This is a genomic window from Roseovarius sp. B08, from assembly GCF_051417955.1.
GTDB lineage: Bacteria > Pseudomonadota > Alphaproteobacteria > Rhodobacterales > Rhodobacteraceae > Roseovarius.
The window spans coordinates 56,658-170,666 of sequence record NZ_JBPRLW010000001.1 but is presented as its reverse complement, the minus strand read 5'-3'; the positions used below and the strand labels follow the sequence as shown (position 1 = coordinate 170,666).

The following is a 114,009-nucleotide window of genomic DNA, read 5'->3' as shown; positions in this document are numbered from 1 at the left end:
CGCACAAGCCTTTCTGCCTTGGATTGTTCGACGAAATACCGCTTTCTGCCCGATTAACGGCAGAATTTAAACAAATAGGGTTCGTAGGGTGAGCCAACTTCTGTAGCGACGAGGCAGATATGAGAACGCTATTGGGGACTTGGTCGGCACCGGGAGACTGGTTTGCCTCACAAGGCCGCGAACAAAGGATCAAGGACTACATGGTCCTGTCCAACCAGTTGATCTGGCAACGGCAGGCAAGCTTCTTCGCGGCTGCCGTTCTGGCGGCATTCTACTTCGACCCGGTCTCGATCTTCGCGTGTTACGGCGTTGTCGTGCTGACGGAGATGCTCGATCAGATCCTCGGAGTGCATGCCAAGGCCTGGGACGGAGAAGATCCCGTATTCGGCCGTAAACTGCTGAAACGCATCGCCATCAACACCGCCATCAGCGCCTTGGCGATCAGTGTCTTCATCGCCAACATAGCCTTTCAGCAGACCACGGGCGGCCAGTTCACATCGCTGTTCTTCCTATTTTCGGCCTCGCTATTTGCGGCGATGTACAACAGCCAGATGATCGGCATCCTGATCCTGCGCCTGTCGATCTACAGCGTCACGTTCATGTTCATCGCGTTTCTGGACGTCGTGCGTTACTTGCCGCCGATCACCTCCCCGATCTGGCTGCAGTTCTTCACGATCATGTTCGTGCTATACTTCATCGTGGACATCTCCGCCAAGTTCTACCGCGGCTACCAGGACCGGCTGGAACAGATGAGGCTGATGGAGGAAGAGCACGAGCGGACCAAGGCGGCCCTGGAGGTCAAGTCACAGTTCCTGTCCACGGTCAGCCATGAATTGCGCACGCCGCTTACCTCGATCATCGGGTCGCTCGAGCTGGTCAAGAACGGTGTGCTTGGAGAGATGCCTCAGAACTTCAAGCCGGTCATCGACATCGCAGCCAAGAACAGTCGCCGGCTCGCCAACCTGATCGACGATCTGCTAGACCTGCAAAAGATCGAAGCAGGCGAGATCGACTTCCAGATGCAGCCGCTCTGCGGGAACGACCTTGCCAAAGAGGCCGTGGACTCCATCTCGGGTTATGCCGACATGCTCGGGATCGGCGTCGAACTACACACCTGCGAGGATGAGTGTGTGATCTCGGGAGATCAGAAACGTCTGATTCAGGTCATGAACAATCTTTTGTCCAACGCCCTGAAATTCTCCAAGGAGAACGGTGTCGTGAAGGTGCGCGTCGAAAACGTGGGAAGCCGTGTTCGCATCTCGGTCGAGGACAAGGGCATGGGTATCCCCGAAAACGCCGAGGAACGCGTTTTCGGCAAGTTCAGCCAGGTCGATTCCTCCGACGTGCGGAAGGTCGGCGGCACCGGCCTCGGCCTCAACATCACCAAGCAGATCGTTGAACACCACGACGCAAGGATCGGATATGTCAGCGCGCTGGGTATCGGGTCTACATTCTACGTCGATTTCGACCGGATCGAAAACTCGGATGAAGACCGGGCAACGGCCCAGGACACATCGGAATTTGCTTACAGCGACCTGCGTGCGATAGCCGAGGTGGCTTCCAAGAGCCGGAAAGCGAGCTAATTCGCTTTCGGTTCAGGGCCTTCTCGCTCCGATTGCCTGGGCCTGCGCAGCATTGAACCCTTTGCATCATTGGCGCGACCGATGGAAACAGGGCGTGTTATTCTGCGCCCTGACACCTGCGCAGGAGGAAGGAATCATGGCGCCACGTCACTGCCTTGCCGCGTGCCTTGTTGCACTGGCCCCCACGCTTGCCTTCGCCTGCGAACCGCCGGCGATTTTCTACACCGCCTACGAGCCGCGACCAGGGGATGCCGAGGCGGGCGACATCGCCGCGTTTGTCGCCCGGACGAAGCCGGTCATCCGCAAGACCTCTTTGGCGCGCGGAGCGCCGGGGGAGTCGTCGATGTGTGGCGGGATGGGCTATATCAATGTCGAAATCGCGTTGCCGCCCGGCGCGCCCTACACCCTGGGGCAGGTCGGAACCGAGATCACCCTGGCCGAGGGGAGGTTTCATGATCACGTCTTTCCCAAAGGGCCCGTGATGCCCAGCGAGGCGGGGGCGGATACGCTGGAACTCGGCAACGCCTGGTACGAAGGCCCGCCGCCGCAGCACCAGCCGATCGACGCCGCATTCGACCTGCGCCTGGTGGCACCGGACGGCACGCGCGGGCCGGCCGCACGGGTGGTGGTGAGATCGGCGCCGAAACGCTCCGGCAATGCGGAAGGCGTCTCTCGCTAGGGGCGCGTCCATCGTGAGCCCGAACCGCAAAACGCCCGCCTTACGGGCGGGCGCCGCGCGCTTCTTCGGCCAGGATCAGCCGTAGGCCGACTCCTTGCCGAAATGCTTGGTCAGCATGTAATAGATCACGGCGCGGTACTTGTTGCGCTCGGACTTGCCATAGGTCTCGATGACCTGATTGATCGCGTCCATCAGTTGCGGACCGTCGGCAAGACCCAGTTTCTTGACCAGGAAATTGTCCTTGACCGTTTCAAGCTCGTGTTCCTGACCTGCCGCGATGGTCGAGGCATCGGCGTTGTAGATCGCCGGCCCGCAGCCCACGGTCACCTTGGTCAGAAGATCCATGTCGGGGGTCATCCCGCACTTTGTCTTGAGCTCATCCGCATATTTCGCGATCAATTCATCACGACGTCCCATGAAAAGTCTCCCACGTGTCCCGGCGTGTCGCCGGGTCTTGTTTTCAATACCGGCCCAAGGCCAGAGGCAGGATACCCACAGACGGGAAGCTGACAAAGGGAATTTTCGCCGGGTTTCACCTGCCCGCACGACAAAGGGCGCCCCACGAGGGGACGCCCGAATGCCTGCTTACAAATGCAGTACCGTTTACATCGCGTTGTCGAGCGGCACGTCGTCTTCCAGCCCCTCGACACCGGTTTCGTCGAATTCCGGCTGTGCCTTCAGCTCTTCTTCGGTCCAGGAGCTGAGCATGAGGCCTTCACCTTCGGCGGCCATCGAGAACTCTTCCAGCGGGATGGCGACGGTGTATTCGCCCAACCCAAGGAAGCCACCGATGCCGATCACGGCTGCAAGGTCTTCGCCTTGGCGCACGATATAGTCGATCTCGCCGACGTCTTCACCGGCTTGGGTGGTGACGTTCTGGCCCAGGATGTCTCCGACCAGCATACCGCTGAAGGACGAGCTCATGCCGCCTTCGGTGCTGGTGACTGCGTTACCGTCATCGGCACCCATTTCGGTGTCGGCGGCCATGTTTTCGTCCGACGTCTCGGTGTCGGTTTCGGTGTCGGCAGCCATGTTCTCGTCCGACATTTCAGTGTCGGTTTCGGTGTCGGCGGCCATGTTCTCGTCCGACATTTCAGTGTCGGTCTCGGTGTCGGCGGCCATGTTCTCGTCCGACGTCTCGGCGTCGGTTTCGGTGTCGGCGGTCAGCGTACCGGGGTCGACATCGGTCTCCGCTTCGGCTTCGGCCGCGACGTTTTCGTCCGTCATGTCATCTGCGGTGCTTTCGGCAGACTCTGCGACGTCGTCGGTCGCGTCTTCGGCCGTGTCGGTGGCATCCTCAGCCGTTTGCTCGACAGAGTCAGCGGCGCTTTCGGCCGTGTCCTCGGTCGCCTGGGCAGTGGATTCGCCAGTGGATTCCAGCTCATCGGCCGCTTGCTCCAGTTCGTCGGCAGCCTGGTTGAGCTCTTCGGAAGCGGTGCTGTCCGACTGAGCGAACGTGGCACCGGCCATCAGGGCGATGGCGGCAACAGAAGTGGTCAGTGTCTTATACATTGGATCTTCCTCCTTTGCGTTATGTCGCCTCAACATCAGCCGCCCGAGGTTAGTTCCCTGCTGAATCGAAAATGCCGGAGGGCGATTTGCGGGGCGGCATTTTATTGCCGACACCGGCGGTGTGCGATGGCCCTTTGTTTCAGGGCGAAACCGTCCCAGATGCCGTGATTATCGCTTTTTGGCCAGTGACCTGTCCTGTTTCGCCCAGCGTTTGATATTGGAGCGCCTTTGGTGCACCCGGCTCTCAAAGCAGACGGCCTCCTACACGGTGCGGCAGGCTCCTTCAGGAACACATCCGCCCCGCGCCCGCGTTGAGTCACGTAAGATTGGAGCAACCATGACATATACTCGTTTCGCCCTGATGATCCTGACCTCCACCGTAGTGATGTTCGTACTGATGTATCTGAACACATATGCTTTCGAGCATGTCTTCTTCAGTGAAACGCGCCTGTACATGGCGATTCTCATGGGGGCGACCATGGCCTTCGTGATGATGGGTTTCATGGCCTCCATGTATCCCAGCCGCGCCCTCAACATCGGCATCCTGGCAGGCAGCATCGCGGTGTTCGGACTGTCGCTCTGGCTGGTGCGCAGCCAGACCACGGTGAGTGGCGAAAGCTACATGCGGGCGATGATCCCCCACCACTCCATCGCCATCATGACTTCGGAGCGGGCCGGAATAGAAGACGCCCGCGTTGCCAAGCTCGCGCAGGCCATCTCTGGCGCCCAGAAACAGGAGATTGCCGAAATGCGCGCCCTGATCGACGATCTTGAAGCGGGCGAGGTCGTGCGAGAGGTCTACGAAGATCCGGCGCCAGAGCGCGGCACGCTCTCGGACGCGCTGAATACGACACTGCTGGCCGAACTCGATCTCGCCCCGCTCTCCGACGAGGCTGTTCCCGCCGGGCAAACCTGCTCCTTTCGCCGCACCCGCACCGAAGAACCAATCCTGGTGGCCAATGAGGACGGGAGCGAGGCAACGGTGCTGTTGAACGGCGTGATCCTGTCCCTGGATGGCGGCCAAGGGGGCGCGGGCTTCGCCACCGAGGAGCTCGAGATTGCAATCGATTCGGTGGACGCATGGCGCTTTGACGATCGGCTGACCTTCACCCTCGACCCGGGGCCGAGGGTCGCATACGGCGGTTTCTGGTCCTGCTGAATGTGATCGGGGTCCCGGTTCGAACCTTTGGCAACATTGGCGGCTCGGCGACCGGGCTGGGTCCAAACGTGGGTCCGGGGGCTCAATTCCTGGTGACGGCGTCGCTTTCGCTCAGCGAAAGTTGCGCGAGGCCTGTCAGCGCGGCATCGTCGTACTCGACAAGCCGTATGGCCGGAATCCAGTCTTCGCCCAATACGCTTGGACCGCGCAGCGCGCGCAGTTCCTCGACGGTGAAAGAAGCGCGCAGCGCCGAGCGCGCGACGCTCCCGGCAAAGTAGATGCCGCCCGTGGGAAGAAAGCAGGAGGTGAGATGCCGGACCAGACGCGCAAGGCAGGCCCCGTAAAGACGCCCGAACCGGGAGGTGGCCTCTGCCTCCTCGGACATCAGGCGGGTGGCTGCACTCGGATCGGTGACGTCGATCCCCGAGGTGGCGCGAAAGAGCGCGAGGAAACCGCTGCCGGAAAAAATGTCCTCGAATACCCTCGCCTGCACGCCGAAGGGCGCGACGAGGGCCGCGATGTCCGAAGGCAATGAGGCATGCCCGGTTTCACTGCTCAAGGTGACGGAGGCGCCGGTGGAGAGCCTTAGCGCCGGACAGACGTTGAATCCGGTTCCGATGCCGACCACGAGGGATTGCGGCCCGTCGTCCCGGCCGTGGTAGATGGTGGCGGAATGCGCCGCGATCTGGGGCAGGGACAGGCCCAGCGCCTCGAGATCGTTGACAAGGCCGACACGGCGAAAGCCCAAAGCGTCGCGCAGCGTCCGCGGCAGGATCGTCCAGTCGCGGTTGGTCAGCCGGATCGCGTCGCCGGACTTGGGCCCGGCTGCGGCAAGGGCGGCATCGTGAGGGATATCTTGCCGGTCCCCGCAATAGGCTTTCAGCAGGGCCTCGAGGGACGAGAAATCAGCGTTACGATAAGTACGGACAGTGTCGGCGCGCACCGAGCCATTGGCGGCGAGGCCGATACGGGCATTCGTGCCGCCGATATCCGCAACCAGGCGCTCAGGTTCCAATCGAACTTTCAACTCCCGTTGTGTCCGCGACGCTTTCGCGGCGTTTGTGCGTTGAGCGCGCGGACATGGTCATCGTGCCCGGGCAGCGCGCCAGTGCCTGCAGGAACTGCGACGTCCAAAGGGATATGTCGGAATTCTCCACCGCGCGAAGGCAGGACTGGTGACGCCGCTGCCGTTCCTCGAGGGGCATGTTCAGGGCGGCATCGATCGCGGATGCCATTTCGCCGACATCGTAGGGATTGACCAGCAGCGCCTCGGTCATGTCCTCGGCGGCGCCGGCGAAGCGCGACAGGATCAGTACGCCCGGATCCTCCGGCTTTTGCGCCGCGACGAATTCCTTGGCGACAAGGTTCATGCCGTCGGCAAGGGAGGTCACGAGACACGCGCTGGCCTGGCGGTGCAGCATCGCGAGGCGGCCCCGATCAATGGAGCGGTGGATGTAGCGGATCGGGGTCCAGTCAAGCTGGGCATAGCGCCCGTTGATGCGGCCCGACAGCTCTTCGAGTTCCTCGGTGATCTGGCGGTAGGCCTCGACCACCTCGCGCGACGGCGGGGCGACCTGAAGCAGGCACGGGCGGCGGCCCTTGGCATGATGTTCAAGATACTCGCCGAAGGCGCGAAAGCGGTTGGGCAACCCCTTGCTGTAGTCAAGGCGGTCGACGCCGATGACGAATTCCTCGGGCTGTTCCGAGCCGAAGGGCGCCGTCCCGTCGTCCGCGGCCATCTGGCGAAATTCATCGACGGCGATGCCAATGGGAAAGGACCGCACGCGCACCAGGCGTTCTTCGAACTTGATGGAACCGTCCGCGAAAGGCTCTGCGCGCGGGTCGGCGCGGAACATCTCGAGGCAGCGGGCGGTATCGGCACGGGTTTGCAGCCCGACAAGATCGTAGGCGGCCAGCCACGCGGCGATCATCCCGGGATCAGGCAGGACCGACATGTCGCCCAGCGCGGGAAAAGGGATGTGCAGGAAGTAGCCGATCTTGCAGGACACGCCGCGCGCGCGCAGAGCGTGTGCGATCGGAAGAAGGTGATAATCGTGCACCCAGATATCGTCATCGGGGCGCGCGACCTCTGCGATCATATCCGCCAGCCGTTCGTTCAGGGCGAGATACTGGTCGTAGAATTCCGGGCGCAGATCGACGAGGTCGCTTCGGCGATGACACAAGGGCCAGAGCACGGAGTTGGAGAAACCGAGGTAATAGTTGCTATAGTCCTCGGGACTCAGGCGGAAAGCGAGGCGCGTGTAGGGATCGCTGCCAATCTCGAAAAGGCCCTCTTCGGGGCCGGGTTCGGGATGTGCGCCGATCCAGATGCCGCCGTTCTCCGCCAGCCCGTCATGCAGCGCCACAGCGAGGCCGCCGGCCGTTGCACCGCCGGTGGGTATCCTGTTGGAAACGACAATCAATCTTCCGGGCATCACGCACGCGCTTTTCTGGCTGTTCGTTGGTTCGAAGCGACGTGGAAATAACTTTACTCCCGCGAGATCGTTCCTCGGAAACCAGCGCAGTCTCGTTCAAAGTTGGCTTTCCCAGGATTGAGAGAGTCGCATGGCGCCGTTGACGATCCCGACCATGGAATAGGTCTGGGGAAAATTGCCCCATCCCAGACCTGTGTCAAAGGCGGTATCCTCGGACATGAGGCCCAGCCCGTTCCGGGCGCGAAGCAATTCTTCGAAATACTCGCGTGCCTCTTCCTTGCGCCCGATCCGGGCCAGCGCGTCCACCCGCCAGAAGGCGCAGACGTTGAAACCAACCTCGGGAACGCCGAAATCGTCGGCCTCCTCATAACGCAGCATGAACGGACCGCGCCCGAGCGAGCGCGAAAGTGCCTCGACGGTGAGCTTGAAGCGCTCGTCAGAGGGCGGCAGGAAATTCACCTCGCCCATGAGAAGGACACTGGCATCCAGGGTTTCGCCACCGAAGCTTTCGACGAAGGTCTGGCGTTTGTCGGACCAGGCCTCGGCAAGGATTCTTTCGCGGATCCGGTGCGCCCGATCGCTCCAGAAACGTGCCCGGTCTGCGATACCCAGATGCGCGGCGATGCGGGCCAGCCGGTCACAGGCGGCCCAGCACATCAGGGAAGAGGACGTGTGGATGCGGGAGCGTGTGCGCAGTTCCCATATCCCGGCATCGGGTTCGGCGTGCAGCCGCCAGGCCTGCTCACCCAGCGGTTCCAGCATTTCAAAGGCATGCCGGCCCACGTCCATCCGCAAGCGCTGATCGAAAAAGGCAGGAGCGGCGCCAAGGATGACATTGCCGTAGGTGTCGTGCTGGAAATGCTCGTGCGCCTGGTTGCCGATGCGCACCGGGCCCATGCCCCGGAAGCCGGACAGATGATCGGACTGCCACTCTGTCAGCTCTGTCTCCAATCCGATGCCGAGAACGGGCTGGATGTGGCCGCCCTTGGCGTCCGACACCACGTTCATCAGCCATTTGAAGTAGTTCTCGAGCGTGCGCGTCGCGGCGAGTGAATTGAGCGCACGGACCGTGAAGAAGGCGTCGCGCACCCAGCAGAACCGGTAATCCCAGTTTCGGCCGCTATGCGGCGCCTCGGGCAGCGAAGTGGTCATTGCGGCGACGATTCCGCCGGTCTGTTCGTAATTGCAGAGCTTCAGCGTGATGGCCGAGCGGATGACGGCATCCTGCCATTCGAACGGCACGGCGAGGCGTTGTGACCATGTCTTCCAATAGGCGCGCGTTTTCTGGAAAAACTGATCTCCGGTCGCGCCGGCGGATTCGTTGAGCGTTTCGTCCGGTCCGAGGATAAAGGTGTAGGGGCGGTCCAGATGGATCAGCTGTTCGCTTTGCACGTGATCGAGCGGGGCGTCGGAGGTCAGGCGGATGACCTCCTGCTCGCCCACGTAGCGGATGTGATTTGATCCTGACGAGACAAAAGGTTTTCTCGCGCCGTATTCGAAACGGGGCCGGATCTTGATACGGACGCGCGGCCAGCCGTCGAGCGGGCGGATCTGGCGGACGAACATGCGGGGGCGGTAACGTCTGCCGAAGGCTTCGAAACGGGGGCAGAAGTCGAGTATCTCGACCGCGCCGCCGCTGCCCCGCAGCACGGTGCGCAGGATCGCGGTGTTGGGCAGATAGGCCTGCTCGGCCTCGGCCAGTTCTTCCATCTCGATCTTGAAGGCGCCGTCATCGGGGTTGTCAGGACCATGCCCCAGAAGGGCGTGAAAGACGGGGTCGCCATCGAACCGGGGCAGGCAGAACCAGTTCAGGCTGCCATGCGGGTCTATTAGCCCGGCGACGGAGCAGTTTCCGACAAGTCCGAGATCCATCAGCCGGCCTCCGTTTCTTGCTCGAGGCTGTGTTCGAGCCAGTCGACGAAATCGGTGCGCGTGGCGAAAACGTGCTCTGCCGCCGTTTCCGCCAACGTGCGGGTCGCGATCCGCAAGCCGATACCGCCCAGAGACCGGGCCGCGCGAAACGTGTCTTCGTCTGTTGTGTCATCCCCGACCGAGACCGGGATCCGGCCCTGAAAGGCACCATGCTCCATCAGACGCAGCAGGGCAGTGCCCTTGTCGACGTCGCGCAAGGTCAGTTCGCTGACCATGTTGCCATGCAGGGGCTTCAGGGCACTGCTGGTCTCGGCCAGATCGCTTACGAAGGCGGTCACTGCCTGCTGCATATCCGGCTTTTCGCGATAGTGCACGGCCACGGCCGCTGCCTTCTTTTCCACGAGCAAACCGTATTTTTCGGCATAGCCTCGTACCGCATCGTGACACCGGGTCAGCTCCGCCTGTGCGCCCGGCCGAAGCAGGGGGCTGTCGTGGCCCTCGATCTCCGCACCATGGCTGCCGCTCAGGACGACCGGCATGTCCTTGAAGAAGCCGCGGATGTTGCTGAGGTCACGACCGGTCAGGACGGCCACGGCGCCGCCGGTGAGGTCACTCAATCGGTTCACCAGCCTGCGTTCACGGTCCGGAAGGCGGACGTCATCGGGGTGCTGCTCCAACGGGGCAAGGGTGCCGTCGAAATCGAGGAAAGCCGCGCTCAGGCGCCAGTCTATGTCGGGCGGGTGTGCGCCGTCGCTGGCGTCGTGGAGTTCGGAAAGCTGTGTCATGACCGAAAGTTAGTGCGCCGTGTCGGGCTTCAAGGACCAGTTGCCGGCCACCTCGGAGAATCTGCGTTCAGCCGCGCAAGGCGCGGGAACGGGGGATGGCGGTCGAGCCGCGTTCCACGACCGCGACGCGCGAATTACGGAACGGTATGGCGCGATCACGCGTTCACACAAAAACGTGAGGTTCAATATGCGTCGTTTGATTGCCGCCGTTTTGAGTATGTTCGCCACGGTGGTTCATGCGCAGGACGACACTGCCGATACCCCCGGCCCGAGCTTTGAATCCTTCGGTTATGTCCGATCTGGTTTCGGAATAAATGCAGACGGCGACCGGCAGGTCTGCTTTCAACTTCCGGGCGCACGGGCGAAATACAGGCTTGGCAACGAATGCGAGACCTATGCCGAGCTTGGCGGGACATTGACGTTCGGCGCAGAGGGCGGCGGACCGGAGGTGGCGCTGACCTTTCGCGGAAGTCTGCTTGCCACGCCGCTCAATGCATATGACGATGTCCAGTTCTTCGGCGAGGAAGCTTGGATCGGGGTGTCGAAGTTCACTGATACGGGGGCCATGTCGGGAGCGGAAATCTGGGCCGGGCACAGGTTCTACAAGCGTCAGGATGTGCATATCAACGATTTCTACTATTGGGACGCCACCGGCAGCGGGCTTGGCGTGACGGGTGTCGATCTCGATTTTGCCAAGGGGTCGGTCGCGCTGTTCTTCGCAAGTGCCGGCGATATCGAAACAGCGCTGGACGGCACACCGTATATCCGTCTCGACACGCGCCTCGAAGAGATCGCGCTGGCAGAGAACACCGACCTGACCGTCGGGCTGGACTTTCGCTTTGCCGATGAAAGCGGGCTGGCCAACGACGGCGGCGGCATGATGACCTTTCAGGTCGATCACGAGACAAAGCGCGGTCAGAAAGTCGTGGTGGCCTTGCAGACCGGTTGGGGGGCAGGGCGCAGCCTGTCTTTCGCGTCCGATCCGCAGGCGGCCAACAGCGACATGTCGGCCCGGTTGGTCGGATCCTACCTTTGGAACGCAACCGACAGGTATTCCGTGATGGCCACGGGTGTGGCGGAATGGCAGTCGGACGATCGAAACTGGTATTCGATCGGTGCGCGCCAGATCTGGCGCCTGAACCCGAACAACATCTACTTCGCCTTGGAAACGGGTCTTGATCACGTCGTGCCCCAAAGCGGCGACAGCCGCACGCTGGGAAAGATCACCAGCGCGCTGGAATGGCGTGAGGGTCCGAAGTTCTTCGACCGCCCGAGCTACCGCGCCTATGTGACCTATGCCGGATGGGACGACGGGGCGGAACAGGCGGGCATCGCGCCCGGCGTTTCGGGCCGCGATGGGCTGAGCATCGGGCTTCAGGTCGAACATTTCTGGTAGGCCGGGCGTTGGTGACCTGAACGAGGTAAAGGCCCGTCGCGCCGTTGCGAGGCCCCGCAGTGCTTTCAGGGGTCGACCGAGAACGGTTTCGCAGGAGGACCCTGTATGAATTTCGATATGAGCGATGTTTCTATCATGGTGTCGCTTGAACAATGGATCTCGGGCCTGCCCGAGGGCGTCAGTGTTGCGATAGTGCTGACCCTCGTCGCCTGCGCGGCGCTTTTGGTGCACGCGCTTTTGTACCGGGTTCTTCTGGCGCGGATCGAAAAGCGGTTCGACATGACGCGTTCGCTGCTGCGCCGGGCGCGCCGGCCGCTTCGCCCGGCCTTTGTCCTTGCGGCGCTGATCTTTGCGGTGCCGCGCACGGATCTCAGCAATCGGGCGGAAAACACGCTGGAACATGCCGCGCTAGTTCTGCTGATCATCCTCGTCGGCTGGATGCTGATCGTGCTGACCAACCATTTCGCCGATCGCTCGAGCCGGCGCTTCAACTTCAACGTCGATGACAATCTGACCGCGCGCAAGCATGTCACCCAGTTGCGGCTGCTGAAGCGCACCACGAACATCATCATCGCACTCGTCACGGCGGGGGCGGCGCTGCTGACCTTTGACGAGGTTCAGGAATACGGGGTCAGTCTGTTTGCCTCGGCGGGCGCGGCCGGCCTGATTCTGGGCCTGGCGGCGCGCCCGGTCCTGACCAATCTGATCGCCGGTATCCAGATCGCGATTACCCAGCCGATCCGGCTGGAGGACGTCGTGATCGTCGAAGAGGAATGGGGCTGGGTCGAGGAAATCTTCGCCACGTTCGTCGTCGTTCGGATCTGGGACAGACGGCGCATGGTGGTGCCGCTGTCCTACTTCATCGAAAAGCCGTTCCAGAACTGGACGCGGGAGAGTGCGCAGGTGATCGGCGTGGTGACCTGGGACCTCGATTACACGGTTCCGGTCAAGGAAATGCGCGACAAGCTGAGCGATTTTCTGGAAGAGAGCAAGCTGTGGGACCGCGATGTCGCCAACTTGCAGGTCGTCGAGACGGGTGGGGAGACAGTCAGGATCCGCGCCCTGATGACGGCGCGGACCTCCCCGATGGTGTGGGACCTGCGCTGCGAGGTGCGCGAGAAGATGCTTGAATGGCTGCGCGCGGCCTATCCCCAGTCGCTGCCGCGGATGCGCGGCGAATTGCACGTCGGCGGCGGGCCGCAATCAGAGCAGACGCCGGAGGTGTCCGCCGAGCGTTCATTCTGAGCGCTGCGTATTTCATCACATCACAGCCCGAGAGGAATCCAGCAATGGTCGACAAGGTCGCAATCGTAACCGGCGGAACCGCCGGAGTGGGCCGCGCGGTGGTCGCGCGACTGCTCGAGGATGGCTATCGTGTGGGCGTGATCGCGCGGGGTCAGGGGCGGCTTGACGCGCTGCGCAATGAGGCGCCCGAGGGACGCGCCGCCACCGTGGCATGCGATGTGGCCGACGCCGATGCCATGATGGCCGCCGCAACGCGGCTTGCCACGGATCTCGGTCCGCCTGTGGCGTGGGTCAATTGCGCGATGCTGACGAGCTTTTCACCCTTTGCCGAAATGAAGGCCGAAGAATTCGACCGCATCATTGCGGCGACGTTCGGCGGACAGGTCAACGGAACACGCGCGGCGCTGTCGGTGATGGACAGCCATAGTGGCCAGCCGGTCATCGTGAACGTGGGATCGGGTTTGTCCTATCGCGCGGTGCCGCTCCAATCGGCCTACTGCGCCTCAAAGCACGCGATCAACGGGTTCACCTCGTCGTTGCGATCCGAGTTGATCCGCGCCGAGCATCCTGTGCGGTTGTCGCTGGTTCAACTGCCCGCGCTCAACACGCCGCAGTTCGACTGGGCCAGACACCGCTTGCCAAAGCAACCGCAACCGGCGCCACCGATCTATGACCCCGACGTGGCGGCCAAGGCGGTCATGCGGGCGATCGAGTCGCGGCCGCGCGAATTGTTCGTCGGCCAATCCGTGCTGAAACTGGTGCTGGGGGACATGGTCTTGCCGGACTGGCTGGACCGCAAGATGGCCGACAGCGGGACGCAACAGCAGAAATCCGAGCGGGAGGCCACGGGCGACACGTTGGACGGCAATCTTTATGACCCCGACCCGGACTATCCGGCAAATGCGCGCGGCAGCTATGGTGAGAAGGCGAAAGACACGGGCGTGATCCTGGATGCGGACCGGGTGCGCCTGGCCGTCTTCGCAGGACTGCCCGCAGTGACATTCCTGATCGGCCTGTTGTTAGGATAACCGCCACAAGCCCGCGGCGCGGGCCGGCAGGCGGTCGGCGGAGACGGCATTTTCCGTTGCCAACAGACATCCGCCGGTGATGCCGGAAACAGGCCGCTCCCCGGTGCCGAAGTTCATCGCCACCACGAAAGACGCGGCATCACAGCTTGTACGCAGGTAAAGCAGATCGTCCTTCGCCTCGATTGCCTCTATCCGTCCGTCGGCAAAGCGGTGAGCGCGGCGCAGGCGCAGCAGGATCTTGTAGAAGTTCAGCACCGAGCCGTTGTCCTGAGACTGCGCCTGAACGGAGGCGCCCTCGGACCAGCGCATCGGCAACCACGGGGTGCCGGAGGTAAAGCCGAAAGCGTTGCCCTCTTCGGTCCAGGGGATCGGGACGCGTGGCCCTTCGCGACCCGGGCCGTCGGGCCAGAACATCAGATCGAAAGGATCGGTGGTTTCCTCGCGGCTCAGATCGGGCTGGGGCAGGCCAAGCTCCTCGCCCTGGAAGATCAGCCACGGACCCGGCAGGCATCCGGCAGCCATCGCGAGAAACCTGGCGTCGCGCGCGCTGCCGTCGCCGAAGATGGAAACATGACGCGCTTGGTCATGCGAAGACAGCCACATCGTCAGACGCCCGGCCGGTTCCCCGCTTCGGGCCGCTCGGTCGAGCACGTCGGCGATCACCCGGGGCGTGAACCCGCGCTCCCGGAAATCGATCGTATAGGTCGTGTCGAGACGGCCCTTTTCGGTGAACTGCCGGGCAAGTTCGACCGCCTTGTTGCCGACATTGATCTCCCCCAGAAGATAGGCGTCCTCCCCGGCCCAATCGCGCACCTTGTCGCAATAGGCGGCCCCATCGCCGGGCAGCAGGTCGTATTTATGGTCCTGCCGCGCATAGGGGCTGAAAGAGGGTCCGGCCACGCGTTCGCGGAGGTCGGGCGTGGCGACGGGATTGTCGGGAAAGGTCTCATCGTGAAGATAGGCCGAAATCGCATCCATGCGGAAGCCATCGACTCCAAGGTCACGCCAGAACCTCATTTGAGCCTTCAGCGCTGCCTGAACGTCCTCGTGACGCAGGTTGAGGTTGGGCTGGCAAGCGAGAAACTGGTGCCAGTAATATTGCTCGCGCCTATGGTCCCATGTCCAGGCCGGAGGGCCGAAATAGCTCATCCAGTTGTTAGGCGCCGTGCCGTCCGGCTTGGCATCGCGCCACACGTACCAGTCGTCGAACCCGTCCTGCCGAGTGGCACTCTTCTCGAACCAGACGTTGCGATAGCTGGTGTGGTTCAGCACCTGATCCGTCAGGACGCGCAGCCCCAACTCGTGGGCGCGATCGATGATACGGCGTACGGTATCCAGATCCCCCATTGCCGGGTCCACGGCACAGTGGTCGATGATGTCATAGCCGCCGTCTTCCATGGTCGAGGCGTAGAACGGCGCTATCCAGATGGCGTCGACACCGAGGTCGGCCACATGGTCGAGCCCGTTCAGAACGCCCTGCAGATCACCCGTGCCCGATCCGGTGGTGTCGCGGAACGAGCGCGGGTAGATCTCATAGATGACGGGGCAGCGGGGCCAGGGCTCAGGCGGCAACGATCGCCCCGCCATTGGGGTGAAGCGTCTGGCCGCTGAAATAACTGCCGTCGGATGAGGCAAGGAAAAGGAAGGCGGTCGCCACCTCCCAAGGCTGGCCGGCACGCCCCATGGGCACATGGCTGCCGAAATCCTCGACCTCTTCGGGCGGCATGGTTCCGGGAATGAACGGCGTCCAGATGGGGCCCGGCGCGACGGTGTTGACGCGGATGCCTTTTTCGACCAGGGCCTCGGCCATGGAGCGCGAGAAGGCCAGCGATGCACCACGCGTCGTGGAATAGGCCACGAGCGATGCGTTGCCCTTGAACGCGTTGACGGAGGAGGTGTTGACGATGGCGGCACCCTCGCCCAGATGAGGCAGCGCGGCCTGCGTGACGAAGAAATAAGCCATCACGTTGCTGTCCATGGTACGGCGCAGGGTTTCCTCGTCGAGGTCTTCGGCGCCACTGTCCAGCCACTGCTGAGCTGCGTTGTTGATCACGATGTCGAGCTTGCCTAACGTATCGACGGTGCGGGACACGACGTTCTCTGCGTGATCCTTATCGGCCAGATCGCCCCGGATCAGCAATGCCTCGCTGCCTTCTTCCTCGACCAGGCGCTTGGTCTCTTCCGCGTCCTTGTCCTCATAGAAATAGGCGATGGCCACCTTCGCGCCCTCTCGCGCGAAAAGAATCGAGATCGCCCGGCCGATACCGCTGTCGCCGCCCGTGATCAGTGCGACCTTGTCCTTCAGCTTGCCGACGCCGGGGTAGCGGGGCGCGTAATCCGGTGGCGGGTCCATTTTGTGCTCGTCGGCAGGCATCTTGTCCTGCGCTTGGGCGGGAATGTGCATGTTCGTGCTCATGATGTGCTCCTGCATCCGGGGGTGATGATACTTGCCCGTAGAACAAACCGGTGGCGCATGTGGTTCCTGCTTCAGCATCGGAACCGGGCCGATTCCGAGCCGTTGATTGCAGAATTGAAGACATACGCCGGTGAATTGCGTGGCGCCGGCCTTTATCGAGACGCCGATGACCGATGGCATGATGGAGAAACGCGCCGAGGCGGAAGGTGGCTCGGTCAAGGATGCGGTCGACGGGTTCCTGAAGGAAGAACGGCCCTTCCTGACGCTGGAGCGTCGGGGTCAGCCCGAAGAAGTGGCGCCGGTCATTGCCTGTCTGGCCAGTCAGCGCGCCTCGTTCGTCACGGGCGCGTATTACCGGGTTGATGGCGGGTCTGTGGGATCGGTCGATATCTGACACCGGTACCTGGTGCGCAGGGCGCGATCTTTGCGCCCCGCGCGTGACGTGTTTACCAGAACCACCAGATCATGCCGCCCATGCAGACGATCAGGAGGATCGAAAGCAGGGTCCGGTCCAGGTATATCGGGCTTTCGAGCTGGAAAAGTTCCTCGCGCGCTTCCTTCGCATTCCAGACGAGATCCTCGACACCTTCCTTTTCCGACTGGCGCGTGGCGGCGGATATGCCGAAATGCAGGCCGATCGCGATGAACATCATGATCGAGGACATGACCGTGTAGTGTATTTCCGGCAGGCCGAGATTGGACCAGATGTCATAGACCTCCTTGGTGATGAAGATCGGCACACCCACGACCAGCCCGAAGAGGATCGTCCAGAAGGCGCCGTTCCCGTTCAGCCAAGGCACGAACAGGCCCAGGATGTAGACCACCACGATCGGCGGGATGATATAGGACAGCGACGACTGGAAGTAGGAGAAGAGCGACTCGAACCCGGCGATCATCGGGGCATAGATCGCGCCGATGACCATGCAGATACCGGTCACCACCTTGCCGATCTTCACGTAGGTCTGTTCGTCCAGGTCAGGCTTGAGCGGCTTGACGAAGTCGAGCGTGACCAGCGTGCCGGCGGAGTTGAGCGCGGAGTCGAGCGACGACATGATCGCCGCGATAAGGGCGGCCATGATCAGCCCGCGCAGCCCGATCGGCATCAGTTCGAACGCAAGCGTCGGAAAGGCCAGGTCAGGTGTCGACAGATCGGGATAGAGTTTCAGCGCGATCAGCCCGGGCAGGATCATCAGAAACAGGTTCGGGATTTTCAGGAAGCCCGCGAACAGGGCGCCGATCTGCCCTTCTCGCAGCGATTTCGCACCAAGTGTACGTTGCACGACGAACTGGTTGATCGTCCAGTAATAGAACCCCAGCAGGATCACGCCCCACAAGCCCGTCCACGGCAGGAAGTCGTTCGAGGCCGGCAGGATCAGGTGTTTCTTGCTGTCGTCGAGATCGGTGAACAGTTCCTGCCAGCCGCCGACTTCGTCGAGGCCGATCCAGAACAGGGCCGCGGCCCCCACGATCAGAAGGATCGCCTGTACCGTATCGGTGACAACCACCGCCGACAGGCCGCCGAGAATGGTGTAGATGCCGGCGACCAGCGCCAGCACGGCGACGGCTGTCCAGAGGTTGAGGTAATCGGTCACGTTGGCGATCACCAGCCCGCCCGCGTACAGCGCGCCAGCCGTGTCGATGAACATGATTGCGAGGATCGTGAAAAGCGAAAACGCCCGCCGGGAGCGGACGTCATACCGTTGTTCGAGAAACTCAGGGACGGTGGATACCTTGGCCTTGAGATAGCTTGGCAAGATGAACACCGCGAAGATGACGAGGACGAAGGCCGCGGTCCACTCGTAGTTGAAGATCACGACGCCGTTGTCATAGGCGCCGCCCATCAGTCCGACGAAGCTGGAGCCCGACATGTTCGAGGCGAACAGCGAGAACCCGATCAGATACCAGGGAATGGTTCGCCCGGCGAGAAAATAGCCTTCGGAGCCGGACCCCTTGCTCTTGCGCGAGACATAGATGCCGTGCGCCACCACGCCGACGAAGTAGACAACGACTATTGCGTAATCGATCCAGCTTAGCGAGAAATTTGCTTCTTCCATCGTTGATACCTCAAGTCTTCGTGATCATGGGTGATCAACCAAAGACAGTCGGCATGGTTCCAAAATATAAGTATTCTCAATCTCTTAATCTGTCTTGGTATCGTCCCGAAATAACCCGGTAACCAGCCGGGGGGCGATGTCTGTGTGTGCGCCGGATCGTCGGGGGCAGTCCCGTCCGTGGCGCAGTTATGTCACCTCAGGCGGGTCCGCCCAGAAATGCGGGACGCCGCCGCAATAGGTGATGACGTTGTTGGTGGCGTCGATGGCCTCCCACTTCAGCGCGTTGGAAAAGCCGATGCGCGTCGGATCACCGTCCTCGCTCGCGGCGGGCAGGACGCCGGAGTAAAGGCCCTTCAGGACGCGCTTGGATAGATCCTCGGGCAATGTGTCCTCTCGGCCCAGAACGTCGCGGGTTTCGGGCGAGAGCGCATCCGTCAGGTTGGCGAAAAGCTCGCGTGGCAACGCCTCGACACCGGCATGCGCGGCAAGGCGCGTGGAAATGTCGATATGGGATGTTTGCGCCGCGACTTGGGACGAAGCGGTTGCGCCGAACAGGATCAGGCTGCTGCCGCTGATCACGAGTTCGCGGCGGGACAAGTGATGGTTCGATCTATCGGTCATTGCTCATCCTCCGTCGTGGCATATGCGGCGAGGTAGGCCGAAAGGTCGGCGATCTCGTTGTCGGTCAGGCGTTCGGCGTAGGCCTGCATCCGTCGCAGCCCCCCCGTATCGCGTTCGCCGCTGGCAAAAGCCCGCAAGGTGCCGGCCAGATAGGTTTCCGGCTGACCGTGTATCCAGGGGGCATCATGCGCCCCTGTCTCAATGCCGTCTTCGTCGGCGCCGGGAAGAACATGACAGGACGCGCAGGGTGCGATCCCGCGCTCCCAGGCACCCTCGGTCATGAGGCGGATCGCATCGGCAAAGCGCTCCTCCCGGGGCTGCGGCGTGAGTTCAGGTGGGGGTGCATCGGCATACATGCGTGACATTGCCGGCGCGCCCTCTGACCCGAGCGCGATCGCCGTCCGACGCATCTGCGGATGGGTGCGCGCGCCGGACCGAAAAGCGGCGAGTTGTTCGATGAGGTAGTTGACCGGTTGCCCGTTGAGGACGGGATAGCGCGGCGCCTCCGTGTTGGACAGGCTGTGACAGGAGGTGCAATTCAGCAAGATGTCGGACGATTGCGACGCTGCCGTACCCGGCGCCAGGAGTGCCACGCCTGCGGCGAGGAATGCGCTTGCTCGGTACGTTGCTGTCATGCCGCTGTCTCCGCTGATTGTCCGGTCAACGTGCAGTCTGCGCAACCGTTCCAAGAATATCGGAACCCGGGTGACGCGGCGCGTGTTGTCATTCTGGCACGGGACGTTTCCAGGAGGACCGCGGTGGCGATCATTGAAGTGGAGTACGAGCCCGACATCGTCGTGGTGGGCGCGGGCGTCGCCGGAGGCATGGTGGCGGACAAGGCCTCTGCCGCAGGCCTGAAGGTATTGATCCTTGAATCCGGCCCACGCCTGAGGCGAGAGGAGCTGGTGCAGAACTGGCGGCACTCGGCGCGCACGGATTTCATGGCGCCGTATCCACAACCCGCCCATGCACCGGTGCCGGATCCCAGCAACTGGGGCAACTATCTGATCCAGACCGGCCCGGACCCGTATAATCAGCAATTCGTCCGCGGTGTCGGCGGCACGACATGGCACTGGGCCGCGGCGACCTGGCGTTTTCTTCCGAACGACTTCAAGCTGAGGGGGCTTTACGGCGTCGGTCGCGACTGGCCCATCGGTTACCGCGACCTGGAGCCCTATTACCTGGAAGCAGAAACTCTCATGGGCGTCGCGGGACAGCCGGACGAGGGCCTTGCCCCGCGCAGCGCGCCCTTTCCGATGGAAGCAATGCCGGTCAGCTATATGGACCGGGTGATCGCCGAACGGTTGAATCCGCACGGGTATCTCATGCAGACCGAGCCGGTGGCCCGCAATCGCGAACTCTATGACGGGCGCCCGCCCTGCTGTGGCAACAACAATTGTATGCCGATCTGCCCCATCGGGGCGCAGTACTCGGGCAACCTGGCTGTCGAGAAGGCAGAGCGCCAAGGCGCAAGGGTGATTACCGAGGCGGTCGCGCATTTCATCGAACAGGACGCCAATGGCGACATCGTCGCGGTCCGGTATCTGAAACCGGACCGGTCGGAACATCGCGTGCGTGCGCGCAGTTTCGTTCTGGCGGCAAACGGGATTGAGATCCCACGGCTGATGCTGATGTCTGCCGGCGAAGATGCGCCGGAGGGTATCGGCAACAGTTCCGGGCAGGTGGGGCGCAACCTGATGGATCACCCGGGCACGCAGGTGGTCTTTGACATGCCGATGCCGGTCTGGCCCGGGCGGGGACCGCAGGAAAATACCTCGATCCTGAAATTCCGGGATGGCGATCATCGCCGCCGAATGTCCGCCAAGAAACTGCACCTTTGGAACGGGTCATCGGTCGACAGTGTGGCGGAGGAGGCCATCGACGAAGGTCTTACCGGCGAGGCTCTTGCGACCACGGTGCGTGACAGGGCCGCCCGCCGCTGTGCCATCGCCAATTTCCACGAACAGCTGCCGGATCCTGAAAACCGGCTGACGCTGAGCCCGGACAAAACCGACCCGCTGGGCCTTCCGCGCCCGAGTATCCACTACAGCATCGGAGACTACGTGCGGGACAGCGCCCAGCACACGGCCGGCATGTTCCGCGACATCGTCGACAAGCTGGAAGCGTCGCTGGTCAGCATCGAAGATGGCAGCGAAGGCTTCCGGCCCAACAATCACATCATGGGCAGCACGATCATGGGGGACGATCCGACGGATTCGGTAGTGGACGGTGACTGCCGTAGCCACGATCACCCAAACCTCTACATCGCCAGTTCGTCGGTTTTTGCCTCGGGGGCCTGCGTGAATTCCACACTGACCATCGCCGCGCTGTCCTTGCGGATCGGTGATCGCGTTGTGGCGGACCTGACCTGATCAGATCACGTAAATTACGACACCGACCAGAAGCATCAGCACCGCCGCCGCCGCAACGACCAAAGCGCCGTCAAGCGTCAGGATCGCGATCGTCAGAAGAGAAACGCTTGCCGCGACGAAAGAGGCCGAGAACGGGATGACCTCGAGAAACGGCATCGTCATTCCGCCCAGCATGCACAAAAAGAACAACAGCCGGGCTCCGATCCCGGTGGTCAGAAACGACAATCGCTTGTGAGTGTGTCGCTCCAGGAACATCAGCGGACGGCGCACCTTTTCCAGCCCGTCGTAAAGCTTGTCGCCTTCGACATTCCGGCGCAAGATCTTGCCGGGCAACCACAGGCCGCGACGTCCGATGACGGCCTGTGCCGAGATCAGCGCGATCATTATGCCGCACAGCGCCGAAAGGCCCGGTATGCCGCTGAGCGGTGTCGTCGCCACAACGGCGGGCAGGAAGATCAACGCGGCCGTCCCGGCGCGGCCGAGCGCCTCGACAACGTCGCCGACGCTGACCTGATCATTGGCTTTCGCGACGTCCTCGACGGAGTCGAGAATATCGGACAACGATCTGGGGACGCCATCGGAATTGCCCTCATCGGCATTGCTCATTGGGAACTCCCGCCTATGGATGGTCCTGCATACGCTTCGGATGCAGCCAGTGAGTCAACACGTGGTAGCATATACAGTTCCGGCAGAACGCTGGCCGCCGTGGCTCGTCCGTCAGGGAACCATGTCGGCGCACCGGCGTTGAAACGCCATGCTCAGGAAGAAAGCCGGTCAGCCTTGAGCGCGTTCACGACCTCCACCGCGCTGCGTGCCCGCCCTAATGTCGTAGCCATGGCAATGGCCCAGCAGGCGATCGTGCTTCTCGCGGTTGTCGGGGCGCCGTTGATTGCCGGCGTGGCCTTCGCGGAGTGGAATTTCGTCCTGTCCCTGACGCCGCAGGCAATATTCCTGACGCTGATCGCATTGCGGTACCGCGCGCGGGCGTTCCCACAGGACCTGCGCCGGGTCGAAGCCTTTGTGGTCTTCGCATTAATATTCGTTGTCGCCAGCCTGTTGGTCGCCCCGCCTTTCATGGCGCTTGGGATGCCGCCACTGGATGCGGTGTTCGAGGCTGTGTCGGGTATCACCTCGACCGGGCTGAGCCTTGCGGTTGGCGCCGAGGACTGGCCCATCCCGGGGCATCTCTTGCGCGGCTGGATCCAGTGGTGCGGGGGTTCGCCATCGCCCTTGCAGGCTTGGCAATCTTTGCCGGCAGTTCGGGCGCGTCCCTGTCCATGAGCAGCACCAACATCACCGACCGCGATAACCTGTCGTCGATCAAGGCACAGGCCCGGCAGGTCTTGCTGGCCTATGTGGCGCTGACAAGCGTTGCGATGGTCCTGTGCCTTTTGCTGTTGCCGAACTGGTGGGAAGCCATCAGCGTTGCCTTGGCGGCTGCGTCGACCGGCGGGTTCTCCCCCGTGCCGACAGCCTGGCCAGCTATTCCTATTTGGCGCAGGGCGTGGTCATCGGCATCTGCATCGCGGGGGCGGTATCATTGCTGTTCTATATCCGTATCTGGCGCGACGGCCTGCGCCTTGCGCTGGGCAAATCCCATGTTCTGGCAACATTGGGGCTGATGGCGGGCGGTGTCACGATCTTCGCGATTGTCGACCTGGCGGTGAACGCGCCAAGCCTGGTCGAACTTTATTCCGGGGCGCTCAATTTCCTGAGCGGGTTCAGCACGGCGGGGTTTTCGACCAACGAGGTGTCGAGCCATATCGCACTGCTGCCGATGCTGCTGCTCGCGATGGTGATCGGCGGCGACCTGGGGTCGACGGCGGGCGGTATCAAGGTCGCCCGGCTTGTCGTGCTGTTGCAGATGGTCAGGCTGAGCCTGCTGCGCGTGCGGGTCCCGGCAAGTGCGGTCACCTATCTGCGCGATGGTGGCGACAAGGTCGCGGTGGACCGGGTGATCGCGGTCACCGCGCTTCTGGTCACCTACCTGGCGGCGGTTCTGATCTGCTGGGTGATATTCCTGGTCTCGGAAATCCCGCCACTCTCCGGTCTGTTCGACGTCGTGTCAGCCCTGTCGACCGTGGGACTGAGCCAGGGCGTCGTCGCGCCGGACCTCGCGCCGCACCTGAAAGTGACGCTGATCGTGGCGATGCTGCTTGGTCGGCTGGAATTCATCGCATTGATCATATTGTGCCTTCCCGGCACCTGGATGAGAAGGACCTGACCCATGAGGATTATCGTTATCGGAGCATCGAGGCTTGGCGAGGCGGTGGTGTCGCAACTGCTGGATAACGGGCACAACATCGTCCTTGTGGACCGGTCGCGCGAGCGGCTGGACGACGTGTCGGATCGACTGGATTGCGGATTCATCGAAGGCGACGGCACCTTGCCCCGGACGTTGCGCGACGCCTATGGCGACGGGGCCGATGCCTTGATGCTGATGACCAACCAGGACGACGTGAATATCCTGGCCGCCGTGGTTGGCCAATCGATCGGTTTCCAGCGCGTGGTTCTTCAGATCGTGCAGTCGCAACTGCTGGAAGTCTGCGAGGAACTGGGCTTTGAAGACGTGGTGACGCCCCATACCACCGTTGCGTCCTCGATCGCCCACTCGTTGGAGAACGAAGAGCGTGTCTGGTCGCAGCTCGGGATCATCGAGGGGGTGCACTTCACCACCTACCCCGTGCCGGAAGAACTTGTCGGCAAGACCCTGGATGAACTGGACATGCCTCGGTCCGCGCGGGCGGTCGCGATCGCGCGGACCGAGGAAGATGCGATCCTGGACGCGGACGAAAAGCTGAAGGAGGGGGACAAGGTGCTTGTCGCCGCCGGCAGCAATGTCGGGGAAGGTCTGCGAAAAATGTTCGGAGCGCAGGAGGATTGAGCCAGGCCGCTACATCTCGTTGCGGATCTGGCCATAGGCAAGCACGGCAAAGAGCCCGGTGCCGCCAAGGATGTTGCCGACCAGTACAGGGGCGATATGCAGCGATAGCGCGGTCAGCAGGCCCATTTCCCCGGCGAGGACCAACACGAAGATTTCGTTCGAGCCTGCAATGACATGGGTGAATTCCCCGGCGGCGATGAGCCAGGTGAACATGATGATCACGAAGACCTCGGTTCCCCTGGCGGACGGCAGCATCCAGACCAGCGCGGCGATGAAGAATCCCGCCGGTATGCCGCGCAACAGCGCCTCGAGCGGCGACAGTTCCGCAAGGTGACGCGAGATGGCGAAAACGGCGTCAAGGATATCGGGCGTCAGCACGTTCGCATGGACGGCGATCGCGGCGGTCAGGAAGGTCCCGGCCAGGTTCGCCACGAGCACGATGCCCCAAAGGCGCGCCGTGCAGATCAGGCGATGTCGCGATATCTGCGCCAGAAGCGGCAGGATGACGGTGATCGTGTTTTCCGTGAACAGTTGCAGGCGTGACAGGATCACCAGCACAAAGCCGAACGTATATCCAAGGCTTCCGATGGCGGAAAGATACGGGTGGTCCTCGCCCAGATTCACGCGCAGGATCGCGACCGCGAGGACCGATGTGGAAATGCCGATCCCCGCGGCAATACCGGACCACCAGAGCGAAGTTGCCGGGCGCTCGAGCTCTTCCTGACCTTCGCGCAAGATGATGGAATAGACCGTCAGCGCCGAAAGCCGCCCGTTTTCCGCCACCCTGTCGCGTTCCGGGCCCGTCAGGATTTCTTCCGGCGGTGACGTGGCGTTTTCGCGTTGCTCACGCTTCTCGGCGCGTCCGCGGGACCGCGCATGCGCCTCGGTTTCACCGGGGCGGGGGTGTTTCTTGTCCGTAGGGGGCATCTGGATTCCTTTGCCGGTACAGCCAAGTGGAGCGTCAAAAGTTCCATTTGCAGGCACAGTCCTTGCGCCGGGATCGTGCGATCGGGACAGAAGCGGACGCGCCTGCGGCACCGATTGTGCGATTACTGGAACCTGATGTGGATGTTTGAGGTTGATCTAGGACGGAGCGTTTCACATCACGAGGATTTTTCATGACTCACCCCTTTTCTCGCCGGGCCGTGCTCCTGGGTCTTGCCGCGACAAGCGGCGTTGCTCTGACCAAGCCTCAGCATGCCTTTGCGGCCCTGGACGATCAGCCGTTCGCCTTTCTGACCGAAACCGAGGCGCGGATGCTGGCGGCACTTTGTGACACGCTCATTCCCGAGGACGAATACCCCAGCGCAAGCCAGGCCGGCGTGGTCGATTTCATAGATTTGCAGATGGCCGGACCCTACGGGCACGGCGAGGGGCTGTACATGAAGGGTCCTTTTTTCGAGGGCAAACCGTCACAGGGCTACCAGCTGCCATTGCTTCCGTCGGAGTTGATGCGCGAGGGGCTGTCGCGCCTTGAACAGGCGGAAAGCGGTTTTGCCCTGATGGAAGATGCACGGCGCAACGACGTAGTAACGGCCATGTCGGAGGGCGAGCTCGATATGGGCGACCTGCCCTCGGACGCATTTTTCGACGAGGTCTGGAAGCTGACGAACCAGGGGTTCTTCGCCGACCCCATCTATGGCGGCAACGAAAACTATGCCGGCTGGAGAATGGTCGGGTTCCCCGGTGCGCACGCCTATTACCAATCTTTCGTGGACAAGCACAACGTGGCGTATCCCAAGGCGCCGATGGGTATCAATCACCAGCCCGGCGGCGATGGCGGCTTGCCCGTCGCCCCGGTACGCAAGGAGCCCTGAGGCATGGCGGACAAGACACTACCCAAGACAGACGTGGTCATCATCGGAGGCGGCTGGACCGGTCTGACGACCGCATACGAACTGGCGCATGAGGGGCGCAAATGCGTGATCCTGGAACGTGGCGATCATCGCCACGACGCCACGAGCTTCGGTGCGCCGGAAGAACATGACGAGTTGAAATACGGGCTGCGCTACACGCACATGATGAACGTGCGGGAAAACACCCTGACGTTCCGCAACAGTCGTGGCGACCGCGCCTTGCCCATGCGCAGGCTGGGGTCTTTCCTGCCCGGCGAGGGGCTTGGCGGCGCCGGCATACACTGGAACGGGCAGCTTTGGCGCCCCCTGCCGTCAGACTTGGAAATGCGCAGCCATTACGACAACAGGTATGGCAGCGACTTCATCCCCGACGATCTGAGCGTTCAGGATTGGGGCGTGACCTATGACGAGCTTGAGCCGCATCTGGATTTCTTCGAGCGGATTTGCGGGGCAGCCGGAACCGCCGGCAACCTTGACGGAGAGCAGCGGGAAGGCGGCAACATTTTCGAAGGGCCGCGCAGCAACGAGTATCCCAACCCGGCGATGAAGCAGCCAGTCAGCAGCACCCTGTTCGGTCGCGCTGCCCAGGAAATGGATCTGCACCCGTTTCCCTTTCCGTCCGCAAACGTGACAAAGGCGTACGAAAACCCTTACGGCGCGCAACTGCACCCTTGCACCTATTGCGGTTTCTGCGAGCGCTTCGGCTGCGGATATTTCGCCAAGGCCGATCCGATCATCTGTGTCTACGACCGCATCAAGGAGCACGAGAACTTTGAAATCCGGTTCAAGTCCACCGTGCTGCGGGTCGAGAAATCCGAGGACGGCAAGACTGCCACCGGCGTGACCTACGTGGATGCCGACGGGCGTGAAATCTTTCAGCCCGCCGATATCGTCTGCATGAATGCCTATGCATTGTGGAACGTGCACCTGATGCTGGTGAGCGGTCTGGGAACGCCTTACGATCCGGAAACGCGCACCGGCACGGTCGGCCGGAATTATTCCTATCAGACCATCTCGGCAGTGGACGCGTTTCTTGAGAAGGACATCGTCACCAACCCCTTCATGGGAGCCGGCGCCCTGGGCATGGTGGTGGACGATTACAACGGCGACAATTTCGACCATTCCGACCTCGGGTTCGTCGGTGGCGGCTATATCGCCTGCAAACAATATCACGGTCGACCGATCAGCTATCAGCCCGTGCCCGACGGTACGCCCAGTTGGGGGGCTGAATGGAAACGGGCTGTGCGCGAGAACTACCTGCATCACGCCGATTTCGTCATCCATGGATCCAGCATGTCGACGCCGGAGAACTTTCTCGACCTCGACCCCACCTGGACCGATCAGCATGGTCGACCGTTGTTGCGGATGACGTTCAATTTCCCGGAGAACGACCGGAAAATGGCGAAATACGTGACCGAGCGCGCCGTCGAGATTGCCGAGAACATGGATCACGTGACCAGCGTCAGCGCCACGAACCTCGCCGCCGAAGGCGAAGACTATTCCGTCGTGCCCTACCAGACGACCCACAATGTCGGCGGCGCGGTCATCGGCACCGATCCCAGCACCAGCGTGGTGAACCGGTATGGCCAGATGTGGGATCACCACAATGTGTTTGTCTTCGGGGCATGCCTTTTCCCGCAGAACCTCGGATACAACCCGACCGGCCCGCTGATGGGGTTGGCGTACTGGACGCTGGAGCATCTCAAGAACGACTACCTCGAGAATCCTCGCCCGCTGATGGATGCGTAAAGGAGCTGCAACATGACCATGACACGCACGAAATACTTTGCTCTTGCAGCCTCCCTCCTGGCGGCGACTGCCGGCTTGGCCCCGCTCGTGTTGAACGCGCAGAGTACCGAGACAGAAGAGCCGGGCGTGCTGGAATCGCGGCTTGATGACGAAAGAACGCTGTTCGCGGCGACGGTCGAGGATGCGCCGGACGACGATCTTCTGGAACTCGGGCGGCTGGTCGCGATGGGCGGCGCGGAGAACGGCGGATCCGGCATGGCCTGCATCACCTGTCACGGAGGGCAGGGTGCCGGCGACGGCGCGGGATCGTTCCCGCGACTGACCGGGCAGGCCGCATGGTACACGTACAAGCAGCTCAATGACTATGCCTCTGGGGCCCGTCCGAACGATATAATGACGGGCATCGCGCAACGTCTGACCGAACACGAGCGCGAGGCCGTCGCAGCCTATTACGCGGTGGTGCGCGCACCGATCCCCCAGCCGTTGGGCGCTGCCGATCAGGGAGAATTGCAATGGGGTGGTCAGCTGGCCGCGGTGGGGTCGGCCGAAAAGGGCATTCCGGCCTGCGTGAACTGTCACGGCCCGCAGGGCACCGGCAATCCTCCGTCGGTGCCGTACCTGGCAGGGCAGTATGCCAATTACATGACCTACCAGCTGCAATTGTGGAAAGAGGGCGTGCGCGACAATGACGCGATGAACGTCATGAGCAGCATCGCCAAGAAGATGACGCGCGAGGACATGGAAGCTGTCAGCGAATATTACAACCGGGTCCATAATCCGGTGACCACCGGAAACTAGGGCAGATGTCGCCCGCAAGGATCATCCGCATCGCCCTGACCTCCGTCTTGACTGCTGCAGTCCTTGGAGTGGTTACGCTCTGGGCGCTGGCCGCGCCGGCCTTTGACCCTGTCGGAGCAGCGCTGGCCTGGAGCAAACAGCGAGGCGAGGCTCTGGCTGGCTGGTATGCGAGTGACCCGGTGGCCGCCACCCCGCAGTGGCAGTCTATGCATATGCGGGTAGCGGGCGGAGATCCCGCGCGCGGTCGGCAGTTGATCAACGAATACGGTTGCGGAGCCTGTCACGTCGTCCCCGGCGTGCCGGGTGCCCGCGGCACGGTAGGCCCCTCGCTGACGTCCCTGGCCGACCGCGCCTATATTGCGGGCGTCTTGACGAACGCGCCGGGCGATCTGACCCGGTGGCTGATCAATCCCCCCTACTTTTCGCAAGACACGGCGATGCCCGACCTTGGCGTTACTGAAGCGGATGCGAAAGACATGGTAGCCTATCTCTACACGCTCGGAGGGTTCGAATGAGCGAGCAGAGCACGTTGGGTCAATTCGACAGCCAGACCTCGCTGATCCCCGCCGGAACCGGAGCGGAAGGCACGCTGGTGCTGACCATCACGATGTCGGTGGCGGCGACGTTAATCTTCCTGGCCGTGATGGCGGCGGTCTGGCTGGCCTGGCGGCGGGAAAGGCCCGGCCATATCTGGTGGCTATGGGCCGGCGGGTTCATCTTGCCGGTGATCGCATTGGTGGCGCTGATGGTCGGGTCGACATTCACGCTTGCCTCCATCGCGCGGGTCGATCGAGACGCGCTGGTGATCGAGGTGACGGGCCACCAGTACTGGTGGGACGTGGTTTATGATCCCGACGGCCGCGCGCTGCGCGACGCCAACGAGATCATCCTGCCAGTCGATACGCCGGTGACGTTCCGCCTGAAGTCCGAGGATGTGATACACTCGTTCTGGGTGCCGTCGATCAGCGGCAAGATCGACATGATCCCGGGACGGGTGAACGAACTGACCGTCGAGGCCAGCCGGACAGGCCGGTTTCGCGGCCAATGTGCCGAATTCTGCGGCTTGTCTCATCCGCTGATGGCCTTCGAAGTGGTGGTTCTGGAAAAGGACGACTTCGACAGTTTCACGGCCGGCCTTTCGGACGAGGCGCGCGATGCCGACACGCTGCAACTGAAACAGGGGCGCGACGTATTCCTTAGCGAAGGCTGCAGCGCCTGCCATGCCATTCGCGGCGTGGCCGAGGGCGCGCGTGTCGGGCCGGACCTGACCCGCGTGGGCGCGCGCGGGCGCTGGGGGCCGGGATGTGGCGGATGAATGTCGGCAACCTGGCGGGCTGGATCGCCGATGTGCAGGACATGAAGCCGGGCGCGAACATGCCCTCCTACAATCATCTCAGCGGCCCTGATCTGCGGGCGGTTGCGCATTATCTGTCGAGCCTGAAATGACTGAAACTCCCAACAAACCTGTTCAGGGTCCGGTTCTCGACAGCCTGCCCACCTACGAAAAGGCCTGGGCCACACCGCCCGGCTGGCGCAAGCTGTCGTCGGTGTCGCACCGGGTGGTTGGGCAACGATTCATTGTCACGGGGCTGATCTTTTTCCTCATCGCGGGGATGCTTGCGATCCTGGTGCGCACCCAGCTTATCGTGCCGGAAAACACGTTCCTGGATGCCGAGACCTACAACCAGGTCTTCACCATGCATGGCACGTTGATGATGTTTTTGTTCGCGATCCCCATCCTCGAGGGGTTCGGGGTTTACCTGCTGCCGCTGATGCTGGGCGCAAGGGACCTGATCTTTCCGCGACTGGGGGCGTTCGGCTATTGGTGCTACCTCTTCGGCGGTCTGATCGTGCTGGCGTCGTTCCTGTTCGACGCCGCGCCGGACGGCGGTTGGTTCATGTATACCCCCTGTCGACCAAGGAATACACGCCCGGACTGTCGGCGGATTTCTGGCTGATCGGCATCACCTTTGCCGAGATCGCGAGCGTCACGGCAGCGGTCGAGATCATCGCCGCGATCCTGTGCACGCGCGCGCCGGGAATGTCGCTGGCAAAGATGCCGATCTTCGGTTGGTACATGCTGGTGACGGCCTTCATGATCGCGGTGGGCTTTCCTCCGCTGATCATCGGCTCGATACTGCTGGAGATCGAGCGCGTGCTGGGCCTGCCGTTCTTCGACCCTGCCATGGGGGGCGACCCGCTGCTGTGGCAGCATCTGTTCTGGCTGTTCGGGCATCCGGAGGTCTATATCATCTTCCTGCCCGCCGCCGGCATGGTGGCGACGATGCTGCCGACCTTTGTCGGCAAACCCCTTTTCGGCTATGGCTTTGCGGTGGCGGCGGTGGTCACCATGGGGTTCATCAGCTTTGGCCTCTGGGCGCACCACATGTTTTCCACCGGGCTGCCGACCGTCACGCTGTCGCTGTTTTCGGCTGCATCGACGGTGGTGACGATCCCGACGGGCGTGCAGATCTTCTGTTTCATCCTGACCATGGCACAGGCGCGACCGCGGCTGACGGTACCGATGCTGTTCATCCTCGGGTTTCTCTTCATCTTCGTGCTGGGCGGATTGACGGGGGTCATGCTGGCCTCGGTGCCGTTCAACTGGCAGGCGCATGACAGCTATTTCGTGGTGGCGCATCTGCATTACGTGCTGATCGGCGGCATGGTCTTTCCCCTGATCGGGGCGTTCTATTACTGGACGCCGCATTTCACCGGCAGGATGATGTCCGAGCGTTTGGGAAAATGGGCGTTCTGGCTGATGTTCATCGGCTTTCACGTGACCTTCTTCCTGATGCATATCACCGGCCTTCGCGGCATGCCGCGCCGCATCGCGACCTACCCCGAGGGGATCGGCTGGGACCGGCTGAACATGCTGTCGAGTATCGGGTCCTATATCCTTGCGGCCGGGGTGCTGATCTTTGTCTGGGATTTCATCGCGCACCGCTGGCGCGGGCCGTTGGCCCCGCGCGATCCTTGGAAGGCCGGAACGCTGGAATGGCTCTATGCCCCGATCGCACCGGGCCACAACTTTCACGCCATCCCCAGGGTTCATTCGCGTGAACCGCTGTGGGATCAGCCGGAGTTGTTGGAAAACGAGGCGCACGAGATCGAAGGAATGCTGCGCGATGCCCCCCACGGACGCCGCGAAACCGTGGGGTGTCATCCTGTCTCCGGCGAGCCCCTGCAGATCGTCCGCCTGCCGCATCCGACCTGGGTGCCGATGATCACCGCTTTTTTCGTGGCCGTATCGGCGGTGGCCCTTCTGGCAAGTTTCTACTATGTCGCCGCTGCCGCCCTGGGCACGACGCTGATCGGGTTTGCCGTATGGGCATGGGAGAAATCCGAAACCGGCCAGACTGTCGACACCGGGCCCGAGGGAATACTTCCGGTCGATATCGCCTCGCGGCTGGGGCATACCTACATCGCGGTGATCGGAACGCTTCTGATCATGGTGGCGCTGTTCGCATCGATCCTCTTCGGGGTCCTCTACTTGTGGAACGTGCAGCCGGACTTCACCCGCCGCGCGGGCGATCCCGATTTGTTGTGGACGGTACTGGCGGTCGTCGCCGGCGCGGCGCTGACCGCAATGGCGTATCTGGCGCGGCGCAATGGCTATGTGCTCTATGACATCGTTATCGCCGTGCTGGCGGGCGGGGCATGCTGGGCGCTTTACCAGGCGCTGCGCCCCGTGACGCCGGATCAGACCGCGCTGGCGGCGACGCTGTGGGTGATGGCGGGCTTCGTCGCGGTGCAGCTTTTCGTGTTGGGCTACTGGAGCGTCTTCAACGTTCTGCGCAAGGTCTTCGGCCTGGCGGGCAAGGGCCAGCGCATTCCGGAGGTCAACCGCGCGCCTTACGCGCTGGTAACGTTCCTGATGCTGGTGGCTGCCGCCGTCATGCTGGGAGCGCCGCAGCTGGGAGTGTTCGCATGATCGAAAAAACCGACGCCGAGGAATTGGAACCGCTGCTTTGGGGCATCGCCCGCCCGGCCCTGACCTGGGCGCTGCATTTCATCTTTGTCTATGCGGCACTCTCCGCGACCTGCGCCGAGCGTGCGGTTGTATCCTACACGACAGCTGCGATCGCGATCGGGCTCGCCACGGTCGTGGCCCTCGTCGTCGCCGGCTGGAGACTGTTTCGCAGCAAAAGAACCGAGTTTCACATCGCAGCCCGCTGGACCACGGTGATCTCGCTGGTTGCCATCGTGTTCAGCGCATCGCCGGTCCTGCTGGCGCCGGCCTGCGGTTAGGGAAAGGAAAAGCACATGGAAGACGCCTATATCCCCTTTTGCGGCACGCCGCCGGTGCCTTCCGACCTATGGACGCGTTGGCTGTTCGATCCGCTGTTGATGGCCGGGCTGGCGGCACTGGCCCTGGCGCTGGCGTGGAAAGCCAGCGACCGCCGCGCCGCCGTGGCAGGATGGGTGCTGGTGGCGCTGCTATTCGTGTCGCCCCTGTGCGCGGCGTCGATGGCGCTTTTCTCGGCGCGGGTCGCGCAGCACGTTCTGCTGACGCTGATCGCGGCACCGCTGCTGGCGCGGGCCGCGCCTGCGCCGATACGTGCGGTTCTGCCAGCGGCGGGCGTCTTCGGCGTGTTGTTCTGGGTCTGGCATGCGCCTGCACCATACGCGGCCACGCTGGACTCTGACCTGGTTTACTGGGCGATGCACCTGTCGTTGCTGGGCGCGGCCTGGGTGCTGTGGTCCGCGGTGCGACACAGCATCCAAGCGCGCCCGCACCTCGTCGCTCTAGCGCTGGCGCTGACGGCCGCACAAATGACCCTTCTATCGGCGCTTCTGGTGTTCTCGCGCTCGGTCTGGCATGGCTGGCATGTGCTGACGACCGTGCCTTATGGCCTTACGGCTGCGGCGGACCAGCAATTGGCGGGCGCCATCATGTGGACAGGCGGCGGCGTCGTGATGCTGGGCGCGGTGGCGCTGATGGCCCGTGCCGTGCTGCGAAGCGATACGGTCGAGAAAAAAGCTCCGGTTTTCGAATGAGGCGCGGCAGCGGGTTCAGCTAGTCGTCTGCCGTTGCTGTTTCGGCCGGGTTCCGGCTGGCGTAGAAGGCGGCGACCGCCGCAATTTCCTCTTCCGTCAGGGCATTGGCGATCCGGGACATGACGTCAAGCGGACCACCGCTTCGGTCACCAGTCTTCCACGCCTCCAGTTGCGCCTCGATATAGGCTGCGGGCTGACCCGCAAGAGGCGGAGCGATCGCCTTGTCGTCCAGCTCGCCGACTGCGTGGTGGCACATGACGCAGGCCGTGACCTCGGGGCCTCCGCCTTCCTTCGGCATCTGGCGACCGGCATAGGCCAGCACCTTTCCGGCACTGACAAGCTGCCAGTCGAGATCGCGAGGCGCTTCGATCTGCGGTGTGTCGCGGCTGGCATAATAGGCCAGCACATCCGCCGCCTCGCCCGCCTCGAGGTAACTGGCGATAGGCGTCATCACTTCGTGCGGGCGGCTGCCGTCAAGAAAGCTGGTTATCTGCCGCGCGAGATAGTCATAGGGCAACCCGGCCAGGCGCGGCACGCTCCCGTCGCCGTGTCCCTGAAGCCCGTGGCAGGCCATGCATTTCATCTGCACACCACCACGCGCCGCGCCGCCCTTGGCGATCGCGCGGCCCCGCGCGATGCGGTCTTCGTCAAACGGCGCCTGTGCCCGGGCGGAGTCTGGCGGAGTGGCGTCGAAAAGGTCCGTGGATTGGGGCAAAGCGGGTCCGGCCAGGCACACGACCACCGCGCAAAGCGGGCCAATGCCGGAGGGAAATGGAGTGCAAGCCCGCATGGTCCTACCCTCCGTCCAGGTCTGCGAAATCTGCGCGCATCTGCGCCACGTCCTCGGCTGTCAGTTGACTGTCGTACTCGTTGCCAAGGTTGCTGCGCAGATAGTTGACCACTGCGGCCACCTGTTCATCGTCCAGCCATTCCGCAAACGACGGCATGGCGCCGTTGCCTTCGATGACAAGGTTGACGGGATAGCGCGCACTGGCAAGGCGGGGATTGCCCGCAAGGGCAGGGTAGGCGGCCGCGCCCATCACGCCGCCGCCCTCGGGGCCGTGGCAGCCCGAACAGGCACGGCGATAGAGCGTGGCGCCATCCGTTCCGACGAAACTCTCGGTCGTGGCGCCTAACGTTCCCGCACCCGGCTTCTCGATCTGCGGTGTCTTGGGTTCGGACCCCTGCTGCGCGAGCACGCTGGTTGCAACGACAGATATGCAGAGCGAAAGGGCGGTCAGGGTCGCGTGTCTCATTCCATGGCTCCTTCCGGGCGTCAGGGCGCGCTGGTCGCGCGGTCATGCACCTGCCGCACGGCATCGAGCGCGGACAGAAGCGAGCCTTCCTGCCAGCCTGGCAAGTACGAGATGTGCTCGCCCGCGCAGACAAAGCGGTTGTCCATCGTCGCGGCGATCTCGTAGTCGCTGCCCCGGTCGTCCCACTTGCTGTAGCATCCAAGCATCCAAGGCACGCGGTGCCAGCTCAGGACCACGCCGTTGGAGAATTCATCGCGGTACTGCGGATGGATCTGCTCACCCTGCGAGATCACCGATTCCAGCCGTTCCTCGGGGGACATGGAATTGTAGGCATAGGCGTGCGGCCCGTAGACATACGCGCCAAGGATGACACCCGGCCCATCCGAATGCATCTCGTTGGATGGATAGGAGATCTCGGCAATCGGCAGGTCGGTGAGGGTGATGCCGCCGTAGATCTGCTCGTCCCGCTCCCAGAAGCGGCGCTTGAACTCGAGGCCCGCCTTCACGGCCTCATAGTAATGCAGCTGCCGCATCACGCGGCGCATCTCCGGCGAGACGTCGACATCCAGCTGGCTGAGGACCGTGAAGGGGATGGTGCATACGCAGTAGTCCGCGCTGACCTGACCGCCATCGCCATCGCCGCTTGCGGCCTCGTAATCGACCGTCACGCCATCTTCGCCCTGCACGACGCGCGTCACGCGTGCATTGTAGGTGATAAGGTCGCCGACCTCCCGGTGGAAAGCATGTGCGATCTCTTCCATCCCGCCCACCGGCTGAAACATCGGGGCATGGTGGCGATAGGTGGTGTGGTTGCGCATGTATTGCCAGAAGCGCGACGTCAGAAGATCGTCGAGCGCGATCGGCTCCGACGGCTCCGGCGCGGCGTTCCATAGGCCGCCGCCTGGGGCGCCGGCATCCGGATATCCGCGGTACTCGGCGGTCTCCAGTCGCTCCACATAGCGATAATCCTTGTCGAGAATGCCGAAGGACTTCAGCGACTCCAGCAAAATCTCGGTGTCCTCGACGGTGGCTGCCTGGTCGAGCGCGCCTGCGTCGGTGGCCTTGGCCAGCAATTCCGTGATCTGGCCGACGTAATCGGCCCAGGCATGCCCGTATCGCACCGGTTTTCCATCGAAATGGTCGGCCGAATGCAGATAGGCGTTGTGATTTTCCTGAACGAAGACCTCTAGCGGAACATTCAGGCGATGGCAGTAGTCGAGCAGGGCGAGGTGATGATGCGGAATGCGCCAAGGGCCGATGTTGATGTATTGCCCGTCCGAGAATTCGACATTCTGCGTATAGCCGCCAAGCTCCTCGATCGTGTCGCCGCCCTTGAGCGTCCAGCAGCGTCCCCCGGCGCGTTTTTGATATTCCAGGATCTGGACCGAGTAGCCGGCCTTGCGCAGTTCCAACGCCGCACACATGCCGGCCAATCCGGCCCCAAGGACCACCACCGATGCGCCTTCGGGGGCGCCCGACAGGTCAGGCGGACCTTTGTAGGGGCTTTGGCGGGCATGTCCCAAACTTGCCATCGCATTCATCATCGTGCCAGAGCCGGCGGCCAGTCCGATCATCTTCAACAGGGCTCTTCGGGATGGACGCGGTGGCTGTTCGGACATGAGCTATCTCCGCCTTGAGCTATTTCGTTCCTCTAGTTAAAAGCCGTGACCGTGCGGGAAAGTTCCCGATTTCGAGCACTTAAATTGTCTCAAACGCCTTGCGCGGGGTCAGGTCGTGGCACGGTCTTGCGCCATTGCCGCCTCGCCAAGGTTCAAATCCATCCGGTCAAGCACCTCGTTGACGCGCACTGCATCCTCGACAGGCACCAGTCCCATGGCGTCCTTGCCCTCCAGCACATCCAGGAACGGCTCGATCCCTTCGCCGGCATCGAGAGGTGCCAACTTCATCTCGGTCGTCGGACGCGCCTCTGATCGGCGTCCTGCGGTCAGCACGCCGTCATTCAGGTTCAGCCACCCCGCATCGCCGACGATGTCGAGTTCCAGGCGCATGGTCTTGTCCGTCCAGCCGGCCTCGACAAGGCCGGTCGCGCCATTGCGAAAGGTCAACACCCCTGCGCCGTGATCATCCACGGGCCAACCCAGCACGTTACCCGTCACGGCATGGGCCGTATCGATGGGACCAAGCAGCCATTGCAGCGCATCGATGGCATGGACTGCCTCGTCGGCAAATCCGTCGTAGCGGGCCAGCGCCGGGTCGGTCATCCAGCAATCGAGATCCAACCAGTCGGCATATCCTCCGTCATGGGAAAAGCGCATGCGCGCCTCCGAGATCCTGCCCAGCGCGCCATCTTTCACGAGGTCGCGCGCGCATCGCAGGGCCCGGTTGGTGCGAAAGAAATAGCCCGTGTGCAAACGCCGGCCCTCCGCGTTTGCCAGGTCGGCGCATCGCTTTGCCGCACTGGCGCTTCCTGCCAGAGGCTTTTCGCTGAACACGTCCAACCCGGCGCGTAGCGCGGCCGAAATGTCGGCCTCGTGATGCGCGGTCTCGCTGCACACCAGGGCACCAACACAGTCTGACTGCCCCAACTCGTTAAGAGACACGGGTCGTGCGTCCAGTTCGGTGGCAAGCCGGTTCTGGCGGGCCGGGTCCCGGTCATGCACTTGCGTCACCCGCCAGCCGCGCCGGTCCAAATGATCGAGGTGGTCAGGCAGGTGCACATGTGCGCCCCCCAACAGGACGAGCCTTTTGACGCTCATGGAAATCTCCCACAATCTAATCCGCGCCAGAAAGGGCGGGAACCTGACGACCGCGCCCGGTGACTAGAGCAGGGCCCCGACCATCGCGACGGCGAGAACAGCGAGTATGACGCAAAGGAAGATCAGGGATGTTCGGCTGCGTCGCGGGTTTGCCGGCTCTCGTGTCGGCACGTTCGGACTGCGCTGACCACCGGCGTCGCCGGGTCCGGCCCGGACATCGGCAGGGTCGGCGTCGGGATGCGTGGCGGCCTCGGCAAGTTCCTGGTCAAGGGCTGAAGGACGAGGTTTGACCAGCGGTCGATCGTCGCGCGCGGCCTCGGGATGTCCGTCGCGCATGGCACGGTTCGCTTCGACCACGTCCGCCTCGTCGCGCGGATCAGGCGCGCGCCGGTTTGTATCTTCGGAAGATGCCTCGGGCTTGGTTGGGGTCTGACGGTTCATTTGCGGCCTCCTTTGCCGGCAGCCTTCACGAACTTTTCCAGACTTGAGAATTGCTCGTTCGTGGAAAGCATGTGCCTGCTCAACGCGCGGTAGTGACGCTTGTTCCGGTCTTCAGGGCAGGCACGCGGAACCGCAGCCGTTTGTCACGAAGCCTTCGCGCCCCGAAAGATATCGACAACGCGTTTCAGGCTGAAAGGGCGCCAGCGATGCGCAGGACGCTCCGGATCCAGCAAGTCGTTCTCTCCGAGGATGTTGTCTTCGGCGCAATTGAGTTCAGGCGGATCGAAGGGAACCAGGCTGCGGCCTTCGCCAAGAAGCGCTTCGATCGCCTTTATGAGCGATCCTTCGGCTTTGGCCAGCTGCGCGTCGAATACGTCGATGGTGACGCCAAGATGCTCTGACAGAAGATCGCTGCGAAGTGCCGAGATCTGCTTGCGCAGCCTCTCATCGCTTGCATCCCCGGTGCCGGCTTCGATCGACAGGTCGCATTCCGTGTCCAGCCCCATGGAGCGATTGCTGAGGTTCGAGGAACCGACACGAAGCAGTCGGTCGTCGCATATCACGATCTTGGCATGGACATAGATCGGCGTGCCCTCGTCCGCCACGGGCGTGTAAAGCCGGAACCGTTCATATGTGTCGGCTTGCGCTATCATCTCGAGAAGGCGTGCGCGCGACGATCCCATGACCTCTTCTTCCAGCCAGCCGTCCGCGGATTCCGGGTTCACGATCACGATCTCGGGCCCGTCCGCCTCCTCCAGCCGTGACGCTATGGCGTCGGCGACCCGGCGCGACGCGAAGTACTGACTTTCGATGTAAAGACTTCGCTCCGCGGCGGAAACGATCTCGAGATACAAGTCCTCGATCTCGTGGACAGCCTCCCGGCTGTCATAGGCCGGCGCGGTCCGTGAGATACCGACATCCACGTCAGTCATGGACGGCTCCAGACCCTCGGGCCAGAATGGGTCTCTTCTGGGCGGCGCTTCGAGACTTTCACCTGTGGCGACCCGCCATCTGTCGCGCGCCAATTCGCCCAGAGCCGCCGCAACGTCGCCGTCGACCGCCGTGGTCGCGTCGTGCCAAGGGCCGTAAGGACGCCCTGTCGTCGGCCTGCGGCGCAATTTGCTGTCATCGACATGATCCCGCGTGTCCCAGCGCTCCGCTGTCGTGTCGATGCCGCCGCAAAAGGCCAGGACATCGTCAATCACGACAATCTTCTGATGGTGGGCCGCGCCGCTTGGATGGGCGTGATCGAGCCTCAGCCTGATCTGTGAACTCGAAACCCAATCGATGATCCTGAGAGGCGTGGATCCTCGACCGAGCGTCAGCAGAGCGCCCGTATCCCATTCGAGCATGTAGATCTTCAGGTCTGGACGCTTTTTCGTCACCCAGTTCAGGAACTCACCCAGCTTATGCGGGACATCGGCTTTGCTCTCGCGCGGGTCGAGTGAGATCCGTGTATCGAATTCCCAGCCGATCATCATGACGGAATGCTCCGCTTGCTGTACCGCAGAGTGAAAGGCCGAGAAATAGTCGGCCGCGTCGATTATCACGGAGAGCTTATCCGCGCTCTCGATCCGCCAGCATGTCTTGCCTGGACGAAGAATTTTCTTTGAAGAAAGTTGACTCAAATTAGTCCTCGCAATCCTCCCTACAGTGAGTGTTCGGCATCAGGAACTCAACCAGCGATTTGGAAACCGGTTCCGGACCCGGATTGCCGATGCCCTCATCGAAGCGGCTGGGTTCTCAGTCCATTCCTGCAGTCCGGGCCGAACTGCCATCGCCTTTCTCGTTGTTTCCGACATCGAGCACGCGTTCGCGGACCAGCCAGTCCGGGTGGTTATCACGCAGAAACGCCAGCAGTTGCTCTCGCAGGCGACTTTGCACCGTCCACCCGGTCGAGGGATCGGGCATCATTGCGAAAAAGCTGATCTTGAGCCCTTCGGCAGTATGGTCTGTCGTATAGGTGAACGCGTTGTCGGGTTCCGAGATGTCGGGATCCTCGTGCAGCAGGGAGCTGAATTTTCGGCGCAACGCGTCGACATCGCAAAGCGGGTCGAGCCACAGGTCGATCACCCGCATCATGCGCGCCTCCGTGACCGACCAGTTCTCGAACGGTCGTGCGACAAAATAGGTGACGGGCACCACGATCCGCCGCAGATCCCAGGTTCGAAGCCGCATGAACGTGTAGAAAATTGCCTCGACATAGGCCCAGTCGCCCTCGAACAGGATCGCGTCGCCGATGCGCACCGGCTTGGCAAAGGCGATCTGCAGCGAAGCGAGGATATTGCCGAGCACCGCCTGGCCGGCGATACCGAAGATCACGGTCAGCACACCCGCCGAGGCCAACAGGGTCATGCCGACGCTGTCAAACAGGTTCAGCTGCGCCAGTATCACGATGGCGGCCAAGCCGACCATGACCAGCACGATCAACCGTCGCAGCGCATAGATCGATGTGTAGAATTCACGTTCGTCGCGTCCGCGTTTGTCGTCGATCTCGCCGACAAAGCGCAGGGTGATGCGGTGCAGCATGGCATCGAGCATACGCAGAAGGGTCATCCCGACGCCCCATACCATCAGGATCGTCAATGTAGGGCGCAGGAACGCCTGTATCTGTCCCGAGAAAGACAGAACCCAGCTCAGGATCATCTGGCCTGACGCGGCCATGACGAGGATCGCCAGGGGCAGACCGCTGCGCTCGAGCCCGACTCTCAGCCAGCCTCGATCCGCCCGCTTGGACAGTGCTGTCACCGCGGCGTACGTCGCCCAGCCCAGCAGAAGTACCCCGCCTGCTGCCAGCGGCACCGCGATCCATTCCCAAAGCCACAAGCCCCAGATTTCGCGCTTCAGCACGGTCGGGATGAGGTCTTCGTATTTTCGTGGGCCGAAAGCGGAATAGAGCGGACCCGTGTTGTCGACGGTCTGTGGGGTGAACAGCCACACCGCTGGCGCGTCGGTCGGCTTGTAACGCGCCAGGCGGATGTCATAGGCGGTTTCGTCGGCCTCCAGCGTCTCGATGGCCAGATCACGGCGAGGTTGCCCCGCTCGGTCTGCGGAGCCGCCGCTTTGTTCGATCCGCGCATCGGGGCGAGCGGGCAGGCTGGTCCAATCGATCCAGACCTGCCGCGCAAGGACCGAAGCCAGTTTCCGGGCAAGTATCGGCCCGCGTTCCGACTGCACCGATGGCTCCAGCCGCGACAGGTTGAGATAATGCGCGGCGCGGGTGAAGTCCCCGGCATCGGCGGAGGCGATGAAACCGCGCATGGACTGGCGCGGGGTCGATCGGTCAAGACCGCTTCCGACGGTCTCGGACAGCCCGGAATTGAGGGTTTCGGACGCGTACCAGTAATCGCTTCCATCCTGTGCCGCCGCCTCGAACATGGTCGACAAAAGGACGAATGGCAGCAGCGCCAGGTAGCGCATCACGGTCGCGACCCACCGCCGTGGTGTTTTCGCCAGCTTCGCTGCGTACGGCGCAGGGAGTGGGACCGAGGGCGTCACGTTGCGGTCGCGGCCGATCTGCCGTCCGGGTCGCATGCGCCCACGGTCGGATTCAGCACGTTCTCGTTGGAACCGATTTTATCGACCGACGGCTGCAGGGGGTTTTTCATGGCGAATTCCTGACCTGAGTTGGTTTCCAAGGTTACTCGCATGACACTATCGAGTGCTCGGAGCCGCTATCGGCTGCGCCGAAGCCACGTTGGTGTAACGGAGTCCTCAAGGCCGGGTTCCACATTCAGGCCAACGCCAACGCCGCCGACCGCGAGCAAAAGCAGCCGATCACGCGCGACCCTTGCGGTTCAAATCAGGGGACGGATCAAATCGCCCTTCGACGTTTGGTCATTTTTTCAACCAGTTCTGGACGTCGTCCGGCCCTCCCGGACGCTCAGAGATTTTCAGCTGCGGTCCTGCAATCCTCAGCGCATTCACGGCACATCTGTGCGCAGCGCTTGCAGTGGGCATCATCATGATGAGAACACATCTCTTCACAGGCATCGCAGGCGCTCGCGCAAAGCTCGAGCATAGAGCGCAGAACGGATTGGTTGCTGCCGGTCCGACGGGTGGCAACGCGGTAGGTCGCGGCGCAGATGTCAGCGCAATCCATGCAGTGGCGCACGCAATCGACCCTCTTTTCGACATCGTCTTCCGCCAGACAGGCGTCTGCGCATGAGTTGCAGATCGCCGCGCAATACATTGCATGGCGAACGGCCTTGGCCAGGGGTTCGTTCAGACGACCGGCCACGTCGGGATGTTCGGAAATCATTTTCTCGATACTCATGGAGCGTTCCTTTCGGGGTACCTTGGGCTATCCAAACAGTTGGACTGAACCCAACCGACAAGCTCCGTATATGTTCCACCATGACAGCAAGCGCAGAGGTACCTGCGACTGTTCAATGTGGAGCAGACGGAATGCGGCAGCGTCTCCCAAGACCACCCGAAGCTCCCCAGTCACCATTCGCAAAATCGGTGTGAAAGGCTTCATCTCGTGCAGATGTCGCGACGGCTATTTCGCCTGAAGCAAGTGCAGATCGAGGTCGATCGTTGCAGTCATTCCCGAGGCTTCGAACGTCCGGGCAACCACGCCCCCGAGCGACGATTTCACGACACTGTCGCACATTTGCGTGCCAAAACCCTTATGTCCCCCTTCCTGCGGGTCGAGGCGGCATCGTTCCTGCCAGTCAATCAGGAATCTTTCTCCCTCGCGGCGCGCCACGATCAGAAGGCCGCCATCACTCTGACCGAGCGCCCCGTATTTCGCAGCATTGGTGCAAAGCTCATAGAGGACAAGCGCGAGCGGCATGAGCGCATCCGGAGCAACACTGATATCTTCCACGTCGAGTTCGACGGCTTGATTTCCGGCAAACGGTGCGACGACCGAATCGATGAGATCGCGCAGCGATGTGCTGCCTGTGGAGTCTCCGGCAGGATCAGCGACTGCCAGCCTGTGAGCCTCGGAAAGCGCCGTCAGACGTTTCTGCATCAAGCTTGCAAGTTCGCTGGCTGTCTCGACCTGTCGGGCATTGACTGAAATGAGGCTTCCGACAACCGCAAAGCAATTGCCGATCCGGTGGCGCATTTCCGCAAGGAGAAGGTTCTGCCGTTCGGCCGCCTCGACCTGGTGCGTGATGTCGCGCGCGATTTTCGAGGCACCGATGATCTCACCGCTCGAATTTCTTACCGGCGAGATCGTCAGGGAGATCGGCACAAGCGACCCACCTTTACGCCGACGGACCGTTTCGAAGTGCCTGATGCGTTCACCGCGGCGAAGCCGCGAGATGATGTCCACCTCCTCGTGCTGCCGTTCCTCGGGTATGAGCATCAGGATCGGCTGCCCGACGGCCTCCAGGGCAGAGTAGCCGAACAGGCGCTCGGCGCCCGGATTCCAGGTCTGTATGATACCATCGAGATTCTTGGTGATGATCGCGTCGTCGGAACTGTCGATAATCGCAGCAAGATACTCGTTCAGGTTTATCGAGATGTCGATCTGTGAAGACGCATCGTCGCCAAAAGCTAGCCGGCTCATGTGGAACGCCCTCTGATATTCCTAGTCATGGTATGCCATATCGCGTGGCGGCGCCATTGGAATTGGTAGACCGCGGTGTCTGGACGAACAACCGTACAGCATCAAAGCCGTTGCCCCGCGCGAAATTCTGCCGGCAACGACAGGTGCTCGGATGTTGCCGACGAGACACATAGCGGTATAGCCCGGCTCAATTGCAGGACGAGCGTGGTCCTGAACGATCTTGTTGAAGCCTTCCAGAAGCCGGAATAACGGAAACACGTGACTGCTCACGGGCACAGCACCCTTTCGAGCAGGTCGAGTACGGTTTCCAGCGACCTCTGCCTGATCTGATCCCGACCGATGGCTCCGAATGATCTTTCCAGATGTGTCGGGCGCTCTCCCTCCCGGGCCACAGCGAAATGCACGAGGCCTTCCTCATCGCCCTCTCCGCCCGGTCCCGCGAACCCGGTCACGGACATCGCGACATTCGCGCCCGAAAGCCGCAGCGCACCTTGAGCCATGGCAATGGCAGCCTCCTTCGAAACGGCGCCTTTCTGACGCAGCAAGTCCTGCTCCACGCCCAAAAGCTCGTGTTTGGCGGCATCTGAATAGGTCACGTAACCGCGGTCGAACGCGTGCGAGCAGCCCTCGATGTCGGTGACCAGGGCGGCGACCAGCCCACCGGTGCAACTTTCGGCGGTGGCCAGGGTAAGGTCACGTTCGCAACAACGGGCAAGTACCCGTTTGGCGCGCTCCGCCAGCGGATCAGATGAAGACTTCGTATCGTCCGAAATGCCAACCATGCCACGTTACCCTCATTTATCGACTTGTTCCGTGAAAACTATCTGGCCGTCGCTGCCGATGTCTCAACAAGAAATTAAACAGCACCGGCAAGGGGTAATGCCGCAGCCTCTGCGAGGCTCGTGCAAGGCTCGACGGAATGGATAGCGCTAAAGCGATGCCTGGATGGAACGGAACCGAAAGCCGTCCGTTGGCCGAGTGTACAACGAAAGGTAGGGAAGATGTTCCATCATTCGAGTAAGCTTCAATACGAAGTACGTGTCGATACCCCTGATCCCCAGTTTGCGAAGTTCTTGCAGCAGGCCATCGGCGGTGTTGAAGGCGAGATCCGCGTCGCAATGCAATATTTCTTCCAAGCCATGGGGGCGCGCGGCGATGACAAGTACCGCGATATGCTGATGATGACCGCCACGGAAGAACTGTCGCACATCGAATTTCTTGGCCATGCGGTCGCGCTCAACCTCGAGGGCGCACCCCTTACGGTTCAGGAAGAGGCAGCCAAGGACCCGGTGGTCAACGCGATCATGGGCGGCGCCAACCCACGGCACATCCTTTCTTCGGGGCTTTCCGCGATGCCGGTCAATGCCAACGGTGTGCCCTTCGACATGAGCCATGTCTACGCGACCGGCAACCTCGCGGCGGACATGATGGCCAACGTCACGGCGGAAAGCGGTGGACGTGTTCTCGCGTCGCGGCTCTACAACATGACCGACGACACCGGGATGAAAGACATGCTGTCCTTCCTCATTGCGCGCGACACGATGCACCAGCAGCAGTGGATGGCCGTCATTGAAGAACTTGGCGGACTGGAGTCGCAGATGCCGATCCCCAACTCCACCCCGACGGAGCATGAAGCGACCGAGCATTCCTATTACTTCCTGAACACTTCCCTCGACGAACCCACGCCCGAAGGCCGCTGGACTTCGGGTCCCTCGCTGGACGGGCGCAGCGAATTCACCAAGCGCGACAAACCCGAGCCGCTCGGCCAGAAGCCCAGCCTTGGCAAGGCCCGTCCGCATTCGGGCACCCAAACCGAGCAACAGTAAGGAAACGGAGGAGAACCATGCCTACAACAGTCGGAACTGAGAACAACGTCGAAGACCTCGTGCGCAATCTGCTGACGCTCGAGCACGACGCCATCGCAGCCTACCAGTCTGCCGTCGAGAGGCTCGACAAGCCGGAATTTCGCCAGCAAATGGAGTCTTTCCTGGCGGAGCACGAGGCCCACGTGGCCGACCTGGACCGCTTCGCAAGCAGCATCGGCGTCACCCCGCCTCAGGAAGGTGACATGAAGCAGTGGTTGACGACGGGCAAGGTCGCTCTGGCTGATCTTGCCGGTGACGAGAGCTTGCTCAAGGCGATGAAGACCAACGAGGACGACACGGTCATGGCCTACGATCAGGCCCTGGAAAACGCTCAGGCCAGCGCCGAGTTGAGGCCCATCCTGGAAAAAGGCCTGTCGGACGAACGGCGGCACCGCGCCTGGATGGAAACCGCCAGTTGACGGCGACCAGACCGCAAAGAGTGAGGCCGGCGCGTGGATCGCGCCGGCCTTTCTCGTCAGGACGTCTCTCGAGCTGGACTTGGTCTGGATGATAAAGGCTGATCCGAATTTACCCTAATAGTTCGCAGGCGGGTCACTCGCAGGGAAGGATTCGTCCGCCGCCTCATCAACCATATTCCATTGCCTTGGAGGGTCCGTCATTTCGCGCGGCCCTGCGACACGGACGCGGTTTTCCGAGCCTTGTCGGGACAAGACGGATGGTGAGTGAGACCTGCGGTTTCGCGTAGCCACGAACACCAAGGCCAATGCCGTGGTTCCAAGTGCCAATAATGCGCTATTGCGCATGGCGTTTCCTTTCATTTCCGTATCTCGAATTTAACCGTCGCTGCGGGGTTTCGGTTCCCCAAAGCAAGGGCTCGCTTGGGTCGACACCACTGCGTGATGTGACCCCCAATGAAGTCGGTCGGCTCTTTCCCGCTACCGGGATTCCCGGGTGGAACAACCTGTGCTCGGATCGGGTTAATGCTTCGAGGACAGTGGCCTGGCCTCGACGACCTTCCGCGAAAGCAGTGTGCGGACGCGACATCTTAAGGATACTCAATGAAACGCCGGCTGGCTCCTGTCTGGGGAGCATCGATTCTTGTGGTCGCAATACCCGTGGTTGGGGCCACGGTGTGCGTGGCGATTATCGCCATTCAGCTGACATTGATCGCCCTTCGACCCTTGATCGCGCGGCTGCCGGCACGAATTGGCTCGGCCCGGAAATACACTGAGAAACCCAACTTCTCGGTGCATGTCGCAACCCACTCCGAGCCGCCCGATATGGTCATCCGGACATTGCGGGCCCTGCTGGATCAGGATTGGCATCCCGATTTCCGCGAGATCATCGTGATGGACAACAACACGCTTGATCCGACCCTGTGGAAACCGGTGGAGCGCTTCTGCAAAAGCCATCCAGACCGCATCACGTTTCTGCACCGGACAGGCGTCAGCGGCGCCAAGGCCGGTGCTCTCAACATCGCGCTTAAGCATTCCGGCCCCGATACGACCCATGTTGTGACGGTGGACGCAGACTATGTCGTGCACCGGGATTTCCTGAGCCGCGCCGCGGAAGCCCTGCATCGGACCGGAGCGGACTATGTCCAGTTCCCGCAATCCTACGTCGCCACCACGACCGCGGCACCGGGAATAGATGCCGAACTCGAAGAGTATTTCCGAGCCAACGCAGCTGTCGCCGACGAGGCCGAGGCGGTGCTGCTGACCGGCACGCTCTGTGTGATCTCCAAACCGGCGCTCGTTGCCGCAGGCGGCTGGTCCGGCGCCACCACGACCGAGGACGCGGAACTCGGTGTACGTCTTTGCGATGCGGGATTTACCGGTCGGTTCATCAATCAGGTGGTGGGCCAGGGCCTGCTGCCGCTGTCTTTGAAGGATCTTGAAAAACAGAGGTATCGCTGGAGCAGCGGCAACTTCCAGACCTTGTTACGTCACTTCCGGACGATCATGACCCCCGCAGGCTCGCTCTTGCTGCCAAAGCGTCTGGTGATCCTGTCGCAACTGACAGCCTGGTTCAACCCGGCATTGGTGCCCGGCATCATGCTGCTGGTCTGGCTGATGGCAGGATGGGATCAGACCATCGCGCCCACGCTGGCGGCCGCGGTCATCGTGCTCGGGCTCTGCGACATTGTCCTGCGGGTCATCGGACGCGGCGTGCGCGATCATCTGGCGCCCGGCGTGATCCTGCACGCGCTCGCCTGTCGTATCGCTCTGGCACCGCAATCGGCAAAGGCAACCTTCGATGCGTTCTGCGGCGGGTCGCTGACCTTCATCGTGACCGACAAGTCCGGCGCATGCCGCACGAACTCCAGAGATCTGCATTCCTGTCATCTGCTGCTGTTCGCAGCCGCGCTCATCGCTCTGATCACGGCACCGCAAAGCAATCCGCTCATCCTCACGGCACTATTTTGCCTGATGCTGCCGCTGCCTGCCGCGGTGATGACCGACCAAAGCCTGCGAAAGTATCGAAAGGCGCTGATTGCGCCGAAGAAAGTGATCACGCCATGACGTCCGATCCGCGCGCACCCCTGGTCGATATCGTCATCCCGACCTTCAACCGGGCGCACCTGATCCAAGGCGCCATCCGCGCCGCGCTGGATCAAAGCTGGTGGAACATTCGTGTCACCCTGATCGACGATGCAAGCACCGACGCCACCCAAGAGGCCGTCCGCCCGTTCCTGTCCGACGCACGTTTCAACTATATCCGGCTGGCCAACAACCTGGGCACCGCCAACGCCAAGAATGCGGGCCTTCTGCTGACCGGTGGCGATGCGGTTACGTTTCACGATTCCGACGACTTGCCCCACCGTGACAAGGTGCTGCATCAGGTGCGTGTCCTGACGGCCCAGGACATCGGCGCCGACGATTGCCTGAACTGGGACCTGGCGGGCAAGACAGCGGGTCAGTGGCTCCAGGTCAGTGCGGCACTGACACATCACGAGATGATCCTGCCCGACGGGCGCCGCGTCGAAATCCGCCGCGACATCTCCCTGCTGGATGACGTGTTTCCCAATCTCCAGATGGGCTCGCGCGTTCCCGGTGACTGGACGCATATCAACTCGGGTCTGTTCTGTGCCGGCGTGTTCGGTCGGCTTGGCGGGTTCGAGGATTGTATCGAGGAGGACCGGGAATTCCGGAATCGGCTGATCCTGAACGGAGAGATCATCTGGATCGTGCCGGAACTGCTGCTGACCAAGATCGAGACGCCCGACAGCCTGACGCAGTCGGCAATCTCGGACTACGATAGTTCCAGACGCAAGGCCGATCGGCAGATGGTCTGGGAAAAGGTCGATCTTTGGCGGCGCAGCGGCAGGGTCGATCCCGTGCCGGTAGATATCCCGGCGCTTGGCGTAAGCTGGGTCAGCCGACCCGACCTTCTTCGGCGGCGCGACATCCCGGCAACGCATGACACCTGTGTGCAACTGGAAAGAATCCTGGCGCCAGTCTCGGCGGAACAGGTGGCCGCGCAATGAAGACGATAAGACACTGGACCGCATGCGCCCCCCTCGCGATTGTCGATCCCTGCAGCGCCAGGGGCTATGATCTGCCGGATCTGAACTCTGGCGGGCTTGGCGGTACGGAAGCGACAGTGCTGCGGGTGGCGAAGGCCCTCGGCTCACGCTTCGCGATCACGCATTATCAGAACGGCCGCGACGATCGGCGCCTGTCCGAAGCGGGAGAGCTGCGGCCCATCCAGGACCTCGATGCCGCGAAAGAGCCTGCCACCCTGATCGTCATCAACCGCTGGAAGGTGGCGATCAAACTGCGCAGGCAACACCCCGACACGCCTGTATTCCTCTGGCTGCACGTCTATCCCGGTCGTCACAATCGCAAGATGGGTGCCGCACTGAAAGCCGCCGACATCACCGTCATCTGCGTATCCAACACCCACGCGCGTGAACTCGCGGCCTTTCTGGGCGCGGACAATGCTCCACGCATCCGCGTGATCTGCAATCCGATCGACGACGCCCTGCGCCCCGACGACACGCCCCGCAATCGCGACCGATTGCTGTTCGCCAGCTCGCCTCACAAGGGGCTGGGAGAAGTGTTCGAACAATTCGCCACCCTGCGCGACGCCTTACCGACTCTGACGCTCGCCGTCGCGGATCCCGGTTATCTGCGGTGGGACACCGGCCCGGTCCCAAGAGGCGTGGTTTTCATGGGGTCGCTGTCACACCGGTCCCTGATCCGGCAGATGCGCCGTGCGCTGTGCCTGTTTTACCCCCAGACAACCTTTGCAGAGACATTCGGCCTCGTCCTGGCCGAGGCCAACGCAATCGGCACGCCCGTCGTGGTGCATGGCGAACTGGGCGCCAATGCGGAAATCGTCGCGGATGCGGATCAGCGGGTGGACGGGCATGACCCGGCTCAGATCCTCGCGCGCATCCGCGCATGGCGCGACGCCCCGCCGCAGGTCACCGCCAACCCGGCCTTTCGATTAAGCAAGGTCGCCAGGGACTGGACCCGACTACTCGATTCCGTCCCGACGCGCCCGCAGATGAGCAAAGTTTAGACCATGACAACGTTCGCATCTTTAAACCAGCCGTCCCCATCCCATGCCCGCGAACCGGTGCCGCCCGATGTAGCACAGGCCCTTCAGGCCGCCGCCGCGGATGAAGAGCGCGGAAAACGACCGATCAGCCGCTCCATCGATCTGCTGCGGCAGGCTGGCCTTCTGAGGGATGACGGCGCGACCGATCCGGCCCGCACCGCTCGCGCGCTCATGCAGGTCGGCGCCGCAAATCTGTCCGTCGGACGGCTTTGGGAGGGGCATGTCAACGCGCTGTACCTCATTCGCCTCCATGGTTCCGAGGCGCAAAAGAGGGACGCGGCCCATCGTACAGCCGACGGAGCCTTGCTGGGCGTCTGGGGGGCCGATGGCAATGTGCCCGTGACGCTGGATGCAACGGCCAAGCGCCTTGATGGCAACAAGCGTTATGCCTCGGGTCTGGGTACCGTGACCCGCGCGCTTGTCACGGTTAACTCTGGTCCCGAAGTACGACTGGCCCTGGTCGATGTGACGGACGCCGCCCGCGCCGACCCCTCGACCTGGAACATGCAGGGGATGCGGTCGACAGCCTCGGGCGGGTACGATTTCACGGGGGTGCCAGCCGATGAGGTCGAATGGATCGGCGGCCCCGGCGATTACCTGAAGGAGCCGCATTTCGTCGGTGGGGTCTGGCGGATCGCCGCGCTGCAGGCTGGCGCCACCGTGGGCTTGCTGGACAGAGCCGCGTCCAAACTTCGCGCTGCGGAACGCATGGATGCAGAGGCTCAGAAGGCTCGTCTGATGGACGTGCTGATGCGCGCCTGGGCCGGCATGGCAATGACCGAGCGGGCCGCCGCCGCAAGCGCCGACCACTTCATCGCGCAGGACGACATCGTTGCCACATCGATTGCCGCCCGGCTCTATACCGAAGAGGTGGGGCTCGACGCCATTCGGGCGGTCGAACAAAGCATCGGCCTGCAACATTTCGAGGTCGGGTCCGAGACCGGTCGCATGGCCCGCGATCTGTCGGTCTATCTGCGGCAGGTCGCCCGGGATGCGTTCCTGCAGCGTGCCGCGCAAACGGCCCTTGGAAATGACGGGCGTATCTGGGGGGTGTTCGGATGAATATCGCGCACTTGCCTTTGTTGCCGGACGCCTTCCAGGGCCACGAAAAACTCGTTGTCCTGGCCCCGCATCCCGACGATGAATCCCTGGGCTGCGGCGCATTGCTGGCGCGCGCCTTCAGGGGCGCAGGCGCTCATGTCGTCTGCCTGACCGATGGAAGTGCAAGCCATCCCGGGTCGAGCGTCTGGACACCCAAGCGGCTGGCGGCACTGCGACGGGCCGAACTGACCCAGGCCATCGAACACCTCGGCGGCAGCGCGCATGATCTGACATGGCTGGGCATGGCCGACAGTCGCCTTTGTCAGGCAGACGAGACGACCGTTGCCGCCCGGCTGGAACTGGTCATCGAAACCCTTGGCGCGCGCCATGTCTTCGTTCCCGCAGCCGAAGACCAGCACGCGGATCATCAGGTCACAGCGCGTATCGCGACCGGACTGCGCGACCGACGCCCCGATTGGACGTTCTACAGCTATCCTGTCTGGTGTCGTTGGCACGATCCGCAGTTCGAGCAGACCGTCGCCCATCGCGCTCCGATATATCTGCCTCCAGGTGATCTGACCGGTAAAAAGCACGCAGCGATCCACGCACATCGGACCCAACTGGGGCAGGTTGTCACCGACGATCCATCGGGCTTTACCCTTCCGCCGGGGTTCGTCGAGAAATTCCTGACCGAAGACGAGATCTTCTGGAGGATGCCGTGATGGCTGTGGGCCGCACTCATCTCGACGCGCTCTATGCCGACACCCCGGACCCATGGGATTTCGAGCATAGCGATTACGAGCAGGCCAAGTTCGCCGCAACACGGGCCGCCCTGTCCCGGCCTCACTATGTTTCAGCCTTCGAACTGGGCTGCGGCAACGGTCAACTGGCCCGGACTCTTGTAGACATCTGCGACCGTTACACCGGCATGGATGCGGTGAGCGTTGCAATCGAGGCCGCACGCAATACGGTGCCGGAAGCCCGCTTCATCCGCGGCTTCTTTCCCTGTCCGCTTCCCGCGGACGAGTTCGACCTGCTGATCCTGTCAGAGATCCTCTATTTTCTCGATTCCGGCAGTCTGCAGACGCTGGCCGGCGCAATCGCAACCTCCTGGCCTGAGGCAGAGGTGCTCTGCGTGTCCTGGCTGGGTGACACGGGGAACGATCTGCAGGGCGAGGAAGCGCTGGCCATTTTCACGCGGGCGCTGGCCACACATGATTTCGACCGCGTGGTGCATACCGACGGTTATCGCATCGACCGCGGGTTGCCGGGGGTACAATCATGAGGCCCGCCCCCGCAAAAGACACTGCCATCGTCATCCCCGCCCGGAACGAGGAGAAACGCATAGCGCACTGTTTGAACGCGCTGGCCGAACAATGCTCGGCCAGGGTCGTCGTGATCGTGGTCGTGAACAACTCGACAGACAGCACGGTTGCCAGGGCCCGTGACGCGGCCCTCAGGCTTGGCCTGGATCTGACGGTGTTGCAGCGCAGGCTCGAGCCGCACGAGGGCGTCGGAACCGCACGGCGTATCGGGTGTGACCATGCCCTTCAGCACATTCCGGCGCTTAGATACCTGCTGACGACCGATGCGGATTGCATCGTTGCCCCCCAATGGCTCGCCAGAAACCTGGCACATCTCGAGACGTCCGACGCGGTGTGCGGCAAGGTCGAGCCGATCGCGGTCGAGGCAGATATCCTCGATGGCGTGAACCCCCAGTTTGTATCGCTGGAAAGCACTTACAGAAAGCTGGTGCAGGAGATCTACGCCGGTCACGCCCAGGGGTGCGCGGACGTCGCCGGGACGCATGGCGAGGCCGCGGGCGCAAGCCTGGCGTTCTCGAAGAGCGGATACCTTGCGGCTGGCGGTTTTGCCCCGATCCCCTGCGGCGAAGACCGTCGGATCGTGCGGGCGCTTCGCTCCGCCCGGCGCCGGGTGCGTCACGCCGACGATGTGACCGTGCAGGCCTCCTGCCGCCTTTCGGGTCGGGCATCCGGAGGCATGTCGGACACGCTAAGGTCGCGCATCGGGGCGTCGGATTACCTGGTCGACGACTGCCTGCCGCCGGCGGATTGGCTTGTCAGCCATGTCGAACGCAGATCGCTCGATGTCTGGCCGCCGCAAGTGCCCGCCCGCCTGCGTTTCAGTGTGCGGGACCTGCCGCGCCATATCGAACGACTGGACAGATTTCGGAATTCGGAGCGGTCGAAGACCGCTGCGATGGCTCCGGCGACAGCATTGCCCGATTCCCACTCTGGCGGGCTGCAACCGGACAAGGCGTCAGTGAACATCCTCGCTGACGTCGATCTGCAGGCGAACTGGTCCATGAGGCCGCTTTCCTGCATCAACTCAAACCAACGTGTCGGCCGTGCCGACCGTGAAAGGAGCCCAGGATGACAACGTTGAAAGACCTTTATATCGAAGAACTTCAGGATCTCTGGTCCGCGAATGACCAGATGTCGGGCGTCGTTTCGTCCATGGCGGACAAGGCGTCCGACAGCAAGCTGGCGGACCGACTGAATACAGCGAAGGATGGCATCGGCAAACACATCGACCTTCTGAAATCCCTTCTCGAAGACGCCGGTGCGGAAGTGCAAAAGGAGCACTGCAAAGGGATGGAAGGCCTCGTGTCGGAGGCCCGCAAGCACGCGCTCGACAGCGACATGAGCGGCGCCGCACTGGATGTCGCGATCATCGCGCAGTACCAGCGGCTGTGCCACTACGGGATCGCCGGCTTCGGAACGACCAAGGCCTTCGCCGAAGCGCTCGAACTGGACGATGCCGCGACGAAGCTCGATGGCGCGCTGGACAAGATCTATGGGTCTGACGATTTCATGACCGATCTCGCAGAACGGTCCAGAAACCTCGAAGCCAAAGCCTGAGCGACATGCCATGCCAGTGAGGCGGTAATTACCGCCTCACTGCTCAGCGACAGCCCCGGCCGTGTGCCCGCCGTAACAGGCAACGGCGATCGTACTCGGACCGTCCCTGACGCGTCCCGATGGGGCGTTGTTCGAAAGGAGACCACCTTGACCGAGAAAAACACACACGACACGACCGCAAAGTTGCGGGACGATATAGATCGTGGCGAAGGGGCGGATAAAGTCGGATTTCCCGATCCGGCCGCCGCGCCTCTTGGCACCGATGCAGAAGCGGGCGGGTTCAGCCCTACACCCGAGGAAGTTCGCACTGCACGTCAACATGAAATCGAAAAACGCCCTGCCGGACCTGCAAGTCCAACCGGCCCTCGTCCTGTAAGCATGAACCAACCTGCCCGAGGCAAAAAGCGGAAATGGCTGATACCTTTCCTGCTGATTGCCTTCGGAGCACTGGTGGTCTTCGCGATATTGAGCTGAATGCGTCCGAAGTGTCGCGATACGTCAGGAAAAACGGTCAAGCCATCCGGGCTTGGCGCGCCATCCACCGTGCGGCGCGTTCTGCCTGCGTCTCAGCTATCCTCAGGTTCGGCCATCCGCCGATGCATCTGCGCGATGACGGTATCTGGCAGCAGCCCGGAAAAGGTCGCCTCCACCTTGTTCATGAAGCCGGTGACGACGCCGCTCTGCCCCTTGATCATGGCGTCATATCCTTTTCGGGCCACCATGGCGGGATCATCCTTGCCATCATCCTGGCCCACCGGCGTATCCTCCATGTGGGCCCGGTCGAAGAACTCGGTCTCGGTCGGACCCGGCATCAGGCAGGTGACGGAAACATCCGTGTCCTTCAACTCGTTACGCAGCGCGTAGCTGAGACTGTCGATATAGGCCTTGGTGGCGTTGTAGACCGCCTGATAGCTGCCGGGCATTAGGCCGGCGATGGACCCGGTCACCAGAATGCGGCCCCGCCCCTGCCGCTTGAGCAGGCGGCCCGCCTTGTGCAGCAGCAGCGTGGTGCCGGTGACGTTCAGGTCGATGACGCGACTGATTTCGGCAAAGTCCTGATCTAGGAACGCCTCGCCCAGCCCGACACCCGCGTTTGCCATCAGGTAGTCGACATGCCGACTGCCCAGATGGGCGACGAGTTCGTTCACGCCGTCCTCGGTGGCCAGGTCGGCGTGCAGGAGGTCGACATCGACCTTGTCACGCAGTTCGGCACCGACCTCTTCCAGCTTCGCTTCGTTGGCGCAGAGGATGAGGTCGTGCCCCTCCTCCGCGCAGATGCGCGCCAATTCCCGCCCGATGCCGGTGGAGGCGCCGGTGATGACCGCAAGCTTGGTCTCGTCTGCCATGATCGCTTCCTCACGCTCCAGGCGTCAGGACCACCTTGGTCCAGTCGTCCTGGTTGGAATGAAAATTCTCGTACCCTGTCGGCGCCTCTTCGAGCGACAGGCGATGCGAGATCAGGAAGGTGGTGTCGATCTCGCCCTCCTGGATGCGCTTCAGCAACTCTTCGCTGTATTTCTGCACATGGGTCTGCCCGGTGCGCCATTGCAGGCCCTTCTCCATGAAGGCCCCGGTGGGGAACTTGTCGAGAAAGCCGCCATAGACGCCGGGCATGGAAACGCGCCCACCCTTGCGGACGGCCATGATCGCCTCGCGCAGCACGTGGCCGCGATCGGCACCGATGCCGACCTTCTGCTTGACCGTATCCATCACGTTGTCGGGGTAAAATCCGTGGCTCTCCATGCCCACGGCGTCGATTACCGCGTCCGGGCCGATACCACCCGTCATCTCGCGCAGCGCTTCCAGAACGTGGGTCCGGCGATAGTCTATCACCTTCGCGCCCAGTTTGCGCGCCAGGCCCAGTCGATTGGGGTAGTGATCGATGGCGATAACCTGATGCGCGCCCATCAGCAGCGCGCTCTGGATCGCGAACAGACCCACAGGCCCGCAGCCCCAGACGGCGACGGTATCGCCTTCCTCGATGTCGCAGTTCTCCGCCGCCATCCAGCCGGTGGGCAGGATGTCCGACAGAAACAGAACCTCCTCGTCCGAGGGGCCGTCGGGAATGACGATGGGACCGATATCGGAATAGGGCACGCGCACGTATTCCGCCTGCCCGCCGGGGTATCCGCCCGTGAGGTGCGAATAGCCGAAAAGGCCGGACAATGCCTCGCCATAAAGCGGCTCGGTAAGATCCTGCTTCTCGGCCGGGTTGGAGTTGTCGCAGGCCGAATACTGCTGCTTCATGCAGTGAAAGCACTTGCCGCAGGAGATGGTGAAGGGCACGACCACGCGCTGATCCTTCTTCAGCGTGCTGTCGGGGCCGGTTTCGACAACCCGGCCCATGAATTCGTGGCCCAGGATATCACCCTGCATCACGCCGGGGATGACCCCGTCATACAGGTGCAGGTCCGAGCCGCAGATGGCCGTGGCCGTCACCTCGATCACCGCGTCGCGGGGATTGACGATCTGCGGGTCGGGCACGGTGTCGACCCGCACGTCATGGGTTCCGTGATAAGTCAGCGCTCGCATCTTGCTCTCCTCAATCCGTCTTGCGATTTTGCGAGGTCGTGATCTCGCCGGTTTCCATCAACATCTTCAGGCGCTTGAGTTCATGTCGCCCCTGAACGCGCGGTTCTCTCTGGAACAGCTTGGCGATCATCTGCCCAAAGCGTCCTGCTGGCGGGACATAGGCGATGACGGCCTCTACCTCGGTGCCGCGCCCGCCGGGCGCCTCGCGGAACATCACCTTGCCCTCGGTGTCGATGTCCGACTCCTCCACCGAGCGCCAGGCGATCTCCTCGTTCTCGCGGTCCGAGACGATGCGGCTGCGCACCGTCACGCTTTGGTTTCCGGGGGCGGCGATGGTCCAGGTGGTCATGTCGCCCTCGGTCTCCACCTTCTCGACATGAGACATGAAACCGGCAAGGTTGGAAAAGTCGCGCCAAAAGGCATAGACCTCGTCTATCGGCCGGTTGATCGTGACGCTGCGGCCGGACACCGCGTAGTCGCCATAGCGGCTCTGCCGGCTGGTTCGCCCGGGCGCGCTGTCGGGGACCCCCGGCAACCGGGGCGGCGTCCGGGTTTGTTGCCAGTATGCCACCGCCCCCACCGTTAAAAGACCGGCCCCGAGCATCAGGGCCGCGTCGCGCCCCTTGGTGCCGACATTCACTCTGTAATCATGTTCCATGAATTGCCTCCATTCCCAACCTCAACAGGTGGTGCGGCGCAATGTTCCCGGATTGATGAAGGGTTTCGGCGACTTCCCGCGCCTTGCCGGGCAGGGTCGGCCCGTGGGGGGAACAAACGGACCGATCCGTGGTTCCCGCACCATGACACCACGTTCCGACATGAAGTCGGGTCGAGAGGAGGATTACCATGGCACGACATTACGATGATCTGGGACGCGAGGAATTTGCGCGTCACGAACGCCTGCAGGATCGGCAACGCCGCAGTAACGGCGAACAGCGCGGTTACCACCCCGAGGATCACCCGCACCGTCACAGCGATGACAGGCCGGGCTACGGCCCACGGGGCCAGCGTGACGAATGGCGGGATCCGCCCGGACGTTACGCGGGCGGGATGTCCGACAGTTACGGCCACGGCGCGATGCCGTTCGACGAACCGCGTGCCGGCTACGGCCCCTATGCCCGCCCGGACCGCGCAGAACGCCAGCGCGACCGGCATTTGCCCGAACATCAACAGGGCGAGGATCGCGGTTTCCTGGACCGGGCGGGGGATGAGATAGCCTCCTGGTTCGGAGATGAGGCAGCCCACGCCCGGCGCGAGGAGGACCACCGCGGACGCGGCCCCAAGGGCTATGTCCGGTCCGACGCGCGGATCGACGAGGACGTGCACGAACGCCTGACCGACGACCCGTATGTCGACGCGAGCGAAATCACGGTTTCGGTCAGCGACCGCGAGGTCACGCTGGACGGGACGGTCGATTCGCGCAGGGCAAAGCGCCGCGCCGAGGATTGCGCCCACGACGTTTCGGGCGTGACCCACGTGCAGAACAATCTGCGGGTAAAGGTGCCTTAACCAAAGTCTGAAAGGTGCTTTGGCAACTCACCGTCGGGCCTGTGTCTCTTCACCAGATGGCGCAGGCCCTCGGGATTGACCTGCGCACGAGAGGCTGACCGCCAGGGCATCCCGGCGGTCGAAATACCTTAACGTTCAGTAGCGATAGTGCTCCGGCTTGTACGGCCCCTCGGGCTGCACGCCGATATAGTCCGCCTGGTCTTGCGCCAGTTCCGTCAGCTTCACGCCGATCCGGTCCAGATGCAGACGGGCCACTTTCTCGTCCAGATGCTTGGGCAGGATATAGACCTTGTTCTCGTACTCGCCGCCGTTCTTCCACAGCTCGATCTGGGCCAGAACCTGGTTGGTAAAGCTGGCCGACATCACGAAGGACGGGTGTCCGGTCGCGTTGCCGAGGTTCAGCAGACGCCCTTCGCTGAGCAGGATGATGCGGTTGCCCGAGGGCATCTCGATCATGTCCACCTGTTCCTTGATGTTGGTCCACTTGTGGTTCTTCAGGCTGGCCACCTGGATCTCGTTGTCGAAATGGCCGATATTGCCGACGATCGCCATGTCCTTCATCTCGCGCATGTGCTCGATGCGGATGACATCCTTGTTGCCGGTGGTGGTGACGAAGATGTCGGCGGTCTTCACCACATCCTCCAGCGTCGTCACCTGGAACCCGTCCATCGCGGCCTGCAGCGCGCAAATGGGGTCGACCTCGGTCACGATCACACGGGCACCGGCGCCTTTCAGCGAGGCGGCAGAGCCCTTGCCCACGTCGCCATAACCCATCACGACGGCGACCTTGCCCGCCATCATCGTGTCGGTGGCACGGCGGATGCCGTCGACGAGGCTTTCCTTGCAGCCGTACTTGTTGTCGAATTTCGACTTGGTCACGCTGTCATTCACGTTGATCGCGGGGAAGGGCAGCTGCCCGTCGCGCACCAGCTGATACAGGCGATTGACCCCGGTGGTGGTCTCCTCGCTGACGCCTTTGATCTGGTCGCGGATCTTGGTGAACCAGCCGGGGCTGGCCTCCATCCGCTTCTTGATCTGGGCCTTGATGACCTCTTCCTCTTCCGAGGTCGGCGTCGGGATCACATCCTCGCCCGCCTCGGCCCGTGCACCCAGCAGGACATACAGCGTCGCGTCGCCTCCGTCGTCGAGGATCATGTTCGGCCCGTCCTCGAACAGGAACGACTTGTCCAGGTAATCCCAGTGCTCTTCCAGCGTCTGACCCTTGACCGCAAAGACCGGCGTGCCGCCCTCGGCAATCGCCGCCGCGGCGTGGTCCTGCGTCGAAAAGATGTTGCAAGAGGCCCAGCGCACATCGGCGCCAAGCGCGTTCAGCGTCTCGATCAGAACGGCGGTCTGGATGGTCATGTGCAGACTGCCGACGATGCGCGCGCCTTTCAGAGGCTTCTCCGCCCCGTATTCCTCGCGCAGGGCCATCAGGCCCGGCATCTCGGTTTCCGCGATATCCAGTTCCTTGCGCCCGAAAGCGGCGAGGCTGATATCCTTCACCACATAGTCTTTTGCCATCTGTTCAATCCTTGCAATCGCGTGTTGCAGGGCAGATAGCACCGGCGCGTTCCACGGGCAATGCACACTTGCCCCCGCTGCGACGCCCGGTCCGGACGTTTCAATTCAAGCGCGGTCTAACTGGCCGATCCCAGCACATGCGCGTCCGGTCCTTGCTGGTGCCAGTCGGTGCCGGTGGCCATGATGCAGGTCTTGCCGTCGGGCATGGTCATCATCACGGTGAAGGTCCCGGTTTCACGCGACGACCAAACCTCGACCAGCGCTTGCTTGTCGTCCGCCGTCTGCAAGCCGGCGGCGGTGGGCTGTTCGTCGTAATGGGCGGCCAGCCGCTCCACGACCGTCTCGCGGTCTGCACACTGCGCGGCGATGGCGGGCGTGCTCGTGGTGAATGCGCCCAGTGCTGCCCCGACCGCTGTCAGTTGCCTGATCATCTCAAGCTCCTTTCACAGGTTTATCGAAGGCACGCCGCAGCAGACCCGGCCAGCCCCGTTTATGGTCGCGGTCACGTCGATGCGGGGCGGTGCTCGATTGTCTATTTGCCTCGTGAGCCCGGCATCGTTGGCAGCAGTGATGCGATATGGCCAGTGTGCGGATGAAATGTGGCGAGATTGTGGCAAGCGGCTCGGATCAGCGAAGCTTTGCAATTCGTCCGGCCCGCGCATACACCAAGGACGATCGTCCTTACCACGGAGCCCGCCGTGCCGCCTCCCCGTGCCTGGCAAAAGATGCTGTCCGGTCGCCGTCTCGACCTGCTGGACCCGACGCCCGTCGATATCGAGATCGAGGATATCGCCCACGGTCTCGCTTTCGTCGCGCGCTGGAACGGGCAGACAAACGGCGATTTCGCCTATTCCGTGGCAGAGCATTCGCTGCTGGTGGAAAGGCTCTATTCCCGCCTTGTTCCGCGCCCCGAGCCGAAATGGCAACTGGCCGCCCTGCTGCACGACGCGCCGGAATACGTGATCGGCGACATGATCTCGCCGGTCAAGAATGCCGTCGGGCCGGGGTATGACGTGCTCGACAAGCGGCTGGCGGCGGCGGTGCACCTGCGCTTTGGCCTGCCGGCCACGATCCCGGCGCAGGTCAAGAAGACGATCAAGAAGGCCGACAGGATCAGCGCCTGGATGGAGGCGACGACCATCGCCGGCTTTTCCGAAGCCGAGGCGACTCGCTTTTTCGGGACGCCCCCGTCCGAAATCGTCGAGGGTCTCCGCATCGTTCTGCGCCCGCCGATGGAGGCCCGCGCCGATTACACCGCCCGCCACGCCGAGCTGATGCGCCTGACCGAATGATCCACGTCCGGCAGGCCAATCCGCTCGACGCGCGCCAGATGGCGGATCTGTTGAACCAGATCATCGCCAAAGGTGGCACCACCGCGCGGACCACTCCGATCACTGCGGATGAAATGCGGTCTGAAATGCGTCTCTATCCCGGCCAAACCGCTTGGATACTGGCCGAGGACGACAACGCTCATGTGCTTGGGTTCCAGCATATCGGCCCGCATCCCGAGCTGCCGCCCGAGGCCGCGGACATCGCCACTTTCGTGCGGCTGGGTCAGACCGGCCTTGGGATCGGCTCGCACCTGTTCGAGGCTACAAAGACCTTCGCGAGGCGGCTGGGTTATGAATGGATAAACGCCACGATCCGCGCCGACAACGAAAGCGGCCTGACCTATTACCAAAGCAAGGGGTTCGAGGATTACCGACGCCTGCCCGACACGGTGCTGGCCGACGGCACCACCGTCGACCGCCTGTGCAAGCGCTACGATCTGTAGCGTTTCGGCTTTGGATAAATCGAACTGCATCACCTTTTGCGTTGAAATCGTCAGATTTCAAGCAGCGAAAGGTGATCCATCAGAAGTCGAAATGCCTTATCGCGGTGAGCGTTTCGCCAGGATCCGCTGCAACGTCCGGCGATGCATGTTCAGCCGCCGCGCCGTCTCGCTGACATTGCGGTCGCACAGCTCATAGACCCGCTGGATATGCTCCCACCGCACGCGGTCGGCGCTCATCGGATTGTCGGGGGGCGGCGGCATCTCGTCATCCTTGGCCAGCAAGGCGTTGGTGATGTCCGTCGCATCGGCGGGTTTCGACAGGTAGTCCGTCGCCCCGATCTTCACCGCCGCCACAGCGGTGGCAATCGCGCCATAGCCCGTCAGCACCACGACCCGGCTGTCGGGCCGCCTTTCCCGAATGGTTTCCACCACGTCGAGGCCATTGCCGTCCTCCAGCCGCAGATCGCACACCGCATAGGCCGGGGGACGCGCCGTGGCGATGGCCTGCCCCGCGGCTACGGAGCCCGCCATTTCCACTTCGAAGCCCCGCTTTTCCATCGCCTTTGCCAGGCGCCGCAGAAAGGGCTCGTCGTCATCGACAAGCAGCAATGTCCTGTCGGCTCCGATCTCCGTGTGCTCGGCTGTCATGCAAGTCTCCTCCCGCTTGCGCCTTTAGATCTAGCGCTTGCCCATGATGCGTCAAACTATCGCAGGGTCAACTGGCATCTAAGTAGCACTGGACACGGTCGGCCATTTGCTCTGCCGTGTCATCCCGCCGGAAAAACTCGACAAATCCATGTTCGGGCAGGGTAAGATAGGTGAATGTCGAGTGGTCCACGAGATAGTAATCGGGATCATCGCTGTCCTGTTTTGACGAGAACGCGCGATAGGCGTTGGTCGCGGTCTTCACTTGCTCCTCGCTGCCTGTGAGGCCCAGCAGATCGGGGTGGAAGGCATCGGTGAACTCGCGCATCACCTCGGCCGTGTCGCGCTCGGGATCGACGGTGATGAAGACGGGCTTCACGTCCTTGCCGCGTTCCTCCAGGATATCGACGGCGGCCACGTTGCGCGCGTTGTCGATCGGGCAGACATCGGGGCAGAAGGTATAGCCGAAGTAGATCAGCGACGGTTTGTCGATCACGTCTTCTTCGGTCACCGTCTCGCCGGTTTCGCTGACCAGGGTGAACGGCCCGCCGATGGCACCGGCCCCGCCGGCCACGGCGCCGCCCCGGCACTGGGCGAACTGTTCGCCGTCCGCGCCACCTCGCTGGGTGACGAAATAAGTCACGCCCAGCAACGCGATCACGGCCACTCCCGCAAGAATTGCATATACTCGTGTCATGGCGCCCGCCCTCTCGCTAGGAATATCCGCTTGCCTGTGGCACATCTAAAGCCACCCTTCGGCGAAGGAAAGAGAGACAAGATCACGCATGGCACACACCCACGCGACCTCGCAGGAATTCGGCTCCGGCCGGCAGTCGGTCCCGCTGCGCACGCTGATCATGCTGCGCTGGTGGGCGGTGACCGGGCAATTGGCAGCACTCCTGGTCGCGCAATACGTGCTGGGGCTCAGCCTCGCCTTCGGGCTGTGCTATTTCGTCGTCGGCCTGTCGATCATCTCCAACGTCACGGCTTATTTCGTCTTTCCGGAAAACAAGCGGCTCAGCCAGCGCGAGACGCTGCTGGTGGTGCTGTTCGACATGCTGCAGCTCAGCGTGCTGCTGTACCTGACCGGGGGTCTGCACAACCCGTTCTCGATCCTGATCGTGGGGCCGGTCACGGTCTCGGCCTCGGCGCTGACCGCCGGCTCGACGATCTTTCTCGGTGGCACGGCCATCCTGATCACGTCCCTGCTGACGCGTTTCTACATGCCGCTGACTGCGCAGAACGGGCAGCTGCTGTTCATCCCCGACCTTTTTCTTTTCGGCAACTGGACCGCGATCCTGATCGCGGTGGTGTTCCTGGGGGTCTATTCCCGCTGGATCGTCTCGGAAATGTACGCCATGTCCGAGGCGTTGCAGGCCACGCAGATGGCACTGGCCCGCGAACAGAAGCTGACCGACCTAGGCGGGGTGGTGGCCGCAGCGGCGCACGAGCTGGGCACGCCTCTTGCCACGATCAAGCTGACCAGCGCGGAACTGGCCGAGGAGTTGGACGACCATCCCGACCTGCGCGACGACGCCCTCTTGATCCGCGAACAGGCCGACCGCTGCCGCGATATCCTTCGGTCCATGGGGCGGGCGGGCAAGGATGACTTGCACCTGCGCCGCGCGCCGCTCTCGGCCCTGCTGGAAGAGGCCGCCGAACCGCATCTTCACCGGGGCAAGGACATCCGGTTCGAGATCGTCGCCGACATCGCCCATGCCGGGCCGCAACCCACCGTCCTGCGCCGTCCCGAAATCATCCACGGGCTGCGCAACCTGATCCAGAATGCGGTTGATTTCAGCCGAAACAGTGTCTGGATCGACAGCGAATGGAGCGATACGAACATCACTGTCCGGATCATGGACGACGGGCGCGGCTACCCACAGCAGTTTCTGGGCCGCATCGGCGAGCCCTTCATCCGACGGCGCGCCGCACGCTCCGACGCACAGCGCCCGGGCTATGAGGGCATGGGCTTGGGCCTGTTCATCGCCAAGACGCTTCTGGAACGCTCGGGCGCGGACCTGACCTTTGCCAACGGCAGCGACTCGTTCCGCAAGCGCGAGGGCTATTCCGACCGCACCGGCGCCTTTGTCGAGGTGTCCTGGCCGCGGTCACGGCTGGAAAGCGACGACCGGCAGGGTCGCCAGTCCCTTGGCGACAACCAGTTGATCGAGACCTGAGGCAAGACTTGTTAACGGCGCATTAACCTTGGCGCGTCATTCTGGTGCCTGTCACGGGAGCAGGGACATTTTGCATGGCTGGTTTCACGCCTCTTTCGCTTGCACTGGCCCTCGCCGCCTCGGCGGTGATCTCGCTGCTGGTTCTGTGGATGCTGGGCCGGTGGTGGCGCGCCGCCGCACAGGACCCGCCCGCGCCGGACAATCAGGCTGCGCTCTCCGCCAGTTTTCTTTTTCACGACGACGAGCTCACGCACCTGGATACCCGGCCCGATGCCCTGTCGGGTCTTGCCTCGGGCGAAATCGGCCAATGGTCCGACCTGCGCCACTGGCTGGGCAACCGCTTCGGGCCGCTGCCCCGCTCCCTGACCGAATTAAAAGACGGCGAAAGCCGCGATCTACCCGCAACAGGCAACAGCGACAGTGCCTCGCTGACCCTCTCGCGCCACCACGGTGCCGAACGGGTCGAGGTAACCGAGCCTGTCGCCCCCGGCCCGCTCGACCGGCACCGCGCGCGCCGGCTGGACAACGCCGTCGCGCGCTACCAGGCGGTGTTCGAATACGCTCCCTGTGCCGTGCGCATGCTGGATACGGCCGGCCAGACGATCTGGGAGAACGCCGCTTTCGCCGATCATCCCCACTCCCTTGCGCAACGTCTGGTCGAGGCTTCCACCGGGGCGGGCGGCGCGACCCGCGTGCGTGTACCCTCGCAAGACACCCCGCCGGACCGTATCTTCGAGGTCGAGCACGTCCAGACGAGCGACGTCCGCGCCGTCTTTGCCACCGACGTCACCCGCGTCGCACATGCCGAAACCGTCCGGCGCGAATTCATCCAGACCCTGACCAAGATATTCGCCCACCTGACGACCGGCCTTGCCATCTTTGACCGGAACCGCCAGCTGGCGCTGTTCAATCCCGCGCTGCTGGACCTGACCGGGCTTCCCGCGCCGCTCTTGTCGGCGCAACTGCCACTGATGCAGTTCTTCGACAGCCTGCGCGACAATCGCGTTCTGCCGGAGCCGAAGGACTACGCCACCTGGCGCAAGCAGATCGAGGACATGATCACTACCGCCGCCGGGGGTCTGTATCTCGAGGACTGGCATTTGCCCAACGGCATGACCTATCGCGTCACCGGGCGTCCGCACCCGGACGGGGCAATCGCCTTTCTGTTCGAGGATATCACCGACAACGTCTCGCTTACACGGCACTATAACAGCCAGATCTGCCTGCGGGATGCCGTGCTGGACGCCAGCGACCAGGCCATGGTTGTCTTCGGTCCGGACAACGTCTTGACCCTGTGCAACCTGGCCTGCCGCCAGATGCTCGGGGTCGATCCCGACGCCTCGTTCGCGGACATGACGTTGCGCGATTTCCTGGCCGCCAGTCGCAAGGTGCTGCCGGGTCTGGACTGGTCACGGATCGAACAGGCGGTGCTGGCACGCGACGCGGTCAAGGTCACGCTGACCGGGCAGAATGGTGCGTTGCTGTCCTGCCATGTCCGGCACCTGCCGGGCAATTCTGCGATCATAACGCTGAGTGCCCTTGGCAAGGTGTCCCGCACGGCTGCAAAAGTGTCCGTCTGAACTGCGCTGTGGGTTGCAGGCCATTCCCGGCGGTGTAGTGTCGGCCCATGCCCGCCCGCACCCTCCATCTCGCCCTTCCCGGCCCGGACGCCACCGCCACCCTCGCCCGGCGGATCGGGGCCGGTCTGCGCCCGGGCGACGTGCTGCTGCTCGATGGGCCCGTGGGTGCCGGAAAGACCCATTTCGCCCGCAGCCTGATCCAATCCCTGCTACCCGTGCCCGAGGATGTCCCATCCCCGACCTTCACCCTTGTGCAGACCTACGAAGGGGCCGGCTTCGACATCTGGCACACCGATCTCTATCGCCTGTCCTCACCGGAAGAGGTGATCGAGCTTGGCCTGCTCGAGGCTTTCGATCACAGTGTCACGCTTGTCGAATGGCCCGACCGGCTGGGCACCCTTGTTCCGACCAATGCGCTGACACTTGCCTTCGCGCCGCATGACGACCCCGATCAGCGTGTTCTTGACATCACCTGGCGCGATCCGCGATGGGATGACCGCGCAGGGGAGTTTTCCGCATGAGTCATCTTGAACCGGACAGCCGCGAGGGTGAAATCCGCGACTTCATCGAACGCGCGGGATGGGCCGACGCGGTGGTGTCGCACCTCGCGGGCGATGCCTCGAACCGCCGCTACCTGCGCCTGATCCGGCCCTCCTCGGCCCAGCGCGCCGTGCTGATGGACGCGCCGCCCCATAAGGGCGAGGATGTGCGCCCGTTCATCCATATCGCCGAGTATCTGACCGGCATCGGGCTCAGCGCCCCGCGCGTGCTCGCGCGCGACGAAACGGGCGGCCTGCTGTTGCTGGAAGACCTTGGCGACGCGCTCTTCGCCAGCATCGTTCCGCGCAATCCGGACCTGGAAAATAGGCTCTATTCCACCGCGATCGACGTTCTGATCCACCTGCACGCCCAGACTCCGCCCGCCGGGCTGGCCCGCTATGACCCGCCCACCGCGACTGCTCTCTCCGCGCTGGTTTTCGACTGGTACATTCCCGGTGCAACGGACACATCCAATCCGGCCAGCCAGCCCGCGTTCGAAACCTGCCTGCATGATCTTCTGGCCGAACACGCCGCGGATTGCGATGTGCTGATCCAGCGCGATTACCACGCGCAAAACCTGCTGTGGCTGCCCGACCGCGAAGGCATCGCCCGGGTCGGCCTGCTGGATTTTCAGGACGCCATGCTGGGCCATCGCGCCTATGACCTTGTCTCGCTGCTTCAGGACGCCCGCCGTGATGTACCGCCGGAGTTGGAGGCACGGATGCGCGACCGCTACGCGCTTCAAACCAGCCAGCACCCCGAGGCCTTTGCCGCCGCCTATGCCGTGCTCGGCGCCCAGCGCAACCTGCGCATCCTGGGCGTGTTCGCCCGGCTGTGCATCCGGGACGGCAAGGCGCATTACATCGATCTGATCCCCCGCGTCTGGGACCTGTTGCAGCGCGACCTCGCCCACCCGGTCCTTGCGCCTTTGCAGGCGATCCTTGCCGAAACGCTGCCCGCCCCCGACGCGGCCCTTCTGGAAAAGCTGAAATCGAAATGCGCGACGCCCCCGACGCAGTGATGCTCTTTGCCGCCGGATTTGGCACGCGGATGGGGGCGCTGACCGCGTCGCGACCCAAACCATTGATCGAGGTGGCGGGCAAGCCGCTTCTCGATCACGCGCTCGACCTCGTGGCGGCGTATGGGCCTGCGCGCGCGGTGGTCAACACCCACTACCTGTCCGACCAGGTCGCAACCCACCTCGCCGGGCGCGATATCGCGGTCTCCGTCGAACAGCCCGATATCCTCGAAACCGGCGGCGGGCTGCGCAAGGCGCTGCCGCTGCTGGGCGAGGGCCCGGTCTTTACCATGAACACCGATGCCGTCTGGTCCGGCCCCAACCCGCTGGCACAGCTTGCCGCGGCGTGGGACCCCGAGAGAATGGATGCCCTTCTGCTCTGCATCCCGCCGCAGAACGCCATCGGCCATGCCGGCACCGGCGATTTCATCATCGACGCGTCCGGCCGCGCCACGCGTGGCCCCGGGGCCATCTATTCCGGCCTTCAGATCCTGAAGACAGACGGGATTTCCGCCATCCCCGAGCCTGCGTTCTCGCTCAACATCCTGTGGAACCGGATGCGCGACACGGGCCGTCTTCATGCGCAGACATATCCCGGCCAATGGTGCGACGTCGGTACGCCCGAGGGCATCCCCCTCGCCGAAGAAATGCTGCGAAACGCCCATGTTTGATCCGCTCGACACCCCGCGCATTTTCGGCATGCCGCTGGGCGCCGACTTCCCGCGGGAGCTGGTGCGCGGCCTGCTCGACGCCTATGCCGAGAAACCGCCAGAGGCGCTGGCCCGCGTGCATCTTGTCGTCAACACCCGGCGCATGGCCCGCCGCATCCGGGCGCTGTTCGATCAAGGCCCGGCGCGCCTGCTGCCCCGGATCAGCCTTGTCACCGACTTCGGCGAGGTCCTCGGCCTCACCCATATCCCCGAGCCGGTCCCGCCCCTGCGACGGCGACTGGAACTCATCACCCTCGTCTCCGCCCTGCTGGACCGGGAGCCTGATCTCGCGCCGCGCGCCGCGCTTTATGACCTGTCCGACAGCCTGGCCCAGTTGATGGACGAAATGCATGGCGAAGGCGTCGTGCCCGACGACATCACCCGCATCGACACCGGCGACCAGTCCGGTCACTGGGCGCGGATCAAGACGTTTCTGGGCATACTCGGCCCCTATTTCGAGGCCAGCAGCGACGCACCCGATGTCGAGACGCGCCAGCGCCTGGTGATCGAGACCTACGCCCGCCTCTGGCAGGATCAGCCGCCCGATCACCCGATCATCCTGGCAGGCTCCACCGGATCTCGCGGCGCAACGCGCCTGCTGATGAAGACGGTCGCGCAATTGCCGCAGGGCGCCGTCGTGCTGCCCGGCTTTGACGCCGATCAGCCCGATCACGTCTGGGACAAGCTGACCGATCCGCGCACCAGCGAGGAGCACCCGCAATACCGCTTTGCACAGCTTTTGTCCGATCTCGGCGCAGCGCCGGCCATCATCCGCGCCTGGCCGGGAACAGAGCCTGTATCGCCCGAACGCAACCGTCTCGTGTCGCTGGCCCTGCGCCCCGCGCCCGTGACGGATGAATGGCTGTCGCACGGGCCCGCTCTGGCCCCCGACATTACGTCTGCGACCGCGGGCATCACCCTGCTCGAGGCGCCCTCGGCGCGGCTCGAGGCGCTGTGCATCGCCATGCGACTGCGCGAGGCGGTCGAGAACGGCCAGACCGCCGCGCTGATCACGCCCGACCGAACCCTGACCCGGCGGGTCGCCTCTGCGCTGGACCGTTGGGGCATCCGGCCCGACGACAGCGCGGGCGTGCCACTGCACCATTCCGCGCCCGGCCGGTTTTTGCGCCACGTGGCCGAGATCCTGAACGCGCCGTTGGATGTGGCGCAACTGCTCACCCTGCTGAAACATCCCTTGACGAACATGGCCGGCGAACGCGGTCCGCACTTGCGCCTGACGCGCGAGCTGGAGCTATTCCTGCGCCGCCAAGGCCCGCCAGAGCCGGATCTCGCAACACTCCAAACCTGGGCCGCAACGATAGAAGACCCCTATATCGGCCCTTGGCTTGACTGGCTGCGGTCCTGCTTTTTCGACAACGCAAACCCCGAGGCGCGCCCGCTGACCGAGATCGTCACCGCGCATATCGCGCTGTCCGAGGCTATATCGCGCGGCCCCGACGCCGATGCCCCGCTTCGGCTCTGGGACGAAGGCGCGGGGCGCGAAGCGCATAAATGCGTCTCTGACATTGCCGAAAATGCCGAACACGGTCAGGCGATGCGGGCACTCGACTACATCAACCTCTTTCACGCCATCCTGTCCCGCGAGACCGTCCGCGCACAGACCGACCCCGACCCTCGCGTTCTGATCTGGGGCACGCTCGAGGCGCGCGTGCAGGGCGCCGATCTGCTGATCCTGTCGGGCCTGAACGAAGGGACCTGGCCCGAGGCCCCGCCGCGCGACCCTTGGCTCAACCGCGATATGCGGCACCAGGCCGGCCTCTTGCTGCCCGAGCGCAGGATCGGCCTCTCCGCGCATGATTTCCAGCAGGCCGTGACGGCCACGCCCACCGTCTGGATCACCCGCGCCATACGCTCGGACGATGCGCAAACGGTGCCGTCTCGCTGGCTGAACCGGCTGACGAACCTGCTTCAGGGGTTGAAAGAAGAGGGCGGCGCAGCGGCGCTTGCCGAAATGAAGCAACGCGGCCGCGACGCGCTCGCGCTGGCCGAGACTTTCGAGGCGGTCGCGCCGACGCCCTCCGCCCGGCGTCCGGCGCCGATTCCCCCGGTCGAAACGCGACCCAGGGAACTGTCCGTCACCCGCATCGAAAAACTGATCCGCGATCCCTACGCGATCTATGCCGACAAGATCCTGCGCCTGCGCCCGCTCGATCCGCTGATGAAACTGCCCGATGCGCGCCTGCGTGGCGAGGTGCTGCACGACCTGCTGGAACATGTGATCAAGGACACGCTGGATGATCCCGACAACCTGACACCGGCGTACCTGACGCAGAAAACAGTCTCTGTTCTCGACCAAACCGTGCCTTGGGGCGAGGCGCGGGCGCTCTGGTTCGCGCGGATCGCCCGTATCGCGGAATGGTTCATCGAAACCGAGGCGGGCCGCCGTGCGCTGGCCCGGCCCACCGCGTTCGAACAAATGGCGAAGGCGCGGGTCGAGCCGCACGCCTTCACCCTGACGGCCAAGGCCGACCGGATCGACATCGACGCCGCTGGAGGCCTGCATATCTACGATTACAAGACCGGCGCGCCGCCGTCGCCCAAGGCGCAGAAGGCATTCGAAAAGCAGCTTCTGCTCGAGGCCGCGCTGGCCGAACGCGCCGGGTTCGGCAATCTTGCCCCCGGCCCCGTCGCCCGCGCCGTCTTCATCGGGCTCACCGGCGACCCCTGCGAGGTGCCGGCCCCGCTGGACGAGGTGCCGACCGGCCAGACATGGGCGGAGCTGAAGGATCTCGTCGCCCGCTACATGGACCCCGGACAGGGCTACCTGTCACGCCGCGCGATGAAGACCAAGGACATGCCGGGCGACTACGATCAGCTGGCCCGTTTCGGCGAGTGGGACATCACTGACGACGCCGATCCGGAGAAGGTGGGCAGATGGTAGACGACGCCACCCAGCGTCAGATCGACGCCGCCCGGCCCGACCGCTCCACATGGTTGTCGGCCAATGCGGGATCGGGCAAGACCAAGGTGCTGACCGACCGGGTCGCACGGCTGCTTCTGGCCGGAACAGACCCGCAGAACATCCTGTGCCTGACCTATACCAAGGCCGCCGCATCCGAGATGCAGAACCGCTTGTTCGACCGTCTCGGCGAATGGGCGATGCAGTCCGACGCGGAACTGGAACAGCAATTGACCAACCTTGGCATCGACGCGCCGGTCACGCATGAGCGCCTGCGCGAGGCGCGGCGGCTTTTTGCGTTGGCCATCGAAACGCCGGGCGGGCTGAAGATCCAGACCATCCACTCCTTCTGCTCCGCCCTGCTGCGACGCTTCCCGCTCGAGGCCGGGGTCAGCCCTCAGTTCACCGAGATGGAAGACCGCGCCGCCGCGCTGCTGCGGTCCGAGGTTGTCGAGAAAATCGCCAGCGGCCCCGACGCTCAGGTGCTTTACGATCTGGCCGAGCAATATACCGGCGAAGACCTGGATAGCCTGACGCAGGAAATTGTCGGCAAGCGGGACCTGCTGTCCGGACCGATCCGCGATGCCGATCTGTCGAGCCTTTTTGGCCTGAAACCGGACGACACCGAGCAGGGGCTCGTGGCTTCGGTCTTTCTGGGCGGCGAGGCGGATCTGATTGCCGATCTCCTGCCGCTCCTGACGGCCGGCAGCAAGACCGATGCCATCGCTGCGGTCAAGCTGACCATGGCCGATATCCCATCGCTTCAGGCCTTGCCGGTCGTGGAAGGAGTGTTTCTGACCGGCAGCGGTGCCAAATCGCCGTTTTCGGCCAAGATAGGCTCTTTCCCGACCAAAGCCGTCCGCGAAGACAACCCGGACCTGATCGAGAAACTCAATGCGTTCATGACCCGCGTCGAGGCCGGCCGCGATACCCGGCTTGCGCTCGATGCCCGCGCCGCGGCGTGGACACTGCACCGCTTTGCCGCCATCTTCCTGCCCGCTTACGCCGCCGCCAAGGAAGCGCGCGGCATGCTGGATTTCGACGATCTCATCCTGCGCAGTCGAGACCTTTTAAACGATCCCAAGGTCGCAGACTGGGTGCTTTTCAAGCTCGACGGCGGCATCGACCATATCCTCGTCGACGAAGCGCAGGATACCAGTCCGGTGCAGTGGAAACTGATCGAACGCCTGTCGCAGGAATTCACCAGCGGCACCGGTGCACGCGCCGACCGCCAGCGCACAATCTTCGTCGTTGGCGACAAAAAACAGTCGATTTACTCGTTTCAGGGCGCCGATCCCGAAGGATTCGACCGCATGAAGGCAGATTTTCGCAATAAGCTGAAAATCACCGAAGCGCCCCTTCAGGACATGGAGATGGAGTTTTCCTTCCGCTCCGCACAGACCATCCTCTCGCTGGTCGACGAGACCTTTCAGGGGCTTGAGTCGAGCGGATTCACCCAGCGCGAAAAGCACAAGGCGTTTCACGCCGCCATGCCGGGCCGTGTCGATCTCTGGCCTCCCGTCGAGAAGGAAGAGGCCGAGGAGCCGCCCCCGTGGTACGACCCAGTCGACATCAAGGCCCCCGGCGACCCGGCGACTTGTCTTGCCGCGCAAATCGCGCGCAACATCAAAACCGTTCTCGGAACGCCCCTGCCATCCAAGGACGGCGGCGAAGCGCAGGCCATCACCGAAGGCGACATTCTCATCCTCGTCCAGCGCCGGTCCGACCTCTTTCACGAGATCATCCGCGCCTGCAAATCCGAAGGCCTGTCCGTCGCCGGGGCCGACCGCCTGCGCGTCGGCGCGGAACTGGCCGTGCGCGATATCGCGGCGCTTCTCTCGTTCCTCGCCACACCCGAAGACAACCTCTCGCTCGCAGCCGCCCTGCGCTCGCCGCTGTTCGGCTGGAGCGAGGGGCAGATCTTCGACCTCGCGCATTATCGCACTCAACGCTATCTCTGGCAGGCCCTGCGCGACCGTGCGGCCGAGTTTCCCGAAACCCTCGCCATCCTGAACGATCTGCGCGGCGCCGCCGATTTCCTGCGCCCTTACGACATGATCGAGCGCATTCTCACCCGTCACGACGGGCGCGCCCGCCTTCTGTCGCGGCTCGGACCCGAGGCCGAGGACGGTATCGACGCGCTTTTGTCGCAGGCCATGGCCTATGAGCGCAACGCGGTCGACAGCCTGACGGGTTTTCTCGTCTGGATGGAAACCGACGACCTCGAAATCAAGCGCCAATTGGACAATGCGGGCAACCGGATCCGCGTTATGACCGCGCATGCCGCCAAGGGGCTGGAATCGCCCATCGTAATCCTGCCCGACTGCGCCAAGCGCGATCTGCGCGTCGATTCCAGGCTCGTGGGGGCCGGCGATACCGCCGTCTGGCGGACGCGCAAGGATGATCTTCCCGCCGCGCTGCAGGCCATCGACGCCGCCGGGCGCGATGCGCAATGGGCCGAGCGCGACCGCCTGCTTTACGTCGCCATGACCCGGGCCGAGCAATGGCTGATCGTCGCCGCCGCAGGCGACCTCGATAAGGAGGGGCGCGACTGGTACAGCAAGGTGCGCGGCGGGATGCTGCGCTCGGACGCGGCCGAGCACGTCTTCGAGGGTGGTCAGGGATTGAGGCTGCAAAGCGGGAATTGGGCCGGGTTAGAGCCTGTTTCCGCAGATGTCACCGTCGCCGCGGCACCACTGCTCCCGCCGTGGTTCGCCGATCCCGCGCCGTCCGCGCCGCCCGCGCCAGAGACCCGCGCGCCGTCCGACCTTGGCGGCGACAAGGCCCTGCCGGGGGAGGCGGGGCTCAATGAGGACTCCGCCAAGCGCCGGGGAAGACAGATGCACCGCCTGCTGGAGATTCTGCCCCAGCATGACATGGCCGCATGGCCCGCCACTGCGGCCTCGCTGCTGGCCCACGGGCCAGACGCGGCGCAGGGGCCGGACCTCGCCCTGCTACTGGCAGAAGCGCAGACCGTTTTGTCTCAGGACCATCTGCGCCCGCTCTTCTCGTCCGACGCCTTGGCCGAGGTGTCCATTTCGGCCAACATAGACACGCTGAACGGCCAACGCATTCACGGCGCGATCGACCGCCTGATCGTGACGCCCGAGAAAATCCTGGCTGTCGACTTCAAGACCAACGCCGTGGTACCCGACACGCCTCAGAACGTCCCGTCAGGGCTGTTGCGTCAGATGGGAGCCTATGCCCATGCCCTTCAACAGATTTATCCCGGCCGCACCATCGAGACCGCGCTGCTCTGGACCCGCACCGCCACTCTCATGCCGCTGCCACACGATCTTGTGACGCAAGCCTTGGCCGACACCCATATAGCTTGACGCTCCCCATGCCGCTACATAGGTTCGCTGTCGAACCCGAGCTCAAGGAGAGACCAAGATGGCCACCGTTGCCGTAACCGACGATACGTTCGATAGCGAAGTGAAGAACTCCGACATTCCCGTCGTGGTGGATTTCTGGGCCGAATGGTGCGGCCCCTGCAAGCAGATCGGCCCGGCGCTGGAGGAGTTGTCCGCAGAGATGGACGGCAAGGTCAAGATCGCCAAGGTGAACGTGGACGAGAACCCCAACTCGCCGTCGCAACTGGGCGTGCGCGGCATTCCGGCGCTGTTCATCTTCAAGAACGGCGAGGTCGTGTCGACCAAGACCGGCGCCGCGCCCAAGGCCGCGCTGCAAGGCTGGATCGAAGAGTCGATCTGAAGAACAGTTGAATAAAGTTAAGAAAGGGCCGCCTAATGAGCGGCCCTTTTACGTTGTGGAAAAATGCGCGGAATCAAGGCGCAGCAACGCTGCGCCGCCGCGCATCGCCGGGCCGCCCCCACGGCACGGCGATTTGGCTAAACTTGGCACTCCGCTCAAATGTTTTGCGGACTTGGCTGACATAAAGTGCCCCGAACACCCGTCTGTTCGCCGCACCGCGGCCCGCCAATGCGCGGCTCCATTTGCCCACCTGGGTTGCCACGCCCCCTCACGCCTTCCATATAGGTCCAAAGATCAAAGGAGCCCGACCATGAGCGATTTCCCCGGCTGGCACGGCACAACCATCATCGGCGTCCGCAAAGGCGGACAGGTCGTCGTCGCGGGCGACGGGCAGGTCAGTCTTGGCGATACCGTCATCAAGGGCACCGCCCGCAAGGTCCGCCGGATCAGCCCCGGCGGCTATGACGTGGTCGCCGGTTTCGCCGGGTCCACCGCCGACGCCTTCACCCTGCTGGAACGGCTGGAGTCAAAGCTGGAAGCGACCCCGGCCAACTGCAACGCGCCAGTGTCGAACTCGCCAAGGATTGGCGCACCGACAAGTACCTGCAAAAGCTCGAGGCGATGCTGATCGTCACCGACGGCTCGCAGCTTTACGTCATCACCGGCGCGGGCGACGTGCTGGAACCCGAACACGATGTCGCCGCCATCGGCTCGGGCGGGAACTATGCGCTGGCCGCCGCGCGCGGCATGATCGACAGCGACAGGTCCGCCGAACAGATCGCGCGGGATGCCATGGCCATCGCCTCGGACATCTGCGTCTACACCAACGGCAACCTGACCGTGGAAACCATCAGCGCCTAGCGAGCGCTTGGCGAGCATTGCTCGTCAGTCAGGGCAGGTCGGAATGCGGTCTTTCTTTCGTCCAAACGGTCCATTAGTGCTGGCGCGAAGACGACCAGAGGACTTCCCATGACCTTGACCCAGGACGACCTGCGCGCCGCCACCGCCGCCGGCATCATTGACGAGGCCCAGGCCGCGCGCCTCAGCGCCCTCTCGCACGAACGCGCTGGCCGCATCGCCCGCCGCGCGAACGAGGACGAACCGTTCGAGCTCTTTTCGGGCTTTGCCGAGATCTTCATTTCGCTGGGCCTGATCCTGCTGACCTCCGGCGCCGTAACCTTCGCCTTCGCCGCGGGCGGGGTGGTGTTCGTCATGGCGGCGCTCATGGCCGTCGGCTGGTTCGCGGCCCATTACTTCACACTGAAACGCAGGATGAGCCTGCCCTCCATCGTGCTGGTCTGCACCTACGCCACCGGCGCGGGCGGGCTGATCGGCTATGTGCTCGACATGATCGGCCTCACCTCCGGCGCATTGGCGGCCATCCTCCTCGGCCTCGGCGGCATGGCCTCGATCCTTCTGCATTACCGCCGGTTCCGCGTGCCCTTCTCGATGCTGCTCGTCGGCCTTTACGGCTTCATGACCATCTACGCGATCACCACCGAAACCAGCCCCGTCGACACGCTGATCACCGGCAGTGTCCGGAGCCTCTTCGACCTGCGCCAGGGCGGGTCCCTGGCCATCGGCACGCTGATCTTCGGAATTCTCGCCTTCATCGCCGGCCTCTGGTTCGACATGCAGGACCCGCACCGCATCGGCCGCCGCGGCCGCTCGGCTTTCTGGCTGCACCTGCTGGCCGCGCCCGCGCTGGTGAACACGGTTATGATGACCGTCTACAATTTCGACGGCGCGCTCGGCACGATCCTCACCATCATCGGCTTCCTTCTGGTCACCTGCCTTGCCCTCGTGATCGACCGCCGTTCCTTTCTGACCGCCGGCATGGGCTATCTCGCCGCCGTGATCTACTGGCTCTTCAGCATGGATGGCGGCGGCACGCAGTTGCCGCTCCTGATGCTCGTCATCGGCGCCTTCATCACCGGCCTCGGCACCTTCTGGACCCACCTGCGCGTCGCCCTCATGCGGGCCCTGCCCAACTTCCCCGGCAAGACCCGCCTGCCCCCCTATGACGACGTCACCGCAACCTCCGAATAACCGCACCTTGCGTTTCGCCCCCCCATGCTTACGTTCCCCCGTAACGCAACCACAGGACGCCCCATGACCGACCTCACCCCGCGCGAAATCGTCTCGGAACTCGACCGCTACATCATCGGCCAGAAGGACGCCAAGCGCGCCACCGCCGTCGCCCTGCGCAACCGCTGGCGCCGCAAGCAGCTCTCCGACGACCTGCGCGAGGAGGTCTACCCCAAGAACATCCTGATGATCGGCCCCACCGGCGTCGGCAAAACCGAAATCTCCCGCCGCCTGGCCAAACTCGCCCGCGCCCCCTTCATCAAGGTCGAGGCGACCAAGTTCACCGAGGTCGGCTATGTCGGCCGCGATGTCGAACAGATCATCCGCGACCTCGTCGACAGCTCCATCGCCCAGACCCGCGACTTCATGCGCGAAGACGTCAAATCCCGCGCCCACCAACAGGCCGAGGATCGCGTCATCGCCGCCATCGCCGGCGAGGATGCCCGTGAATCCACCCGCGAAATGTTCCGCAAGAAGCTCAAGGATGGCCTGCTCGACGACACCGAGATCGAGCTTGACGTCGCCGACACGTCCAACCCCTTGGCATGATGGACATCCCCGGCCAGCCCGGCGGCGGCCAGATGGGCATGATGAATATCGGCGACATCTTCGGCAAGGCCTTCGGGCAACGCACCACCCGCAAGAAGATGACCGTCCGCGAAAGCTACGACATCCTGATTTCCGAGGAAGCCGACAAGCTGCTGGACGACGAAACCGTCAACCGCACCGCCCTGGAAGCGGTCGAGCAGAACGGCATCGTCTTCCTTGACGAGATCGACAAGGTTTGCGCCCGCCAAGAGGCCCGCGGCGGCGACGTCTCGCGCGAGGGGGTGCAGCGCGACCTGCTGCCCCTGATCGAGGGCACGACCGTCTCGACCAAGCATGGCCCGGTCAAGACCGACCACATCCTCTTCATCGCCAGCGGCGCCTTCCACATCGCCAAGCCGTCCGACCTCCTGCCCGAACTTCAGGGCCGCCTGCCCATCCGGGTCGAGTTGCGCGCGCTGACGGAAGAAGATTTCGTGCGCATCCTGACCGAGACGGACAACGCCCTGACTCGCCAGTACTCCGCCCTCATGGGGACCGAGGAGGTCAACGTCGAATTCACCGAGGACGGCATCAAGGCCCTCGCCCGCATCGCGGCGGAGGTCAACCAGACCATCGAGAATATCGGCGCGCGCAGGCTCTATACCGTGATGGAACGCGTGTTCGAGGAACTCAGCTTCACCGCGCCGGATCGTGCGGGCGAGAAGGTGGTCGTGGACGAAGCCTTCGTGGACGCCAACCTGGGCGAGCTGATGAAGTCGACGGATTTGAGCAGGTATGTTTTGTGAGAACTCAAACAAAAACGATCTGTTTTAAGTTGTGAGTTCAACTGCCTTCTTGCATGTTGCACGGAAGAACTGTCGTGTAGGAGCAAAAGATGGCCGTTTCGCCCAAAGGCATTAGTATTCAATCGCTTTATCGCGAATATCGGGATGGAACGCTTGTAGTAAATCGACAGTATCAAAGAAAATTGGTTTGGACGATCGCAGAAAAGGTCAAGCTCATTGAGAGTATTTTGCTGCAATATCCAATTCCGCTGATTTTATTGGCAGAGAAACCGAGTGAAGGACCTGAGGACACGGCTGTTGTCGAAGTCATTGACGGTATGCAGCGGCTCAACGCCATATTCAGTTTCATTGAGCACGGATACACGGTTAACGATAGATGCTTCGACCTTAAAGAATTTGCCCGCGCTAGACAGGCGCAGGAAGAAGGATTGTTTGAAGAGCTTGATGATGAGGTGAAGCGTCTCGATCCAAAGACTTGCTCGAACTTTCTTGACTACCAGATGGCGGTCACATCCTTCTCTGGAGAGGATGACAATCGGATAACTGATATTTTCGGGAGGATTAACTCCGGAGGAAAACAACTGAGTGATCAGGAGCGTCGCCAAGCAGGAGTCTTGAGCAACTTTGCTGAATTGGTGCGCGAATTAGGTGCTGAATTACGAGGTGATGTATCGAAAGACCGCCTGGCTTTGCACAGCATGCCTGAAATAAGCATTGAAACCTCAAAGAACCCACACGGCTACAAACTGAAGGCCGAGGAAATTTTTTGGTGTCAGCAGGGTATCCTTAGAACGAGTGATTTAAGGGACAGCGATGATGAAGAAATGATCATCGACATTTGTGCATCTGTTTTGAAAGGCGGCCCGGTCGATGGAACCAGACTGTTTCGAGACAGTCTGTACGACAGCGCACATGCGCAGGCTCAAGACATCGAGAAACGTCTTGCGGCCTATGGAAAGGAAAAAATTTCTGCTGAAATTAAAATGGTGTTCTCAGCATTTAGATCCGTGGTTGAAAACAGTAGCTCAGAAACAAACTATTTTCGCAAAACCGTTTATCCTAGCGCAACGTCCAACGCTCAAAAATCTCCTTTTTATGCAGCCTTCATGGCCTTTTTTGAACTAATCATCAAAGAAAGCATGTTTCCTGATGATCCGAATAAAATCATGGGTTGCCTGAACAATCTCACGAACAAAATCGAAGTGGGCCAAAAACAAACAAAAGCGGACGACAGAAAAACAAATATCAACATCACCAAGGGTCTGATCCGCGACCATTTTACCAAAAAAGACATCGCATCATTTTCTCACGGACCAGGTGTAATTCTTGATTTTGAAAACTCCATAAGCCGGGCCAAAACTGAAACCTCGCGTTACGAGTTCAAGCAAGGCTTTTTGCGTCTAAATCAGACTCGAGAGATGGACCCATCAATTTTAGATACAATTGTTGAGACAGTCTGTGGCATAGCAAACGCTGGTCCTGATGCACCTGGGTACCTCTACATCGGTATCGCAGACAAAGATGAGCACGCAGATAGAATTAAGAAACTTGACGGAACGGATCCAGTCAAGGTTCGTCATGTGAACATCGTTGGAATCGAACGCGAAGCCAAACTACTCGGAAAATCTCTCGACGATTATCTCAGGATACTTACTGATCATATCCAAGGCTCCAGCCTATCGGAGCCTTTGAAAACAACGCTTCTAACTTCGATCGACTCGATAACTTACAAAGACCTTGAAGTAGTGCGTGTACGTGTGCCGGCTCAAAAAGCAATGAGCTTCGTCGGAGATGATGCGTTCTACCGTTCCGGTTCTGAAACAAAGAAGGCGACCGGTCCGCAAATAGCCGCGATCTCGGCAAACTTCCAATAACCAACTTTCTACGCTTCGAGCAAATTGATTGGAAAATTTGCTCGATATGTATCTGCTATTTCGCAATAAACAAACGCCCTCCCTCTTAACCCCCAGCCCAAAAAACCGCACCGTCGGCATACCACCCAGATACCGACGCGATACCGACGTCCTTTTGGGCCGATCCGGGAAATTAACGAAACGATTCGACACCCCTTTGAATCCCCTTTCCTTCCCCCGGGTTTCGGGCCACGAAGGGGGCCATGCGGCTCCTCGATTTTCTCCGTGACAACCTCCCCTTCCTGTCGGCGGGTATGCTGCTGACCTTCTTAAGTTCTTTTGGACAAACGTTTTTTATCTCGCTCTTCGCCGGCGAGATTCGGGCCGCGTTCGAACTCAGCCACGGGCAATGGGGCGGGATCTATACGCTGGGCACCACCGCCTCCGCCCTGGTCATGGTCTGGGCCGGCGGCCTCACGGATTTTTTTCGCGTCCGCACCCTCGCCCCTATCATATTGATATTACTCGCTTTTGCCTGCCTCTCCATGGCCTTCAATCCGGTCTGGTGGGGGTTGATCGCGGTTATTTTTGCCCTGCGTTTCACCGGCCAGGGCATGACCAGCCACCTCGCCGTCGTCGCCATGTCCCGCTGGTTCATCGCCACAAGGGGCAAGGCCCTGTCCATCGCCACCCTCGGCTTCGCCTTGGGCGAGGCGCTGTTACCCCTTGTTTTCGTTGCACTTCTGGCCGTCTACGACTGGCACATGCTGTGGGTTGCCGCCGCCCTCATCGCCCTAGCCGGCGTCCCCGTCATCCACCGCCTCCTCCGCCTCGAACGCACCCCGCAAATGCTGGCCCAAACCGACCAATCCGTCGGCATGGAGAACCGACACTGGACTCGCAATCAGGCCTTATTTCATTGGCTTTTCTGGTTCATGGTCCCCGCACTTCTGGGCCCCGCAGCCTTCAACACGGCCTTCTTTTTCCACCAGGTCCACTTCGCCGATCTAAAGGGCATCCGCCACGTCCAGCTGGTCGCCCTCTACCCGTTCTATACCGCCGTCGGCATCGTCGCGATGGTCCTGTCCGGCTGGGCTCTCGACCGCTTCGGCACAGCCAGATTGATCCCGTTCTTCCAACTTCCCATGGTTGCCGCCTTTGCGATTTTTGCCTTTTCCGACAATACCTTGACTCTGCTCGCCGGCCTCTTCTTCCTTGGCCTGACAACGGGTGCCAACACCACACTCCCCAACGCCTTTTGGGCCGAATTCTACGGCACCGCCCGCTTGGGATCGATCAAGGCCATGGCCGCCGCCGTCATGGTTTTCGGCTCCGCCATCGGCCCCGGCCTGACCGGCATTGGCATCGATCTGGGGCTGGGATTGGAAAGCCAATACCTGATCGTCGCAGGCTATTTCGTCTTCACCACGCTGATGATGACCATCGGCATCGCACGCGCCAGACCCCTGTTACCGGGTGCGGCGTAGATAGACGTAATACGCCCCGCCACCCCCATGTCGCACATGCGCCTGGGTGATCTGCAAGACCAGCCCAGACAACGGCGCCATGCCCAGCCATTGCGGCACCGCGTGACGCAGGACACCATGTCTTGTGGGGATCGGTCCGCCGGTGTCGGTGTTCTTGCCCTTGCCGGTGATCACCAGAACCAGCCTTTTGCCCTGCGCCTGCGCGCGCAGGATGAAACCGGTCAGGGCAGGCTGCGCCTGTGCCAGGGTCATGCCGTGCAGATCGATCCTTGCCTCGGGCTCGACCTTGCCACGCTTCAGACGTGTGTTGGTGCGCTTGTCCATCTGCAGCGGCTGATGCGCAAGACGTTCGTGCAGGCCGGGCAGGGTGTCATGCCTGTGATCCGAGCCACGGGAGTTCTGGCCGATCTCGAAAAGAGACAGATCTGGTTTTGCCGTGTCAGTTTCTTTTTTATGCTTGGGATGCAACAGTTTGGGCGCAGTGGTGTCCCGCTTGGGGTCGAGCCGTTCGGCCGTTTTTGCCACCTTCTGCCAGAGCTTGAGCTCCTCGGGCGTGATCCGCCTCCGGCTCAAAGGTTCGGCTCCGTTGCCGTGGCATAAGCGCGCTGGATCGGCAACAGAACGACCATGCGACCGGGATCGCGCAATCGTCCGGCCGTGCGACCGGCCTCGTCTCCGGTGCCGATGAAGATGTCGGCCCGTTGTGCGCCCTTGATGGCAGAACCGGTATCTTGGGCAATCATCAGGCGGCGGATCGGGCCGGCTCCCTCTTTCTCGATCCAGACCGGGGCACCGAGCGGAACGTAGGCCGGGTCTACGGCGATTGTGCGCCCTGCGGTGACCGAACGGTTCATCGCCCCGAGTGGGCCCATATGCGCAGGCACAGAGTCGATCCGCCGAAAGAAGACATAGGATGGGTTATGCCAAAGCAGTTCCTGCCCGGCGATGGGATTGCGCCGAACCCAGTTCTTGATGACCTGCGCCGAAACCTGATGAGCCTGGTAGATACCGCGGCGAACAAGTTCGGCACCGACCGAGCGATATTCGTGGCCGTTCGCCCCGCCATATCCAACCCGTATCTTGCGCCCGTCGGGAAGCGTCACACGGCCGGAACCCTGGATCTGAAGAAAGAACTTCTCGACCGGATCGTCGACCCAGACGATCTCCAGCCCGCGCCCTTGCATGGCGACACCGGCCTCGATTTCCCGGCGCGATAGCCAGGGTATATCGCCTGCGGCTTCTGGTGGCTTGCGGTATAGCGGGTAACGGTACCGATCGTCCGACGACAGGGATCCCGAAAGTTCGGGCTCGAAATAGCCGGTGAAAAGAGCCCGTTTTCCATCCTCGATCAGCACGGGGCGAAAGAAAAGGCGGAAGAATTCCTTGGCGTCCGGCTTCTGCTGGGCAAGGGCACACAGGGCGCGCCAATCCGGGTCATCGAGATCCGGACAGGTCAGAAGGAACGCATCGAGCGCCTGCTCGTGATCATCCGCTTCCCAGCCCTTCAGTTCATCGAAGTCGAGCACCGTATGTGTCACGTCTTCGGCCCGGGCCGCGATTGCGGCCATCAACAGAAGAAGGAATCCCGCTGCAGCCCGTCCGATCATTCGTCCGTTGCAACAAGCCGCCAATTGGGATCATCGGAACCCATGACACGTTCGAACGTCCAGGTATCCTTCTGCTTTTTCGCTTTACCGGGCTCACCCTCGACGATCTCACCGTTCTGGTCGCGCACGACGGAGATCAGTTCACCGATGAAGCGCACGGTGATCTCGGCAGTGTTGGTCGCATTGTCGAAGCGCGCGCCGGCCAGCGTGGTTTCGCGCACGCCGACGAATTCGGCTTCGATGGTGAGGCCTTGCTGCGCACGGGCTTCCACCACGCTGTTGAATGCATCGAACACGTCATCGTCGAGAAAGGGACGGATCTCATCCATCTGCCCCCGTTCAAAGGACATCAGGATCCACTCGTAGGCCTGTTTTGCACCTTGCAGGAACTCGCCTACGGCGAAGCTGCTATCGGTGCGTTTCATGTCGGCAAGTGCCTTGGCGTCGTCGGAGCCCTCGGCCACATGGTCAGTGATGTCGTGATCCGGGCCGCCGTCGATCACCTCGAAATCCTGCCGGCGCGATGGCGTGGGCGTGGACGGTCGCGTCTGTTGAGAAGGCTCGAACCCGTCGCGGGTGCCCAACACGCTTTTCAGTCGAAGGATGAGGAAAATCGCTATGCCTGCGAGGACCAGCAATTGAAGTAGGGGCGAATTCATTCAAACCTCTCAAGGTGCCCAGGATGGAAACCTCCCGGTGTTGTTCTTATGTAGGGTGTTGATCCGGGCGAGTCCACCATGCCCGCCTTTGAAACCAAGGAGGATCATGCTCATGTGGCTATTTGTAGCCTTTCTCGCGGTGCCGCTGATCGAAATCGCGCTCTTTATCCAGGTCGGTGGCCTGATCGGGCTGTGGCCCACACTGGCCATCGTCGTTTTGACCGCGATCATTGGCACATGGCTGGTGCGCACGCAGGGGGCCATGGCCATCGGGCAACTTCGGTCGTCGTTCCAAAAACTAGACGATCCGACCGAGCCGTTGGCGCATGGGGCCATGATTCTGATCGCCGGTGCGCTGCTTCTGACGCCTGGGTTCTTTACCGACGCGGTCGGTTTTTCGCTGCTCGCACCGCCCATCCGGAAATCCCTGTTCCAGTTCCTGCGCAAACGGATCAAGGTGCAGCGTTTCGAGATGGGTCCCGACGGGCAGCGAGACATGCGCAACGATCCGAGACCGGGGCGGCGCGATGATGTGATCGAGGGCCAGTACAAGGAAGTGGATACACCAAAGAAGCCGACACATGACGGCTCTGGCTGGACCCGGCACTAAGACAGCAGGCATTGAGGCGCGTACGGCATCCTGCTAAGGCTTCGCGCGATGTATTTATCCGCCAGGAGACAGCAGATGGCCGAACAGGATAACGGTGCCGCCAAGACGGACACCCAAGCAACACAAACCGCGCCGAAAATGAACGTGCTCACACAGTTCATACGGGACATGTCATTCGAAAACGCTCTGGCGCAGCGAGGCTCGGGCGGAGACGTGAATCCGGATGTGCAGGTGGCCGTTAATCTGGATGCCAAGAAACGTTCAGCCGAGCATCAGTTCGAGGTGATGGTCAAGCTGATGATCACGTCCAAGAACAAGGGCACCGAGGAAACTCTGTTCCTGATGGAACTGGAGTATGTCGGCGTCTTCCAGGTCGAGAACGTGCCGGATGATCAGATGCATCCCTTTCTGCTGATTGAATGCCCACGGATGATTTTCCCCTTTGTGCGCCGCATCGTCAGCGACGTGACACGGGACGGGGTTTCCCGCCGCTGAACCTTGAGACGATCGATTTCGTGCAGCTTTATCGCAACGAGATCAGGCGCCGCCAGGCGGCCGCGGCAGAAGAGAAACCGACGCCAGACGCCTGAAACGACCTGCCGATGGCCTGAGGCCATTGCGGCTCGCAAAACATATCAAGTTAGCTGCTTCCAGAGTGCGTTGTCGCCCATGCTTTGCACAAAGGCCTGATGCGCGGCGCGCTCCTCTTCGCTGAGACGGGCCGGCAGGGGTTTCGGGCGGGCACCCGGATGCCAATCGGCATCGCTGTTGTCCTCCGTGGTTTCCGGCGAGTAGGCGCCGGCCAGTGCGAAATCAGGCTGCCGCCCACCGATCAGTTCCAGATACACCTCGGCCAGAATCTCGGAGTCGAGCAGGGCTCCGTGCAGGGTGCGCGAGGAATTGTCGATACCGAAGCGGCGGCAAAGCGCATCGAGCGATGCGGGAGAGCCGGGGAATTTGCGGCGGGCGATGTCGAGCGTATCGATGGCCTGTTCCCAAGGAATCCTGGCCATGTTGAGCCAGCCAAGCTCGGCATTCAGAAATTTAATGTCGAACGCCGCATTGTGAATCACGAGCTTCGCGTCGCCGATAAAGTCGACAAAACTTTGTGCGATCTTCTCGAAGACAGGCTTGTCGCGGAGGAAATCGTCGCCAAGGCCGTGAACCTCGAACGCTTCTTGCGGCATGGAGCGGCGGGGATTGATGTACTCGTGAAAGGTGCGGCCGGTGGGCATGTGATTGTACAACTCGACGGCACCAATCTCGACGATACGGTCGCCCTGTTCGGGATCAAAGCCGGTCGTTTCAGTGTCGAGCACGATTTCACGCATGGGTTTGCCTGTCTCGGATTTCCTTTAGTATATCCTGAACCTGTGCGCGGGCATGTTCAAGCGTATCGGTCACGATGACATAATCGGCACGTGTGCGCTTTTCCGCGTCCGGCATTTGCTTGGACAGGATTGCCTGAAACTGCGCCTCGCTCATGGTTCCCCGTTCCATCACGCGGGCCTTCTGTGTTTCAGGCGCGACGGTGACGCAAGCAGTGGCATCCATCTGCGCATCTGCGCCGGTTTCGAAGAGAAGGGGGATATCAAAGACGGTTACATCGGCGTCCGTGCCGGACAGGAAGGTCGTGCGATCATCTGCAACGAGGGGATGGACGATGCGTTCGATCTGTTGAAGGGCATCGGGATCGTCAGCGATTACTTCCTTCAGGCGGTCGCGCGAAACCGTGCCGTCAACGATAGCCAAAGGAAATGCCCGGCCGATGGGACCGACCGCAGCGCCGCCCGTTGCGTATAGACGGTGAACTGCAGCATCGGCGTCCCATACCGCGCAGCCGTATTCGGCAAACAGCTTCGCGGTTGTCGACTTGCCCATCCCGATAGAGCCGGTCAGGCCCAGCTTGAATGTCATCTGAGCGCCGCCGCGCGCGTTGCGCTGTCCACCTCGGGGCGTACGCCAAACCAGCGTTCAAAGGCTGGTACCGCCTGGTGCAGCAACATGCCCAGACCGTCGACTGTCCGACAGCCCACTGACTCGGCTTCTGCCAGAAGGCGGGTCTTGAGCGGGGCATAGACAAGGTCGGTCACCAGTGTACCCCTGTTCAAACCGTCAAGCGGAACGCGAAGCGGCGGTTTACCCATCATACCGAGCGAGGTCGTGTTCACGACGGTTGCGGCATCTTCCATCATGTTCCCGGCCTGAACCCAATCGACCACCGCGATCCTCTTGCCGAATTCCGTTTTCAGCGCCTCTGCGCGGACCCTGGTCCGATTTGCGATCATGATTTCCGGAACGCCGACCTCGAGCAGGGCAGAGATAACCGCGCGGGCCGCACCACCCGCACCCAGCAGGGCCGCCGGGCCCGCCTTGGGATTCCAGTCCGGCGCGTTCTGGCGCAGGTTCTGAATGAAGCCCACGCCATCAGTATTGTCGGCATGAATCTTGCCGTCCTTGCGGAAGATAAGCGTGTTGGCCGCACCGATCAGCGTGGCGCGATCGGTGATCAGGTCGGCAATCTCCAGCACCTTTTCCTTGTGCGGAACGGTGATGTTGACCCCGACGAAGCCCATTTTAGGGAGCGTGCGAAGGACATGCTCGAGATCGTCGGACGCTACGTCCATAGGAATGTAATAGCCTGCAATGCCGTGGGTCTTGAGCCAATGGCCGTGAATTTGCGGTGACTTCGAATGCGCAACAGGAGATCCGATCACGGCCGCCAGCGGTATCCTGTTCTCGGTCATGACTCTATCTCTCCGCGCAGCGCCAGGTACGACAGCAGTTCCAGAAGCGGCAGGCCCAGGACATTGAAGTAGTCGCCATGAACCTGACTGAACAGCCTGATACCCTCTTCTTCCAGTTTGTATGCACCGACAGCGTGGCGGATGCTATCCCAGTTGCGGGTGACATAGCCTCGAAGGTACGCATCCGAAACCTGCCGCATCATCATCCGTACGACGCCGACATGCCGCCAGACCGGCTTGCCCTCTTCACAGATCACGGCGGCGGAAAGCAGTTCATGCCGTTTGCCGCGCATCGCGCGAAGTTGCTCCAGCGCCTCGTCCGGTGTTTCTGGTTTCGACAGGATACAGCCCTCGAAACTGAGAACCTGATCGCAGCCGATGACCAGGGCGTCCGGATTCTTGGCGCTTTGCTTGGTGGCCTTCAACTCTGCCAAGGCATCCGCAATGTCGCGCGGCGACGCGTCTTCGGCAAACAAGGCATCCCGAACCGTGTTTTCGTCGACACGGGCCGGAGAAACCTCGAATTCAAGCGCTGCGTTCGTGAGCAGCGATTTCCTGATATCCGACCCCGAAGCCAGAATGATCCTGCGTGACATGTGGATATTCCGTTGCATATCTCTTCCGGTTTCTAGGGATGAATCTGCGAAGTTTCCAACATTTCCGAGGACAGCGGGATAAGTTGTTCTTCCCGCCTCATCCCGTAGGTTTTTTGCACGTGGGGATATGGAAAACCCTTTACCCGGTAGAAAGACGGTTTTGGCGATGTTTTTAGGTTTTCATCCACCGATGTCCTTCACCTGAAAAAGTATAATTATGCAATAATAATAATAAGCGTTTACCTATTGCAGGGCAGCCGCTGCGAGAAGAGTTAAACAGTTTTATCCACATCGGACGTCGACGGGGGAGAAATCATGTATAATTCCGTAATCCCCAGCCTGGCCTGCTCCCTACAAAATCATCATCCTTTTTCTTTCTAAATTTATTTATTAGGAGAAAGGTAGAGAGATGCGGGAAAACATGACAGACCTTCTGGCCTCGCTTTATCCATGGACGAAGGCGCTGCATATCATTGCAGTGATTTCCTGGATGGCAGGTCTTTTCTATCTTCCACGTCTTTTCGTCTATCACGCTGAGCAATCCAAGCCGGGTGACAGCCGAGACGAGGTGTTCCAAACTATGGAGCAGAAGCTTTTGCGCGTGATCATGAACCCGGCGATGATCGTGACGTGGGGGGCCGGCCTCCTGCTAGTGGCCACGCCGGGTATCGTGGACTGGAGCGCCGTGTGGCCGTATTTCAAGCTTGTGGGTGTGCTGGGCATGACCTGGTTCCATCACTGGCTGGGTCGCCAGCGCAAGGCGTTCTCAGGGGGAAGTGCCGCGCTGTCCGGTCGACAGTACCGCATGATGAACGAGGTACCGACGATCCTTATGGTGGTCATCGTCGTATCCGTCGTCGTGAAGTTCTGAGATTGACTCGCGCCAAGACTGATCCTAGGTAGCGTAAAACGGAACCCGTCCGGGTCTGCCGTCTTCCATAAGAAAATATCTGAACGGCCGCGTGCTCCACGCGTCGATTTCGCAAGGACCTATCCATGTCTGACGAACGTCTGAACCTGTCCGATCTCAAGAAGCAATCCGCCAAGGATTTGCTTTCGATGGCCGAAGAGCTGGAGATCGAGAATGCCTCGACCATGCGCAAGGGGGAGATGATGTTCCAGATCCTCCGGGAACGCGCAGACGAAGGATGGGTGGTTTATGGCGACGGAACGCTGGAGGTTCTGCAAGACGGTTTCGGCTTTCTGAGGTCGTCGGAAGCAAACTATCTTCCAGGGCCGGATGATATCTACGTTTCGCCCGATACGATCCGCAAACACTCGCTGCGGACCGGCGACACGATTGAGGGTGAGATCAAGGCGCCTGAGGAAAACGAACGGTATTTTGTACTGACATCGGTGACGCAGATCAACTTTGCCGACCCTGAAAATGCCAAGCACAAGATCGCGTTCGACAACCTGACACCGCTTTACCCCGATGAGCGGCTTCAGATGGAGATTGACGACCCGACCATCAAGGACAAGTCAGCCCGCGTCATCGACCTGGTGGCACCCATCGGCAAGGGGCAGCGATCATTGATCGTGGCGCCGCCGCGGACGGGTAAGACGGTTATCCTTCAGAACATCGCTAGCAGCATCGAGCGGAACCATCCCGAATGCTATCTGATCGTCCTTCTGATCGATGAGCGGCCCGAAGAGGTCACTGACATGCAGCGATCGGTGAAGGGCGAGGTCATCAGTTCGACCTTTGACGAGCCGGCGGGGCGGCACGTAGCGGTGGCCGAAATGGTGATCGAGAAAGCCAAGCGCTTGGTCGAGCATAAACGAGATGTTGTTATTCTTCTAGATTCGATCACAAGACTTGGTAGGGCTTATAACACTGTCGTGCCTTCCTCGGGTAAGGTTCTGACGGGCGGTGTGGATGCCAATGCCCTACAACGACCCAAGCGGTTCTTCGGTGCGGCGCGGAACATCGAGGAAGGCGGTTCGCTGACAATCATCTCCACTGCGCTGATCGATACCGGCAGCCGGATGGACGAGGTGATCTTTGAAGAATTCAAGGGCACGGGTAACTCGGAATTGGTTCTGGATCGAAAAATTGCCGACAAGCGCGTGTTCCCGGCCATCGACATCCTCAAGTCCGGTACGCGGAAAGAGGATCTGCTGATCGACAAGGTCGATCTGCAGAAAACCTACGTGCTGCGACGAATCCTGAACCCGATGGGAACGACCGATGCCATCGAGTTCCTGCTTGGCAAACTGAAGCAGACCAAGACCAATTCAGATTTCTTCGATTCCATGAACACCTGACCTGACCGTTCATCGAAAGACCCATGGATACGATCTTTGCCCTGTCGACGGCGCCCGGCAAAGCGGGCGTCGCCATCATTCGCGTTTCCGGCGCCGATGCATTTGCCGGCGTCGAAACGCTGGTGGGCAACCTTCCGTCGCCTAGGAATGCCGCGTTGCGCACGGTACGATCGCCAAGCGGAGATGTGATCGACACCGCGTTGATGTTGGTATTCAGCGAGGGACACAGTTTCACGGGTGAGCCGACGGTCGAACTTCAGTGCCACGGTTCGCCCGCGGTCGTTTCTTCAATTCTTGATCTCCTTGGACAACTCGATGGGTTTCGTCCTGCGGAGCCTGGGGAATTTACACGCCGGGCCCTTGAGAACGAGCGGCTGGATCTGTCCCAGGTCGAAGGACTTGCCGACCTGATCGACGCGGAAACCGAAGCACAGCGGCGTCAAGCACAGCGCGTCTTTTCCGGTGAGCTGGGAGAGCGGGCGGAACGATGGCGCGGCAAGTTGATCCGGGCGGCCGCACTTCTTGAGGCGACGATTGATTTTGCTGATGAAGACGTTCCCCAAGATGTGACGCCGGAAGTTGAGCAGCTATTGTCGGATGTGCGTAGTGAACTGACCGTCGAAATTGCGGGTGTTCAAACTGCAGAGCGAATTCGCCAAGGGTTTGAAGTCGCAATCATCGGGGCGCCTAACATCGGGAAGTCCACGTTGCTGAACGCCTTGGCTGGGCGTGACGCCGCGATTACGTCGGAGGTCGCGGGCACGACGCGGGACGTAATCGAGGTGCGTATGGATTTACACGGTCTTCCCGTGACCTTGCTGGATACCGCGGGGTTGAGGGATACCGAGGACACCGTCGAATCTATCGGCGTTGCGCGAGCTCGCGCCCGGGCCGAGGTAGCAGATCTTCGAATTTTTCTCGTGACGCCAGGGGAGCAACCAGACCTTGCGCCACAGCATGATGATTTGGTTCTTGTCGGAAAGGCCGACCTTTATGGACTTCCAGATAACGCCATATCCGGTGTAACTGGGCATGGCGTGGCCAGATTGGTCCAGCGGATAACGAACATCTTCTCCGACAGAACGGCACATGCAGGCGTTGCTACGCGCCTGCGTCACAAGCACTCTTTGGAAGCCGGGAGCATCTACCTGGACAACGCCATGGCTTTGTTGATCGGCGAAAATGGTGCATCGGATCTTGTGGCAGAAGAGTTGCGAAGCGCTGTGCGAGCACTTGATTCTCTGGTAGGTCGGGTAGATATCGAAAACGTTCTGGACGAGATATTCGCCAGCTTTTGCTTGGGAAAATAGCGGAGTGTTTCACGTGAAACATTTTGATGTCATCGTAATAGGGGGCGGTCATGCCGGGACCGACGCAGCGCACGCCGCTGCGCGAATGGGCGCGCGGACAGCGCTTGTGACTTTAACGAGGGCGTCAATAGGAGTTATGTCCTGCAACCCTGCGATCGGTGGGCTAGGCAAAGGTCACCTGGTACGTGAGATTGACGCCCTGGATGGCGTGATGGGGCGCATTGCTGACAAAGCCGGAATTCAATTCCGTTTGCTGAATCGTCGGAAAGGTCCCGCAGTGCAAGGCCCGCGCACGCAAGCCGACAGGAAAATCTATCGTGAGGCAATGCAAGAAGAAATCGCGACGTGTCCGAACCTGACCGTTGTCGAAGGCGAGGCTGCTGACTTTGTGTTTCAAGGCGACGCCGTTGCGGGGTCGTGTTGGCGGACGGCAGCGAGATCATGGCGCACTCCGTCGTGTTGACGACAGGGACGTTTCTGCGTGGCGTGATTCATATTGGTGATGTGTCGCGGCCTGGTGGGCGGTTGGGTGACAAGCCCTCTGTCAAACTGGCGGAGAGAATTGACGGCTTCGGATTGCCCTTGGGCCGCCTCAAGACAGGTACCCCGCCCAGGCTGAACGGAAAGACGATCGATTGGGATGGTTTGGATCTGCAGCCCGCCGATGATGATCCCGTGCTTTTCTCGTTCTTGTCGGAGAAACCGTCTGCACGGCAGGTCTCGTGCGGGATCACGCATACGAACGACAAGACCCACGAGATTATTCGCAAAAATCTTGAACGATCTGCCATGTATGGGGGCCATATCGGTGGCATTGGTCCACGGTACTGTCCATCAATCGAAGACAAGATCGTAAGATTTTCTGAAAAAAGCTCTCATCAGATCTTTCTGGAACCGGAAAGCCTGTCGGATGATGTCATCTATCCCAACGGAATTTCGACTTCTTTGCCCGAGGAAATACAACGCGACTACGTGCATTCCATCAAGGGGCTGGAGCGGGCGGAGATTCTTCAACCCGGTTACGCGATAGAGTATGACTATGTCGACCCCCGTGCGCTCGACATGTCGCTCGCCGTTCGCACCGTCCCCGGTTTGTATCTTGCCGGACAGATCAACGGCACGACGGGATACGAGGAGGCGGCCGCACAAGGTGTGGTGGCCGGTCTGAACGCCGCGCTCGCTGCGTTCGAGCGCGAACCGATCATCTTCAGCCGCTCGGAAAGCTACATTGGCGTTATGATTGACGACCTGACGACGCGAGGTGTGACGGAGCCATACAGGATGTTCACGTCTCGGGCCGAGTTCAGGCTGTCTCTGCGAGCGGACAACGCGGATCAACGACTTACGCCTATTGGAATGAGCTTGGGGTGTGTAAGGGAAGGCCGGAAGGTTGCGTTCAGTGACAAGCTCGAAAGGTTGGAGGCCGGAAAAGCGCGTGTGATAGCGACGAGCTACAGTCCGAAGCAGCTTAATGAGGCGGACATCAAGGTAAACGAGGACGGGACGAAGCGCGATGGCTTCGACTTGCTGTCGTTTCCCGATGTCAAGTTCGAGCATCTTCTCGCTTTGGACCCAACCCTCGCGGACATTGATGTGGAGATCCGTCGCCAACTCGAGCGCGATGCGCTTTACGCCAACTATATCGCGCGGCAAAAGCGCGATGTCGAGTTGATGAAGAAAGACGAACAGCACATCATCCCGGCGGACTTTGAATTTGAAGGCATTAACGGCCTGTCAAACGAATTGAAAAGCAAGCTGGATGCTGTGCGTCCGACGAACCTTTCGCAGGCCAGTCGGATCGATGGGATGACCCCGGCGGCACTAACGACCATTCTGGCAAAGCTGAGGCAGCAGAAACGGTCCAGATCAGCATGAGCAAGCTCGGCGATCTAAGTGTTTCACGTGAAACAATGGAAAAGCTGGAGCACTATGTCAACGCGCTTAAAAAATGGAATCCAAAGATCAATTTGGTCTCAAAATCAACGATCGAGGATTTATGGACGCGGCATTTCGTCGATTCTGCCCAAATTATAGAGTTCGCACCGGCGTCGGCCAAGAGTTGGGCAGATTTCGGCTCAGGGGGAGGCTTTCCGGGTCTTGTCGTAGCGATTCTGGCGAGTGAATTGCGGGAAGGGCTTTCTGTCACCCTCGTTGAATCCGATCATCGAAAATCAACTTTCCTTCGCGCCGTAGTGAGAGAGACATCAACAAACGCGACGGTTATTTCTCAACGAATCGAGGATTTGCCGCCTTTGGGCGCAAGCATCATTTCGGCCCGCGCACTGGCGGATTTGAATAAGCTTTTCTCCTTGTCGCATAGGCATTTGGAACCGCAGGGCGTCATGCTCTTTCCGAAGGGGAAAAACTGGCAGGCGGAGCTGTCCGAGGCGCAATCGAAGTGGTGTTTCGATCATGAGGTTGCTAAAAGCAAAACGAACGCACAATCCGTCATTCTACGCATTTCAGGAGTACGCCGTGCTTGATCTCACGCGCTCTGCCAAAACAAAAATCATCGCTATAGCGAACCAGAAGGGCGGTGTGGGAAAAACGACCACGACAATTAACTTGGCGGCGGCGCTTGCAGAAGAGGCTTTCAAAGTCCTTATCGTCGACCTGGATCCCCAAGGAAACGCTTCGACGGGCCTGGGAATCGAGGCAAACGAGCGCGAATACACGACCTACGAGCTGTTGCTCGAGGAAATTGAGTTGGACCAGGTGATACAGGAGACGGCCCAAGCCAACCTGAGCATCGTGCCAGCCACGGTTGACCTTAGCTCGGCAGATATGGAACTGATCTCGAACGAAAAGCGCAGCTTTCTTCTGCACGACGCCTTACGCCAGCCCGCGATGGACAATTTCGGGTTTGACTATATCCTTATCGACTGCCCGCCATCGCTCAACCTGCTGACCGTGAACGCAATGGTTGCCGCACATTCGGTTCTGGTTCCACTGCAATCGGAATTTTTCGCGCTTGAAGGTCTGTCGCAGCTCATGCTCACGGTTCGAGAGGTGCGCCAATCCGCGAATAAGGATTTGCGCATCGAGGGCGTGGTCCTGACGATGTACGATGGCAGGAATAACCTGTCGTCCCAAGTGGAACAGGATGCGCGCGACAATCTTGGGCCGCTGGTGTTTCAGACGAAGATACCGAGAAATGTCAGGGTCAGCGAAGCGCCGTCTTATGCCGTGCCGGTTCTTTCGTATGATCCGGGCTCCAAGGGGGCAGAGGCATATCGTGCCTTGGCAAGGGAGCTGGTGACCAATAACAAAAGGCAGGCAGCGTAGGGAGAGCGAAATGTCGGACAAGAAATCGAAGCGGGGCCTGGGGCGCGGGTTGTCGGCATTAATGTCGGACGTTGCAGACGCGCAGGATGCTCCCGCGGATACGACCAAGGCAGCCGACAAAACGGTTCCGATCGAGAAGATCGAGCCCAACCCGGAACAGCCTCGGCGAGACTTCGATGATTCGGCATTGCAGGATCTGGCGTCGTCGATTTCAGCCAAAGGCATCATTCAGCCTCTGATTGTCCGGCCCAGCCCACGAACAAGCGGCGCATATGAAATCGTTGCAGGTGAGCGGCGCTGGCGGGCGGCACAGTTGGCCAAGGTGCATCAGATTCCGGTCATTGTCCGAGAGTTCGACGACACCGAAGTCTTGGAAGTCGCCATTATCGAGAATATCCAGCGGGCCGATCTGAACCCGGTCGAAGAGGCGGCCGGGTACAGCCAGTTGATGGAACGGTTCGGTCATACGCAGGAGAAGCTGGCACAAGCGTTGGGCAAAAGCCGGAGTTACATTGCTAACCTTGTTCGTCTGCTCGGGCTGCCCGACGACGTTCTGACCTATCTGCGTGACGGAAGATTAAGCGCGGGCCATGCTCGGGCGTTGATCACCGCGGAGGACCCATCGGGGCTTGCTGCCCAGATCGTCAAGAAGGGTCTGTCGGTCCGCGAGACCGAGAAACTTGCGAAGAAGAGCGGGGGCAACATCTTTTCGGATGAGAGTGCGCCAAAGAAGAAACAACCCGCACAAAAGGATGCTGACACCAAGGCCTTGGAGGGCGACCTGGCGGCCAACCTCGGGATGAAAGTTGCCTTGAATCACAAGCCGGGCCGGGAAAATGGGAGCATGACCATATCCTATGAAAGCCTTGACCAGTTGGATGATCTTTGCAGGCGGCTGGCCGGAAACTAATCTTCCAGCAATTTCGCGATCACTTGATTCAGCACGAGCCGACCGCCAGGAGTGGCTGATATCCACCCGTCTCGGACGTTCAGCAAGCCGAGCTCGGTCAAATGGTCTATCTTTAATTGTGGGATCGGCTTGCCGCACAGGGCCGCGTGCCTATCCAAATCAACGCCTTCGCTGATCCGCAAACCCATCAGAAGATGTTCAGCCCCTTGATCTCCAGAACTTACTTCGTTTAATATTTTCAATGGTTTATCAGATTCCGATCGCGATAGCCATTGTTCCGGATTGGACCAAGCTTCGGTTTCATGCCGTGTGCCATTCAAAGTGATGCGACCATGAGCCCCGGGACCGATCCCGACGTAATCCCCATACCGCCAGTAAACGAGATTATGGCGCGACTCGGCCCCGGACCGCGCATGGTTTGACACCTCGTATGACTTGAAACCCGCCGCTTCGCACAGTTCCTGCGTCAACTCGTACATGTCTGCGGCAAGATCGTCGGGCGGCAGGCCACGCAATCCGCCCCTGGCGCGTCTTTGGGAAAAAACGGTGCCGGGCTCGATCGTGAGTTGATAAAGCGAGAGGTGGTCGACAGCGAGTGCAAGCGCTTCGGACAGTTCCTGGTGCCAATCCGCCAGGGTCTGATCCTGCCGCGCGTAGATCAGATCGAAACTGACCCGCGCGAAATGCGCCCGCGCGGTCTCATATGCCTTGATTGCCTCCGCGGCGGTGTGGATTCGACCAAGACGGCGCAGATCGCCGTCCCGCAGGGATTGCACCCCGAGAGAGACCCGGTTCACTCCCGACTCCGCAAAACGCGAAAAGCGGTCTGCCTCGACCGAGCCGGGATTGGCCTCGAGCGTGATTTCGATATCGTTGGCGGGCGTCCAGATCCGGCAGGCACGTTCGATGATCGCGCCTACCACTTCGGGTTGCATCAGGCTGGGCGTGCCACCGCCAAAGAAGATAGAGTTCAGAACACGCCCCGGACAACGGTCGGCATACCGGTCCAGTTCCTGCAGGTAGGCTCTCAGCCAGCGCGATTGGTCAATCTCTGCTCGCACGTGGCTGTTGAAGTCGCAGTATGGGCATTTCGCCTCGCAAAACGGCCAGTGGACATAAAGGCCGAAACCGCCTGCCTGCCAGTCCTCAGTCAAAGCAGCCCTTCACGAGTTTGGCGAACGCATCCGCGCGGTGGCTTATTCGGTTCTTATCCGTGCCATCCATTTCACCGAAAGTGACGTCATGGCCGTTCGGCTGAAAGATCGGATCGTAGCCATGGCCCTGTGCACCCCGCATGGGCCAGACGATCCGGCCCTCGACCGTCCCTGGAAAAACCTCGTCGTGCCCGTCGGGCCAGGCCATAACAAGGGTGCAGCAAAAGCGTGCGGTCCATGGTTGTTCTACACCGGTCTTCAAGAGACGATCATAAGTCTTGTTCATGGCCATCACAAAGTCGCGGCCAGTCTCCGTTTCGGCCCAATCCGCGGTATATACGCCCGGAGCGCCACCCAGCGCATCGATCTCAATGCCACTATCGTCGGACAGCGCGGGAAGGCCGGTTGCCCGGGCTGCGGCGTGGGCCTTGATCCTTGCATTGCCAATGAACGACGTCTCGGTTTCCTCGGGCTCGTCCAGCTTCATTTCTGCCGCACCCACGACCTTAACGTTATACGGCTGAAGCAACGTGGCGATCTCCTGCAGCTTGCCCCCGTTATGGGTGGCCACCAGAAGCGTATCGCCGTTGAATTTACGCATCCGCAGCCGCCTTTTGCAGTGCAACGAGTTCGCCGACGCCTTTTTCGGCCAGATCCATCAGGTTTTCCATCTGGGAGCGACTGAAGGTGGCGCCTTCTGCGCTCATCTGGACTTCGATCAGACGACCGGTCCCGGTCATGATGAAATTGCCGTCAACGCCGGCGTCGCTGTCTTCGGGGTAGTCGAGATCCAGCAACGGCTGGCCAGCGTAGATACCACAGCTGACAGCGGCAACGGGATCGACGAGAGGGTCACTGACCACATCGCCGGTCTTCATCAGCTTGTTGACCGCCAGGCGCAGTGCGACCCATCCACCAGTGATAGAGGCGCAGCGCGTGCCGCCGTCGGCTTGGATGACATCGCAATCGACGGTGATCTGGCGTTCACCCAAGGCGACACGGTCCACTCCGGCGCGCAGGCTGCGGCCGATGAGGCGCTGTATTTCGACAGTCCGACCGCCTTGCTTGCCGGCAGAGGCCTCACGTCGCATTCGCGACGTCGTGGAACGTGGAAGCATACCGTATTCCGCCGTAACCCAGCCGAGGCCGGACCCCTTGATAAAAGGCGGCACCCGATCTTCGATCGTCGCGGTACACAGAACATGGGTGTCGCCGATGCGGATCATGCAGGATCCTTCGGCATGTTTCGTTACGCCCGTCTCGATTGAAACCGCGCGCATTTCACTTAAGTCTCTTCCCGAAGGACGCATGCCTTATCTCCCTTATTGCCCGATGGAGATACAGGCGACCGAAACCCGATAGCAACCCCGATTGACCTTTTCAGCGGGCCGTTTTTAATGGCACTCCACGGGGCGACAGAAATGCAGATGGAAAACGCGCGACAGATCCTCGAAGAGATGAACGACCGCTCGCGGGAAGTGTTTCGCCGGGTTGTGGAAGGCTATCTCGCAACGGGTGATCCGGTGGGCTCGCGCACCCTGACACGCGACATGAGCGAGAAGGTTTCTGCCGCCACGATCCGGAACGTGATGCAGGATCTGGAGTATCTCGGTCTGCTGGACAGTCCGCATGTCTCCGCGGGACGGGTGCCGACACAGCAAGGGCTGAGGATGTTCGTCGACGGCCTGCTGGAGGTCAGCGACCTCGAGTTGAACGACCGGGAAAAGATCGACGCGACGCTGGGATCCAACTCCGATGATGTCAGCCTTGCGCTCGACCGAATCGGCTCTGCGCTGTCCGGAGTGACGCAAGGCGCTTCGCTGGTGCTGGCCCCGAAACACGAAGCGCCGATCAAGCATATCGAATTCGTTGCGCTGGGCCACGATAGGGCATTGGTGGTGCTGGTCTTCGGGGATGGGCATGTCGAGAACCGTATTTTCCATCCGCCTCCGGGCCAGACGCCAAGCTCGATGCGCGAGGCGGCGAATTTTCTGAATGCGCTGATCGAGGGCAAGACCCTGTCCGATGTGCAGACCGTGATTGCCCGGGAAATCGACAAACGCCGCCAGGAGATTGACGGGCTTGCGCATCAATTGGTCGAAAGTGGGCTGGCCGTATGGGAAGGCGAGGCCGACAGCTACGAACGGCTGATCGTTCGGGGCCGTTCGAATCTGATCAACTCGGAGGTAGAGCAGGAGGACCTTGACCGGATAAAGACGCTGTTCGATGACCTTGAGCGTAAGCGGGACATCGCGGAATTCCTGGAATTGACCGATCAGGGAGAAGGTGTGCGCATTTTTATCGGGTCAGAGAACAAACTTTTCTCACTTTCGGGTTCCTCTTTGGTGGTCTCTCCATATATGAACGCTGATCGTAAGATCGTGGGCGCGGTCGGTGTGATTGGCCCCACCCGCCTGAACTATGGACGCATTGTTCCAATCGTGGATTACACCGCGCAGCTTGTCGGAAAGCTGATCGCGGACCGAAAGTAGAGGATGAGCATGGCACAGTCGAAGGAAGAGCCGTTTCTGGACGACGTCGAGCAGGCTGAAGAAGAAGAGCAGGCGGCGTTGACGGAAGAAGACGCTCCGGAAAGCCTGAAGGACGAGGTCGAATCCTTGCGGGCAGAGCGGGATGCGTTCCAGGACAAGTTCATGCGCGCCCTCGCCGACGCCGAGAACGCGCGCAAGCGTGCCCAGAAGGAGCGCACCGAGGCCGAGAATTATGGCGGGTCCAAGCTTGCCCGGGATATCCTGCCGGTGTTCGACAACCTCAAACGCGCGGTCGAGACCGTGACCGAGGAGCAACGAAAGGAAGCTGCGGCCCTGATCGAGGGTATCGAGCTGACCATGCGAGAGCTGGTCAACGTTTTCTCCAAGCACGGCATCCACGTGATCGATCCGCAGGTCGGCGACAAGTTCGATCCCAAGCAGCATGAAGCGATGTTCGAAGCGCCCGTGCCCGGCACCAAGGCGGGGGAGATCATTCAGGTTTCAGCTCAGGGTTTCATGCTCTACGACCGCATCCTGCGTCCGGCGCAAGTGGGTGTATCCTCCTTCACTGGCTGAGCTTCAGGGTTTCTGCGACAGCTCCTTCAGCTCGTAGATCAGATCCAGCGCCTCTTTCGGTGTCAGATGATCGGGCAGGATTTCACCCAGCCGCTTGTCGACGGGCGAATCCTGCGGTTTCGGCTGGGGTGCCGGTTGCGGTGTCATGGCAAATAACGGCAGATCGTCGATGAAGGCCGTGCGCTTGCTTCCGCCTTCGCGTTCGCCCTTTTCAAGAGCGTCGAGCACCACGCGGGCGCGCTCGACCACCGCGGCCGGGAGCCCGGCCAGCTTGGCCACCTGCACGCCATAGCTTCGATCGGCCGCGCCGCGCCGCACCTCGTGCATGAAGATCACGTCGCCATCATGCTCCTTGACCGTGACGGTCGCATTGTCGACTCGCTCCAGCTTGTCGCTAAGCCGCGTGAGTTCGTGATAATGAGTGGCGAAAAGTGCGCGGCAGCGGTTGGTTTCATGAAGATGTTCCAATGTTGCCCAAGCGATGCTCAGCCCGTCATAAGTGGCCGTGCCACGCCCGATTTCGTCCAGGATCACCAGTGCCTTGTCATCGGCCTGATTCAGGATCGCGGCGGTTTCCACCATTTCGACCATGAAGGTCGAGCGGCCACGGGCCAGGTCATCAGAGGCACCCACGCGGCTGAACACTTGGCTGACAAGACCGATATGCGCACGCGTGGCCGGGACATAACTTCCCATCTGGGCAAGAACCGCGACAAGCGCGTTCTGGCGCAAAAAGGTCGACTTGCCCGCCATGTTCGGCCCGGTCAACAGCCAGATATCGCTGGTGTCTCCCAGCGCACAGTCATTCGCGATAAACGGCGCACCGCCCTGAGACCGAAGGGCCGCCTCGACCACCGGGTGGCGGCCTGCCTCAATGTCGAGCGCGCGGCTTTCGTCGATCCGGGGTCGGCACCAATTTTCCGATCGGGCGAGATCGGCAAGACCGGCTGCGAGGTCAAACTCCGCAAGAGACCGCGCGGCCAGTGACACCTCTCCGGATTTTGCCAGAACAGCGACTTTGAGGCTATCGTAGAGCCGCTTTTCGATCTCGAGCGCGCGACCGCCGGCATTGAGTATACGCGTTTCCATTTCGCTAAGCGGCACCGTAGTGAACCGCACCTGGTTGGCAGTGGTCTGGCGATGCTTGAAAGTTTCGTTGAGCGGTTCAGACAGCATCCTGTCGGCATGGGTTGCGGTGACTTCGACGAAATAGCCCAGCACGTTGTTGTGCTTGACCTTCAGGCTCTGGATGCCCGTCATCTTTGCATAGTCTGCCTGCATTCCGGCGATGACGCCGCGCCCTTCGTCCCGCAGTTTGCGCGCCTCGTCCAGCTCGGCATCGTAGCCATCGGCGATGAACCCTCCGTCGCGGGCGAGCAAAGGCGGCTCGGCGATCAGGGCTTCATCGAGAAGGTCGAGCAGCTCATCGTGGCCAGTCAGCGCAACAGAGACCTCCCGAAGCGGTTTTGGCAGGTCTTGCCCCTCAAGCATCCGCGCAACCTCTGCGCTTTGCGCGAGGCCGTTACGAATGGCAGCAAGATCGCGGGGCCCGCCCCGGTCTAGCCCGAGGCGCGACAAGGCGCGGTCTAGGTCGGGAACTTTGCGTAGCGTTTCGCGCAGATCCTGGGCAAACCTCGGTTTCCCAACCATGAAGTCCACGCAATCAAGCCGATCCTGAACCACGGACAGTACGCGGCTGGGGCTGGAAATGCGCCGCTCGAGCAAGCGGCCGCCGCCGGCTGTGACGGTGCGGTCGATACACGACAGCAGAGACCCCGCCCGCCCACCGGTCAGTGACTGGGTCAGTTCCAGGTTCCGGCGCGTGGCGGCGTCGATCTGCATGACGCGCGCCTCATTCTCGCGCAAGGGCTTTTGCAGGAGCGGCAGCTTTCCCTTCTGGGTGATTTCCAGGTACTCGACAATCGCGCCCATTGCGGCAATCTCGGCGCGCTCGAATTGCCCGAACGCCTCGAGCGTGTTGACGTCGAACAAGGCGCAGAGCCGCTTTTCTGCGCCCGCGCTGTCAAACGCGGAGCGGCCAAGCGGTGTGATCGAAATGCCATGTTCCTCGGCGATGTCGCGGAGGACAGCCTCGTCCCCATCGGCCACGATCAGTTCGCTGGGTGCCAGACGGGCCAGCTCGGGCGACAGGCGCGAGCCGGTCAGCGGCATGACGTGAAACGCGCCGGTCGAGATATCGACCCAGGCCAGCGCAGAGCTTTCGCGTATCTTGGCAAAGGCTGTCAGGAAGTTGTGGCGGCGTGCCTCAAGCAGGCTTTCCTCGGTCAGGGTTCCGGGCGTCACCAGGCGCACCACGTCGCGTTTGACCACGGATTTCGAGCCGCGTTTCTTGGCCTCGGCGGGGTCTTCCATCTGTTCGCAAACGGCGACGCGAAAGCCCTTGCGGATGAGTGTCAGCAGGTAGCCTTCAGAGGAATGTACGGGCACGCCGCACATCGCGATATCCTCGCCCAGATGTTTGCCGCGCTTGGTCAGCGCGATATCCAGTGCCTCGGCGGCGGCAACGGCGTCGTCGAAAAACAGCTCGTAGAAGTCACCCATCCGGTAGAACAGAAGTGCGTTCTGGTACTGCGCCTTCAGTTCCAGGTATTGCGCCATCATCGGCGTCACGGCTGTTGTCGTGGATGCCAAACTGCCCCCCATAGGCTTTGGCGGGCAGCTTACAAATCACGGGCGGGGGGTGAAAGGCAAAAGCGAAGCAAGGCTTGAAAACCACACCAAAGCGCGGCCTTAGTGCGTAGCGAGGGAGGGACAGGATGATCTTCAACCTGGGTTCGATCAATATTGACTATGTGTACGACGTACCGCACCTGCCGCAGCCAGGCGAGACGCTGGCGGCGACCTCGATGGAAACCGGGCTGGGGGGAAAAGGCGCCAATATGTCGGTGGCCATCGCCAAGGCCGGAGGAAGGGTGCGCCATATCGGCGCCGTCGGACCCGACGGTGCTTGGGCAAAAACACGGTTGGCGGAATACGGGATAGACATCGAGTACATAGCAGATGCCGAGATCCCGACAGGACATGCGATCATCAATGTCGACCGCCAAGGAGAAAATGCCATCGTGATTTTCCCGGGCGCGAACCACAGGCAATCGGACCGGGCAATTGCCGCGTCACTGGACGATGCGCGCGAGGGTGACCTTCTGGTGTTTCAGAACGAAACCAACGGTAAGGAATTTGCCGTGGCGCAGGCTCGAAAAAGAGGATTGCAAGTGATGTATGTACCGGCGCCCTACGACGAAAACACGGTCGAGAATTTCCTTTCACAGACGCATATCCTGGTGCTGAACGAGATGGAGTTCGGCCAGATGATGCAGGCCACCGGGCGGGACATCACAACGCTTGGGGTGGAAACCATCGTCGTGACACGCGGTGCGGCAGGGGCCGTGCTACTGGAAGAAAGTGCGGGCTGGTCGGAACGAAACTTCCCGGCACCGAAGGTCGACGCGGTCGATACGACAGGCGCCGGCGATACGTTCGCGGGCTATTTTGCCGCCGGATTGGACGCCGGGCTGCCGGCCGAACAGGCAGTTGAGCGCGCCGTCTGCGCCTCGGCGTTGAAGGTCACACGCCGCGGGACGACAGAGGCGATCCCGTCGCTGGCGGAGGTTCATGCCTTCTGGGGTCAGGACCCGATAAACGGTGCGTCGTCGCCCCAAATCTGACGGATGCGTGCGTCGCGGCCACACGCCTCGCGATAAGCCTTGTAGGCCTTGGCCTGGGTTTTCGGACCGAAGCGCGTGATGATCAGGCGGTCCCCCTTGTAGTAATCCTGGTGATACTCCTCCGCTTCATAGAAATCCGAGGCGGGCAGGATCGGCGTGACGATATCTTGGCTTAGGGCGGCGGCGGCCTTGGCCTTGGCTGTCTTTGCCGCCTCTTCCTCGGCCGCACCATCGACAAAGATCGCGGTGCGGTAACTGTCGCCCCGGTCGCAGAACTGGCCGCCGGCGTCGGTCGGGTCGACCGAGCGGAAGAAGAGCGACAACAGCTCTTCACGGCTGACCTGCGCGGGATCGTATTCGATCTGCACCGCCTCGTAATGGCCCGTGCCGCCGCGCACGACCTGTTTGTAGGTCGGGTTTTCCACGGTGCCGCCGGTGTATCCCGAGATGACCTCGCTGACGCCCTCGACGGATTCGAAATCCGCCTCGACGCACCAGAAACAGCCGCCGGCCACCGTCAGGGTTTCGGTTTCGGCGGCCTTGGCGGCGTTGGTCTGGACACCGAAGCCGACGGCGATGGATATGGCGAGCACGGTCGCCTTGATGTTCCGCAGGTAATTCATGGCGCAGCCTCCTTTTGCCTAGGGTCAAACTGCCGCGCATGCACGACTGTTCCAACTCACCACCGCGTGAGGTCACGGGCCGGTGATGCGAATTTACCCCTTGGCATCGAAATTGCCTGTTCCTAGCGTGTGCTGAAACAAATCGCGCGGCGGTTTGTAACAAAGCGAAAGGGCTACGGGCATGGCAGAGCATCAGACGACACACCAGGCGGAAGAGGATGCGCGGAACGAAGAGGTCCTGATCTGGCTGAACGGGCGGATCGTGCCGAGGGCAGAAGCGCTTGTCAGTGTCTATGACAGCGGCTTCATGCTGGGCGACGGGGTGTGGGAAGGTCTGCGTCTGTATGACGGGACGTGGGCCTTTGTCGAAGAGCATCTTGATCGGTTATTCGAGGCGGCGAAGGCCATCGACCTGGATATCGGCCTGTCGCGCGAGGAGGTGCTGCAGGCGCTTCTGGATACCCAGTCTGCCAACGAGATGACGACGGATGCGCACGCACGCCTGATGGTGACGCGGGGCATCAAGACCCGGCCGTTCCAGCACCCAAGCCTGTCGCGGCAGGGGCCGACGATCACGATCATCATGGAGCATTCACGCCCCAAGATCGCGCGGCCCATACGATTGGCCACGGTGCCGCATATCCGGGGCCTGCCGATGACGCAGGACCCGAAGCTGAATTCCCATTCCAAGCTCAACTGCATCCTGGCCTGCATCGCCGCGGAAAAAGCGGGTGCGGACGAAGCCCTGATGCTGGATGTGCATGGTTTCGTGAACACTACTAATGCCTGCAACTTCTTTATCGTTCGTAAAGGGGCCGTTTGGACCTCGACCGGGGATTATTGCATGAACGGGATCACGCGGCAGAAAGTCATCGATCTATGTCGGGAATACGACATCCCGGTTTTCGAGCGGAATTACTCGTTGGTGGATACCTATGGTGCCGACGAGGCGTTTCTGACCGGCACGTTCGGCGCGCAGACGCCGGTGAGCGAGATCGACGGCCGGCCGATTGGCGATGGCGAGGCCGGGCCGGTGACGCAGCGAATACAGTCGCTCTACAAGGACCTGATCGCGAAGGAATGCGCCTGATGCGGATCGCGATGTGGTCGGGGCCGCGGAACCTGTCGACGGCGATGATGTATGCCTTCGCGGCGCGCGGCGATTGCGCGGTGATCGACGAGCCGTTCTATGCCGCCTACCTGACGAAGACGGGTCTGGAGCATCCCATGCGGGACGAGATCATTGCCTCGCAGCCAAGTGAGCCGGCAAATGTTGTGGCCGGTCTGATGGGGCCTATCCCACAGGGAAAGCAGCATTTTTACCACAAGCACATGGCGCAGCACATGATAGACGGCGTGCCGCGCGACTGGATCCGGGACGTGGTGAACGTGTTCCTGATCCGCCATCCGGCGCGGGTGGTGGCGAGCTTCTCGGCCAAGTATGAAAAGCCCACGCTGGACGATATCGGGTTTCGTCAGCAGGCGGAGTTGTTCGACCAGGTCAAGGCGCTGGGCGGCGATCCGGTGGTGATCGACAGCGCTGATATCCGGCGCGATCCCGAGGGTCTCTTGCGGGCCTTGTGCGACCGGATCGGGTTGGACTGGACGCCGGACATGCTGCGCTGGCCCAAGGGCGGGCACGCGGATGATGGGGTCTGGGCCAGCCACTGGTACGGGGCTGTGCACGGCTCGACCGGGTTCGCATCGGCCGAGGGAGAGGTGCCGGAACTGACGGGCTGGAAGGCTGATTTGTCCGCCGCCGCGATGCCCTATTACGAGGCGTTGCGCGGGGAAGCGGTTAAGGCACCGTTGGAGGGTTAACGGGCGAATCAGGGTCGAAAATAGCACGTCGGTATCGCGTCGGTATTTCAGTGGTATTCCGACGGTGCCATTTTCGCTGGACTCCGTGGTGAACGGGCCGAACGTTCGTCGGCCCGTTTGGGCCGCCTTGCTTAACCTTTCAGGCGGCGGTTGCGGGCAGCCAGAAGTTTCAGACGCAGCGCATTCAGCTGGATGAAGCCGGCGGCGTCTTTCTGGTCGTAGGCGCCGGCGTCTTCCTCGAAGGTCACGTGGGCCTCGGAATAGAGCGAGTGATCGGACCAGCGACCGACGCAGTTGACCGACCCCTTGTAGAGTTTCAGCCGGACGGTGCCGGTGACGTGTTCCTGGCTTTTGTCGATGGCAGCTTGCAGCATCTCGCGCTCGGGGCTGAACCAGAAGCCGTTGTAGATGAGTTCGGCGTAGCGGGGCATCAGGCTGTCCTTGAGGTGGCCCGCGCCGCTGTCGAGGGTGATCTGTTCGATGCCGCGATGGGCCTCGAGCAGGACGGTGCCGCCGGGGGTCTCGTAGATGCCGCGGGATTTCATGCCGACGAAGCGGTTTTCCACGAAGTCGAGCCGGCCGATACCGTGCTTACCGCCCAGCTCGTTCAGCTTGGTCAGGATCGTGGCGGGCGACATCGCCTCGCCGTTGATCGACACGGCGTCGCCCTTTTCGAACCCGATCTCGACGAGTTCGGGGACGTCGGGCGCATCCTCGGGATTGGTGGTGCGCTGGTAGACGTAGTCGGGCGCAGGTTCAGCCGGGTCTTCCAGCACCTTGCCCTCGGAGGAAGTGTGCAGGAGGTTGGCGTCGACGCTGAACGGGGCCTCACCGCGCTTGTCCTTGGCGATTGGGATCTGGTTCTTCTCGGCGAATTCCAGAAGGCGGGTGCGCGAGGTCAGATCCCATTCCCGCCAAGGGGCGATGACCTTGATATCGGGGTTGAGCGCGTAGGCGGCCAACTCGAACCGGACCTGGTCATTGCCCTTGCCGGTGGCGCCGTGGGCGACGGCATCGGCGCCGGTCTCGGCGGCGATCTCGACAAGGCGCTTGGAAATGAGCGGGCGCGCGATGGAGGTGCCGAGCAGGTACTGGCCCTCGTAGAGGGCGTTGGCGCGGAACATCGGGAAGACGAAATCGCGGACGAATTCCTCGCGGATATCCTCGATGTAGATATTGTCGGGGTCGATGCCCAGAAGCTCGGCTTTCTTGCGGGCCGGATCGAGCTCTTCGCCCTGGCCGAGATCGGCGGTAAAGGTCACGACCTCGCAGCCATATTCGGTTTGCAGCCACTTGAGGATGATCGACGTATCGAGGCCGCCGGAATAGGCCAGCACGACTTTCTTGGGCGCGGTCATCTTGGTACCCCTTTGCATGATGTTGCAGGGGCGATTACCGGGTTTTCACAGGCGGGGCAAGGCGGCGGAGGCTTGCCACGCGGGCCGCGATGGGCGAAGGACGAGGCATGAGCGATTTCAGAACCCAAGCCCGGGCCGCCGAGGCCGAAATGCGGCACGTCTTCGAGCCGACGCCGTTGCAGCGCAATGCGCACCTGTCCGAGAAGTACGGCGCGGAGGTGTATCTGAAGCGCGAGGATCTGAGCCCGGTGCGCAGCTACAAGCTGCGCGGGGCGTTCAACGCGATGCGCAAGGTGATGGCCGCGGGCGAGGATGCTCCGGTATTCGTTTGTGCCAGCGCGGGCAACCATGCGCAGGGCGTGGCGTTCATGTGCCGGCATTTTGGGGTGAAGGGCGTGATCTTCATGCCGGTGACGACGCCACAGCAGAAGATCGGGCAGACGCGCAAGTTTGGCGGCGATGCAGTGACGATCCGCATGGTTGGAGACTATTTCGACGATACGCTGGCGCAGGCGCAGGGATATTGTGCGGAAGTGGGCGGGCATTTTCTGTCGCCTTTCGATGATGAGGACGTGATCGAAGGGCAAGCCTCGGTCGCGGTGGAGATCGAGGCGCAATTGGGCGCGGTGGAGATCGAGGCGCAATTGGGCGCGGTGCCTGACCGGATCGTTTTGCCGGTAGGTGGCGGAGGATTGTCGTCGGGCGTGCGCAGTTACTTCGGGCCGGAGGCGAACATGGTGTTCGTGGAGCCGGTGGGCGGTGCTTGTCTTGCGGCTGCGGTGGAAGCCGGGGAGCCTGTGCGGCTGAAATCCGTGAACACCTTTGCCGACGGGGCGGCGGTGGCACAGATCGGGGCGCGGACGTTTGAACGGTTGCGCGATGTAAATCCGGCCAACGTGATTGCCGTCGCCGAGGATCGGGTCTGCACGACGATGCTGGAGATGTTGAACATCGAAGGCACGGTTCTGGAACCGGCAGGCGCGTTGGCGGTGGATGCGTTGAAGGACCTAGATGTGATCCCAGGCGAGACGATCGTGTGCGTGACCTCGGGTGGGAATTTCGATTTCGAACGCCTTCCGGAGGTAAAGGAACGGGCGCAGCGGTTCGCCGGGCTGAAGAAATACTTCGTGCTGCGGATGCCGCAGCGGCCCGGGGCGCTGAAGGATTTCCTCACGATCCTGGGGCCGGACGACGATATCGCGCGGTTTGAGTACCTGAAGAAATCTGCGCGCAACTTTGGGTCTGTCCTGATCGGGATCGAGACCAGTGACGCGGCCAATTTCGAGCGGATCGAGGCGGAGATGACCGCCGGCGGATTCGAGCACCGCGACATCACCAGTGACCAGATCCTTGCGGAATTCCTAATCTGAGGTGAGGCGGGGCAGTTCGCCCAGGAACTCGGTCTTGGACGAGGTGTAGGTCTCGACGATATGGGCAAGGTCGATATCCGTGGCGTCGCCGCGCGCGGCCGTGAGCTCGCCATCCTTGCAGAGCCTGGAAAAATCGTCGAAGCCGAGGTTGAGGGCGCTGCCCTTGAGGAAATGCAGCTTGGCCTCGAGCGTTTCGGGCGCGGGATTGGCGCGGAGTTCCGCGATCTCTTCCTCGACCTCCTCGAGGAAGATCTCGACCACCTCGTCGAAATCTTCGGCCCCGATTTCGTCGCGCAGCTGGGTGACGCGGTTCCAATCGATCATGGCATCCTCCTTTGTCCCGGACGCTAGGCGTGGCGGGATTAAGGGTGGGTGAAGGATGGGGGCGAATTAGACGGCATTTTAGGCTTCACACGGCATTAAGAGGCGCGTGGTTACATATGGGCGAAAACACATAGGCAAGACCGTGTCGGCCCACCCCAGCAAGGCGCCAGATCCGCCGCCCGATCAGATGAGCATACGCCGTGTGCTGGTTGTCGACGACAGCCGGTTGCAGCGGCGTATCATCAACGCGGCCCTGTCGCGGCTGGGGCTGGACGTGGTCGAGGCCGGATCGGGCACCGAGGCGCTTGCCATTTGCGAAGCGGCGCCGCCGGACCTTGTGATCAGTGACTGGATGATGCCGGGGATGAACGGGCTGGAACTGTGCCGCGCCTTCCGGGCGCTGCCGCGGGAGGATTACGGGTATTTCATCCTTGTCACCTCGAAAAGCGAGAAGGAAGAGGTGGCGCTGGGCCTGGATGCCGGGGCGGACGATTTCCTGACCAAGCCGATCAATCCCGGTGAGTTGCGCGCGCGGATCGCGGCGGGGGACCGGATCGTGCGGATGCAGCGGGAGCTGAGCGAGACAAACCGGCTGGTGCTCGAAACGCTAGAAGAGCTGCAGATCCTTTACGATTCGCTCGACAATGATCTGATCGAGGCGAAAAAGCTGCAACAGTCCCTGATATCAGAGCGGTTCAGGGACTTTGGGCCGGCGCAGGTGTCGTTGCTGTTGCGCTCGGCGGCGCATGTGGGGGTGACCTTGTGGGGGTCTTTCCGGTCAGCGAGACGCGGATCGGTCTTTATGCGATCGACGTGTCGGGGCATGGCGTGAGTTCGGCGCTGATGACCGCAAGGCTGGCGGGGTACCTTTCGGCCACGTCACCCGAGCAGAACGTGGCGCTGGCGCATGGCCCGGACGGGTTTCTGCCTCGGCCGCCCGACGAGGTGCTGGCGGACCTGAACCAGATGTTTCTGAGTGAAATAGAGACTGAGTTGTACTTCACGATGTTGCTGGCCGATGCGGATCTGGCGACCGGGCGCGTGATCATGGCACAGGCGGGGCATCCGAGCCCGGCCATCCAGCGCGCTGATGGGCGGGTCGAGATCGAAGGCCCCGGGGGATTGCCCGTAGGCCTGATCGACGGCGCAACCTATGAACGGTTCGACGTGCAGCTTTGTCCCGGTGATCGGTTGTTCCTGCATTCCGACGGGGTGGACGAATGCGCGGATGGCACGGGCACGCTGTTGGGCGAGGACGGTGTGCGGCGCATTCTACAGGAGCTGCGGCAGACCGAAGGCATGGCGTTTCTGGAGTCGGTGATCTGGAAGCTGGCGGAGTATGCCGGGCGGGACGATTTCGACGATGACGTGTCGGTGGCGTTGCTGGAGTTCAAGCCAGTCGGAAAAGCGCCCTGACGAAATGCCTGTCGCCCGGATTGCCGACGTGACGCGCGGCGGTTTCGGGATCGGCGAAAAAGGCGGTATGGCCCGGCTCGGACGGTGCGGAGAGCGGCCGGACGGGGCGGGCGTGGTAGATGATGCAAATCTTGTCGGCCCAGAGATCGTATTCCGGCATGTAGACGAAGCGGCGGAACGCGCCCAGCCGCCAGGGCGCGGCAATGCGCCAGCCGGTTTCCTCGAACACTTCGCGGTGCAGGGCTTGCAGGGGCGATTCGCCGGGGTCGATGCCGCCGCCGGGCAATTGCATCTCGGGCTTGGGCTCTTCCTGCCAGGTGAGCAGGAGTTTTCCGTTGCGCGGCAGGATGGCATAGGCGCCGGGGCGCGGGGTGTAGCGGATATCTGGCCGTGGCGGCTTGCCGAAGCGTCGCATGGTGCGGCCCCCCTTGGAGTATGCCTTGTTGCGCATATATAGTCGCGATATGCCAAGAACGGGCGCACAAGAAAACCCCCCAAAGGATACGCGATGACACTCGGCCAGAAGATCGCCTGGGACGATACCGTCCTGCCATTTCAATTGGACCAGTCGGACGTGCGCGGCCGCGTGGTGCGGCTGGACGGTGTGTTGGACGGCGTGCTGAAACAGCATGACTATCCCGCGCCGGTGGAGGCGCTTATCGCGGAAATGGCGCTGATGACGGCGCTGATCGGGCAGACGATCAAGCTGCGCTGGAAGCTGTCGTTGCAGGTGCAGTCGCAAGGCCCGGTGCGAATGATCGCGACGGATTACTTCGCTCCGGAAAAGGAAGGCGAGGCCGCATGGATTCGCGCCTATGCCAGTTTCGACCCGGAGCAGATTACCGACGCCCCCCCGTTCGAGCAGCTGGGCGAAGGGTATTTCGCGATGATCCTGGACCAGGGCCAGGATACCGCGCCGTACCAAGGGATCACGCCGATTGCGGGCGACCGGCTGAGCGACTGTGCAGAGGCGTATTTCGCGCAGTCGGAGCAACTGCCGACGCGGTTCGCGCTGAGCTATGGGCGGTCGACCGAAGGCGACGGGCGCGAGCATTGGCGCGCCGGTGGCGTGTTGTTGCAACTGATGCCCAAGGCGTCGCCCTTTGCCACGGGGGCGGCGGCAGCGGCGAGGACGGGTTGTTGCAGGCTTCGGATATCCTGGACGAGGACAGCGAAGAGAACTGGAACCGGGTGAACACGTTGCTGGACACTGTGGAGGATCTTGAGCTGATCGGGCCTTCGGTGTCGTCCTCGGACCTGCTTGTGCGGCTGTTCCACGAGGAGGTGCCGCGGGTGTTCGACGTTCAGGCGGTGCGGTTTGGATGTACCTGTTCGGAAGAAAAGGTACGCAGCAGCCTGTCGATCTATTCGGCCAAAGACATCGCGACGATGACGACCGAAGAAGGCATCGTGACCGCCGATTGCCAGTTCTGCGGGGCGCATTACGCGCTGGACCCCAAGACGCTGGGGTTCGAGGCTGAAACGAAGGACGGCGATGACGAGTGACCTGATCGCGACGCTGCGCGCTGCCTTGCAGGGCGACATGGCGCCGTCGTCGGATTATGACCTGAACCCGGATGTGGTGCTGCCGGAGGGGCGCAAGCTGCGGCCCGCCGGGGTGCTTGTGCCGATCGAGGAGACCGAGGGGGGGGCAAGGCTGTGGCTGACCAAGCGGTCCTCGGCATTGCAGCACCACCCGGGGCAGGTGGCCTTTCCCGGCGGCAAGCAGGAGGAGGGCGACGCGGATATCGTGGCCGCCGCGCTGCGCGAGGCGCATGAGGAGATCGGGCTGGCCCCGGACATGGTGGAGGTGCTGGGCACGTTGCCGCCGCACGAGACGGTGACGAGTTTCTACGTGACGCCGGTGATCGGGGTGATATCGGGGCCGTTTTCGCCGGTGCCCGAGGCGGGCGAAGTGGAGGAAGTCTTCTCGGTTCCGCTGGCCCACGTTTTGGAGTTAAGCCGGTTCAGGGTCGAATCCCGGCGCTGGCGCGGGACGCGGCGGCGCTATTTCGCCGCGCCCTATGGGCCTTATTACATCTGGGGCGCGACCGCGCGGATGTTGCGCGCGATGGCGGAGGCTGTACGTTTGCAGCATGACGCTGACGGGTGACTGGATTGACGCGGACGAGACGCAGGATGTGTGCCGGATGCTGGAGGCAGCCGGACATCGAGCGTTGATGGTCGGCGGTTGCGTGCGCAACGCGCTGTTGGGCGTGGCGGTGAACGACATCGACATCAGCACCGATGCGCGGCCCGATGCCGTTGTCGCGCTGGCCGAAGCGACGGGGATGAAGCCGGTGCCCACCGGGATCGAGCATGGCACGGTGACGGTGGTGTGCCGGGGCGTGCCGTTCGAGATAACCACGTTTCGCAAGGATGTGGAAACGGACGGCCGGCGCGCCGTGGTCGCCTTTGCCGATGACGTGGAAAGCGATGCGCGGCGGCGGGATTTTACCGTGAACGCGCTTTATGCTACGCGAAAGGGTGAGGTGATCGACCCGCTTGGGGGATTGCCCGATATCGAGGCGCGGCGCATCCGGTTCATCGACGACGCCGAGACGCGGATCCGGGAAGATTACCTGCGTATCTTGCGATTCTTTCGGTTTCACGCGGTCTATGGCGACCCGAACGGCGGTTTGGACCCGGAGGGGCTGGCCGCCTGTGCGGCACTTGCGGACGGCATCGACGAGCTGTCGAAAGAGCGGATCGGGGCGGAGATGGGCAAGATGCTGGCCGCGCATGACCCTGCGCCGTCCGTCGCCGCGATGCGGCAGGCTGGGGTGTTGGCGCATGTTTTGCCAGGGGCAAATGACCGGGCCCTTGCGCCGCTGGTGCATCTGGAAGAGACGCACGGAATTGGGGCGGACGCGATGCGACGACTGGCGGCGCTGGGCGGGGAAAGCACCGTCGAGACACTGCGGCTGAGCCGCAAGAACGCGCGACGGCTTGAGGTGTTGAGCGACGAGGCCGCTGGCACGCAGACGCCCGAGGCGCTGGGCTATTACCACGGGTCGGAGACGGCGCGGGATATCGTGCTGTTGCGCGCGGCCCTGTTCGAGATGCCTGTTCCGCGTGATGCGTTCGCTGCCGCGGAGCTGGGCGCCAATGCGGTCTTTCCTGTCAGCGCGCAGGACCTGATGCCGACACGGCAAGGCCCGGCATTGGGCAAGGCGTTGAAAACGCTGGAGGACGCGTGGATCGCGTCGGGCTTTACACTTGACCGGCAGGCATTGCTGAGCCTCGCGACATGAAAGGGTCATTTGACTTTGCGCGGGTTTGGCGGCATCTTGCCCGCACCACATGGAGGTTGAGACATGTTTATCGGGGATTTTGAACGCTCATAAGCGCCGGATCGCAGAAGTGATCCCGTGCGCGGCGTCGCGTCCCTTTGTCATGTCTTTCCCTTCGCGGAGTTCCCTCCATGTTCAAGATTTTCGAAAACCTCGTTGACCCGTATGTGTCGTACGAAGAGACGGACAGGCCGCCGACGCGCCTGTGGCCGTTCATGCGGCTATACATGGTGCCGTTTCGCCGGGTGTTCTGGATGGCCGGGATCATGTCGGTCGTGGTGGCCGCGATCGAGATCTGGCTGATCTATTACATGGGGCGGATCGTCGATATCCTGGCGGGCGACCCGATGGAGGTGTGGGAGCAGTATGGCACGGAGATCATCGCGGTGGCGGTGTTCATCCTGTTGATCCGGCCCGCGATTCAGGCGTTCGACGTGCTGTTGCTAAACAACACGATCCTGCCGAACTTCGGCACGCTGATCCGCTGGCGCGCGCACAAGCATGTACTGCGGCAATCGGTGGGCTGGTTCGAGAACGATTTCGCAGGGCGGATCGCCAACCGTATCATGCAGACGCCGCCCGCGGCAGGCGAGGCGGTGTTCCAGGCGTTCGACGCCATCGCGTTTTCGATCGCCTATATCATCGGCGCGGGGATATTGCTGAGCGATTCCGACCCGCGGCTGATGCTGCCTCTGATCGGGTGGCTGGCGCTTTACGGATTGCTGGTGCACTGGACGGTGAAACGGGTGCAGCCGGCGTCAAAGGCGGCGTCGGATGCGCGGAGCCAGGTTACGGGGCGCG

107 protein-coding genes and 6 pseudogenes (1 of these 113 cut by a window edge) are annotated in these 114,009 nt (G+C 61.9%); 68 read left to right on the top strand and 45 right to left on the bottom strand.

Going from position 1 to position 114,009, the window contains the following annotated elements; all coding sequences use genetic code 11:
* Positions 1-119 precede the first annotated feature (119 nt).
* Both ACSQ76_RS00845 and ACSQ76_RS00840 read left to right on the top strand, forming a co-directional pair.
* Entirely contained in the window at positions 120-1,583 is a 1,464-nt protein-coding gene (locus ACSQ76_RS00845; RefSeq protein ID WP_437155079.1) for a sensor histidine kinase, read from the top strand.
* 136 nt (positions 1,584-1,719) lie between these two features.
* Entirely contained in the window at positions 1,720-2,262 is a 543-nt protein-coding gene (locus tag ACSQ76_RS00840; RefSeq protein ID WP_437155078.1) for a hypothetical protein, read from the top strand.
* A 75-nt stretch (positions 2,263-2,337) separates the two neighbouring features.
* Here ACSQ76_RS00840 and ACSQ76_RS00835 read toward each other — a convergent pair whose 3' ends face one another.
* Together ACSQ76_RS00835 and ACSQ76_RS00830 are read right to left on the bottom strand one after the other, a co-directional pair.
* Positions 2,338-2,679: a DUF2853 family protein gene (locus ACSQ76_RS00835; RefSeq protein WP_306128754.1), complete on the bottom strand. Its 342-nt coding sequence runs from the start codon at positions 2,677-2,679 to the stop codon at positions 2,338-2,340.
* A 186-nt stretch (positions 2,680-2,865) separates the two neighbouring features.
* Positions 2,866-3,774: a hypothetical protein gene (locus ACSQ76_RS00830; RefSeq protein ID WP_437155077.1), complete on the bottom strand. Its 909-nt coding sequence runs from the start codon at positions 3,772-3,774 to the stop codon at positions 2,866-2,868.
* A 337-nt stretch (positions 3,775-4,111) separates the two neighbouring features.
* On the opposite strand from ACSQ76_RS00830, the gene ACSQ76_RS00825 reads away from it, so the two are divergent.
* A complete protein-coding gene (locus ACSQ76_RS00825) occupies positions 4,112-4,933 on the top strand; it encodes a DUF305 domain-containing protein (protein ID WP_437155076.1) in 822 nt (273 codons plus the stop codon).
* A gap of 82 nt (positions 4,934-5,015) precedes the next feature.
* Here the strand turns inward: ACSQ76_RS00825 and ACSQ76_RS00820 are convergent, their stop codons facing one another.
* From ACSQ76_RS00820 to otsB, 4 genes are all read right to left on the bottom strand, one after another.
* Complete coding sequence (locus tag ACSQ76_RS00820; protein WP_437155075.1) at positions 5,016-5,948, bottom strand: glucokinase; 933 nt, start codon at positions 5,946-5,948, stop codon at positions 5,016-5,018.
* Complete coding sequence (locus ACSQ76_RS00815; RefSeq protein ID WP_437155074.1) at positions 5,938-7,368, bottom strand: alpha,alpha-trehalose-phosphate synthase (UDP-forming); 1,431 nt, start codon at positions 7,366-7,368, stop codon at positions 5,938-5,940. Before ACSQ76_RS00815 ends, ACSQ76_RS00820 begins: the two co-directional genes overlap by 11 nt.
* A gap of 96 nt (positions 7,369-7,464) precedes the next feature.
* The gene (locus ACSQ76_RS00810) at positions 7,465-9,240 is read right to left on the bottom strand and encodes a glycoside hydrolase family 15 protein (protein ID WP_306128759.1); all 1,776 of its coding nucleotides are present in this window, start codon (positions 9,238-9,240) and stop codon (positions 7,465-7,467) included.
* Positions 9,240-10,025 (bottom strand): trehalose-phosphatase, encoded by a 786-nt coding sequence (otsB, locus tag ACSQ76_RS00805; protein ID WP_437155073.1) that lies wholly within the window; start codon positions 10,023-10,025, stop codon positions 9,240-9,242. Before otsB ends, ACSQ76_RS00810 begins: the two co-directional genes overlap by 1 nt.
* A 187-nt stretch (positions 10,026-10,212) precedes the next feature.
* Here otsB and ACSQ76_RS00800 point away from each other — a divergent pair, with 187 nt between their 5' ends.
* From ACSQ76_RS00800 to ACSQ76_RS00790, 3 genes are all read left to right on the top strand, one after another.
* A complete protein-coding gene (locus ACSQ76_RS00800) occupies positions 10,213-11,421 on the top strand; it encodes a carbohydrate porin (RefSeq protein WP_437155072.1) in 1,209 nt (402 codons plus the stop codon).
* Between the two features lie 117 nt (positions 11,422-11,538).
* Complete coding sequence (locus tag ACSQ76_RS00795) at positions 11,539-12,666, top strand: mechanosensitive ion channel family protein (protein ID WP_437155071.1); 1,128 nt, start codon at positions 11,539-11,541, stop codon at positions 12,664-12,666.
* 44 nt (positions 12,667-12,710) lie between these two features.
* Complete coding sequence (locus ACSQ76_RS00790) at positions 12,711-13,694, top strand: SDR family oxidoreductase (RefSeq protein WP_437155070.1); 984 nt, start codon at positions 12,711-12,713, stop codon at positions 13,692-13,694.
* Here ACSQ76_RS00790 and ACSQ76_RS00785 read toward each other — a convergent pair.
* Together ACSQ76_RS00785 and ACSQ76_RS00780 are read right to left on the bottom strand one after the other, a co-directional pair.
* Positions 13,686-15,266, bottom strand: a complete 1,581-nt coding sequence (locus ACSQ76_RS00785; protein WP_437155069.1) for an alpha-amylase family glycosyl hydrolase — start codon at positions 15,264-15,266, stop codon at positions 13,686-13,688. The genes ACSQ76_RS00790 and ACSQ76_RS00785 overlap by 9 nt on opposite strands.
* Complete coding sequence (locus ACSQ76_RS00780) at positions 15,256-16,110, bottom strand: SDR family oxidoreductase (RefSeq protein ID WP_437155068.1); 855 nt, start codon at positions 16,108-16,110, stop codon at positions 15,256-15,258. Before ACSQ76_RS00780 ends, ACSQ76_RS00785 begins: the two co-directional genes overlap by 11 nt.
* 139 nt (positions 16,111-16,249) lie before the next feature.
* Between ACSQ76_RS00780 and ACSQ76_RS00775 the strand changes: the two genes are divergently transcribed.
* Positions 16,250-16,504, top strand: coding sequence for an SDR family oxidoreductase (locus ACSQ76_RS00775; protein ID WP_437155067.1), 255 nt, complete (start codon positions 16,250-16,252; stop codon positions 16,502-16,504).
* A gap of 52 nt (positions 16,505-16,556) precedes the next feature.
* Here ACSQ76_RS00775 and ACSQ76_RS00770 read toward each other — a convergent pair whose 3' ends face one another.
* From ACSQ76_RS00770 to ACSQ76_RS00760, 3 genes are all read right to left on the bottom strand, one after another.
* Positions 16,557-18,164 carry a sodium:solute symporter gene (locus ACSQ76_RS00770; RefSeq protein WP_437155066.1) on the bottom strand — a complete coding sequence of 536 codons (1,608 nt, stop codon included), beginning with the start codon at positions 18,162-18,164 and terminating at the stop codon, positions 16,557-16,559.
* A gap of 186 nt (positions 18,165-18,350) precedes the next feature.
* Positions 18,351-18,785, bottom strand: coding sequence for a hypothetical protein (locus ACSQ76_RS00765; protein ID WP_437155065.1), 435 nt, complete (start codon positions 18,783-18,785; stop codon positions 18,351-18,353).
* On the bottom strand, positions 18,782-19,420 hold the full coding sequence (locus tag ACSQ76_RS00760; RefSeq protein ID WP_437155064.1) for a c-type cytochrome: 639 nt from the start codon (positions 19,418-19,420) through the stop codon (positions 18,782-18,784). Before ACSQ76_RS00760 ends, ACSQ76_RS00765 begins: the two co-directional genes overlap by 4 nt.
* Before the next feature lie 123 nt (positions 19,421-19,543).
* Here ACSQ76_RS00760 and ACSQ76_RS00755 point away from each other — a divergent pair, with 123 nt between their 5' ends.
* Positions 19,544-21,157: a GMC family oxidoreductase gene (locus ACSQ76_RS00755; RefSeq protein WP_437155063.1), complete on the top strand. Its 1,614-nt coding sequence runs from the start codon at positions 19,544-19,546 to the stop codon at positions 21,155-21,157.
* Here ACSQ76_RS00755 and ACSQ76_RS00750 read toward each other — a convergent pair whose 3' ends face one another.
* Complete coding sequence (locus ACSQ76_RS00750; protein WP_306128771.1) at positions 21,158-21,763, bottom strand: exopolysaccharide biosynthesis protein; 606 nt, start codon at positions 21,761-21,763, stop codon at positions 21,158-21,160. It abuts the gene before it with no gap.
* 174 nt (positions 21,764-21,937) lie between these two features.
* On the opposite strand from ACSQ76_RS00750, the gene ACSQ76_RS00745 reads away from it, so the two are divergent.
* The 3 genes from ACSQ76_RS00745 (at position 21,938) to ACSQ76_RS00735 (ending at position 24,041) form a co-directional block, all read left to right on the top strand.
* Positions 21,938-22,438, top strand: a complete 501-nt coding sequence (locus tag ACSQ76_RS00745; protein WP_437155062.1) for a hypothetical protein — start codon at positions 21,938-21,940, stop codon at positions 22,436-22,438.
* Positions 22,439-22,541: 103 nt separating this feature from the next.
* The gene (locus ACSQ76_RS00740; RefSeq protein ID WP_437155061.1) at positions 22,542-23,381 is read left to right on the top strand and encodes a potassium transporter TrkG; all 840 of its coding nucleotides are present in this window, start codon (positions 22,542-22,544) and stop codon (positions 23,379-23,381) included.
* 3 nt (positions 23,382-23,384) lie between these two features.
* Positions 23,385-24,041, top strand: coding sequence for a potassium channel family protein (locus ACSQ76_RS00735; protein WP_306128773.1), 657 nt, complete (start codon positions 23,385-23,387; stop codon positions 24,039-24,041).
* A gap of 9 nt (positions 24,042-24,050) precedes the next feature.
* Here ACSQ76_RS00735 and ACSQ76_RS00730 read toward each other — a convergent pair whose 3' ends face one another.
* Positions 24,051-24,968, bottom strand: coding sequence for a formate/nitrite transporter family protein (locus ACSQ76_RS00730; RefSeq protein ID WP_437155060.1), 918 nt, complete (start codon positions 24,966-24,968; stop codon positions 24,051-24,053).
* Positions 24,969-25,159: 191 nt separating this feature from the next.
* On the opposite strand from ACSQ76_RS00730, the gene ACSQ76_RS00725 reads away from it, so the two are divergent.
* The 10 genes from ACSQ76_RS00725 to ACSQ76_RS00680 are packed head-to-tail and all read left to right on the top strand — an operon-like array spanning position 25,160 to position 33,445.
* Positions 25,160-25,858 carry a gluconate 2-dehydrogenase subunit 3 family protein gene (locus ACSQ76_RS00725; RefSeq protein WP_437155059.1) on the top strand — a complete coding sequence of 233 codons (699 nt, stop codon included), beginning with the start codon at positions 25,160-25,162 and terminating at the stop codon, positions 25,856-25,858.
* Between the two features lie 3 nt (positions 25,859-25,861).
* Positions 25,862-27,646 carry a GMC family oxidoreductase gene (locus ACSQ76_RS00720; protein WP_306128776.1) on the top strand — a complete coding sequence of 595 codons (1,785 nt, stop codon included), beginning with the start codon at positions 25,862-25,864 and terminating at the stop codon, positions 27,644-27,646.
* A 12-nt stretch (positions 27,647-27,658) separates the two neighbouring features.
* Positions 27,659-28,444, top strand: coding sequence for a c-type cytochrome (locus ACSQ76_RS00715; protein ID WP_437155058.1), 786 nt, complete (start codon positions 27,659-27,661; stop codon positions 28,442-28,444).
* Between the two features lie 47 nt (positions 28,445-28,491).
* Entirely contained in the window at positions 28,492-28,959 is a 468-nt protein-coding gene (locus ACSQ76_RS00710; RefSeq protein ID WP_437155057.1) for a c-type cytochrome, read from the top strand.
* Positions 28,956-29,759 carry a cytochrome c oxidase subunit II gene (gene coxB, locus ACSQ76_RS00705; RefSeq protein ID WP_437155056.1) on the top strand — a complete coding sequence of 268 codons (804 nt, stop codon included), beginning with the start codon at positions 28,956-28,958 and terminating at the stop codon, positions 29,757-29,759. The genes ACSQ76_RS00710 and coxB overlap by 4 nt, the downstream gene beginning before the upstream one ends.
* Complete coding sequence (locus ACSQ76_RS00700) at positions 29,651-29,890, top strand: c-type cytochrome (RefSeq protein WP_437158133.1); 240 nt, start codon at positions 29,651-29,653, stop codon at positions 29,888-29,890. The genes coxB and ACSQ76_RS00700 overlap by 109 nt, the downstream gene beginning before the upstream one ends.
* Entirely contained in the window at positions 29,887-30,402 is a 516-nt protein-coding gene (locus tag ACSQ76_RS00695; protein WP_437155055.1) for a cbb3-type cytochrome c oxidase subunit I, read from the top strand. The genes ACSQ76_RS00700 and ACSQ76_RS00695 overlap by 4 nt, the downstream gene beginning before the upstream one ends.
* The gene (locus ACSQ76_RS00690; protein WP_437155054.1) at positions 30,336-32,378 is read left to right on the top strand and encodes a cbb3-type cytochrome c oxidase subunit I; all 2,043 of its coding nucleotides are present in this window, start codon (positions 30,336-30,338) and stop codon (positions 32,376-32,378) included. The genes ACSQ76_RS00695 and ACSQ76_RS00690 overlap by 67 nt, the downstream gene beginning before the upstream one ends.
* Positions 32,375-32,695: a hypothetical protein gene (locus ACSQ76_RS00685; RefSeq protein ID WP_437155053.1), complete on the top strand. Its 321-nt coding sequence runs from the start codon at positions 32,375-32,377 to the stop codon at positions 32,693-32,695. Before ACSQ76_RS00690 ends, ACSQ76_RS00685 begins: the two co-directional genes overlap by 4 nt.
* A 15-nt stretch (positions 32,696-32,710) precedes the next feature.
* Positions 32,711-33,445 (top strand): cytochrome c oxidase assembly protein, encoded by a 735-nt coding sequence (locus tag ACSQ76_RS00680; RefSeq protein WP_437155052.1) that lies wholly within the window; start codon positions 32,711-32,713, stop codon positions 33,443-33,445.
* Between the two features lie 19 nt (positions 33,446-33,464).
* Here ACSQ76_RS00680 and ACSQ76_RS00675 read toward each other — a convergent pair whose 3' ends face one another.
* The 10 genes from ACSQ76_RS00675 to ACSQ76_RS00630 form a co-directional block, all read right to left on the bottom strand.
* The gene (locus ACSQ76_RS00675; RefSeq protein ID WP_437155051.1) at positions 33,465-34,160 is read right to left on the bottom strand and encodes a c-type cytochrome; all 696 of its coding nucleotides are present in this window, start codon (positions 34,158-34,160) and stop codon (positions 33,465-33,467) included.
* A 79-nt stretch (positions 34,161-34,239) separates the two neighbouring features.
* Positions 34,240-34,701: a c-type cytochrome gene (locus ACSQ76_RS00670; protein ID WP_437155050.1), complete on the bottom strand. Its 462-nt coding sequence runs from the start codon at positions 34,699-34,701 to the stop codon at positions 34,240-34,242.
* Positions 34,702-34,721: 20 nt separating this feature from the next.
* Positions 34,722-36,275: a flavin monoamine oxidase family protein gene (locus tag ACSQ76_RS00665; protein WP_437158132.1), complete on the bottom strand. Its 1,554-nt coding sequence runs from the start codon at positions 36,273-36,275 to the stop codon at positions 34,722-34,724.
* A 153-nt stretch (positions 36,276-36,428) separates the two neighbouring features.
* Complete coding sequence (locus ACSQ76_RS00660; protein WP_437155049.1) at positions 36,429-37,418, bottom strand: Gfo/Idh/MocA family protein; 990 nt, start codon at positions 37,416-37,418, stop codon at positions 36,429-36,431.
* A gap of 63 nt (positions 37,419-37,481) precedes the next feature.
* Positions 37,482-37,859 (bottom strand): hypothetical protein, encoded by a 378-nt coding sequence (locus ACSQ76_RS00655; RefSeq protein WP_437155048.1) that lies wholly within the window; start codon positions 37,857-37,859, stop codon positions 37,482-37,484.
* A 143-nt stretch (positions 37,860-38,002) separates the two neighbouring features.
* Positions 38,003-39,409: a phospholipase D-like domain-containing protein gene (locus tag ACSQ76_RS00650; RefSeq protein WP_437155047.1), complete on the bottom strand. Its 1,407-nt coding sequence runs from the start codon at positions 39,407-39,409 to the stop codon at positions 38,003-38,005.
* Between the two features lie 193 nt (positions 39,410-39,602).
* The gene (locus tag ACSQ76_RS00645; RefSeq protein WP_437158131.1) at positions 39,603-41,279 is read right to left on the bottom strand and encodes a mechanosensitive ion channel family protein; all 1,677 of its coding nucleotides are present in this window, start codon (positions 41,277-41,279) and stop codon (positions 39,603-39,605) included.
* Between the two features lie 463 nt (positions 41,280-41,742).
* Complete coding sequence (locus tag ACSQ76_RS00640) at positions 41,743-42,135, bottom strand: four-helix bundle copper-binding protein (RefSeq protein ID WP_306128789.1); 393 nt, start codon at positions 42,133-42,135, stop codon at positions 41,743-41,745.
* 225 nt (positions 42,136-42,360) lie between these two features.
* Positions 42,361-43,380: a PAS domain S-box protein gene (locus tag ACSQ76_RS00635; RefSeq protein WP_437155046.1), complete on the bottom strand. Its 1,020-nt coding sequence runs from the start codon at positions 43,378-43,380 to the stop codon at positions 42,361-42,363.
* Positions 43,381-43,646: 266 nt separating this feature from the next.
* Entirely contained in the window at positions 43,647-44,162 is a 516-nt protein-coding gene (locus tag ACSQ76_RS00630) for a CinA family protein (RefSeq protein WP_437155045.1), read from the bottom strand.
* 219 nt (positions 44,163-44,381) lie between these two features.
* On the opposite strand from ACSQ76_RS00630, the gene ACSQ76_RS00625 reads away from it, so the two are divergent.
* From ACSQ76_RS00625 to ACSQ76_RS00575, 11 genes are all read left to right on the top strand, one after another.
* Entirely contained in the window at positions 44,382-45,206 is an 825-nt protein-coding gene (locus tag ACSQ76_RS00625) for a manganese catalase family protein (RefSeq protein WP_437155044.1), read from the top strand.
* A gap of 17 nt (positions 45,207-45,223) precedes the next feature.
* Positions 45,224-45,664: a DUF892 family protein gene (locus ACSQ76_RS00620; protein WP_306128793.1), complete on the top strand. Its 441-nt coding sequence runs from the start codon at positions 45,224-45,226 to the stop codon at positions 45,662-45,664.
* 600 nt (positions 45,665-46,264) lie between these two features.
* Positions 46,265-47,728: a glycosyltransferase family 2 protein gene (locus ACSQ76_RS00615; RefSeq protein WP_437155043.1), complete on the top strand. Its 1,464-nt coding sequence runs from the start codon at positions 46,265-46,267 to the stop codon at positions 47,726-47,728.
* The gene (locus ACSQ76_RS00610; RefSeq protein WP_437155042.1) at positions 47,725-48,693 is read left to right on the top strand and encodes a glycosyltransferase family 2 protein; all 969 of its coding nucleotides are present in this window, start codon (positions 47,725-47,727) and stop codon (positions 48,691-48,693) included. The genes ACSQ76_RS00615 and ACSQ76_RS00610 overlap by 4 nt, the downstream gene beginning before the upstream one ends.
* A gap of 116 nt (positions 48,694-48,809) precedes the next feature.
* Complete coding sequence (locus tag ACSQ76_RS00605) at positions 48,810-49,733, top strand: glycosyltransferase (RefSeq protein WP_437155041.1); 924 nt, start codon at positions 48,810-48,812, stop codon at positions 49,731-49,733.
* A gap of 3 nt (positions 49,734-49,736) precedes the next feature.
* The gene (locus tag ACSQ76_RS00600; protein WP_437155040.1) at positions 49,737-50,834 is read left to right on the top strand and encodes an acyl-CoA dehydrogenase; all 1,098 of its coding nucleotides are present in this window, start codon (positions 49,737-49,739) and stop codon (positions 50,832-50,834) included.
* Positions 50,831-51,535 (top strand): PIG-L deacetylase family protein, encoded by a 705-nt coding sequence (locus ACSQ76_RS00595; protein ID WP_437155039.1) that lies wholly within the window; start codon positions 50,831-50,833, stop codon positions 51,533-51,535. Before ACSQ76_RS00600 ends, ACSQ76_RS00595 begins: the two co-directional genes overlap by 4 nt.
* Positions 51,535-52,098, top strand: coding sequence for a class I SAM-dependent methyltransferase (locus ACSQ76_RS00590; protein ID WP_437155038.1), 564 nt, complete (start codon positions 51,535-51,537; stop codon positions 52,096-52,098). The genes ACSQ76_RS00595 and ACSQ76_RS00590 overlap by 1 nt, the downstream gene beginning before the upstream one ends.
* Positions 52,095-53,210 carry a glycosyltransferase gene (locus ACSQ76_RS00585; RefSeq protein ID WP_437155037.1) on the top strand — a complete coding sequence of 372 codons (1,116 nt, stop codon included), beginning with the start codon at positions 52,095-52,097 and terminating at the stop codon, positions 53,208-53,210. The genes ACSQ76_RS00590 and ACSQ76_RS00585 overlap by 4 nt, the downstream gene beginning before the upstream one ends.
* Positions 53,207-53,695, top strand: coding sequence for a ferritin-like domain-containing protein (locus ACSQ76_RS00580; protein WP_437155036.1), 489 nt, complete (start codon positions 53,207-53,209; stop codon positions 53,693-53,695). The genes ACSQ76_RS00585 and ACSQ76_RS00580 overlap by 4 nt, the downstream gene beginning before the upstream one ends.
* A gap of 147 nt (positions 53,696-53,842) precedes the next feature.
* Complete coding sequence (locus ACSQ76_RS00575) at positions 53,843-54,169, top strand: hypothetical protein (RefSeq protein WP_437155035.1); 327 nt, start codon at positions 53,843-53,845, stop codon at positions 54,167-54,169.
* A gap of 92 nt (positions 54,170-54,261) precedes the next feature.
* Here the strand turns inward: ACSQ76_RS00575 and ACSQ76_RS00570 are convergent, their stop codons facing one another.
* Genes ACSQ76_RS00570 through ACSQ76_RS00560 form a run of 3 tightly spaced genes read right to left on the bottom strand, consistent with a single transcriptional unit; the run spans position 54,262 to position 56,885 of the window.
* Positions 54,262-55,041, bottom strand: coding sequence for an SDR family NAD(P)-dependent oxidoreductase (locus tag ACSQ76_RS00570; protein WP_437155034.1), 780 nt, complete (start codon positions 55,039-55,041; stop codon positions 54,262-54,264).
* Between the two features lie 10 nt (positions 55,042-55,051).
* Complete coding sequence (locus ACSQ76_RS00565) at positions 55,052-56,227, bottom strand: zinc-dependent alcohol dehydrogenase (protein ID WP_437155033.1); 1,176 nt, start codon at positions 56,225-56,227, stop codon at positions 55,052-55,054.
* A 10-nt stretch (positions 56,228-56,237) separates the two neighbouring features.
* Positions 56,238-56,885, bottom strand: a complete 648-nt coding sequence (locus ACSQ76_RS00560) for an SRPBCC family protein (protein ID WP_306127220.1) — start codon at positions 56,883-56,885, stop codon at positions 56,238-56,240.
* A gap of 188 nt (positions 56,886-57,073) precedes the next feature.
* Between ACSQ76_RS00560 and ACSQ76_RS00555 the strand changes: the two genes are divergently transcribed.
* Positions 57,074-57,736, top strand: coding sequence for a BON domain-containing protein (locus tag ACSQ76_RS00555; protein WP_306127221.1), 663 nt, complete (start codon positions 57,074-57,076; stop codon positions 57,734-57,736).
* A 135-nt stretch (positions 57,737-57,871) separates the two neighbouring features.
* Here the strand turns inward: ACSQ76_RS00555 and ahcY are convergent, their stop codons facing one another.
* Positions 57,872-59,260: an adenosylhomocysteinase gene (ahcY, locus tag ACSQ76_RS00550; RefSeq protein ID WP_437155032.1), complete on the bottom strand. Its 1,389-nt coding sequence runs from the start codon at positions 59,258-59,260 to the stop codon at positions 57,872-57,874.
* Between the two features lie 116 nt (positions 59,261-59,376).
* The gene (locus ACSQ76_RS00545) at positions 59,377-59,691 is read right to left on the bottom strand and encodes a hypothetical protein (RefSeq protein WP_437155031.1); all 315 of its coding nucleotides are present in this window, start codon (positions 59,689-59,691) and stop codon (positions 59,377-59,379) included.
* 294 nt (positions 59,692-59,985) lie between these two features.
* On the opposite strand from ACSQ76_RS00545, the gene ACSQ76_RS00540 reads away from it, so the two are divergent.
* Both ACSQ76_RS00540 and ACSQ76_RS00535 read left to right on the top strand, forming a co-directional pair.
* Positions 59,986-60,552: an HD domain-containing protein gene (locus ACSQ76_RS00540; protein ID WP_437158130.1), complete on the top strand. Its 567-nt coding sequence runs from the start codon at positions 59,986-59,988 to the stop codon at positions 60,550-60,552.
* Positions 60,549-61,034, top strand: coding sequence for an N-acetyltransferase family protein (locus ACSQ76_RS00535; RefSeq protein ID WP_437155030.1), 486 nt, complete (start codon positions 60,549-60,551; stop codon positions 61,032-61,034). The genes ACSQ76_RS00540 and ACSQ76_RS00535 overlap by 4 nt, the downstream gene beginning before the upstream one ends.
* Positions 61,035-61,130: 96 nt before the next feature.
* Here the strand turns inward: ACSQ76_RS00535 and ACSQ76_RS00530 are convergent, their stop codons facing one another.
* Positions 61,131-61,682, bottom strand: a complete 552-nt coding sequence (locus ACSQ76_RS00530) for an ActR/PrrA/RegA family redox response regulator transcription factor (protein WP_306127225.1) — start codon at positions 61,680-61,682, stop codon at positions 61,131-61,133.
* Between the two features lie 67 nt (positions 61,683-61,749).
* Positions 61,750-62,376, bottom strand: coding sequence for an SCO family protein (locus ACSQ76_RS00525; RefSeq protein WP_437155029.1), 627 nt, complete (start codon positions 62,374-62,376; stop codon positions 61,750-61,752).
* 88 nt (positions 62,377-62,464) lie between these two features.
* Between ACSQ76_RS00525 and regB the strand changes: the two genes are divergently transcribed.
* From regB to ACSQ76_RS00460, 13 genes and pseudogenes are all read left to right on the top strand, one after another.
* Positions 62,465-63,859, top strand: coding sequence for a sensor histidine kinase RegB (gene regB / locus ACSQ76_RS00520; RefSeq protein WP_437155028.1), 1,395 nt, complete (start codon positions 62,465-62,467; stop codon positions 63,857-63,859).
* 74 nt (positions 63,860-63,933) lie between these two features.
* A complete protein-coding gene (locus ACSQ76_RS00515; RefSeq protein ID WP_437155027.1) occupies positions 63,934-65,439 on the top strand; it encodes a PAS-domain containing protein in 1,506 nt (501 codons plus the stop codon).
* A gap of 47 nt (positions 65,440-65,486) precedes the next feature.
* Positions 65,487-65,960 (top strand): tRNA (adenosine(37)-N6)-threonylcarbamoyltransferase complex ATPase subunit type 1 TsaE, encoded by a 474-nt coding sequence (gene tsaE / locus ACSQ76_RS00510; RefSeq protein WP_437155026.1) that lies wholly within the window; start codon positions 65,487-65,489, stop codon positions 65,958-65,960.
* Positions 65,957-67,000 (top strand): aminoglycoside phosphotransferase family protein, encoded by a 1,044-nt coding sequence (locus tag ACSQ76_RS00505; protein ID WP_437155025.1) that lies wholly within the window; start codon positions 65,957-65,959, stop codon positions 66,998-67,000. The genes tsaE and ACSQ76_RS00505 overlap by 4 nt, the downstream gene beginning before the upstream one ends.
* Positions 66,976-67,668, top strand: coding sequence for a nucleotidyltransferase family protein (locus ACSQ76_RS00500; RefSeq protein WP_437155024.1), 693 nt, complete (start codon positions 66,976-66,978; stop codon positions 67,666-67,668). Before ACSQ76_RS00505 ends, ACSQ76_RS00500 begins: the two co-directional genes overlap by 25 nt.
* A complete protein-coding gene (addB, locus tag ACSQ76_RS00495; protein WP_437155023.1) occupies positions 67,661-70,609 on the top strand; it encodes a double-strand break repair protein AddB in 2,949 nt (982 codons plus the stop codon). The genes ACSQ76_RS00500 and addB overlap by 8 nt, the downstream gene beginning before the upstream one ends.
* Entirely contained in the window at positions 70,603-73,962 is a 3,360-nt protein-coding gene (gene addA / locus ACSQ76_RS00490) for a double-strand break repair helicase AddA (RefSeq protein ID WP_437155022.1), read from the top strand. The genes addB and addA overlap by 7 nt, the downstream gene beginning before the upstream one ends.
* 58 nt (positions 73,963-74,020) lie before the next feature.
* Positions 74,021-74,341 (top strand): thioredoxin, encoded by a 321-nt coding sequence (trxA, locus tag ACSQ76_RS00485; RefSeq protein WP_306127234.1) that lies wholly within the window; start codon positions 74,021-74,023, stop codon positions 74,339-74,341.
* Positions 74,342-74,651: 310 nt separating this feature from the next.
* Positions 74,652-75,202, top strand: a pseudogene (gene hslV / locus ACSQ76_RS00480) (ATP-dependent protease subunit HslV).
* Between the two features lie 108 nt (positions 75,203-75,310).
* Positions 75,311-76,390: a hypothetical protein gene (locus tag ACSQ76_RS00475; protein ID WP_437155021.1), complete on the top strand. Its 1,080-nt coding sequence runs from the start codon at positions 75,311-75,313 to the stop codon at positions 76,388-76,390.
* Between the two features lie 63 nt (positions 76,391-76,453).
* Positions 76,454-77,763: pseudogene (hslU, locus tag ACSQ76_RS00470) on the top strand (ATP-dependent protease ATPase subunit HslU).
* Positions 77,764-77,852: 89 nt separating this feature from the next.
* Entirely contained in the window at positions 77,853-79,637 is a 1,785-nt protein-coding gene (locus ACSQ76_RS00465) for a GmrSD restriction endonuclease domain-containing protein (protein WP_437155020.1), read from the top strand.
* A 242-nt stretch (positions 79,638-79,879) separates the two neighbouring features.
* The gene (locus ACSQ76_RS00460; protein WP_437155019.1) at positions 79,880-81,103 is read left to right on the top strand and encodes an MFS transporter; all 1,224 of its coding nucleotides are present in this window, start codon (positions 79,880-79,882) and stop codon (positions 81,101-81,103) included.
* Here the strand turns inward: ACSQ76_RS00460 and ACSQ76_RS00455 are convergent.
* From ACSQ76_RS00455 to ACSQ76_RS00445, 3 genes are read right to left on the bottom strand one after another with little or no spacing between them, the layout of a single operon-like run.
* Positions 81,086-81,676, bottom strand: coding sequence for a Smr/MutS family protein (locus tag ACSQ76_RS00455; RefSeq protein WP_437155018.1), 591 nt, complete (start codon positions 81,674-81,676; stop codon positions 81,086-81,088). The genes ACSQ76_RS00460 and ACSQ76_RS00455 overlap by 18 nt on opposite strands.
* Positions 81,673-82,710 (bottom strand): murein transglycosylase A, encoded by a 1,038-nt coding sequence (mltA, locus tag ACSQ76_RS00450; protein WP_437155017.1) that lies wholly within the window; start codon positions 82,708-82,710, stop codon positions 81,673-81,675. The genes ACSQ76_RS00455 and mltA overlap by 4 nt, the downstream gene beginning before the upstream one ends.
* Positions 82,707-83,369, bottom strand: a complete 663-nt coding sequence (locus ACSQ76_RS00445; RefSeq protein WP_437155016.1) for a Tim44/TimA family putative adaptor protein — start codon at positions 83,367-83,369, stop codon at positions 82,707-82,709. Before ACSQ76_RS00445 ends, mltA begins: the two co-directional genes overlap by 4 nt.
* Before the next feature lie 112 nt (positions 83,370-83,481).
* Here ACSQ76_RS00445 and ACSQ76_RS00440 point away from each other — a divergent pair, with 112 nt between their 5' ends.
* Entirely contained in the window at positions 83,482-83,979 is a 498-nt protein-coding gene (locus ACSQ76_RS00440; RefSeq protein ID WP_437155015.1) for an FxsA family protein, read from the top strand.
* A 75-nt stretch (positions 83,980-84,054) separates the two neighbouring features.
* Positions 84,055-84,569, top strand: a pseudogene (secB, locus tag ACSQ76_RS00435) (protein-export chaperone SecB).
* Between the two features lie 45 nt (positions 84,570-84,614).
* Here secB and dnaQ read toward each other — a convergent pair.
* From dnaQ to ACSQ76_RS00415, 4 genes are read right to left on the bottom strand one after another with little or no spacing between them, the layout of a single operon-like run.
* Positions 84,615-85,310, bottom strand: a complete 696-nt coding sequence (gene dnaQ / locus ACSQ76_RS00430) for a DNA polymerase III subunit epsilon (protein ID WP_437155014.1) — start codon at positions 85,308-85,310, stop codon at positions 84,615-84,617.
* On the bottom strand, positions 85,303-85,896 hold the full coding sequence (gene coaE / locus ACSQ76_RS00425; RefSeq protein ID WP_437155013.1) for a dephospho-CoA kinase: 594 nt from the start codon (positions 85,894-85,896) through the stop codon (positions 85,303-85,305). Before coaE ends, dnaQ begins: the two co-directional genes overlap by 8 nt.
* On the bottom strand, positions 85,893-86,726 hold the full coding sequence (locus ACSQ76_RS00420) for a shikimate dehydrogenase (RefSeq protein ID WP_306127245.1): 834 nt from the start codon (positions 86,724-86,726) through the stop codon (positions 85,893-85,895). Before ACSQ76_RS00420 ends, coaE begins: the two co-directional genes overlap by 4 nt.
* Complete coding sequence (locus tag ACSQ76_RS00415) at positions 86,723-87,322, bottom strand: Maf family protein (protein ID WP_437155012.1); 600 nt, start codon at positions 87,320-87,322, stop codon at positions 86,723-86,725. Before ACSQ76_RS00415 ends, ACSQ76_RS00420 begins: the two co-directional genes overlap by 4 nt.
* 421 nt (positions 87,323-87,743) lie before the next feature.
* Between ACSQ76_RS00415 and hemJ the strand changes: the two genes are divergently transcribed.
* The 7 genes and pseudogenes from hemJ (at position 87,744) to ACSQ76_RS00380 (ending at position 95,095) form a co-directional block, all read left to right on the top strand.
* Positions 87,744-88,193 carry a protoporphyrinogen oxidase HemJ gene (hemJ, locus tag ACSQ76_RS00410; protein ID WP_306127247.1) on the top strand — a complete coding sequence of 150 codons (450 nt, stop codon included), beginning with the start codon at positions 87,744-87,746 and terminating at the stop codon, positions 88,191-88,193.
* A 125-nt stretch (positions 88,194-88,318) separates the two neighbouring features.
* Positions 88,319-89,590: a transcription termination factor Rho gene (gene rho, locus ACSQ76_RS00405; protein ID WP_306127248.1), complete on the top strand. Its 1,272-nt coding sequence runs from the start codon at positions 88,319-88,321 to the stop codon at positions 89,588-89,590.
* A 23-nt stretch (positions 89,591-89,613) separates the two neighbouring features.
* On the top strand, positions 89,614-90,900 hold the full coding sequence (mnmE, locus tag ACSQ76_RS00400; protein ID WP_437155011.1) for a tRNA uridine-5-carboxymethylaminomethyl(34) synthesis GTPase MnmE: 1,287 nt from the start codon (positions 89,614-89,616) through the stop codon (positions 90,898-90,900).
* 4 nt (positions 90,901-90,904) lie between these two features.
* A pseudogene (gene mnmG / locus ACSQ76_RS00395) lies at positions 90,905-92,775 on the top strand (tRNA uridine-5-carboxymethylaminomethyl(34) synthesis enzyme MnmG).
* On the top strand, positions 92,772-93,383 hold the full coding sequence (rsmG, locus tag ACSQ76_RS00390; RefSeq protein WP_437155010.1) for a 16S rRNA (guanine(527)-N(7))-methyltransferase RsmG: 612 nt from the start codon (positions 92,772-92,774) through the stop codon (positions 93,381-93,383). Before mnmG ends, rsmG begins: the two are co-directional and overlap by 4 nt.
* Complete coding sequence (locus tag ACSQ76_RS00385; RefSeq protein WP_437155009.1) at positions 93,376-94,185, top strand: ParA family protein; 810 nt, start codon at positions 93,376-93,378, stop codon at positions 94,183-94,185. Before rsmG ends, ACSQ76_RS00385 begins: the two co-directional genes overlap by 8 nt.
* Positions 94,186-94,195: 10 nt before the next feature.
* Positions 94,196-95,095 carry a ParB/RepB/Spo0J family partition protein gene (locus ACSQ76_RS00380; protein WP_437155008.1) on the top strand — a complete coding sequence of 300 codons (900 nt, stop codon included), beginning with the start codon at positions 94,196-94,198 and terminating at the stop codon, positions 95,093-95,095.
* Here the strand turns inward: ACSQ76_RS00380 and hemW are convergent.
* Genes hemW through rph form a run of 3 tightly spaced genes read right to left on the bottom strand, consistent with a single transcriptional unit; the run spans position 95,092 to position 97,559 of the window.
* Positions 95,092-96,249, bottom strand: coding sequence for a radical SAM family heme chaperone HemW (gene hemW / locus ACSQ76_RS00375; RefSeq protein WP_437155007.1), 1,158 nt, complete (start codon positions 96,247-96,249; stop codon positions 95,092-95,094). The genes ACSQ76_RS00380 and hemW overlap by 4 nt on opposite strands.
* Positions 96,242-96,850 carry an RdgB/HAM1 family non-canonical purine NTP pyrophosphatase gene (gene rdgB, locus ACSQ76_RS00370; RefSeq protein WP_437155006.1) on the bottom strand — a complete coding sequence of 203 codons (609 nt, stop codon included), beginning with the start codon at positions 96,848-96,850 and terminating at the stop codon, positions 96,242-96,244. Before rdgB ends, hemW begins: the two co-directional genes overlap by 8 nt.
* Positions 96,843-97,559 carry a ribonuclease PH gene (gene rph / locus ACSQ76_RS00365; protein WP_437155005.1) on the bottom strand — a complete coding sequence of 239 codons (717 nt, stop codon included), beginning with the start codon at positions 97,557-97,559 and terminating at the stop codon, positions 96,843-96,845. Before rph ends, rdgB begins: the two co-directional genes overlap by 8 nt.
* A 147-nt stretch (positions 97,560-97,706) precedes the next feature.
* Here rph and hrcA point away from each other — a divergent pair, with 147 nt between their 5' ends.
* Both hrcA and ACSQ76_RS00355 read left to right on the top strand, forming a co-directional pair.
* A complete protein-coding gene (gene hrcA / locus ACSQ76_RS00360; RefSeq protein ID WP_437158129.1) occupies positions 97,707-98,741 on the top strand; it encodes a heat-inducible transcriptional repressor HrcA in 1,035 nt (344 codons plus the stop codon).
* A 9-nt stretch (positions 98,742-98,750) separates the two neighbouring features.
* Complete coding sequence (locus ACSQ76_RS00355) at positions 98,751-99,317, top strand: nucleotide exchange factor GrpE (protein WP_437155004.1); 567 nt, start codon at positions 98,751-98,753, stop codon at positions 99,315-99,317.
* Between the two features lie 3 nt (positions 99,318-99,320).
* On the opposite strand, the gene mutS is transcribed toward ACSQ76_RS00355, so the two are convergent.
* On the bottom strand, positions 99,321-101,939 hold the full coding sequence (gene mutS / locus ACSQ76_RS00350) for a DNA mismatch repair protein MutS (protein ID WP_437158128.1): 2,619 nt from the start codon (positions 101,937-101,939) through the stop codon (positions 99,321-99,323).
* Between the two features lie 155 nt (positions 101,940-102,094).
* Between mutS and ACSQ76_RS00345 the strand changes: the two genes are divergently transcribed.
* Entirely contained in the window at positions 102,095-103,003 is a 909-nt protein-coding gene (locus ACSQ76_RS00345) for a ribokinase (protein ID WP_437155003.1), read from the top strand.
* Here ACSQ76_RS00345 and msrA read toward each other — a convergent pair.
* Positions 102,964-103,626, bottom strand: a complete 663-nt coding sequence (gene msrA, locus ACSQ76_RS00340; RefSeq protein WP_437155002.1) for a peptide-methionine (S)-S-oxide reductase MsrA — start codon at positions 103,624-103,626, stop codon at positions 102,964-102,966. The two genes, ACSQ76_RS00345 and msrA, sit on opposite strands and share 40 nt — an antisense overlap.
* A 181-nt stretch (positions 103,627-103,807) precedes the next feature.
* Here msrA and ACSQ76_RS00335 point away from each other — a divergent pair, with 181 nt between their 5' ends.
* Together ACSQ76_RS00335 and ACSQ76_RS00330 are read left to right on the top strand one after the other, a co-directional pair.
* Positions 103,808-104,716: a D-amino acid aminotransferase gene (locus ACSQ76_RS00335; RefSeq protein ID WP_437155001.1), complete on the top strand. Its 909-nt coding sequence runs from the start codon at positions 103,808-103,810 to the stop codon at positions 104,714-104,716.
* Positions 104,716-105,447 carry an HAD family hydrolase gene (locus ACSQ76_RS00330; RefSeq protein WP_437155000.1) on the top strand — a complete coding sequence of 244 codons (732 nt, stop codon included), beginning with the start codon at positions 104,716-104,718 and terminating at the stop codon, positions 105,445-105,447. The genes ACSQ76_RS00335 and ACSQ76_RS00330 overlap by 1 nt, the downstream gene beginning before the upstream one ends.
* Before the next feature lie 131 nt (positions 105,448-105,578).
* Here the strand turns inward: ACSQ76_RS00330 and ACSQ76_RS00325 are convergent, their stop codons facing one another.
* Entirely contained in the window at positions 105,579-106,805 is a 1,227-nt protein-coding gene (locus ACSQ76_RS00325) for an argininosuccinate synthase (RefSeq protein WP_437154999.1), read from the bottom strand.
* 107 nt (positions 106,806-106,912) lie between these two features.
* On the opposite strand from ACSQ76_RS00325, the gene ilvA reads away from it, so the two are divergent.
* A complete protein-coding gene (gene ilvA, locus ACSQ76_RS00320) occupies positions 106,913-108,175 on the top strand; it encodes a threonine ammonia-lyase IlvA (protein ID WP_437154998.1) in 1,263 nt (420 codons plus the stop codon).
* Here the strand turns inward: ilvA and ACSQ76_RS00315 are convergent.
* Positions 108,167-108,499 (bottom strand): Hpt domain-containing protein, encoded by a 333-nt coding sequence (locus ACSQ76_RS00315; RefSeq protein ID WP_306127264.1) that lies wholly within the window; start codon positions 108,497-108,499, stop codon positions 108,167-108,169. The two genes, ilvA and ACSQ76_RS00315, sit on opposite strands and share 9 nt — an antisense overlap.
* Positions 108,500-108,686: 187 nt before the next feature.
* Between ACSQ76_RS00315 and ACSQ76_RS00310 the strand changes: the two are divergent.
* Positions 108,687-109,915, top strand: a pseudogene (locus ACSQ76_RS00310) (PP2C family protein-serine/threonine phosphatase).
* Here ACSQ76_RS00310 and ACSQ76_RS00305 read toward each other — a convergent pair.
* A complete protein-coding gene (locus ACSQ76_RS00305) occupies positions 109,890-110,330 on the bottom strand; it encodes an NUDIX hydrolase (protein WP_437154997.1) in 441 nt (146 codons plus the stop codon). The pseudogene ACSQ76_RS00310 and the gene ACSQ76_RS00305 overlap by 26 nt on opposite strands.
* 93 nt (positions 110,331-110,423) lie before the next feature.
* On the opposite strand from ACSQ76_RS00305, the pseudogene ACSQ76_RS00300 reads away from it, so the two are divergent.
* The 4 genes and pseudogenes from ACSQ76_RS00300 to ACSQ76_RS00285 form a co-directional block, all read left to right on the top strand.
* Positions 110,424-111,421, top strand: a pseudogene (locus tag ACSQ76_RS00300) (Hsp33 family molecular chaperone HslO).
* Entirely contained in the window at positions 111,411-112,028 is a 618-nt protein-coding gene (locus tag ACSQ76_RS00295; protein ID WP_437154996.1) for a CoA pyrophosphatase, read from the top strand. The pseudogene ACSQ76_RS00300 and the gene ACSQ76_RS00295 overlap by 11 nt, the downstream one beginning before the upstream one ends.
* A complete protein-coding gene (locus tag ACSQ76_RS00290; protein ID WP_437154995.1) occupies positions 112,012-113,169 on the top strand; it encodes a CCA tRNA nucleotidyltransferase in 1,158 nt (385 codons plus the stop codon). Before ACSQ76_RS00295 ends, ACSQ76_RS00290 begins: the two co-directional genes overlap by 17 nt.
* 170 nt (positions 113,170-113,339) lie before the next feature.
* Positions 113,340-114,009: the 5' end (the start) of an ABC transporter ATP-binding protein gene (locus ACSQ76_RS00285; protein ID WP_437154994.1), read on the top strand. 1,178 nt of this gene lie beyond the right edge of the window; 670 of the gene's 1,848 nt are visible here — the first part of the coding sequence; its start codon is at positions 113,340-113,342; the stop codon falls past the right edge of the window.

Coding starts and splice junctions, on each gene's coding strand:
- ahcY (WP_437155032.1), bottom strand. CDS start 59,260: ATGGCAAAAGACTATGTGGTGAAGGATATCAGCCTCGCCGCTTTCGGG.
- ACSQ76_RS00535 (WP_437155030.1), top strand. CDS start 60,549: ATGATCCACGTCCGGCAGGCCAATCCGCTCGACGCGCGCCAGATGGCG.
- ACSQ76_RS00505 (WP_437155025.1), top strand. CDS start 65,957: ATGAGTCATCTTGAACCGGACAGCCGCGAGGGTGAAATCCGCGACTTC.
- ACSQ76_RS00525 (WP_437155029.1), bottom strand. CDS start 62,376: ATGACACGAGTATATGCAATTCTTGCGGGAGTGGCCGTGATCGCGTTG.
- tsaE (WP_437155026.1), top strand. CDS start 65,487: ATGCCCGCCCGCACCCTCCATCTCGCCCTTCCCGGCCCGGACGCCACC.
- ACSQ76_RS00815 (WP_437155074.1), bottom strand. CDS start 7,368: ATGCCCGGAAGATTGATTGTCGTTTCCAACAGGATACCCACCGGCGGT.
- ACSQ76_RS00770 (WP_437155066.1), bottom strand. CDS start 18,164: ATGGAAGAAGCAAATTTCTCGCTAAGCTGGATCGATTACGCAATAGTC.
- ilvA (WP_437154998.1), top strand. CDS start 106,913: ATGAGCGATTTCAGAACCCAAGCCCGGGCCGCCGAGGCCGAAATGCGG.
- ACSQ76_RS00295 (WP_437154996.1), top strand. CDS start 111,411: ATGACGAGTGACCTGATCGCGACGCTGCGCGCTGCCTTGCAGGGCGAC.
- ACSQ76_RS00420 (WP_306127245.1), bottom strand. CDS start 86,726: ATGACCGAGAACAGGATACCGCTGGCGGCCGTGATCGGATCTCCTGTT.
- ACSQ76_RS00475 (WP_437155021.1), top strand. CDS start 75,311: ATGACCTTGACCCAGGACGACCTGCGCGCCGCCACCGCCGCCGGCATC.
- ACSQ76_RS00800 (WP_437155072.1), top strand. CDS start 10,213: ATGCGTCGTTTGATTGCCGCCGTTTTGAGTATGTTCGCCACGGTGGTT.
- ACSQ76_RS00590 (WP_437155038.1), top strand. CDS start 51,535: ATGGCTGTGGGCCGCACTCATCTCGACGCGCTCTATGCCGACACCCCG.
- hemJ (WP_306127247.1), top strand. CDS start 87,744: ATGACAGACCTTCTGGCCTCGCTTTATCCATGGACGAAGGCGCTGCAT.
- ACSQ76_RS00840 (WP_437155078.1), top strand. CDS start 1,720: ATGGCGCCACGTCACTGCCTTGCCGCGTGCCTTGTTGCACTGGCCCCC.
- ACSQ76_RS00810 (WP_306128759.1), bottom strand. CDS start 9,240: ATGGATCTCGGACTTGTCGGAAACTGCTCCGTCGCCGGGCTAATAGAC.
- mutS (WP_437158128.1), bottom strand. CDS start 101,939: ATGATGGCGCAATACCTGGAACTGAAGGCGCAGTACCAGAACGCACTT.
- ACSQ76_RS00780 (WP_437155068.1), bottom strand. CDS start 16,110: ATGAGCACGAACATGCACATTCCCGCCCAAGCGCAGGACAAGATGCCT.
- msrA (WP_437155002.1), bottom strand. CDS start 103,626: ATGAATTACCTGCGGAACATCAAGGCGACCGTGCTCGCCATATCCATC.
- ACSQ76_RS00760 (WP_437155064.1), bottom strand. CDS start 19,420: ATGACAGCAACGTACCGAGCAAGCGCATTCCTCGCCGCAGGCGTGGCA.
- ACSQ76_RS00615 (WP_437155043.1), top strand. CDS start 46,265: ATGAAACGCCGGCTGGCTCCTGTCTGGGGAGCATCGATTCTTGTGGTC.
- regB (WP_437155028.1), top strand. CDS start 62,465: ATGGCACACACCCACGCGACCTCGCAGGAATTCGGCTCCGGCCGGCAG.
- coaE (WP_437155013.1), bottom strand. CDS start 85,896: ATGACATTCAAGCTGGGCCTGACCGGCTCTATCGGGATGGGCAAGTCG.
- ACSQ76_RS00585 (WP_437155037.1), top strand. CDS start 52,095: ATGAGGCCCGCCCCCGCAAAAGACACTGCCATCGTCATCCCCGCCCGG.
- ACSQ76_RS00660 (WP_437155049.1), bottom strand. CDS start 37,418: ATGAGCGTCAAAAGGCTCGTCCTGTTGGGGGGCGCACATGTGCACCTG.
- addB (WP_437155023.1), top strand. CDS start 67,661: ATGTTTGATCCGCTCGACACCCCGCGCATTTTCGGCATGCCGCTGGGC.
- rdgB (WP_437155006.1), bottom strand. CDS start 96,850: ATGCGTAAATTCAACGGCGATACGCTTCTGGTGGCCACCCATAACGGG.
- ACSQ76_RS00460 (WP_437155019.1), top strand. CDS start 79,880: ATGCGGCTCCTCGATTTTCTCCGTGACAACCTCCCCTTCCTGTCGGCG.
- ACSQ76_RS00465 (WP_437155020.1), top strand. CDS start 77,853: ATGGCCGTTTCGCCCAAAGGCATTAGTATTCAATCGCTTTATCGCGAA.
- ACSQ76_RS00645 (WP_437158131.1), bottom strand. CDS start 41,279: ATGCGCTACCTGGCGCTGCTGCCATTCGTCCTTTTGTCGACCATGTTC.
- mltA (WP_437155017.1), bottom strand. CDS start 82,710: ATGATCGGACGGGCTGCAGCGGGATTCCTTCTTCTGTTGATGGCCGCA.
- trxA (WP_306127234.1), top strand. CDS start 74,021: ATGGCCACCGTTGCCGTAACCGACGATACGTTCGATAGCGAAGTGAAG.
- ACSQ76_RS00730 (WP_437155060.1), bottom strand. CDS start 24,968: ATGCCCCCTACGGACAAGAAACACCCCCGCCCCGGTGAAACCGAGGCG.
- ACSQ76_RS00625 (WP_437155044.1), top strand. CDS start 44,382: ATGTTCCATCATTCGAGTAAGCTTCAATACGAAGTACGTGTCGATACC.
- addA (WP_437155022.1), top strand. CDS start 70,603: ATGGTAGACGACGCCACCCAGCGTCAGATCGACGCCGCCCGGCCCGAC.
- ACSQ76_RS00565 (WP_437155033.1), bottom strand. CDS start 56,227: ATGCGAGCGCTGACTTATCACGGAACCCATGACGTGCGGGTCGACACC.
- ACSQ76_RS00290 (WP_437154995.1), top strand. CDS start 112,012: ATGACGCTGACGGGTGACTGGATTGACGCGGACGAGACGCAGGATGTG.
- ACSQ76_RS00845 (WP_437155079.1), top strand. CDS start 120: ATGAGAACGCTATTGGGGACTTGGTCGGCACCGGGAGACTGGTTTGCC.
- ACSQ76_RS00685 (WP_437155053.1), top strand. CDS start 32,375: ATGATCGAAAAAACCGACGCCGAGGAATTGGAACCGCTGCTTTGGGGC.
- ACSQ76_RS00570 (WP_437155034.1), bottom strand. CDS start 55,041: ATGGCAGACGAGACCAAGCTTGCGGTCATCACCGGCGCCTCCACCGGC.
- ACSQ76_RS00415 (WP_437155012.1), bottom strand. CDS start 87,322: ATGTCACGCAGGATCATTCTGGCTTCGGGGTCGGATATCAGGAAATCG.
- ACSQ76_RS00750 (WP_306128771.1), bottom strand. CDS start 21,763: ATGAGCAATGCCGATGAGGGCAATTCCGATGGCGTCCCCAGATCGTTG.
- ACSQ76_RS00380 (WP_437155008.1), top strand. CDS start 94,196: ATGTCGGACAAGAAATCGAAGCGGGGCCTGGGGCGCGGGTTGTCGGCA.
- ACSQ76_RS00725 (WP_437155059.1), top strand. CDS start 25,160: ATGACTCACCCCTTTTCTCGCCGGGCCGTGCTCCTGGGTCTTGCCGCG.
- ACSQ76_RS00735 (WP_306128773.1), top strand. CDS start 23,385: ATGAGGATTATCGTTATCGGAGCATCGAGGCTTGGCGAGGCGGTGGTG.
- ACSQ76_RS00630 (WP_437155045.1), bottom strand. CDS start 44,162: ATGGTTGGCATTTCGGACGATACGAAGTCTTCATCTGATCCGCTGGCG.
- ACSQ76_RS00530 (WP_306127225.1), bottom strand. CDS start 61,682: ATGACAGCCGAGCACACGGAGATCGGAGCCGACAGGACATTGCTGCTT.
- ACSQ76_RS00445 (WP_437155016.1), bottom strand. CDS start 83,369: ATGAATTCGCCCCTACTTCAATTGCTGGTCCTCGCAGGCATAGCGATT.
- ACSQ76_RS00670 (WP_437155050.1), bottom strand. CDS start 34,701: ATGAGACACGCGACCCTGACCGCCCTTTCGCTCTGCATATCTGTCGTT.
- ACSQ76_RS00560 (WP_306127220.1), bottom strand. CDS start 56,885: ATGGAACATGATTACAGAGTGAATGTCGGCACCAAGGGGCGCGACGCG.
- ACSQ76_RS00355 (WP_437155004.1), top strand. CDS start 98,751: ATGGCACAGTCGAAGGAAGAGCCGTTTCTGGACGACGTCGAGCAGGCT.
- ACSQ76_RS00695 (WP_437155055.1), top strand. CDS start 29,887: ATGACTGAAACTCCCAACAAACCTGTTCAGGGTCCGGTTCTCGACAGC.
- ACSQ76_RS00325 (WP_437154999.1), bottom strand. CDS start 106,805: ATGACCGCGCCCAAGAAAGTCGTGCTGGCCTATTCCGGCGGCCTCGAT.
- ACSQ76_RS00305 (WP_437154997.1), bottom strand. CDS start 110,330: ATGCGACGCTTCGGCAAGCCGCCACGGCCAGATATCCGCTACACCCCG.
- ACSQ76_RS00595 (WP_437155039.1), top strand. CDS start 50,831: ATGAATATCGCGCACTTGCCTTTGTTGCCGGACGCCTTCCAGGGCCAC.
- ACSQ76_RS00555 (WP_306127221.1), top strand. CDS start 57,074: ATGGCACGACATTACGATGATCTGGGACGCGAGGAATTTGCGCGTCAC.
- ACSQ76_RS00830 (WP_437155077.1), bottom strand. CDS start 3,774: ATGTATAAGACACTGACCACTTCTGTTGCCGCCATCGCCCTGATGGCC.
- hrcA (WP_437158129.1), top strand. CDS start 97,707: ATGAACGACCGCTCGCGGGAAGTGTTTCGCCGGGTTGTGGAAGGCTAT.
- rph (WP_437155005.1), bottom strand. CDS start 97,559: ATGCGTCCTTCGGGAAGAGACTTAAGTGAAATGCGCGCGGTTTCAATC.
- ACSQ76_RS00790 (WP_437155070.1), top strand. CDS start 12,711: ATGGTCGACAAGGTCGCAATCGTAACCGGCGGAACCGCCGGAGTGGGC.
- ACSQ76_RS00545 (WP_437155031.1), bottom strand. CDS start 59,691: ATGATCAGGCAACTGACAGCGGTCGGGGCAGCACTGGGCGCATTCACC.
- ACSQ76_RS00635 (WP_437155046.1), bottom strand. CDS start 43,380: ATGAGCCGGCTAGCTTTTGGCGACGATGCGTCTTCACAGATCGACATC.
- ACSQ76_RS00720 (WP_306128776.1), top strand. CDS start 25,862: ATGGCGGACAAGACACTACCCAAGACAGACGTGGTCATCATCGGAGGC.
- ACSQ76_RS00315 (WP_306127264.1), bottom strand. CDS start 108,499: ATGATCGATTGGAACCGCGTCACCCAGCTGCGCGACGAAATCGGGGCC.
- ACSQ76_RS00345 (WP_437155003.1), top strand. CDS start 102,095: ATGATCTTCAACCTGGGTTCGATCAATATTGACTATGTGTACGACGTA.
- dnaQ (WP_437155014.1), bottom strand. CDS start 85,310: ATGCGTGAAATCGTGCTCGACACTGAAACGACCGGCTTTGATCCCGAA.
- rho (WP_306127248.1), top strand. CDS start 88,319: ATGTCTGACGAACGTCTGAACCTGTCCGATCTCAAGAAGCAATCCGCC.
- ACSQ76_RS00665 (WP_437158132.1), bottom strand. CDS start 36,275: ATGATCGGACTGGCCGCCGGCTCTGGCACGATGATGAATGCGATGGCA.
- ACSQ76_RS00540 (WP_437158130.1), top strand. CDS start 59,986: ATGCTGTCCGGTCGCCGTCTCGACCTGCTGGACCCGACGCCCGTCGAT.
- ACSQ76_RS00515 (WP_437155027.1), top strand. CDS start 63,934: ATGGCTGGTTTCACGCCTCTTTCGCTTGCACTGGCCCTCGCCGCCTCG.
- ACSQ76_RS00640 (WP_306128789.1), bottom strand. CDS start 42,135: ATGAGTATCGAGAAAATGATTTCCGAACATCCCGACGTGGCCGGTCGT.
- ACSQ76_RS00440 (WP_437155015.1), top strand. CDS start 83,482: ATGTGGCTATTTGTAGCCTTTCTCGCGGTGCCGCTGATCGAAATCGCG.
- ACSQ76_RS00715 (WP_437155058.1), top strand. CDS start 27,659: ATGACCATGACACGCACGAAATACTTTGCTCTTGCAGCCTCCCTCCTG.
- ACSQ76_RS00655 (WP_437155048.1), bottom strand. CDS start 37,859: ATGAACCGTCAGACCCCAACCAAGCCCGAGGCATCTTCCGAAGATACA.
- ACSQ76_RS00825 (WP_437155076.1), top strand. CDS start 4,112: ATGACATATACTCGTTTCGCCCTGATGATCCTGACCTCCACCGTAGTG.
- otsB (WP_437155073.1), bottom strand. CDS start 10,025: ATGACACAGCTTTCCGAACTCCACGACGCCAGCGACGGCGCACACCCG.
- coxB (WP_437155056.1), top strand. CDS start 28,956: ATGAGCGAGCAGAGCACGTTGGGTCAATTCGACAGCCAGACCTCGCTG.
- ACSQ76_RS00835 (WP_306128754.1), bottom strand. CDS start 2,679: ATGGGACGTCGTGATGAATTGATCGCGAAATATGCGGATGAGCTCAAG.
- mnmE (WP_437155011.1), top strand. CDS start 89,614: ATGGATACGATCTTTGCCCTGTCGACGGCGCCCGGCAAAGCGGGCGTC.
- ACSQ76_RS00330 (WP_437155000.1), top strand. CDS start 104,716: ATGCGGATCGCGATGTGGTCGGGGCCGCGGAACCTGTCGACGGCGATG.
- rsmG (WP_437155010.1), top strand. CDS start 92,772: ATGAGCAAGCTCGGCGATCTAAGTGTTTCACGTGAAACAATGGAAAAG.
- ACSQ76_RS00610 (WP_437155042.1), top strand. CDS start 47,725: ATGACGTCCGATCCGCGCGCACCCCTGGTCGATATCGTCATCCCGACC.
- ACSQ76_RS00335 (WP_437155001.1), top strand. CDS start 103,808: ATGGCAGAGCATCAGACGACACACCAGGCGGAAGAGGATGCGCGGAAC.
- ACSQ76_RS00795 (WP_437155071.1), top strand. CDS start 11,539: ATGAGCGATGTTTCTATCATGGTGTCGCTTGAACAATGGATCTCGGGC.
- ACSQ76_RS00765 (WP_437155065.1), bottom strand. CDS start 18,785: ATGACCGATAGATCGAACCATCACTTGTCCCGCCGCGAACTCGTGATC.
- ACSQ76_RS00620 (WP_306128793.1), top strand. CDS start 45,224: ATGCCTACAACAGTCGGAACTGAGAACAACGTCGAAGACCTCGTGCGC.
- ACSQ76_RS00500 (WP_437155024.1), top strand. CDS start 66,976: ATGCGCGACGCCCCCGACGCAGTGATGCTCTTTGCCGCCGGATTTGGC.
- ACSQ76_RS00680 (WP_437155052.1), top strand. CDS start 32,711: ATGGAAGACGCCTATATCCCCTTTTGCGGCACGCCGCCGGTGCCTTCC.
- ACSQ76_RS00580 (WP_437155036.1), top strand. CDS start 53,207: ATGACAACGTTGAAAGACCTTTATATCGAAGAACTTCAGGATCTCTGG.
- ACSQ76_RS00600 (WP_437155040.1), top strand. CDS start 49,737: ATGACAACGTTCGCATCTTTAAACCAGCCGTCCCCATCCCATGCCCGC.